The following is a 114,427-nucleotide window of genomic DNA, read 5'->3' as shown; positions in this document are numbered from 1 at the left end:
AGCCGGAACCTGCCCCCGGTGAGGACGGCGCTGGTCGCCGCGGCCTGGGCGATCACCGCCGGGTGGATGCGGATGAGCGGGCAGGTCACGGCGGTGGTGATGGGCAGGGACGTGGCCTCGGCGATGGCGCCGATCACGGACCAGACGAACGGGCTCTGCCCCTGCTCGTCGGTCCACGGGTGGTAGTGGTCTGAGATCCAGAGGCTCTCGAACCCGGCCCGCTCGGCGAGCTTGGCCTGTCGTACCAGCTCTTTCGGGTCGTGCTCCTCGCTCGAGAGGAAATATCCGAACGTGGTCATCGTCGTCTCCCTCAGCGTTTCCGGTGCTCAACGGACCCCATACCCGGCTTCCGCTCCGCAAACGGGCTCGGTCCCCGGGCCCGCCGCGTGCTCCGGACCGGTTGACGCCTACCTCGGGATCATGAAAATCTGATCACGGCCCTATGACTGATCAAGTCAAAAATTTCCCCGATGTTGTCGTCTTCCGCTGTCAATCCGCACTAATGTGACCAATGTTGCGGTTGGGGTTTATGTGCCGAATGCCGGGTATGTGGGTCCCGGCAGTGGCATGCCCCGACCCCTTCGGTGTGGGCGGGACGTCGATAGGAGCGTGATGGGCCAGCACGGGCCGTACTACGGGCTTGCGGACGACGATCTGCCTGGATCGAGGGGCGAACACGTCCTGCAGAGCCTGTTCGCCACCCGGGAGCGGGCGCTCCGCTTCTACAACCGGCAGGTGGTCGACCATCTGACCCCCGAGATGCAGGAGTTCCTGGCCCGGCAGGAGATGGCCTTCATCGGCACCGCCGACTCGCGGGGCAACTGCGACACCTCGTTCCGTGCCGGCCCGCCCGGATTCGTCCGCGTGCTCAACCCGCGCAAGCTGATCTACCCCGAGTTCCGGGGCAACGGCGTGCTGGCGAGCCTGGGCAACATCATGGAGAACCCGCACATCAGCCTGCTGTTCGTCGACTTCTTCGAGGACCTGGTGGGGCTGCACATCAACGGCGAGGCCACCATCACCACGGCCTACGACGCGGCCCGCCGCCACGGCCTGATCGACGAGGACCAGACCGCCCCCGGACGCAAGGCCGACCGGTGGGTCGTGATCCAGGTCGAGGAGGCCTACATCCACTGCTCCAAGCACATCCCGCTGCTGGAGCGCAAGGACCGCCGGCAGCGCGACACCAGGCCCGCGGGCGAGGACTACTTCGGCGTCGCCGGCATGCGCTCGTTGACCCCGCAACGGCAAGGAGTGGGCCGGTCGGCTGAGTGACCATGAACATAGACATCGGGGCGCTTCGCCAGAGCTGGGCTCTCGTCGAGCCGGTGGCCGACAGGGTCACCATGCACTTCTACGCCAAGCTTTTCGCGGACTATCCGCACATCCGCGAGATGTTCCCGCCGGCGATGGACACCCAGCGCGACCGCCTGTTCAGTGCGCTGACGCAGGTCGTGCTCAACTTGGAGGACGGCGAGGGGCTGGTCAACTACCTCGGCCAGCTCGCCCGCGACCACCGCAAGTACGGCGTCCTGCCCGAGCACTACCCGGCCGTCGGCAGGTGCCTGCTCATCGCCATGCGGGCGAACGCCGGAGAGCTCTGGCGGTCCACCTACGACTCCGCGTGGATCGACGCCTACCAGTTCATCGCCGATGTGATGATCAAGGCGGCCGAGCAGGACGCCGCCTACGCCCCTCCGGCCTGGACCGCCGTGGTGGTCGGGCACGAGCGGCGCTCCCGCGAGATCGCCGTGATCACCGTGGAGCCCGAGCAGCCGTACGCCTACAAGGCCGGCCAGTACCTCACGCTCCAGACGCCGCAGTGGCCGAAGGTGTGGCGCCCGTACTCCATCGCCAACGCGCCGCGCCGCGACAACCGGCTGACCTTCCACGTGCGGGCCATCTCCGGCGGGTGGGTCAGCAACGCGCTGGTGCACCACATGCGGGTCGGCGACACCGTCACCCTCGGCCCGCCGCGTGGAACCCTGACCCTCGACCGCGCCAGGTACCCTCACCTGATCTTCATCGCGGGCGGCACCGGGCTGGCCCCGCTGAAGGCGCTCATCGAGGAGTCGATGTGGCTGCCCGAGCGGCCGAGCATCGACCTCTTCCACGGAGTGCGCAACCAGGCCGACGCCTACGACGTCGCCGACCTGCGCGCGCTGCGCTCGCAGCACAGGCGCCTGCGCATCGTCATGTCCGTCTCCGAGGAGCCCGGCGGCGGCCGGCGTGAGAACGCCGTGGACGCTCTGCTCAACCACCGCGTCGCCCTCGACGGGGACGTCTTCATCTGCGGCTCCACCGAGATGGTGCAGGTCACGAGCTCGCGCCTGCTCCACCTCGGTGTGCCTCCCCAGCTCATCCACACCGAGTTCACACCCGGAGCGCCCACCCTGGTGTACTCGTGAAGGCGTAGGCCCGGCGCCTCATCGAGCCTGCCGCTCGTGCGGAGACAGGCCTCAGGCGGGGTCCTCCTCGCGTTCCCCGGGCGCGGCCGGAGGGAGGGCGGCGGTGGCCGTGTCGCGGTCGGTGCCCGTCGCCACCAGCAGGTCGACCGTGATCGAGCGGAGCTGGGCCGCGACCACCCCCGCGGAGAACCCTCCGCCGTGGATCTCGGAGGTGCGCACGCCGTCGGCGACCGCGAGCGCCGCACGCCGGGCCTGGACCGGCTCGGCCCCGGCCGCGAGCTCGTCGCGCAGGAGGCGGGCGGTCTCGGCCAGGCTGTGCAGGCGGTCGCTCAGGCCGGGCGGCATCGGCTCGCCGTCCCGCAGCGCCGAGAGCGTGCGGCGCAGCAGCACCCGGATGTTGCGCAGGGCGTGGTCGATCGGCGTGCCGGCGGCCTGGTACCGGGCGAGCCCGCTCCGGCTGCGCCAGCGCAGCGGGCTGATCAGGGCGATCTCGCGTCCGGTGCGCAGGGCGGCCCGCAGGTCGTCGACCGCCTTCTGCGAGCCGCGCGCCTTCTCCAGGGTGTCGGCGGCGAGGGGGAGGTCCCGCGCGGCGATGGCCTCCGCGGCCCCCTCCAGGGCCTCGGCGAGCTCCTCCAGGACGATGCGACCGTGCCGGTGGGCGATGGCCAGCGGGTCGGCGGGGAGCAGCGCGACGGTGGCGATCCCCACGACGCCGCCGATCAGCGCGTCGAGCATGCGGGCGGTGCCGCCGGATCCGCTCGGCGGAAGCAGCGTCGCGACGAGCACGGCCGAGGACCCCGCCTGGAGGGCGATGACCGAGCCGCTGTCCAGCAGCACGGCGGACCCCATGGCGAGCGCCACGGCGAGGCCGATCTGCCAGGGGCCGGAGCCGATCCGCGAGATGAGCAGGTCGCCGACCCCGACGCCCACGCTGACCCCGACCACCATCTCGGCCATCCGGCGCAGCCGCTGCCCGAGGGCGACGCCGATGCAGATGATGACCGCGATCGGCGCGAAGAACGGCCTCGGGTGATGCAGCAGGTCCTTCGCCACCATCCACGCCACCGCGGAGGCGGCCGAGCACTGCAGGATGGTGGGAGTCATCGATGCCAGCCGTCGTAGTCGGCGGCGCACGGTCTCCCCCAAGGTCATCGCCAGTGTCTCCGCGTTATCTGGTCAGGGCGCATCATATCCACCTAAATCCTCAAATAACTGATTTGCATTCCCTTGTTCCTGAGCGACATTTGAGCGCTCAACTAAACCGGTAGACTCGGGCGGGTGAGCGTGGCACGGTGGCTGGACGACGACGAGCAGCGGGCATGGCGTGCCTTCATGTGGGGGTCGCGGCTGCTGCACGAGTCGCTCGACCGGCAGTTGCAGCGCGACTCCGGCATGCCGCACACCTACTACATGATCCTTGCCATGCTCTCGGAGGCGCCCGGCCGCGCGATGACGATGACCGAGCTGGCCCAGCTCGTCCGCTCGTCGCCGAGCCGGCTCTCGCACGCCGTCGCCAAGCTCGAGGAGCAGGGCTGGGTGCACCGCCGCAAGCGGCCCGGCGACGCCCGGACGACCGTGGCCGAGCTCACCGGCGAGGGCTTCGCCGAGCTGGAGCGGGCCGCCCCCGGTCACGTCGAGGAGGTGCGCCGCGTCCTGTTCGACCGGCTCACCCCCGAGCAGGTCGGCCAGCTGAACGCCATCTTCGGCTCGGTGCTGGACAACCTCGGCGGCACGGACGGCTGCTGAGCCCTCAGGGCAGGACGCGGCCGACCACGCGGGCGTACATGCGGCCGGGGCTCGGCACCGACGACGGGGTGAGGAAGCCGGGCAGCATGGGCAGGTCGACCGCGAAGGGCTGCAGCCGGTCGTAGAGGGTGGTGGCGTCGGCCGGGCGGTCGTCGGGATCCTTCTCGAGCAGGTCGGCGATCAGGCGGTTCAGCTCCGCGGGCACGCCGGCGATCTCGGGCGGCCGCTCGTTCACCTGCTTCTCGAACACGGCGTACTCGGTGGGCCCGATGAACAGCTGCCGCCCGGTCAGCATCTCGTGGAGCACGCAGCCGAGGGCGTACAGGTCGCTGCGCGGCCCCGCCAGCCCGCGCTGGATCTGCTCGGGCGACATGTAGGCCGGCGTGCCGAGGATCTGCCCGACGCGGGTGAACTGGGTGACGTCGGCCTCCCGCAGCATGGCGAGCCCGAAGTCGAGCACCTTGACGCTGCCGTCGGGGCACAGCATGAGGTTGGTGGGCTTGAGGTCGCGGTGGCAGATCGACAGCGCGTGGGCGGCCGACAGCACCGCGCACGCCTGCGCCGCGATCGCGGCGGCCCAGGGCACGGGCAGCGGCCCGTGCTCGCTCACCAGGTCGGCGACCGTGACGCCCTCGATGAACTGCATGATCTGGAACAGGCGCTGCTCGAAGGTGCCGAAGTCGTACAGGATGGGCGCTCCGGCGTGCTCCAGCCGGGCGAGGATGCGGGCCTCGCGCATGAAGCGCCGCTCCAGCTCCTCGTCGTGCCCGCCGGGAAAGCGCAGGAACTTCACCGCCACGCGGCGGTCGAGGTGCTTGTCGTGGCCACCGTAGACGGCTCCCATGCCGCCCTGCCCGAGGGGCAGGTCGTCGAGGACGTACCGGTCGGCGATGACCATTCACCCCTCCTGTCCGATCTGCAGATGATCTATCGGGGAAAATACACCCTCAGCCGCTGGGCCGCAGATGGCCGCCGGCCAGTCCGTCAAAGCCTAGCCGGATCAGCGTCTTTCCCAGCGCGGCCGTCTCGCGCAGCTTGTCCTCAAGCTCCAGCAGCTCACGGAAGGCCCGGCCGTACTCCTGCTGCTCGGCGAGCGAGAGGCGCGGGATCCGCGCCCGGCGCGCGTCGACGCGGCTCGCCCCCGCGTACGGCCGGGCCGCCCCGGCGTACCGCAGGCAGCCGGCCAGGAAGTCGGGGTCCACGCGGTCGCGGTCGATCCGGTAGAGATGCAGCTGGGGGCCGAGCACGGCCCCGCCCTCGGTGACGCTGCGGGCCGCGACCTCGACGGCCCCCGCCGTGGCGACCACGTCGCCGGGCTCGACCGTGACCTGCGTCGGCTCGGCGGTCGTACGGCCGGAGGGCGGGCTCCCCGACAGCACGTCGCCCGCGGTCAGCACCGGTAGCTCGCCCTCGTCGACCGCCATCTTCGGCGGCCCCTGGAGGATCGTGACCAGCCCGGCCCTGACCAGCTCGCCGACCGTCGTGCTCGGCAGGTCGAGCGCCTGAGCGGACGCGGCCAGGTCGGGCAGCGCGTCCGGCAGCGCCGCGGCGAAGGCGCGCAGGCGCTCCTTCACGGCGGCGAACCCCGCGGCGGGATCCTCCTCGCCGAGCCGGGGCCGGTGCCGTGCGGGGCTGAGGTCGACCTCGTCGTCCAGCAGGTCGATGATGCGCACCCCGCGGCTCGCGCCCGGCGGGCGCGCCTCGGGGTCGGCGGTGAACGACTGCCAGGCGGCCTCGACGGTGGCGAGGTCGTCGGTGGCGTCCATGATCAGGACGGCGGACGGCGGCCGCTCGCCGGGACTGGGGCGGCGCAGCAGCCACAGGTCGGGGCCGCCCGCCGACAGCGTGACCACGGCTCGCAGCGCGCCGGCCCGCAGCAGGTTGCCCCGGATGCGCTTGCCGGGACGGCGGCTGGCCGCGGCGGGCGGCATGAGGACGGCGACCAGCCCGCCGGGACGGGCGTGGGCGAGGCAGTGCTGAACCCAGGCGAGCTCGGGCTCCCCGCGCGGCGGCAGGCCGTACTCCCACCTGGGGTCGCCGGTGAGCTCCTCGTAGCCCCAGGCCCGTTCGTTGAACGGCGGGTCGCAGACCACGACGTCGGCGCGCAGCTCCGGGAAGCCGTCGGCGCGCAGGGAGTCGCCGGCGACGACCTCGGCGCGCACGTCGCGCAGCAGCAGGCGGACGGCCGTGAGCAGCGCCGCGCTGTCGCCGCTCTCCTGGCCGAGCACGCGGGCCCCGGCGAAGGGCAGCAGCATGACGCCGAGGCCGCAGGCCGGGTCGAAGACGGTGGCGACGCCCGGCTCGCGGCCGGTCAGCCGGGCCATCAGGGCGACGACATCGGCCCGGGTGACCGACAGCTGCCGGGAGTGCGCCTCGGCGTAGCGCTCGCACAGCAGCTCGAACGCCGGTAGCGGCCCCTGCTCGGCGGCGAACTCGGCGAGCAGGCGGTACAGCCGGGTGTCGATGAGGCTCCAGTCGACCGGGACGGGGAGGTCGGCCGTGGCGGCGGCCGCGGCCTCGTGCAGCCGCTTGGCGGGTTCGGGCCCGCGCGCGACGCGCTTCCACCCGCGCGGATCGCGCCGCAGGTACAGCAGGAACGCGCCGGCGCATCCGACCAGGTCGCCGAGCCGTAGGTCGTCGCCGGAGGCGCGCAGCCGCTGCCAGACGCGCTCGCCGAGCGACATCTCGTACGATTTGCCGTTACGGCGCAGCCATTCCTCGACCTCGGGAAGGGAGAACAGTGGGCTCGCGGCCGTGCCGCCAACGGGTTGCGGGAAGTCGTCGTAGCGGCGGCGCCAGTTGCTCACCGCGGCCCGGCCGACGTCGGCGAGCCGGGCGATGTCACCTGCGTTCAACGTGGCGTCATGTCCCATGCTGTCGCCTCTCCCTGTTCACCCACCGGATGTTCGTCGGCTCCCCTCGGTCAGATTAAGCCACCGCGCCGAAAGAATCCACAAGTCTTATGCTTGTGAAGTGTTTCAACCAATGATTTACTGAGGTCATGTCGAACAACGCGCCGTTCACGCTGCGTTACGCGGCCCGCACCGACGTCGGCCTGCGCCGCCAGCAGAACGAAGACTCGGTGTACGCCGGGCCACGGCTGATCGCCGTCGCCGACGGCATGGGTGGGCACAGCCACGGCGAGGTGGCCAGCGCGACCGCGATCGCCGCTCTGTCGGCGTTGGACACCGATCCTCCCACGGGCGACCTGGTCACGGCGCTGGAAGCCGCGATCACCGAGGCCGGCCGCCGCATCAAGGACATGGCCGAGCGCGACCCCAAGCTCACCGGCATGGGCACCACCCTCACCGCCATGCTGTGGGACGGCGCCCACTTCGCCCTCGCCCACATCGGCGACTCCCGGGCCTACATGCTGCGCGAAGGCTGCCTCTACCAGATCACGCGCGACCACACCCTCGTCCAGTCGCTGGTGGACGACGGGCAGATGACCGCCGAGCAGGCCGCCGCCCACCCGCGCCGCTCCCTGCTCATGCGGGCGCTCGGCGGCAGCGGGTCGGTGGAGCCCGACCTGTCGCTGCGCGAGGCGTCCGCGGGCGACCGCTACCTCATCTGCTCCGACGGCCTGAGCGGCGTGGTCGGCCCGCAGGCGCTGCACGAGACCCTGACGGAGTGCACCGACCTGGGCGAGGCCGCCGAGCGGCTCATCGAGCTCGCCAAGGAGGGCGGCGGCCCCGACAACATCAGCTGCGTCGTCGCCGAGGTCCTGTCCGGCGCCTGAGGGGACACCGGGTGGCCGAGCGCCGCCGGGCCACCGTGAGCGCGGCGGCCGGTGCCCGCCGGCGGTTGTTCAAAACGGTGCAGACCGGGTAGCACGCATTGCCGTGCCCCAAGCTGCTGTGATAGTGAACCCGACCCGGGTCGCCGACCTCGAGCGCCACCGCGCGGAGGTGACGGCCGAGCTGGCGCGTCACGGCTGGGACGCGCCGCTGTGGCTGCTGACGACGGCCGACGACCCCGGGGTCGGCATGGTGAAGCAGGCCCTGTCCGAGGGCGTCGACCTGGTCTTCGCCTGCGGCGGGGACGGCACCGTGCGGGCCTGCGCGGAGGGCCTGATGGGCTCCGGCGTGCCCCTGGCGATTCTCTGCTCCGGCACCGGCAACCTGCTCGTCCGCAACCTCCAACTGCCCGCCGCGCTGCCGGACGCCGTCCGCACCGGGGTCGCGGGCGAGACCCGGGCGATCGACATGGGCGTGCTCGACGGGCGGCCCTTCGTCGCCATGGCCGGGATCGGCCTGGACGCCGCCATGGCCGAGAGCACCAGCGACGAGGCCAAACGCCGCATCGGCTGGTTCGCCTACGTGGGCGGAGTGATCAAGCACCTCGCCGACCGCCCATTCGGCGTGACTCTCCTGCTGGACGGCCGGATCAGGCTGCGCAGGCGCGCCAGGATGGTGCTCGTCGGCAACATCGGCCGGCTGCAGGGCGGCCTGCCGCTCCTGCCCGAGGCGAGCCCCGACGACGGCCTGCTCGACATCCTCATCCTCGCGCCGCGCACGCCGCTGGACTGGCTGCGCGTCCTCGGCCACGTGCTCACCCGGTCGCACCGCTACGACCGGCGCGTCGAGCGCTACACCGCCTCCCGCGTCCAGATCGACCTCGACCCGCCGGTGCTGCACGAATGCGACGGCGACCTGATCGGCTACGGCACCACCATGACCGTCGAGACACGGCCCGCGGCACTGCTGCTGCGCATGCCGCCGGAAACGGAGGGCTGACCATGGGAACGGCCACCACCGTGCCGCAGACCAGATCGATGAGCGGCGAGGAACTCGGCGCCGACGACGCCTGGATGACCTTACGCAGGTACGGCGTCCGATCCCTGGTCCGGGACTCCTTCATCAGGTTCAGGTACGGCGACGGCTTCAGCCACTCGCGGGCCCTGGCCTTCCAGATCTGCCTGTCCATCATCCCCGGGGCCATCGCCGCGGTGGGGCTCAGCTCCGTGCTCCACCAGGAGAGCGTCGGCCAGGTGGTGCAACTGGTGATCCGCCGGTTCGCCCCCGGCGGCTCCGGGGCCGAGGTGGTCAAGGACGCGCTCGCGGTCACCCGCCGCCACGCCGGGGACGGCGGCGCCATCGCGCTCTGGCTCGGCCTCGCCACCGCCCTGGTCGGACTGACCACCGCGATGGCGCAGGTCGAGCGGGGCGCCAACCGCATCTACGGCGTGGAGCGCGACAGCCCGGCCCTGCACAAGTACGGCAAGGCGCTGGTCATGGCGCTCACGGCCGGCTCGTTCATGACGCTCGGCTTCGTCATCCTCGTCGGCGGCAAGGCCATCGGACGGGCGCTCGCCCAGGTGTACCACTGGAGCGACCCCCTGACCACCACCTGGATGCTGCTGCGCTGGCCGGTCGGCTTCCTGCTGGCCGTGCTGTCGGCGTCGGTGCTGTTCCGGGCCTCGCCCCGCCGGCGGCAGCCCGGCCACACCTGGCTCGCGGCCGGCGCGATCGTGGCGCTGGCGCTCTGGACGCTGTTCACCTGGGCGCTGGCCTTCTACATCGACCACAACGGCTCGTTCGGCGAGACCTACGGCCCGCTGACCGCCGTGATGGCGCTCATGCTGTGGTCGCTGCTCAGCTCGATCGCGCTGTTCTTCGGCCTGTCCTTCGCGGCACAGCTGGAGGCATGCCACGGCGGCGAGGGGGAACCGAGCATCACCGACCCGGGCCCCGCCGGCGGACGTACCGGCGTGACGACGGGCGGAGGTACGGAAGGAGGCGCGCGATGACGACGGAGGCAGGCAGGCGGCGTGCGACCACGGGGGAGGTGGGCATGGGTTCCGGAGACAGAACCATGGCCGCAGGCCGACTCGGGGGGACGACGATGAACGACCAGGCGGGACCACCAGGCAGGGGAGGCTGGCTCGACCGGCGGCTGGATCCGGACGCCCGGCTCGGGCTGCGGCTGACGCTCGCGTCGCTGGCGGTGGTGCTGGTCCTGGTGCCGTTCACTCTGCTGCTCGTGCTGGTGAAGACCTCCTTCCCCCCGCTCTACCGGCTGGACGAGGGCGTGGCGAACACCCTGCACGCCTACGCGGTCACCCACTCGGGCTGGGTCACGTTCCTGGAGGCGTGGACGGACGTCTTCGGCCCCGGGACGTGGCGGGTCGTCGTCGGGGTGGCGGTCGTGTGGCTCGTCATCAGGCGCGCCCCGCGCCTCGCGGCCTGGGCGGTGACCACGATCACCGTCGGCGGGCTGCTCGGCCTCGGGCTGAAGGTGGTCGTGGACCGGGCACGGCCGCACCTGCCGAACCCGGTCGCCCTCGCACCCGGCGCGTCGTTCCCCTCCGGGCACGCGCTGAACGCGACGCTGGGCGTCGGGATCGTCCTGCTGCTGATCCTGCCCTTCCTGACCCACCTGCAGAAGATCATCGCGTGGACCGTCGGCGCGGTCATCGTCCTCGGCGTGGCGTACACGCGGATCGCGCTCGGGGTGCACTGGGTCAGCGACGTGACGGCGGGGGTGGTGTTCGGCGTCGCCGTCGTCGCCGCCACGACGGCCGCCTTCGAGACCTGGCGCCGGGACATCGGCCGGCGCCCCGCCGAGCCGCACCTGGAGGGTGTCGAGCCGGAGGCGAAAGCAGAGATATCACCGAAGGGAAGGGCACATGGTCACAAGCACTAGAGCGGCTGTGCCGAGCGGCACCCGATGGCCGGAGTCGGTCGCATGGGCGCTACGCCTGGTCCTGCTCCCACTCGTGCTGCTGTCGGCCGTGACACTCGGCCTCGGATGGCTGATCATCCGGCCGTTGCACGCCGAGGTCGCCGGAGAGGTCGCGGTGAACCAGGACCTGGCCGCCGACCGTACCCCTGTGCTCAACACGCTCACCCACTACGGCTCGATGCTGTCGGACACTCCCGTCATCATCGTGCTGACCGCCGTGGCCGCGCTGGCCTTCCGGCTCGTCTTCCACCGGTGGCGCGAGTCGGTGTTCATCGTGCTGGCCGTGCTGTCGCAGAATCTCGTGTTCCTGCTGGCCACGGTGTTCATCCAGCGCCCGCGCCCGACCGTCCCGCACCTGGACCCGGCGCCGCCCACCTCCAGCTTCCCCTCCGGCCACACCAGCGCCGCCGTCGGGTTCTACTGCGGCATGGCCCTGGTGCTGACCCTGCACACCCATCGCCACACGGTGCTCAAGGTCCTGTGGTGGGTGCTCGGAGTGGCCGCGCCGCTCATCGTCGGGGTGTCGCGCCTGTACCGGGGCATGCACCACCTGACCGACGTCAGCTGGGGCCTGGTGCTGGGCTTCGTCTGCCTCGCCGTGGCCGCCCACGCCGTCCTCGGCACACCGCTGCTCCCCGGACTCACCCGGGGCGCCCCGCGCTCCCGGAGCGCCGCCGCGTAGCCACCGGCGGAAAGGGGCGGGTCACCGTGGAGGTGACCCGCCCCTTTCGGCGTGCGGATCGGCTCGCCCGGTCGGTGGACGGGGTGCGCCTCCACCGACCGGGAGCGGGCCTTTCAACCGACCAGTACGAGCAGGCCGTCGCGTTCGACGGCCTCCAGGGAGAGCGTCTTGTAGCCGACCTCCTCGAACAGGACGGTCACCCGGTCGGGCTCCCGGCTCATCACCACTCCCGGCCCCCATTCGCTGTGCCGCACCTTGGCGTGCATCGGGAAGGGCCCCTCGCCGGCCTCCTCCTCCGGCAGCTTCTCCTCCGCCGTGCCCGCGCGGCAGTTGTCACAGTTGCCGCAGGCCCGTTCGTACGGCTCCCCGAAGTACTCCAGCAGCGCCCGGCGGCGGCACCCGGTCGTCTCGGCGTACGCCCGCATCATGTCGATGCGAGATTCGTCCACCTTGTGTCGGCTGTCGTCCAGTTCGACCGCCTCGGACACCGCCTGTTCCGGCGAGGGCCCGCCGGGGGCGGCCCGCAGGTCGCCGTGCTCGGTCACTTCCAGCGCGCCCACCCGCTCCAGCAGGTTGACCAGGCCCGTCAGCTTGGAGGGCCCGACGCCGAGCAGGTCCTTCAGCTCGCCCGCCGGCACCTCGCCGCCGTGTTCGGCGACGATCGTGGCCACCCGCCGCAGCAGTTCCTCGTCGACCCGGCCGCCGGCGAAGAACCGGCGCAGGCCGAGGTCCTCGGGCCGGTAGAACAGCACGGCGCTGGCGGGCTCGCCGTCGCGGCCGGCCCGGCCGATCTCCTGGTAGTACGAGTCGGGCGAGTCGGGTGGATCGGCGTGCAGGACGTACCGTACGTCCGGCTTGTCGATGCCCATCCCGAACGCCGACGTCGCGACGACGACGTCGAGCTCGCCCTCGCGGAACATTTCGTGGACCCGGTGGCGGTCGGACGCCTTCATCCCCGCGTGGTACGCCTCGGCCCGCCGTCCCGCCTCCCGCAGCGCGCCGGCGTAGTCCTCGGTCGCGCGGCGCGTCGCCACGTAGATCAGCCCGAGGCCCGGACGGGAGGCCGCGTCCTCGATGAGAGCGCGGCGTTTGTCCTCCTTGCCGACGAACCGGCGGACCTCCAGGTCGATGTTGGGCCGGTCGAAGCCCCGCACGACGAGCTCGGCGTCCTTCAGCCCCAGAGAGGAGACGATGTCGTCGCGCACCAGCGGCGCCGCCGTCGCGGTCAGCGCCGCCACCGGGGGATGCCCCAGCATCTCGATCGCCTGGCCGAGCCGCAGGTAGTCGGGCCGGAAGTCGTGCCCCCACGTGGACACGCAGTGCGCCTCGTCGACGGCGACCAGCGACGGCCGGGCCCTGCGCAGCTGCTCGATCACCTCGGGCTTGGCCAGCTGCTCGGGGGAGAGGAAGACGAACTCGGCGTCACCGGCCCGTATCTCGTCCAGCGAGGCCTCCCTCCGGCCCTCCGGCTGGGCGGAGTTGACCGCCACCGCGCCCCCGGCGTCCGCCTCCTCCAGCCCGGCCGCCTGGTCGCGCTGGAGGGCGATCAGGGGCGAGACGACCACGGTGGGACCGTCGAGCAGCACCGCGGGCACCTGGTACACCGCCGACTTCCCGCTGCCCGTCGGCATGACGACGAGCACGTCACGACCGGCGATCAGGTGCTCCATGGCCTCCCGCTGGCCCGGCCGCAGCTCGTCCCAGCCGAAGGCCTCGCGGGCGACCTCGTCCAGCCGCTCCGCCTTCGCCTTGCCGCGCTTGCCCATGGCATTCCCCCGTCCGTTCCCGGCATGGTCAGCCGGTACGGCGTCCTCTGCCCAACAGGGGCGGGAATCACGCACGTCACGGCGTCCTCGGGGGCAAGGGCGGCCCCGGCTGACTCACAGGTCCGGGCGGCCCTCCCCGCCTGAACCCGCTCTCACCAGGAACGGGTCGAGCAGACCGGGAATTCCCTGCTCAGCGGTCCGCAGCGCCTCCGCCAGACCGACGTCCCACACGCTGTACGACTGGCGGCCCGCCGCCGTCGTCGCCGTGAGCGTGGCGAGCCCGGCGCGGCGCTGGAAGAACGACCGCTGGAGGTTCCACCCGATGATCCCCTCGCGGTCGAGGGACACCCGCCGCCGTACCAGCGAGCCCCACCTGGTCACCAGGCGGTCGCCGACCATCGCGTGGCCCAGGCTCCGGTAGCGGTCGGCCGCCAGCGGCATCGCGGCGACGGTCACCGCCAGCGCGACCTGCCAGGACCACGAGGGCAGCCAGCCGTAGTAGGCCAGGACGGCGAGGACGACGGTGACGGACCCGCAGACGGCGAGCGCCCGGGTGAAACGGCGGCGCAGCGCCGCCGGGCCGTGCGGGGTGAGCTCGGCCGTCAGCGGCTCCGGCGTGCCGATCACGCGGGCCGCCACGCTCTCCGCCTCCGCCCGCGGCGCGGGCGGCAGCAGCATCGACCCGCCGCGCTGCGCCCCGCGTCCCACCCGCAGGCCGGTCGCCACGGCGATCACGCGGGCCCCGCCGGCCACGCGCAGCAGCAGCGGCTCGCTGAGCTCGACGCCCCGCAGCCTGCGCTCCTCCAGCGTCGTCGCCCGCGAGGTGATCAGCCCGCGCGTCACGTGCAATGTGCCGCCGGTGGTGCGGGTGAGGCGGAACCGCCAGAACGCCAGCACATAGCCCAGGGTGGAGGCGATCGCGACGAACACGGCCAGCACCACGACCACGCCGGCGACCTGCAGCCACAGCGCCTGCCGGCTGAACTCGTCGACGGCCTGCCGCACCGGGCCGATCTCCAGGAGGTTGACGTTGCCCTCGGAGGCGACCCGCGAGACGAATCCCGCCAGCACACCGACGGTGACCAGCCCGGACATGGTGAACGGGCCGAAGCGGATCCACGCCGGCCGCAGCGTGGCCAGCTCGGTCTCGCGGCCCTCTTCGGCCGGCGCGGCCGGGACGGGGGCGGGCGCCACGCCTTCCCCGGTCACGGGAGCCGTCGCGGGGCGGCGGTGGAGCAGCTCCTCGCGGAGCCGGTCGACCTCGGGCGCGCGCAGGGAGTCGAGCTTGAGCCCGCCGTGGTCCTTGCGGTCGGAACGGCCGGTGCCGATCTCGACCCTGGCCAGGCCGAGCAGGCGGTGCATGACGTGCGAGGTGACGTCGACGGTGCGGATGCGGTCGCGCGGCACCGTGAGCACCTGCCGGCGGACCAGTCCCTTGCGCACCTGCACGTACTGCGGGGTGACGCGGTAGGTCGTGGTGAACCAGCGCAGCATGCCGAGCACCACCATGGCGGCGACACCCGCGATGCTCCACCAGTGCCCGTGACCGCCCTGGCTCGACCCCGCGAACAACAGGCCGATCAGGGCGGGGGCGGCGCGGATGACCTCCTGGACGGGGTGGATGACCAGCATCCGCCTGCTCAGCCGCCGCCACCCCGCGCCGTCGTCGGCCGCTCCGGGGACGCCGGCAGCCCCCTCCGTCTCCTCCGCCGTGCCGATCGGGTGGCCCGGGTCGTGCGGGCCCGCCGTCTCCCGCGTGCCGGTCACGTCGCGTCACCCCGCGTCGCCTGGGTGTTCGCCGTCAGCTCGTCCACCAGTCGCTGGGCCGTGGCCCGGTCGAGGCCGTGCACCTTGATCGGCCCCGCCGCCGAGGCGGTGGTGACGGTGACGTTGGACAGCCCGAACAGCTGCTCCAGCGGCCCGCGCTCGGTGTCCACCGTCTGGATGCGTGAGACCGGCGCGATGCGCCACTCCTGGCGCAGCCAGCCGGACTGGGTGTAGACCGCGTCCGGCGTGGCCTCCCAGCGGTGGACGGTGTACCGCCACCACGGCATCACGATCACATGGGCGAGCCCCAGGACGGCCGTGACCACCAGGCCCGTCACGTGCAGCGTGAGGTTGCCGCCGTCGCCGATGGTCCAGACGACCTGGAGGGCGATCAGCACCAGCCAGCCGGCGGCGGCCCGCAGCGCCCAGAACCAGATCGCGGTGCGGCTGACACGATGCCGTGGCGGCCGGAGGGAGATGTCAGCTGTTTCCACGCCCCAAGTCTGGCAGCCTGCCCGCCGCTCGGCGCACTGTGGATCTTCCACTCTTGAGCAGGACAAATGTCATGGGTGGTTTCATGTGACGGAGCACCGCAGCCCGTTCACCGAGAACGCCGCCGGAGGCGCGTTGGTGCCGCCCACCGAGGCGGTGAAGCCGAACGACGCGCTGCCGCCCGCCGGGATGTTCCCGTTCCAGCCGCCGTCGGTCACCGTCACCTGGGCGCCGCTCTGGGCCGCCCTGGCGTTCCAGGCGTTGGAGATCCGCTGGTCCCCCGGGAAGGCGAAGGTGAGGGTCCAGCCGTTCACGGGCGCGCCGGTGACGCCGATCGTCACCTCGGCGTTGAAGCCGCCCTGCCACTGGCTGGTGACCTTGTAGGCGACGCCGCAGGCCTGACCCCCCGGCGTGGGCGTCGGGGTCGGTGTGGGAGTGGGGGTGGGGGTCGGCGTCGGGGTGACCGGCGAGTACGTCAGGCCGTAGCCGTAGTCGAACAGCGCGGGCTTGCCGTCCCCCGCGTTGATCGGCTCCTGGGCGAACTCGCGCATCCAGGTCATCGGCAGCTTGCCGGTGGGCGCGTAGTCGCCGAACAGCACGTCGGCCACGCCGCCTCCCTCGGTGCCGGGCAGCCACGACGCCAGCAGCGCGTTCCAGCCGCCGACCTGCGAGGCGATGTCCAGCGGCCGCCCGGAGACCAGCACGACCACCAGCGGCACCCCCGACGCCCGCAGCCGCGACAGCGTCGCGAGATCGGCCGCGTCCAGGGAGAGGGAGGAGGGCCGGTCGCCCTGGCCCTCGGCGTACGGCGTCTCGCCGACCACCGCGACGGCCGCCCGGTAGGAGGAGTCGATGCCGCTGCCGTCCCGGTTGTAGGTGACCGTCGTGCCGGAGCCGACCTTGTCGCGGATGCCCTGGAGGATCGTGGTGCCCGGCGTGATGGCCCCGGAGGAGCCCTGCCAGGTGATGGTCCAGCCGCCGCTCTGGTTGCCGATGTCGTCGGCGTTCTTGCCGGCCACGAAGATCTTCCCGCCGGACTTGGCCAGCGGGAGCAGGCCGCCGTCGTTCTTCAGCAGCACCTGCGACTCGCGCACGGCCTGCCGTGCCAGCGTCCGATGGGCGGCGCCGCCCACGGTGGAGGTGTACGACCGGTCGGTCAGCGGCCTCTCGAACAGACCGAGCTCGAACTTCTTGGTCAGGATGCGCCGGTTGGCATCGTCGATCCGCGCGGTGCTCACCCGCCCGGCCTGCACCTCCGACTTCAGCAGCGAGATGAACCTCTTGTAGTCGGTCGGCACCATCACCATGTCGATGCCCGCGTTGACCGCCGTCCTGACCTCGTCGGCCGTGAAGCCGCTCTGCCCGTCGAGCTGGTCGATGCCCGCCCAGTCGGACACGACGAAGCCCGTGAAGCCCAGCTCGCCCTTCAGCACGTCGGTGATGAGGTAGCGGTTGCCGTGCGTCTTCTGGCCGTTCCAGCTGCTGTAGGAGATCATCACCGACCCGACGCCGCGCTCGACCGCCGCGCGGAACGGCGGGAGGTGGATGGCCCGCAGGTCCGCCTCGCCGAGCTGGGTGTCGCCCTGGTCCCTGCCGCCGGTGGTGCCGCCGTCGCCGAGGTAGTGCTTGGCCGTGGCGAGCACGGAGGCGGGGCCGCCGAGGGAGGTGCCCTGGAAGCCGGTGACGATCGTCGTCATCTGGCTCACCAGCTGCGGGTTCTCACCGAACGACTCGTAGGTGCGGCCCCATCGGTCGTCCCGCGCCACGCACAGGCACGGCGCGAACGTCCAGTCGACGCCGGTGCCGCTGACCTCCTCCGCCGTCGCGCGGCCGACCTTCTGGGCCAGGTCGGGGTCGCGCGTCGCGCCCAGCCCGATGTTGTGCGGGAAGATCGTCGCGCCGGCGACGTTGTTGTGGCCGTGCACGGCGTCGACCCCGTAGATCATGGGGATGCCGAGCGGGGTGGACGTCGCCTGCCGCTGGAAGGTGTCGTACATGTCGGCCCAGCCGGTGGCCGAGTTGGGCGAGGGCACCGATCCGCCGCCCGACAGCACCGATCCGATGCGGTAGGTCGCCAGGTCGGACACGGGGTTGAGCGCCGAACGGTCCACCTGCGTCATCTGCCCCACCTTGTCGTCGAGGGACATCCGCGACAGCAGGTCGTCGACCCTGGCGGAGACGCTCAGGCTCGGATCCTTGTACGGCGGAGTGTCGAGCGCCGTGGCCGGACGCGGCTGCTGCACGGCCCCGGCGGTCGCGAGGACCAGCAGCACGGTAAGGGGGATCTTCAACGCCGCACGCAGGCGGCGCGGGCGGGTCAGGGTGGTCATCGGCTCCTCCTCGATGTCGCCGCGACCGTAGGAACCGCCGCCCGCGCCGGTCAATCGAACCGGCCGGCCACCCGCGCCCACCTGGGAGGACGCGGGAAACTTTCACGCGCTGCGCAGCAGGGCGGCAAGGCGCGCCGCCGAGGTGCCAAGGCCCGTGGGGCCGCCGAGCGGCCGCGTCACCGCCGGCGGATGCTCCAGCTCGGACCCGACGTAGCGTCTGGTCGTCTGGTGCCACAGCAGGATCGCGGCCATCCAGTCGCGCAGCTCCTGCATGTAGCCGGTGAGCGAGCGCCGGGCCGCCGCGTCGAGGCAGTGGTCGTCGAACAGCACCGGCAGCTCACTGTCGACCAGGTGCTGGAACTGCCGCATACGGCTGGTCATCAGGTCGTTGACGATGCCGAGGGCGCGGGTGGCGTCGCAGGAGAAGAAGCTCTGCACCACCAGGACGCAGTTGTGCAGCTCACCCTCGAACTCGACCTCCTTCTGGTAGGAGAACACGTCGTTGAGCAGGCAGGCGTAGTCGGCCGTGGCGTTCTCGATGCCGAGCATGGTGCGCGTCCGGTAGATCTCGGGCGGCACCTGATCGCCGTGGGCCAGGCGGGCCAGCGCCCTGGTGAGGTCGGACCCGAAGGTCTTGCGCCGCATCTCCATGTAGTCGACCGGGTCGGGGACGCGGTTCTGGATGTGGTTGGCGAGCTCCCACAGCCAGCTGTCGGTCATCTGCTCGACCGCGGCCCGGAAGGCGCGCCGTCCGCCGGCGGTCATGGGCGCCGCGGTGCGGGCCCACAGGTCGGCCAGGCCCCGCTCGAACGGGCTGACCGGCGGGGGAGTGGCGCCGAGGTCCAGCGGCATGAACGCCGGCAGCCGTTCGACGCAGACCTTCGCGCCCGCCATGTCGCGGGTGGGGTTGAAGCACGCGGGGAAGTAGTCGTCGCCGAAGGTGCCCCAGGTGAGCCACTCGGCGGCCAGCGTCAGCTCGTGGACGGAGGCGTCGGGGTCGATGCCCGCGGCGCACAGGGCGAAGTCGAAGCCCTCGTTCCTGTGGGCGGTCCACAGCCGTGCCCCGGACAGCTCGGGCAGCGGATCGTGGAACCCCATGCGCTCGGCCCAGGCCCAGCTCTCGCGGCGCGCGGTGTCGAGGTGCGGGTTGAGCCGGACCGCGAACGGCATCGTGAACTCCGGCCGCGGCAACGGTCCGACGTGCCGGTACGGGACGTGCAGGTGGCTTCGCGGGCCGCCGGGCGCCGTGAGGCCGGCGATCAGGCCGGCGTACGCCGAGGAGGTGCCGAGCCCGGTGGGCCCGCCCAGGACGGATCCGGACGCCGGCCGCTCGCCCGAGGCGCCGTTCATGTAGCGGCTGGAGCGCATGTGCCATTCGTGCCCGCCGGACTGCCAGTCCTGCAGGCCCTTGACGTAGGCCAGCACGGCGCGGCGCTCGTGGGGCAGCAGGGCCTGCTCCTCGACGAGCCGGGGCAGCTCGGTCAGGGCGGTGTTCTCGAACTGGTGCAGACGGGAGGTGAGCAGGTCGTTCACCGCGTCGGCGGCCTGCTGGGTGTCGTAGCCGAGGAACTTCTCGAAGACGAGCACGCCGTTGCTGAGCTCGCCCTCCTCCTCGACCTCGCGCTGGTAGGAGAACAGGTCGTTGCGCAGGTGGACGGCGTCGGCGAAGGTGTCCCGGAGCACCAGCATGGGTCTGCTGTGGGCGATCCGGGCCGGGATCTCGGCGCCGGCGGCGTGCTCGACGAGGTTCGCCGACCAGGGCGCGCCGCCGACCCTGCGCCGCATCTCGATGTACTCCAGCGGGTTGGCCACCCGGCCCGCGTTGATGTTGGACAGCTCCCACAGCGACTCGTCGAGGAGGTTCTCGGTGCTCTCGGCGAACCTGGTGCGCCAGTCCAGCGACATGGCGGGGACCGTGCGGGCCCACAGGTCGGCCAGCCCCCGCTCGACCGGGTTGGACGGCGGCGGCCCGTCGGCGGTGGGATGCACGGGCATGAACGCCGGAAGCCGGTCGAGGTAGGCCTTCGCGCCGGCGATGTCGCCGCTGCGCTTGTAGACCTCCAGGAAGTGGTCGTCGAAGAAGAAGACCCAGACGTACCAGTCGGTGACGAGGTCGAGCTCGTCGGGGGAGGCGTCGGGGTGGGTGTAGGCGCACATCAGCCCGTAGTCCATGGCGTCGAGCTGCCGCTCGTCCCACACGCCGAGCCCGGGGTCGAGCATGCCCATCGCCTCGGCCCACGCCTTGGTGTGGATCCGCGCCCTCTCCACATGGGGGTTCAGCCGGGCGGGATACGGCACGTAGAAATCGGGAAGCGTGAAGGGCTGCATCGTTTCCCCGTTCGTGGAAGACTCCGGCGCGACTCCCGGCCTCGCAGAAAGCTACCGATCGTCAACGGAAAGTAAAAGCCGCCGTTCCGGCCGGTGGAACGTGCGAGATCCGGTGCCGCCCGTCGAGACGCGGAGCCTGACGCCGGATGTGTGCCCCGGGAGGCGTCGCGGACCGCCGCGATCGCGCTACCATGACTCGGCCGCCCCGACCGCGTAGCGTGGCGAACCGTCGCGCTGCGTGTCGAAGTCCTCCCCTCCGTCCACCGGCCGCTCCCCCCACGTCGCCAGGTAGGTGAACTCCGCCGATGTCGCGAGACCTCGCCCGTGACGACCTGTTACAGCAGCAGCGGCGCCCCGGGCGGGCGCCGGCCGTACGTCCAGCGGACACGCCACGACGCGCGGAACCGTCGCAGCACTCCGAACGCCGGCCGCGCACACCCGACCCCGAACGCCCGCCCGGCAGCCTGGAGAAGGGGATCACCCTTCTGTCGTTCCTCGGGTCCGCCCTCCAGCCGGTGGGCCTGGCGGAGCTGTCGCGGAGGACCGGGCTGCCCAAGACCACGGCCTACCGCCTGCTGGGTGTGCTGTGCCGCAGGGGTTTCGCCCGCAGGGTCGGCCTCGACTACGTGCTGGGCGAGGAGCTCTCCGCGCTGACCGGCGCGGCGCCTCGCATGCCCCCGGGCGCCCGGCGCGTCATCCTCCCGCACGCGCTCCGCCTGTACGAGCTGACCCATCACACGGTCAACCTGGCCGTGGCCCACGGCCTGGAGGTCGCCTACGTCGAGCGCCTCTACGGCCAGGGCCGGGTCGCCTCTCCTTCCGACGACGTCGACCGCGCCCCCCTGCACTGCACGGCGACCGGCAAGGTGCTGCTCGCCCACGACCGGGAGCTCGAGGCCGCCTTCCGCAGTCGCGGCACCCCGCGCCGCCTGACCCGCCACACCCTGGTGACCCCCGCCGCCCTCGACCGCGAACTGGCCCTGGTCCGCCGCCAGGGCGTCGCCCACTCCCGCGAGGAGTTCGCCGAGGGCCTGGTCTGCGCCGCCGCTCCCGTGTTCGCCGCCGACGGCCGCGTCGCCGTGGCCCTGGGCGTCGCCGCCGACGGCGCCACCCCGCCGTCGGCCCGGCTCACGGCCCTGGTCAAGGCGACCGCCCAGGCCGCCTCCACGGCCATGGCCAGGTTCCTCGCGGGACCGCCCGCCACCGGGGGACCGGGCCGCCCCCGCCTGTGAGGGCTCTGCGGTCAGCCCTCGTAGCGGTAGTAGCCGGCGAGGTCGGGGAGGATGGTGACCTTGTCGGTGCGGATGGTGGTGCCGGTCCGGAGCGCGTTGATCATTTTGCCGTGGCCGATGTAGATGCCGACGTGGTGGGTCCTGAGCGTGCGCTTGCGGACCTTGCCGTAGAAGACCAGGTCGCCGGGGCGGGCCGCGGCGGGCGGGATCCTGCGCAGGCGGCGGACGTGGTCGTCGGTGGTGCCGTCGCCCAGCACGTCGTCCTGGTAGGCGAGCTGGTAGACCCAGCGGGCGAGGCCGGAGCAGTCGAGGCCGCGGGTGGTGGCCGCCGGGCAGGGGCGGATGGAGCCGTGGTATCCCTGGCAGGTGCCGAGCGAGGGGCCCGCCTGCGGGCCGTGGCCGCCGCCCCACACGTACGGGATGGGCCCGCCCGCCCACTTCGACTGCTCCTGGCCGACCTCGATGGCCTGCGCGATGGTCACGATGCGGTTCAGCTCGCCGCCGACCAGGGGTGCCGAACCCGCCGCGAGGACCAGTAAGCCCGCGGTGATCGCCAGCCGGATACGTCGTGCCACCTGGACCCCCGTCCCGTACCTACAGCTTCCTTTCATTGTTGCCACGGCAACGACTGATATGGCGTTATTTCTTGAAATACCACTGTAAGTAAGCGTGAGGGAACGCTTCCCCCGGGGTGCGGGCCGGGGGAAGCGTCGCAGGTCAGGAACAGGTGACGTCGGTGGGGGTCGCGTTGGTGCCGCTCTGGGCGCCGGTGAAGCCGAAGCTCGTGGAGGCGCCAGGAGCGAGGGCGCCGTTGTAGGAGGCGTTCTTCACCGATACCGCGGCGCCGGACTGGCTGACGGTGCCGTTCCACAACTGGGTGATCGTCTGCCCGCTCGGGAAGGTCCAGGTGACGGTCCAGCCCGTCATGGCCGCGGTGCCGGTGTTCTTGACGGTGACCGAGGCCTGGAAGCCGTTCGGCCAGGAGTTCGTCACGGCGTACGTCGCGGTGCAGGCGCCGGTGCCACCCCCGCCCGGGGCGGTGGTGAACGTGACGGCTCCGGACGCGGCCGAACGGTTGCCCGCGGCGTCCCTGGCGACGACCCGCAGCGTGTAGGAGGTCGAGGGGGACAGCCCGGTCAGGGTGACGCTCGTACCCGCCGAGCTCCCCACGACGGTGCCCGCGGCGTCGACCACCTCGTAGCCGGTGACGCCGACGTTGTCGGTGGACGCCGTCCACGACAGGGTGGCCCCGGAGGAGGTGATGCCGGTGGCGGCGGGAGTGCCGGGCGTGGTCGGCGCCTGCGTGTCACCGGTGCCGCTGCCGGCGTTCAGGGCGTCGAGGATGCCGCTGTAGGCGGGCTTGGCGTTGTAGTTCTCGTCGTACGGCAGCGCGGCGCCCTGGCCGGGGAAGGTGTCCGGCACCCAGGAGTATTTGTCGGTGATCCCCCAGATCGTGATCCCCACGCACCGGGAGACGGCGAGGCAGGCGGTGAAGACCTTGTTGTAGTCGCTCCGCTGGGTGCTCAGCTTCCCGGAGTCGGACGGGGTCTGCATCCGGATGTCCAGCTCGGTCAGGGCGACGTCGACGCCGAGGTCGGCGAAGCGCTGGATGTTCTGCCGGAGGTCCGACGGCACCTGGCCGAGGATGAGGTGGGCCTGGAAGCCCACGCCGTCGATGGGGACGCCCTGCGACTTCAGGGTCTTGACCAGGTTGTACATCGCGGTGCTCTTGGAGTTCACGCCCTCGACGTTGTAGTCGTTGATGTACAGCTTGGCGGCGGGGTCGGCCGCGCGCGCGGCGCGGAAGGCGGCGGCGACGAAGTTCTGGCCGAGCTTCTGGTACCAGAAGCTGCCGCGGAAGGTCCCGTCCTCGTTGAAGATCTCGTTGACCACGTCCCAGGCGTAGATCTGGCCCTTGTAGTGGCCCACCACGTTGGCGATGTGGTTCTCCATCGCGCTCTGCAGGTCGGTGGCGCCGAGGTTCTGCACCCACGAGGGCGTCTGGTTGTGCCAGACGAGCGTGTGCCCGCGCACCTTCTGGCCGTTCGCCTGCGCGTGGCTGACGATCGCGTCGCCGTTGGCGTAGGTGAACTGCCCGCGGGAGAGCTCGGTGGCGTCCCACTTCATGGAGTTCTCGGGGGTGACGGCGTTGAACTCGCGGTCGAGCACGGTGCGGTACGGCGCCTCGTTCGCCAGCGGGTTGTTGGCGACGGCGGCGCCGACGTAGACGCCGCGGGCGGCGGCCGCGTCCCGCAGTGTGGAGGCGGCTCCGTACGACGGCAGGGCCGCGCCGGCGGCGAGGAGGGCTGCCAGGGGCAGCGCTTTCCACATCCTGGCGGACATCGGGGGTTCCTTTCTGGCCTGACCCCGTCTACGAAACTTCCGGGCTCCGACAGAAACTTTCGGAGCGGGGTCGAAGGGAGGGGTACGGCCGACCGGCCGTACCCCTGAAGAGACTGGTGCCGGGAGACACCCGGCCGGACCCGTGGGCGGGCCCGGCCGGGCCGCGGTCTCGCGCTCCCAGGGCAATGTCGAGACCACGTGCGGGGGGTCTTGCGGAGCTACCGGGTGCCGAGCGGGGTGCGGTGGTGGTCAGGCCCCCCGCACCCCGCCCTCGGCGAGAGCGCGGTGGCGGTCAGGTACCACCGCACCCGGCGCGGGCCGGATCAGGGGAACAACTTGCCGAACTCCGCCAGCGCGATGGCGACGTCGGCCTGAGCCCAGAACCGGTGGTAGTTGAAGGTCGGCGCCGGACCGGTGCCGTTCAGGTACGCCTGCACCTTCGGCCAGTCCGGGTCGTTCTTGTACCAGGACCGGATGGAGATGAAGGTCGAGCTGGAGTTGATCGGGTCGCCGTTCGGCATCTTCCCGGACCAGCCGGCGGGGATGTAGATCGGGTCGTCGAGCCGGCTGTAGTCGGTCTTGGTCTCCGGCACCGACACGCCCTTGGTGTCCTGGTAGTTCTTCCAGATGCCGTCGAGCAGCGACTTGGCCAGGTTCTTGGCCGCGGTGTCGTTCGCCTTGGCCGCGTAGTACATCAGGGCCTTGGCGTAGGCGCCGGCGACACCGACGTCGTTGGTGTAGTCGGCGATCGAGACGTGCAGGCCGGCGTTCGAGCCGGGGCTCGACGCGTTCCACGTGTCGGGCTGGCCGGTCCACGTCAGCGTCGACGGGATCTTGTAGGTGCCGTCCGCGTTGACCGTGGTGTTGGCACTGGCCCAGGCCACCCACTTGTCGAGCAGCGCCTTGGCGGTGGCGTTGCCGCTGACGTAGTAGTACTCCGCCACGCGCTCCATCGTCCAGGCCTGGAAACCGAACCACTGGTTGGACGGCGGGTCGTGGTAGACCGGCTGCCAGTCGTAGGCCATGCCGTAGAACGTCGGCGTGCCCGCCGGCGGCGCCGCGTAGTGGCCCTGCCAGCTGTTGGTGGCGCCACCCGCGATCGCGCCCTCCGCCGACTGCAGCCAGCGGTAGAACTCCAGTTGCCGGGTCAGGCTCGTGCTCCAGTCGGTGACGGCGGTCGCGCCCTTGGGCTTGAGCACGTCGACGTTCGACAGGGCCCAGGCCGCCAGCGGGTTCTGGTAGCCGGAGTGGTTGTGGCTCGCGCCGATGCGCCAGGCCCAGCCGGCGGAGGTGTCGAGCGCGCCACCCCAGGCGTAGTACCAGGACAGCAGGTACGCCGAGCTGTCCTTGCCGGTGCCCGCCGCGCAGGAGGTGCTGGTGCAGCCCTGCTTCTTGAAGTACTTGTCGTACATCGCGTAGCGCAGGTAGTCGCCCATCTTCGCGGCCTTGGCGACCGTCGAGGAGATCTGCGACTCCTTGCCCTGCTCCTTGGCCCAGGTGTAGGCCCAGTAGGCGGCCTGGACGGCGCGGGCGTCGGCGTCGGGCGCGTCGGTGTACTTCCACTGCTTGGCGTAGGAGCTGTCGCCGGTGAACAGGTCGAGGTAGCCGTTCGGGCCGCCGTACTTGAAGGTGTCGCAGGAGGGCTGCGGCACCGTCTCGAAGACCGATTCCTCGGGCCCGCGCTGGTAGGTGTTGATGTAGGCGGGCTTGGTGGTGCCGTCGCCGCAGTGCCCGTAGCCGTAGGTGTTGTCGACGTCGAGCAGCCAGTGCATGCCGTAGACGTCGCTGTTGCCGTAGGCGCTCTTCAGCTCGTTGGCCAGCGGGTCCTGGCCGACGCTGACGCCGCCGTCGAGCTTGGAGGGGTACTGCTTGATGTCGTCCCACTCACCGGCGTAGGTGGCCGGCTTGCTCGGGTTGTAGAACGAGTTGGTCGGCTGGTCGGCCTGCGAGGGGATGATGTACTTCTCCATCGTCGCCCAGGCGTCGTTGAACCTCGTCCAGGTCCCGGTGATCTGCCCGTACACCGCCTCCAGCCACAGGTAGTAGCTGAACGCCTCGGAGGTCGTCTCGTGGCCCTGGTCCGGGGCCTCGACCATCAGGGTCTCCACCGAGTGGTACGGCACACCCTGAGGTGAGAAGTACCCGTTCGCCGGGTCGTGCAGTTTGTTGTACAGCGTGGTGAAGCGGGCGATGTAGTCGTTGTTCCCGCTGCCGTCGTTGTCCGCCTCGGTGGCCACCAGGGAGGCGGAGGTCCAGCCGGAGGCGGTCGAGGTGAACGTCGCGGTGCCGGCCGCGGTGTCGGAGTCCTCGGCGGCCGCGATGGTCACGGTCTGCGGGGTGTTCCAGTTGGAGGGGGTGAAGGTCAGGCTCCCGCCGGACTGGATCGTCAGGTCGGCGTCGCCGCCTGCCGCCTTGGCCGTCGTCACCGTCACGTTCGCGGCGGGGGCCTTCGACAGCTTGACGCTGTAGGAGGCGGTGCCGCCCTCGGGGACGACCAGCGTCGCCGGGCTCACGACGATGTCGGAGGTGGAGGTCCCGGAGACGGTGATGCCCACGGGGCTGGACGTCGTGGCGGCCCCGCTGTTGTCGGTCGCCTTGGTGGTCAGGGAGTAGGCGCCCGCCGGGACGTTCGTCCAGCTGTAGGTGTACGGCGCGGTGGTGTCGGTGCCGAGCAGCGTCGAGCCGTTATAGAACTCCACCTTGGACACCGTGCCGTCGGTGTCCGCGGCGTTGGCGGCGAGGTTCACCGTGGCCGGCGCGGTGAAGGTCTGCCCGGCGGTGGGCGAGGTCAGGCTCACAGTCGGCGGCTGGTTGACGGGGGTGCCGCCGTTGCAGGTGACGCCGTTGACGGTGAACGACGTCGGCTTGGCGTTGCTGCCGCTGTAGGTGGCCTGGAAGCCGATGTTGGTCGACTGACCGGTGCCGAGGTTGCCGTTCCAGCTGAGGCTCTTGGCCGTCACGGCGGTGCCGCTCTGCGACCAGTCGGCGCTCCAGCCCTGGGTGATCTTCTGGTTCCCGGCGAAGCTGAACCCCAGCGTCCACCCGGTCCAGGCGTCGCCGTTGTTGGTGATCTTCACGTCGGCCGTGAAGCCGCTTCCCCAGTCGTTGGGGGTGTAGGCGACCGAGCAGGCGACGGCGGCCGAAGCCGGTACGGAGGGGAGAACGGTGAGGACCCCCGCCGCGAGACCGACGAGCGCGGCCCACGTGCCACGTTTCTTCGTCCGTGGTCGTGGGAGCGCTCCCGCTCCTAGTGACGATGTAGACATTCTGGACGTACTCCAAGGGGTGCGAAGGCGATGGAAGGTGCAGACGGTGGCGCAGCGTCGGTCTCGTACCGGATGGGGAAGGTGAGATCAGTGGGAGCGCTCCCACATCGGATTCTGGTAGGTGTGCGAAAGATGTCAATGACGTGCCGGGCGGATTTCGGGCCCGGGACGGCCCGGGCGTCGCCAGCCTGGACCTTCTCGGCCCGCCGCCGAGGGCGGAGTGGCGGGTCGCCTGAAACTTTCACCGGCCGATGAGGGCCGGCGCTCGGTGATCTTCCGTCGGAGTCCCGTCCTCCTCCTCTTCTGGGGAGAGTACGACTTCTCGCTGACGTATCCGCAGGTCAGAGGATCATGCGTTCGTCCAGGTGGCGCCGGGGAAACGGATGGTCTCCGCCGTCGTGGGCCGGTCTTCAGTGTGAGATATCCCGCTTTGTCATGGGGTGACGGATTCGGGGTGCCGGGTACAAGGTGGAGTTATGAACAGATCCGATCCGAGAAACCTGAGCGTGCGAGATCTGCGCGCCGAGCTCGAACAGCTCGAGGAATCATGGACCGAGACGCTGCTGCGCGGTTCCGACGATGCCCTGGACGACTTCACGTCACGCCAGAAGGAGCTGGAGGAGGAGTTCGACCGCCGCCGACGAGGAGACGCCCCGGTCGCCCCGGAGGAGGGTGACGACCACCCCGTCTGAGTCGGTCAGGGCCCGGCCCGCCGGACAAGACAGAAACGAGTGAGAACGACCACATGACAGTGACCTCTGCGAGAAGGTCTGCATGCGAGGGGCCCGTCCGAGACGATCGGACGGGCCCTTCGGCGTTCGGGCTGTGTGGTCAGCCGGTGACGGCGACGCGTGGGCGTTGTGCCGCTTGGTAGTGGTGCTTTTTGGCGTATGGCTTGTTGTAGTGCTGCTTGTAGTGCTTGTAGTAGTGGGGTGCGTGGTGGTGGGCCGACCAGCGGTCCCAGTGGCCGTGGCTGCCGCCGCCTCCGTGCTCGCCGAGCACGCCTTCGAGGGTGTGCAGGGTCTGCACGGTCACCAGGCGCTTGTGGTCGCGGTGGCGGTCGTGACGCTCATGCCGGCGCTTGCGGTCGGTGGGCTTGACGTGGTCGACCTCGGTGACTTCGGCCTTGGGCTGCTCGCCGTTGTCGTCCTTCTTGACCTCGTCGGTTTTGGCCGGGTCGGTCTTGGGATCGTCCTTTTTGCCGTCGTCCTTCTTGTGCTCGTCCCTCTTGTGCTCGCCCTTCTTGTGTTCGTCGCAGGGCTCCTCCTTCAGGCATCGGCCGTCCGGGCCGATCAGCACGGTGACGGGCTGGGAGAAGCTCGGGTCGAGCGTGGCCGAGCCGGGGTAGGAGGCGACGATGGAGTGCTGGCCCTGGGTCAGGGCACTGATCGGCAGGCCGGCGTGTCCCTGGGCGTCGAGGCTGCCGGTGCCCACGCTGGTGCCGTCGACGAGGAAGGCCACCTGACCGGAGGTGACGGGCAGGTCGCCGGCCCTGTGCACGGTCGCGGTGACCGTCAGCGGGCTGCCGGGTCCCGTGGAGGAGCACGTCGTCGTCAGCGTCGTGGTGGTGCCTCGGCCGGTCGGCGGCACCGGGTCGCAGACCTCGGGTCGCGTGATGGTGTCGCTGTTCAGGCTCACGGTGGTGCTCGCGCCGTTGGCGAGCAGCCGGCCGACGACGGTGACGCCGGCGCCCACGGCGATGGAACCGCCCGCCGTCGGCGAGGGCCTGAGCAGGATGTTGCCGCGGAAGGTCGACGGGCTGGTCAGGGTCGCCCCCGTGCTCAACGCGAAGAACACGTTGCAGGCCCGGGCGCCCCCGGTCAGCACGATCGAGCTACCGGCTCCGGTGGTGAGGCTCGACCCCCGGATGACGAAGACGGCGTCCGGGTCACCCTGGCCGTTGAGAGTGAGGGTGCCGTTGAGGGTGAAGACCCCGCCCTGGGTGTCGTACACGCCCGCGTTCAGCGTCTGCCCCCCCAGCCCTGAGGCGATCGAGCTGGTGAGCGTCCGCGTGGTGAGGTCGGTGTAGGCGGCCGACGTGTCGGCCTGCGCCTGCTGGGCCACGAAATCGCCGAGATGGATCGTCCCGTTGACCGAGTTGGTCGGCAGGCCCGAGATCGTGGCACCCGGGGACACGCCTACATCGCCGGTGACGGTGGTGGCGCCGGTGTTGGTGATCGAAGATCCGGCCAGAACCGCGAAGGAGCCGGCCCCGCCGAGGTTCACCGGGGTCGCCTGCGCGCTCGCCGAGTTGGGCGTGGCGGCGACGATCCACATCGCCACGCTCGCCGTGATGGCCCCAGCCAGCAAGGAACGAACGAAATGTCGTGCCCCGACACGAGGCCGACTGGCATGTTTCATAAAGCGGTCCTTTGCTTGTGGTATTGCTATGTGAAAACGCATTGCCGATGATGCGCCTCGTGAACCCACCGTACTGACCTTTGCCGTCGTTATCCGTATGCGACATGCGGAAAATTTAACGCCCGCTCTATCTGCGTATAAAATGGAAATGTCACCCGCTGCAGCTGAACAGAGGTGTTGGTCGCGCTGGCCCGCTTTCAGCCTCGGTTGGGAAATTCGCGCCGGGCGATGTTCTCCCGGCGGCGAGGAAGGTCTCGAAAACGAAAAAGGGCGTGCCGCGGAATGCGGCACGCCCTGGGTGGAGGGGTCAGGTCGTCATCGGCAGGTGATGCCCGACGGACCGGGGGTGGAGGGGCCGTTGGCGGTGAAGCCGACGGCGACCGACTGGCCAGGGGCGAGATCGGCCGCGTAGCTCGGAGCCTTGGCCGTGAAGGTGGTCCCGCTCTGGGTGAGCGTGGCGTTCCAGCCGCTGCCGAGGGTGACGCCGGAGGGCATCGTCCAGCCGACCGACCAGTTCTTCCAGGGCGCCGTGCCGGTGTTCTTGACCGTCAGCTCGGCCTGGAAGCCTCCGGACCAGGTGTTGGTCAGGGCGTACGACGTCCCGCAGCTCACCGCTGTCGGGGTCGGGGTGGGGGTGGGGCCGCCGTTGCCGCCGCCGCCCACCGGCGGGATGAGGTAGGGCTGCAGGATGCTCTGCTTGGCCTGGTCGACCGTGGTCCAGTCGTCCTTGAGGATGCCTCCCGTGTCACCGGAGTTGGGGTTCCAGGACCAGTAGGTGAACGACATGCCGTTCACGCCGGTGCCGGTGTACTTCAGCAGTTCCCGCAGCCAGGTCTTGTCGATGTCGCTCGCCAGCGTCGTGCCGAACTCACCGATCATGATGGGCGCGATGTTCTGCTTGTACAGGTAGCCCCAGAAGGCGTCCCAGATGGCGGGCATGTTCGCGGGGTAGGTGGGGTCGTCGAACCACGCCTGGTGGTAGACCGAGGTGGCGTACTCGTGGGGGGAGTAGACCAGCCGGTTGGCGACGTTCAGCCGCACCGGGTAGTCCTTGGCCTTCGACAGGTTGCCGCCCCACCAGCCGCAGGGCTCGTCCGGGATGTTGTCCCAGGAGTTGGCGTTGCCACCGCTCGGGCAGCTCACGCCCTCGACGAAGATCAGCCAGTTGGGCTGCACCGAGAGGACGGCGTTGCCGGCGCGCTCGGCGGCCAGGCGCCAGTCGCGGGCCGTGTCCCCGCATCCCCAGCAGGCACCCGTGCCGTTCGGGTCGGTCCCGTCGGCGTGCGGCTCGTTGTGCAGGTCGGCGCCGATGACCGTGGTGTTGCCCGCGTAGTGCTGGGCGAGCGACTTCCAGTCGTTCAGCCACGTGCTCTCGGGTACGGCCGAGGTGTACCACAGCGCGGTCTGCCCGGCCGAGGTCGGGCGGTGGCGGTCGAGGATGATGCGCATCCCCTTGCCCCCGGCGTAGTCCACGACCTTGTCGAGGATCTGCATGGGGGACAGGCCGACCAGGTCGGGGTTGCTGCTGGTGTTCACGCTGGTCGCGACCGCGCCGGGCTTGATAGCGTCGTCGGAGAACGGCACCCGGATGGTGTTGTAGCCCAGGCTCGCCATCAGGTCGAGCTGGCTCCTCCAGGGGTTGCCCGACCACAGGCCGTGGAAGGTCTTGTTGTCGGTTTCCATGCCGAACCAGTTGATGCCGGTCAGCCGGACGGTCGCGCCGGTGCTGTCGACGATCTTGTTGCCGCTGGTGTGCAGGTAACCGGTGCCGGTGCCGCCGGCCGCCTGGGCGGGGGCCGAACCGAGCGCGACCGCCAGCACGGTGGTGGCGGCGGTGGTCGCGACCGCCGTGAGGGCGGCCTGCCACCTCCTGCCGGTCCATGGAGATTTCATCGGGATTCCTTTTCGGCGAGGCGCGTACGGCACCGCGGAGAGTGCCGTACGCCTCCGGGTACGGCCGGGCTGCGCTCGTCATGCTTCGGCGCGGCTTTCCGGCGCGTCAACCGCCGTCGCCCTCGTTCCCCCGGTGACCTGGGCGGTCGCATGTAACTTTCATCCAGGCCCGCCGGACCGCCGCCGGGATTCCCGGGCGGCGGTCCGGCTCCACCAGCGGAAAGAGAAGACGGCGGAGCCACGCTCCTCCGGCTCAGGCGGCCTTCTGCAGGGCGTTCCCGATGAGCGTGAGGCTCTGTTCCAGTCGCTCGCGCGCCTGGGGTGAGAGGCCTCCCTCACGGGTGCGGTCGTCGAGCTTGCGGCGGACGCTCGCGATGCCGTCGCCCGGGGCGTCCGGTGACCGCAGGAGGTTGTGCAGGACCTGGCGAAGGTCGAGGGCGACGTCGGCGCGGATTTCCCCGCTGCTCTCGCCGGCGGCGATGGCGGCGTCGAACCGGCCGACCGCCTGGCCGAGCGTGGGGACCGACCGGGTCGCGGCGGGTGCGGCCGTCCGCGTCCGCGAGAGGGTGGGCGCCGTCACCGGCTCCCGCTCACGGACCTGCGTGGCGTCCGTCTCCTTCCCGCGCGCCGGTGAGGGGGACGGGGCGGTGGACACCGGCCCCGCCCCGGCCGCCGGCGTGTTCAGGGCCGTCGTCGCCGGGAGCGGTGAGCCGGGCCGCATCCACAGCAGGGTGGCGGTCCAGGTGGCCAGCGCGGCGGCGACCAGGGAGGCCACCCGCACGCGCCGGATCCACGCGGCCGTCTCCCGCGCCGGGATGAGCGGGGCGCTCAGCGACGCGGTGAGGATCTCCGCCGCGTGCTGCGCGCTCGGGCGGTCCTCCGGGTCCTGGGCCAGGCAGCTCCGGCACAGGGTGACCACTTCTGGGGGCAGGCCGGGCACGCCCGCGGGGGCCGGGGGAGGCCCGCTCCGCTGCGCGGCCTCCAGTGCCTCCCAGGTGGTCTCCGGGTAGGGCAGCGCGCCGGTGAGCATCTCGTACAGCAGCACGCCGAGGCCGTACACATCGACGGCGGGGTGCACGGGGGCGCTGGTGAGACGCTCGGGCGCCACGTACGGGGGCGTGCCGAAGTCGGCCAGCCGCTGGTCCACCTGCTCGCCGACGAACGCCGCTATCCCGAAGTCGAGCAGCTTGGCGCCCTCGGGGGTGAGCAGGACGTTCTCGGCGGTGACGTCGCGGTGGACGATGCCGCGCTGATGGGCCGCGGCGAGCACCCGGGCCACGCGCGTCCCGATCACGGCCGCCTCGCGCCAGGGCAGGGGCCCCTCGGCGATCCGCTCCGACAGCGGCCGCCCGTCGAGCAGCCGCATGACGACGTACGCCGCCAGCCTCCCGCGCGTCGTGACCGTCTCGCCGTAGTCGTAGACCTCGATCGCGTCCGGGTGGAGCAGGCGCGCGGTCGCCCGCGCCTCCCTCCGGATGAGCTCGCGGCCGCCGTGGTCGCCGCCGACGCTGCCGTCGAGCAGCTTGATGGCGACGGTCCGGTGCAGGGACTGGTCGAAGGCCCGCCAGATGGCGGACATCCCGCCCGAGGCGATGCGTTCCACGAGCCGGTATCTGCGCGTGAGCACGTCGCCTTCCCGCATCTCCCCCGAATCAAGTTGATTCACGTACGACCAGCTCCGTGGGCAGTATGGGGTTGCCGTGCGGGACGTCGGATTCCGAGGTGATCGACATCAGCAGCATCCGGGCGGCGAGCATCGCCAGCTCCTCCACCGGCTGGCGGACGGTGGTCAGCGTCGGGGAGGTGTGCCTGGCCAGGGGGGCGTCGTCGAACCCGATCACCGCCACGTCGTCGGGCACGCGGCGCCCGGCCCGGCGCAGGGCCTGCATGGCCCCGGCCGCCATCGGGTCGGAGGCGGCGAAGACCGCGTCCAGGTGCGGGGACCGCTGCAGGAGCCACTGCATGGCGTGGGCGCCTGAGGCGTGGGTGAAGTCGCCGTACGCCACCGGCACGTCGGTCATGCCGGCCGCGTGCAGGGTGCGCAGGAAGCCGTCGAGGCGGTCGCGGGCGCCGGGCAGCGTGGGCGGCCCGGCGATCACGGTGATCGCCCTGCGGTTGGTGAGCAGGAGGTGCTCGGCCGCCTGCCGCGCCCCATCGCGGTTGTCCATGTCGACGAAGGGCAGGTCGACGCCGTCCGGTGGACGCCCGGCGCTGCGCACCGCGATCCCGGAGGCGGCGAGGGTGACGGCCAGAGGATGTCGCTCCCGGGCGCCCGCGAGCAGCACGCCGTCGAAGGAACCGGTGACGAGCGGCGGGGCGGCGATCGTCGAGGTGGCGGGCGTGGCGGTCATCACGACGAACGGCACGCCGTAGCCGCTGAAGACCTCGTCGGCCGCGGACAGGAGCCTTGCGTAGAACGGCTCGGCGAACATGCGCTGGGTGTGCTCGCAGATCACCGCCGCGACGAGCTGGTCCGATCGGCGGACCGAGGTGCCCCGGGGCGCGCGGTGCCGCACGTACCCCAGACGTGACATCGCGTCGTGGACCTGACGGCGGGTCGAGGTGCTCACCCGGACCGAACCGGTGAGCACTCGTGAGGCCGTGGCGGGGGAGACCCCTGCTTCGGCTGCTACCTGGGCAAGCGTGGGCTGGTCAGCCATGCGGCTTCCTCCGCTTTCAAGGTATTTCGCGAAGGCGTGGGAGCGCTCCCATTACAATAACAGTGTTTCTTCCGTGTCAACAGATGTTTCCGACAAATGTTCCACGCCGGTCTGGAGGCGATGTTACGGAGATATTCCATGGGAAGAAAGGTGTCTGTCAGAGTCGCCGCGGGGGTGATGAGCGGGGGCGCGGAGATCGCGGGCGCGCGTCGGGGCCGGACAGAGCGGCTTCCCGACATGCGAGGGGGCCGCGTGCGGACGCACGCGACCCAGGGATGCGTTACGGGACCGTTACCCGGCGCCGGTCAGCGCTTCATGCCGTAGGCGGAGGCGATCAGCTCGTACGAGCGCAGGCGCGCCTCCCCGCCGTGGACGTTCGCGGTGATCATCAGCTCGTCCACCCCGGTGCGCTCGCGCAGCGCGTCCAGGCCCGCCCGGACGGCCTGCGGCTCGCCGTACACGACGTTCGACAGCCAGTCGTCGACGAACTGCTGCTCGATGGGGCTGTAAAGGTAGGCCTCCGCCTCCTCCGGGGTCGGCAGGGGGGTGGGCGCCCCGCGCCGCAGCCGCAGCATGCCGAGCGCGCCGGTGCGTACCCTGCGCAGCGCCTCCTCCGCGGTGTCGGCCGCGAACGCGCTCACGCCGATCATCGCGTACGGCTTCTCCAGCACCTGTGAGGGCTGGAACGCCGTGCGGTAGATCTCCAGGGCGGGCAGGGTGTTCGCCGCGCTGAAGTGGTGGGCGAAGGCGAACGGCAGCCCGAGCAGCCCGGCGAGCTGGGCGCTGAAGCCGCTGGAGCCGAGCAGCCAGATCGGGGGACGGCCCGAGCCCGGGGCGCTCGCCTCGCCGGGGATCGCCCTGATGTGCTCGTACGGATGCCCGGCCGGGTGGGCGTGGTCGAGGAAGGCGGTCAGCTCGGCCAGCTGCTGCGGGAAGTCGTCGGCGTCCGGCGTGGCGGAGCGGCGCAGCGCCCGCGCGGTCGCCTGGTCGGTGCCCGGGGCGCGACCGAGCCCGAGGTCGATGCGCCCGGGGTGCAGGGCGTGCAGGGTGCCGAACTGCTCGGCGATGACGAGCGGGGCGTGGTTCGGGAGCATCACCCCGCCGGAGCCGAGCCGGATCTCGCTCGTCGCGGCCCCGAGATGGGCGAGGATCACGGCCGGGGACGAACTGGCGACACCCGGCATGCCGTGGTGCTCGGCCACCCAGAACCGGTGGTACCCCCACTCCTCGGCTCGGCGGGCCAGCTCGGTGGTGGTCCGCAGCGCCTCGGCGGGCGTGGAGCCGGCGCCGACGGTGGCGAGGTCGAGGATGGACAGCGGGACGGGAGACTCGCCTCGGGCGACACCGCGGATCAGATCAGTCACAAGGGGCACAACCCCCGCCTACCAGCCGGTATTCCAGGCAATTGTTTTGGGAGCCCAGGACCAATTATGTGACGTTTTTAATTGTCCGAAAACGGAAAACCGCTGGATACGGTCGCCGCGGCCGCGACCATATCCAGCGGAGCCGAAAAGGAGATGGCGACCCGGAAGATCTCGTCCGGGCCCGCACCTCCGCCACCCTTCGTCGCCGGCGGCCGAAGGCGACCGTGCCGTACGGCGGCGGCGCCACCGGCCGTACGGCACCCCGGCCGCCGGGTCAGGCCGCGCCGAACCGGGGAACCGGCAGGTCCTCGGTCGCCACATGGACGATGTGCGACTCGGTGTAGACGTCGATGCTGTGCCGCCCGCCCTCGCGGCCCAGGCCGCTGGCCTTGACCCCGCCGAACGGCGTGCGCAGGTCGCGGACGTTCTGGGAGTTGACCCAGAGCATGCCGGCCTCGATGGCCTGGGCGAGCCGGTGGGCGCGGCGCAGGTCGTTGGTCCACAGGTAGGCGGCCAGGCCGTACCGGGTGGCGTTGGCCAGTTCCACGGCCTCCACCTCGGTCGTGAACGGGGTCACGCAGACGACCGGGCCGAAGATCTCCTCCTGGAAGATCCGCATGTCCGGTGTGACGTCGGCGAAGACCGTGGCGGACAGGAAGTTGCCCGCCGGCAGGTGCTCGGGCCGGGAACCCCCGGCGACCAGGCGGGCGCCCTGCTCCACACCCACGCGCAGGTACTGCATGACCCGCTCGTAGTGCTCGGGGTGGATGAGCGCGCCCAGCTCAGTGGACGGGTCGTCCGGCGCGCCCACCCGCACCCGGGAGGCGCGCTCGGCCAGCCGCGACACGAACTCGTCGTAGATCGTGTCCTGCACCAGCACGCGGGAGCTCGCCGTGCAGCGCTCGCCGTTGAGCGAGAAGACCCCGAAGACGGCGGCGTCCAGCGCCCGGTCGAGATCGGCGTCGTCGAAGATCACCAGAGGCGACTTGCCGCCGAGCTCCATCGAGAGGGTCTTCAGGTCGTCGGCGGCCGAACGCATGATCGTACGTCCGGTCCCGGTCTCCCCGGTGAAGGAGATCACCGGCACGTCGGGGTGTGCCACCAGGGCGGCCCCCGCCTCCTCGCCGATGCCGTGCACCAGGTTGAACACCCCGGCGGGCAGCCCCGCCTCCTCCATGATCCCGGGCAGCAGGCTCGCCGACAGCGGGGACCACTCGGCCGGCTTCAGCACCACCGGGCACCCGGCCGCGAGCGCCGGCGCGAGCTTCCACGTCTCCAGCATGAACGGGGTGTTCCACGGGGTGATCAGCCCGGCCACCCCCACCGGCTTGCGCACCACGTAGTTGAGCTGGGCGGAACCGACCCGGTAGACGTCCTCGCCCAGCGTGGTGATCACGTCGGCGAAGAAGCGGAAGTTGTGCGCGGCCCGCCTGGCCTGCCCGCGCGCCTGCGTGATGGGCAGGCCGGTGTCGCGGCATTCGAGGGTGGCGATGCGCTCGTCGAGCGACTCGATCGCCGTGGCGATCCTCCGCAGCACCCCCGCGCGCTCGTCGCCGGTCATCCGGGGCCAGGGGCCGTCGGTGAAGGCCTTGCGGGCGGCGGCCACGGCGGCGGCGACGTCCTCCGGACCACCCGCCGCCACGGTCAGGTAAGGCTCGTTGGTCGCCGGCTCCAGGGCCGTGAAGGTCGCACCCGAGACGCTGGGCACGTGCGCCCCGTCGATGTAGTGCTCAAGCTTGGTCGGGACGGTGCTCATCGGGTGGTGACTTCCTCGCTCTGTGCCAGCAGTTCCTTGATCCGCGTGATTCCCGGCTCCGTGGGGGTGATCAGCGGCGGGCGGACGTGCCCGGAGGCGATGAGTCCGCGGTGCTCCAGCACCCACTTGGCCGGGGCCGGGTTGGTCTCGACGAACAGCAGTTCCACCAGGGGGTGCAGGGCGTAGTGCAGGTCGAGGGCCCTCTGGTGATCGCCCTCCACGTACGCCTCGTACATCCGCGCCACGGCGGCCGGCGCCAGGTTGGCCGCGGCGCTGACGAAGCCGACCCCGCCGATGGCCAGCAGCGGCAGGCAGAGCAGCTCGATGCCCGACCACATCAGGAAGTCGCGCCCGCACAGGTGCAGCACCTTGGAGAAGTGCTCGAAGTCCTTGGTCGTCTCCTTGATGCCCACGATGTTGTCGTGGGCGCGGCGCAGCCGGGCGACGGTCTCGGGGGCGATGTCCACCGCCGTCCGCGAGGGCACGTTGTAGATGACGATCGGCAGGCCGGGGAACTCGGCGGCCACCGCCGCGTACCAGCGGAACAGCGCCTCCTGCGTCGGCCGGGCGTAGTAGGGGGTGATGACGAGGGCGGCGTCGGCGCCCAGCCGTTCGGCCTCGGCGGTCAGGCGGAGCGTCTCCTCCAGCTTGGCCGAGCCGGTGCCCGGCAGGAACGGCACGCGGTCGGCGGTCTCCTCGGCCACCGCGGTCATCGCCGCGATCCTCTCCTCGATGCTCTGCGCGCCGGGCTCGCCGGTGGAACCGCCGGTGGAGACGCCGTGCGAGCCCTGTTCGAGCTGCCAGCGCACCAGTGCCCGCAGCGAGGCGAGGTCGAGCTCGCCCTCCGCGGTGAACGGGGTCACCACCGGCGCCATGGACCCGCGGATGGTCGCCGGGTCCGATCGGAATCTCATCTGGTCACTCCTCGGGGGGAAGGGGTCGGGTGGCCCGCCACGCCTCGTACGCCTCGCGCCAGGTCGGGCTCAGGGGGTAGAGGCCCTCGATCGAGGCGCCCTCGCCGACGCGCTCGTAGATGAAGCGCTCCTCGTCCTCCTGCCGGGCGGCGTCCCGCGCGACCTCGGCGGCCAGGCGCGGCGGGATGACGACGACGCCCTCGGCGTCGCCGACCAGCACGTCGCCCGGCATGACGAGGACGCCGCCGCACGCCACGGGCACCTGGGAGTCCAACGGGACGTGGCGGCGGCCGAGCACGGCGGCGTGCGGCGCGCCGAAGTAGACGGGCAGGTCCAGGGCGGAGAACGACGGGCTGTCGCGCAGCCCGCCGTCGGTGACGACGCCGGTGGCGCCCCTGCGCAGGGCGCGCAGGGCGAGGATGTCGCCGAGCGTCCCGGCGCCGTGGTCGCCGCGCGCCTCGATGACGAGGATCTCGCCGGGCCGGATCTCCTCGACCGTGCGCTTCTGGGCGTTCATGCCGCCGCCGATCTCACCGAACACGTCCTCACGCAGGGGCACGTAGCGCAGGGTGCGCGCGACGCCGACCATGCGCAGGTCGGGACGGGCGGGGCGGACGCCCTCGATGAAGTGGTGGTCGATGCCCCGCTTGCGCAGCTGCGACGACAGTGTCGCCGTGGAGACCGACCGCAGCGCCGCGTCCGTCTCGGCGTCCAGGGGGTACGGCGACGGCGCGGCACCGAGCGCGGCGGCCCTGGTCTCCTGGCTCACCTTGGGCCGGACGCCCCAGGGGGCGAGCTCGCCGGGGTCGTCGACGATCTCGTTGCGCAGCCGGCCGGCCCCTTCGAGCTCGACCTCGACCACGTCTCCCGGGTGCACCACAGTGGAGCCGGCGGGGGTGCCGGTGAGGATCAGGTCGCCGGGCTCCAGCGTCATCATCCGGGACAGGTCGGCGATGAGCAGGTCGAAGCCGAACAGCAGCTCGCCGGTGCCGGCGTCCTGGACGATCTCGCCGTTCACGTAGGTGCGCAGCCGCAGCTTCGCCGGGTCGGCGCCGGTGAGGATGGCCGGGCCGACGGGGGTGTAGCCGTCCTGGCCCTTGGCGCGAAGGTTGGAGCCGAGGTCGGCGTGCTTGAAGTCGTAGACGCCGAAGTCGTTGGCGGCGGTGTAGCCGGCGACGTGGTCCAGCGCGCGTTCGGGCGGTACCCGGTGGGCCCGCGTGCCGATGATGATCGCGATCTCGCCTTCGAACGCCAGCAGCTCGCAGCCCGGGGGACGGACCACGGCGCGCCCCGACCACGACAGGGAGGACGGCGGCTTGAGGAAGTAGGAAGGGACGGCCGGGGTCCTCCCGCGTTCGGCGGCACGGCTGCGGTAGTTGAGGTGGACCGCGATGATCTTTCCTGGGGTCAGACCGAGCGGGTGGTCCAACGTCATCCCCCTTCAGATCGTATATGACTTCATGCAGGATAACGGATCGAGGGAGGTAGGGCTATAGACAAAGATATTTGGATTCGTACATGATTTGACGCGCACCGGCCCTGCCTGCCCCGATGCCCCTCGCAGCGGGCGGCGTCTCCTCGCCGGTGTACTGGCCGGCCCGGTCAGCGAGCCTCGGGAAGGGTGTCATGGGAGAGATCGTCCTGGCGGCAAAGATCACTCATGTGCCGTCGATCTGGTTGTCCATCCAGCCTGGAAAGCACTTCGGCATCCGCCGCCCGGCGGAGCTGGCGCTGACGGAGATCGGCAGACGCGCCCGCGAGCGCGGCGCGGACACCTTCCTGGTCGCCGACACCCACTGGATGAACAGCATCGGCTTCCACCTCAACGGCAAGGAGCGGCACCAGGACTCCTACGCCAGCCATGAGCTGCCGCACTTCATCCACGACCTGGAGTACGACTACCGCGGCGACCCCGAGCTCGCCGAGCTGGTCCGTGAGGAGATCGTCGCCGGCGGGCAGAAGGCGCTCGTCCACACCTACCGTGACCTGGGCCTGGAGTACGCCACGCTGGTCCCGATGTACTTCATGAACGGCGACTCGGCGATCCGCGTGCTGCCGATCGGCTGCAACATCTACTCCACGATCGAGGAGAACCGCCGCATCGGCGAGGCCCTGCTGCGCGCGGTGCGGCGCAGCGACCGCAAGGTCGCCTTCCTGGCCAGCGGCTCCCTGTCGCACGCCTTCCCGCCCAACGAGATCGCCGAGTCGCTGCTCAACGACGTCAGCAGCGAGATCAACCGGGAGGTCGACATGGCCGTCCTGGACATGTGGACCGAGGGCAGGATCGCGGAGTTCCTCCAGATGCTCCCCGACTACAACAAGCGGTGCACGGGCGAGGGCGCGATGGCCGACACCGCCATGCTGTTCGGCCTGCTGGGCTGGGACGACTACGCCGGGCAGGGGGAGCAGCTGTGCCCCTACTTCGGCAGCAGCGGCACCGGGCAGGTCGTCGTCGACTTCCCCGTGCCCGCGTTCACGAGCTGAGTTCGGCCGGGCGCGCTCCATGACAGGCTTCCACTGCGATACGATCAAAAATCGTATGTGAAATCTGTTGAAGAGGTGCCCCATGCCGATCCCTCTCGCCGCCCACACCTACCTCCCGGATGAGCCCGACGACGGCGCGCCGCCCGTTCTCCTGGTCCACGGATTCTGCTCCGACGGGCACCGCGACTGGGTCGAGCCCGGCACGGTCGCCGCGCTGACCGCGGAAGGGCGGACGGTCGTCGTGCCCGACCTCCCGGGACACGGGGCCAGTCCCGCCCCGGCGACCGCGGCCGAGGCCACGGCCGGGGCCCTGGCGGAGGCGCTGCTCGCCGCGCTCGACGCCGAGACGGCCGCGGGGGTGTTCGACGTGGTCGGCTACTCCCTCGGCGCGCGGCTGGCCTGGGAACTTCCCGTGGTCGCCCCCGGCCGCGTGCGCAGGGCCGTTCTCGGCGGCCTCAGCCCGGCCGAGCCGTTCGCCGCGGTGGACCCCGGGGCGCTGCGCCTGGCCGTCACCGGCGGGCCCGAGCCTGCCGACCCGTTCACCGCCATGATCGCCGGTATGCTTCGGGCGCAGGGGGACCGGGCGACCGGCCTGGCGACCTGTGTGGAGGGCCTGCGGAGCACGCCGTTCGAGCCCGGCGACTGGGCGGGAGCGGCGCCGCCGTTGTTCATCATCGGGCAAGACGACATGATGGTCCGAGGAATCGAGCGTATCCTCGGACTGGCCGGAGCCGCGGCCCCGGTCACGGTCCCCGGTGACCACCACCAGGCCCTCGCGAGCGGGCATTTCCGCACCGCTGTGGTGAAGGCCCTGGCAGGCCGAGAGTGAGGGGACATCGGTGAGTTCCGCGAAGAGAACCACCCGCGAGAAGGCGTCCAAGGCCGAGCTCAGCTACGAGCTGCTGCGCTCGCGCATCCTCGACGGCACCTACGGGCCGGGCTATCGGCTCGTGATGGACCAGCTCGCCAGGGAGATCGGGGTCAGCACGATCCCGCTGCGCGAGGCGCTGCGCCGGCTGCAGTCCGACGGGCTGGTCGAGGTGGTGCGCAACATCGGGGCGCGCGTCGCGGTGTTCGACGCCCACCAGGTGGAGCACACGCTGCAGGTCCTGGCCCGGCTGGAGGGGTACGCGACCGCGATCTCGGCCCCCTGCATGACGCCCGAGCACGTGGCGGCCTCGCGGGAGATCAACAAGCGCATGATCGAGGCACTCGACCAGTTCGACCCCGCGTCCTTCACCGCGCTCAACAGAGACTTCCACTTCTCCATCTACCAGCACTGCCCCGACGAGCATCTGACCTCGCTGCTGAACTCCGAGTGGGCCAGGCTCGACCACATGAGGCGCTCGTCGTTCAGCTACGTGCCCGGACGCGCCCGCCGCTCGGTGGAGGAGCACGAGCACATGCTCGACCTCATCGAGGAGGGCGCCGACGCCGCCGAGATCGAGCGGGTGGCGTGCGCGCACAAGGTCGCCACCGCCGACGCGCTGCACAACGCGCACACTCCCGCCCCCGCCTCACGGCAGTCCGCCTGAGAAGTCCCATGAAAAGGCGCCGCTCCCGGGACGTGGATACCGGAAGCGGCGCCGTCGCGCGTCAGGTGAGGAGCTGACCGCCGTCCACCTGGACCACGGCCCCGGTGATGTGCCGTGCCTGCGGGGAGGCGAGGAAGAGCACCAGCGGGGTGATGTCCCCGGGAACGGCGATCCGGCCGAGCGGGATGCGCGACTCCCACGCGGCGCGGGCCTGAGGGTCGTCCATCAGCGCGGCCGTCATCGGCGTGTGGACCGGGCCAGGCGCCACGCCGTTCACCCGGATGCCGTGCCCGGCGAGCTCGATGGCGCCGGTGCGGGTGAGCGCGTCGACCGCCGCCTTGGTCGCCTCGTAGTGCCCGAGGCCGGGGGTCGGCTGGCGGGCGCCGATGGAGCTGACGTTCACGACGCAGCCGCCGCGCCCGGCCTCGATCATCTGGGCCGCGGCGGCCTGAGTGACCAGGAAGGTGCCGCGCACGTTCACCGCGAGCACCCGGTCGAAGGTCTCGACGGGCAGCGACACGAGCGGGCCGCCGCCCGCGACGACCCCGGCGTTGTTCACCAGGACCTCGACCGGCCCGAGCGCGGTCGCGACCTGGGCCAGCCCGGCGGTGACCGACTCGGGGTCGGTGATGTCCACCGTCACGGCCAGCGCGCCCAGTTCCGCCGCCGCGGCCTTCGCCGCCGCCTCGTCGACGTCGGCGATGGCGACCCGGTCGCCCGCCTCCGCGAACGCCTGGGCGACCGCGCGCCCGATCCCGCTCGCGCCGCCGGTGACCAGGACGACGCGACCGGCGCTCATCGGGCCTCCGCGATGATGACGCGCGGGCTGCCCGGCAGCGCGCGGGTCTCGACGGGCTCCCACCCGGCCTCGCGCAGCCAGCCCCGCACCTCGTCCTCGGGGTAGACGGTCGTCCCGTCGATCACGAGGTACTCGCCGGCGTGCAGGGCGTCGATGGCCCGCTGCCTGTCGTCGGAGTCGAGGAAGAAGTCGAGCAGGATCAGCGTGGCGCCGGGGGCCGCCGCGGAGCGGGCGTTCTCGATGATGCGCCGGTTCTGCCCGGCGTCGAAGCGGTGCACCACGTGTTCGAGCAGGACCAGGTCGTAGCCGGTGGGGACCTCGCCGGTGACCGGGTCGCCCGCAGCGACCTCCAGCCGGTCGCCGAGTCCGGCGCCGGCGACCGCCTTCTTCGCGTGCTCGGCCATGAACTCGCTGGAGAAGAAGGTGCCGCGCAGGCCGGGGGCCGCGCGCAGCGCCTCGGACAGGAACGCGACGGACAGGCCGCCGAGGTCGAGGACCCGCTCGTGGCGGGAGAAGTCGTAGTTCTCCGCCAGCATCGTGGCGTGCAGGGCGTTGTAGGTCATGACACCGGTCATGAACACGTCCATCCGGTCGCCGCCGAGGTCGAGCGGCGCGGGCGCGGCGGTGCGGGTGGTCTCGCCGAACCCCAGCCAGTGCCCGTAGCTGATGCCGTCGAGGAAGGCCAGGAACGGCCGCAGGTCGACGTCGTCGCCGGATCCGGCGAGGTAGCGGGCGGTGGCGGGGGTCGTCGCGTACACCCCGTCGGTGCGGGTCAGCAGGTCGAGGCCCGCCATGGCGTCGGCGAGGATGCGGGCGGTGCGCTCGGGAAGTCCGGTGTGGGCGGACAGCTCGGCGACCGTCGCGGGTCCCTCCGCCAGCGCGGCGAAGACGCCCGCCTGGCTGGCGGCGAACAGCTGCTTGGCGGCCATGTAACCGGTGGCGACCTCGAGGATGCGCCCGGGACCGGCGCCGTCCGGGGGGAACGTCATACGGACTCCTTCGAATACTCAAAACAGTATGGGAGATGATATACGATTTGCGTTCCAGCGGCCAGAGGCCGTACTCGCGCAGGGAGGTTCACGTGGAGTTCACAGGTCAGGTGCCCCGACGCAGGCTCGGCGCCGCGGGGCCGGAGGTCCCCGTCTTCGGCCTCGGGTCGTGGAACACCTGGGACCGTATGGAGATGGACCAGGCCGTCGAGCTGATCGGCACCGCCGTCGCGCGCGGCGTCAACCTCTTCGACGTGGCCCACTACAACTTCGGCCCGCACGCCGAGAACGCGATGACCGATGTGATCTTCGGCAAGGCCGTGCGTGAGGCGGGAGTGCGCAGGGAGGACTACCTGCTGTGCGGCAAGCTCTGGCTGTGGGACTACCCCAAGGTCTCCTTCGCCGAGCAGATCGAGGTCTCCCTGGACCGGATCGGCACCGACCGCGCCGACTTCGTGGTGGCGGGCGACTTCTTCGGCGAACTCGACGTCAGATCCGTGGTCGCCGACGCCTCCGAGCTGGTGCGCGCCGGGCGGTTCGAGGCCTGGGGGGTGAACAACTGGTCCGCGGACGACCTGCGGCTGGCCAGGGGGTTCGCCGCGGCCGAGGGCATGACGCCGCCGTCGTTCGCCCAGCTCAAGTACAGCCTGGCGCGGCGCTCGGTGCCCGAGGGCGAGCCCTACGGGAGGCTGTTCGACGAGGGGCTCGGCCTGCAGGCCTCCGACGTGTTCGAGGGCGGCATCCTGGCGGGCCGGCTGCACCCGCAACGCAAGATCGGCGCCGACCCGGGCGGGATCCGCGACCGGATCCGGGCGGCCTATCCCGCCGTGGAGCAGGCCGCCTGGCGGTTCGGCGCCAAACCCGCCCAGCTCGCCGTCGCGTACTGCCTGCTCCACCGCGCCGCCGCGAACGTGCTGTTCGGCGTCAGCCGGCTGGAGCAGCTCCACGACAACCTCGGCGCGTGACCCTCCTGGAACGGGGCGCCGGCGAACTGCGCGAGGCGGTCGCGGAGCTGTGGATCGACAGGGACGTGGTGAGCCCCGGCGCGTCGTGGGGCACCGACTGACCCGCTAGGCCTCGTGGACGACGGTGCCGCCCAGCACCGTCAGGCGCACCGGGACCTGGGGGAGCGCCTCGGGCTCGATCTCCAGGGGGTCGGCCTCGAGGACGCACAGGTCGGCGACCTTCCCCGGCTCCAGCGACCCCTTCCAGGTCTCGGCGCCGTCCTGCCAGGCGGGCGTGATCGTGTACGCCCGCAGGGCCTGGGCCGTCGCCAGCCGCTGCGCCTCACCCCGCACGCCGCCGTCCAGCCCCCGCCGGGTCACCGCCGCCGCGACGCCGGCCCGCCAGTCGGGGGTGAGCACGGGCGCGTCCGAGCTGAGGCACAGCGGGACCCCGGCCGCGAGCGCGTCGCGCAGCGGCCAGGCATGGGGGAGCACACCGGGTCCGAGGGCGGCGGTCAGCATGTCCTCGGTGGCCACCGGGATGCCCGCCTGGGTGTTCAGGCCGATCCCCGCCGCGGCCATCGTCGCGATGGTCCCGGGATGCAGCAGGTCACCGTGGATGACGTAATGTCTTCCGGCGTGCTCTGTGGTTGTTTGTCCGGATTGCTGGGCGAGTACGGCGGCCAGCGCCTCCGCGACCACCCGCGTGGTCCGGCTGCCGGTCGCGTGCACGCCGATCTGGTGCCCCGCCGCGTGCGCCGCCTCGATCATCGCGACGAGCGCCGCCTCCCGTTCCCCGGCGTCGGCTCCCTCGACGAGGAGGCCACCGTGGGTGCCGTCGTCGTACGGCTCCTCGGTCCAGGCGGTGCGCATCGGGGGGATGCCGTCGGCGAAGATCTTCACGCCGGCGACGCGGAACCGTCCCGGCACGTCGGCGGGCGGTGTGAAGGAGCGCAACCCCTCGGCCAGCCCGGCCCGCGAGCTCGCCCCGTCGAGCTCGCCGAACAGCATGAGCGCGGTCACGCGCGCGGTCAGCAGGCCCTCGGCGGCGAGGTCGGCGTAGTCGCGCAGCGCGTCCGAGCCGAAGCAGCCGCTCGGCCCGTCGTCCTCGCCCGGGCCGAGGCCCGGCTCGGTGTAGCTGGTGATGCCGAGGGAGGACAGCAGGGCGGCGGTCCGCAGGATCGCGCGGCGCCGGTCGGCGCCGGTCTCCAGGCGCGCCGGGGGGCCGCCGTGGTGGTGGTCCCCGCCCGCCAGCTGGTCCATCAGCAGATTCGGCCACATCGCGCCGAGCCACACGCCGTGCAGGTGGGAGTCGTTGATGCCGGGCAGCACGGCCCCGCCGCGCAGGTGGACGACCCGGGTGTGGTGGCCGATCAGCGGCGCGACCTCGTCCGCCGTCCCGACCAGGGCGATCCGCCCGGCCCGGACGGCGATCGCCTCGCCGACGGTGCCGCGGGCGTCCATGGTGTGGATCCGCCCCCCGGTCAGGACCATGTCCGCCGGGGAGGGGTCGTGGGCGTCGTCCCTGGTCTCGTTGCGCAACCTCAACCTCTTCGCCTCTAGACATCCTCGTTGGCCACGCATAACGTACACGGAATCAGATACGATTTGCGAGGGCCTGAAGGGCACCTCGGCAACCGGAGGTCACCGATGCCCCTGCATCCGGAAGCGGAGAAGATCATCGGCCAGATGCCCGCCGGCGACAGCGGTCCCGCCATGCCGCTCGACGCGCAGGCGATGCGCGAGGAATTCCGGCGGGCATGGCGGATGCCGGAGCGGTTGCAGACCGTGGGCGGCGTCGTCGACACCGTCTTCCCCGGGCCCGCCGGAGACGTCCCCATCCGCGTCTACACCCCCGAAGGCGAAGGCCCCTTCCCCGTCCTCCTCTGGTTCCACGGCGGCGGCTGGACGATCGGCTGCCTCGACGAGAACGAGGTGGCCTGCCGGGCCGTCTGCGCGGAAGCGGAGGCCGTCGTCGTCTCCGTCGACTACCGGCTCGCGCCGGAGAACCCCTACCCCGCCGCGGCGGACGACTGCTTCGCCGCCGTGAAGTGGGTCCACGAGCACGCGGCCGAGCTCTCCGCCGACCCCGCCCGGATCGCCGTGGGCGGCGAGAGCGCGGGCGGCAACCTCGCCGCCGTGTGCGCGCTGAAGTCGCGCGACCTCGGCGGGCCCGAGATCGCCCTGCAGGTGCTGGTGTCCCCCGTGCTCGGCCATCCCGACGACGGGCGCGCCTCCTACGCGGACTACGCCGAGGGCTACTTCCTGTCCAAGGCGAGCATGGACTGGTTCTTCACCACCTATCCGCGCGACGAGCGCGACTTCGACGACCCCTACCTCCTGCCGCTGCGCGCCGCGGACCTGTCGGGCCTGCCCCGCGCGCTGGTGCTGGAGGCCGAGTGCGACGTGCTGCGCGACGAGGGGGTGGAGTACGCGCGACGGCTCGCCGACGCCGGCGTCGAGGTCGAACTGGTCCAGTTCGACGGGCTGATCCACGCGTTCTTCGGCCTGCTGTGCGCCGAGCTCACCGACGCGAAGGAGGCCCACGCCCGCGTCGTCTCCGCCCTCCGCTCACTGCGGAGCTCGTGATGGGGAACGCGGTCCTCGGCCTGACGGGCGTCCACATCAACCGGGGAGAGGTCCCGGTCGTCCACGACGTGTCGCTCGAGGTGGCCCCCGGCGCGGTCACCGTGGTCCTCGGGGCCAACGGCGCGGGCAAGACGACCCTGATGGACGGCATCGCCGGCCTGGCCCCGCTGACGGCCGGGACCATCAGCCTCGGCGGGCAGGCCGTCGAGCGCCTGCCGACCTACCGGCGGGCGCGGGCCGGCCTGGGCTACGTCGAACAGGCCCGCACCGTGTTCCGCACCCTGACCGTCGAGCAGAACCTCATGGTCGCGCGGGCGGGCAAGGGCGACCCCGCGACGGTCTTCCGGCTGTTCCCCGAGCTGGACAAGCGCCGCGGCCTGCAGGCGGGGCACCTGTCCGGCGGCGAGCAGCAGATGCTCGTCGTGGGCCGGGCGCTGGTGACCGACCCCAAGGTCGTGCTGATCGACGAGATGTCGCTGGGCCTGGCGCCGGTGGTGGTGCAGCGCCTGATGCGCGCGGTGGCGGACCTGGTGGGGCTGGGGATCGCGGTCCTGCTCATCGAGCAGTTCGCCAACCTCGCCCTCGAGGTGGGGACCAACGCGTACGTCCTGCGGAAGGGACGCGTCGTCTTCGACGGCCCCTGTTCCGAACTGCGCGGGGACAGCGGACTGCTCCATGAGGCCTACTTCGGCCAGGCACCGACGGAGAGCGAGACACGATGAACGCGATCGACAAGCGTTCCACGGCCATCGGGCTCGGGATCGCCGTGGCGGCCTGTGTCGCCGTCCCGGCCCTGCTGCCGCCCTACTGGATCTACCTCGCGATCACCGCCGTGGTCAGCGCGGTGATCATGCAGAGCTACGGTGTGATCGTCGGCCGCGCCGGGATGATGTCCCTGTGCCAGATGTCCCTGGCGGCCATCGGCGCGTGGGTCGTGCTGCGGCTCAACCTCGCCGACGCGCCCGGCGGCTTCCTGCTCTGGCTGCTGCTCGGCGGCCTGGCGGCCGTCCCCGTCGGGATCGCGATCGGCCTGCCCGCGCTGCGCATCCGCGGGGTCAACCTCGCCGTGGTCACCTTCGGCTTCGCGGTGTCGGCCGACCTGGTGTTCAACGCCAACCAGTTCCCCGGCACCACCGAGCTGAAGACGCTGGTCAGGCCGTCACTGGTCGCGACCAACGGGAGGTACTTCGTCCTGACGGTCATCGTCTTCACCGTCCTGGCGATCGGCCTCGCCCTGCTCAACCGGACCCGGCTCGGCATGTCCTGGCTCGAGCTGCGCCACTCAGAACGGGCAGCGGCCGCCCACGGCATCTCCGTGGCCCGCAGCAAGCTCGCGGCCTTCGCCATCAGCGCCTTCATCGCGGGCATCGGCGGCGGCCTGATGGCCGGCCAGCTCGGGCTGGTGGTGTCCGGCAACTTCGCGATGGGACAGTCGCTGGCGCTGTTCGCGATGGCGATCGTCATCGGCCCGCACAACATCGAGGGCGCCGTCATGGGCGGCGTCATGGGCGCCGTCATGGCGACGATCCTGGACAAGCTGAAGATGCCCCAGGACCTCGGCGGCATGCTGTTCGGCTTCCTCGCGATCTTCGCCCTGCGCAGCGGGTACAGCCAGACCGACTTCACCCGGGCCCGCAAGCGGGAACGGGCCGCGCGGACGCTGCTCGACGCGCGCGAACAGCCGGAGGGGGAGCAGGAGGCCCCTCTGGAACCGGTCACCCCGCCCGCCGGGTCCGCCGAGCCGTGCCTGGACGTCCGGGGGCTGACCGTCCGTTACGACAAGGTCGTGGCCCTGGACGCCGTCGATTTCACCGTCCCCGCCGGCGCGGTGGTCGGGCTCATCGGCCCCAACGGCGCGGGCAAGTCCACCTTCATCTCGACGGTCACCGGCTTCGTCACCGGCTACGAAGGCACCGTGGAACTGGGCGGGCGCTCCATCGGCGCGCTGCCCCCCGCCGTCCGGGCCCGGCACGGGCTGCGCCGCACCTTCCAGACGACGATGATCGCCCCCGAGCTCACCCAGTACGAGTACCTGACGATCGGCGCGGGCCGGCGGCTGGCCAAGGCGGAGGCCGACGAGCTCCTGGAGTTCTTCGGCTGCCCGCCGGGTGAGGTCCCGGTGTCGATCGTCGACGTCGGCTCCCGCCGCCTGCTCGACGTGGCCGCCGCCATCGCCGCCAGGCCCCGGGTCGCCCTGCTCGACGAGCCCGCCGCCGGGCAGTCGGCCGCCGAGTCGCTGCGGCTCGGCAGAAGGCTCGCCCAGGTCCCCGAACGCTTCGGCGTGTCGATCCTGCTGGTGGAGCACGACATGGAACTGGTCAGGGCCGCCTGCTCCCAGGTTACCGTCCTCGACTTCGGCCACGTCATCGCCTCGGGCCCCACCCGCGCCGTCCTCGAAGACCCGGCCGTCATGGCCGCCTACCTCGGCACGGCCGAAGTCCCCGCGGCCTGAGCCCCCCTCTCCGACCCCCCAGCAAAGGAAAGTCCCCATGAAGCGCGCACACCGCTTGTACCTGGCCGCCGCGGCCGCCGCGGTCCTGGCCACCTCCACCGGCTGCTCGGACGCGGGCGGCGGGACCGACGGACCGATCAAGGTCGGCGCGATCAACGGCATCACCGGCCAGTTCCAGACCCCGGAGGTGCCGCAGGCGGTCAAGGCGGTCTTCGACGAGGTCAACGCGGCCGGCGGCGTCAACGGCCGCAAGATCGAGTTCATCAGCAAGGACGACGCGATGAACCCGCAGCGGTCCACCGAGGCCGCCCTCGACCTGATCGAGTCGGAAGGCGTCGTGGCGTTCGTCGGCTCCTCCAGCGCGGTCGACTGCGGGCTCAACCGCGCGACCTACAGCAGCAACGAGATCGTCTCCATCCCCGCCGTCGGCGTCGACCCCGCCTGCTTCACCAGCCCGAACATCGCCCCGGTCAACCCCGGGCCGTTCAAGCTGCTCACCGCGATGCTCTACTACGCCTCCGAGACGCTCAAGCACGACAAGGTGTGCCTGGAGTACGTGACCCTGCCCGGCAGCGGCGGCGGCATCGAGAGCGCCATCAAGGAGTGGCAGGACATCACCGGCAAGTCCCTCGCGCTCAAGGACACCGCGGTCGGCACCGGCGACCCCACGCCGTACCTGGTCAAGGCCAAGAGCGCCGGCTGCCAGGCCGTGCTCTACAACGGCCCGGTGGGGCCGTGGTTCGCCCAGGCGAAGACGCAGGGCATGCAGGACGTCGACTTCATCGTCGGCGCCAACAGCTACACCGACGCCAACGCCAAGGTCATCCCCGCCGGCATGAAGGCCTACGCCGGCACCGAATGGCAGCCGTACACCGACGAGACCCTGCCCGGCAACGACCGCTGGTCGAAGGTCGTGGGCGGCCACAACGTCCAGAAGACGGCGTTCAGCCAGGGGGCCGTCATGGCCGCCGACGTGTTCGTCCAGGTCCTCAAGACGATCAAGGGCGACATCACCCGCGAGTCGGTGACCCAGGCGTTCAAGAACATGCAGCCCGTCAAGTACCCGCTGGTGGGCACCCCCTGGGTCTTCGGCCCCGGCAACGCGCACAACCCCATCCAGGGCAGCCGCTTCGTCAAGGCCGTGGACGGCAAGTGGCAGGTGCTGCCGGAGGACTTCATCGTCCCGGCCAAGAAGTGATCCCCACCGCACGAACCGGAGGTGCCCGATGCTCAATTCCGTGGTCGCCGGCCTGACCAGCGGTGGGGTGTACGCGCTGCTCGGCCTGTGCGTCGTGCTGACCTACCGCCTGGTCGCCGTCGTCAACTTCACGATGGCCGCCTGCGGGGCGATCGGCGCCTTCGTGATGGTGACCCTGATGGACGCCGGCCTGACCGCATGGCTCGCGCTGCCCGCCGGGGCGGCGGCCGGCGCCGCGATGTCCGGACTGCTCGGCACCGCGCTGGTCCGCTGGTTCAGCGGGCACGAGGAGCGCACCAAGGCCGCCGTCACGGTGGCCGTCTACGTCGCGATCATCTCGATCGGGCTGCGGCTGTTCGGCGGCAACACCACCGGCGCGCACCGCTTCCCCGCGCCGTTCGACGACCCCGCCTTCACCGTCGGCAGCGTGGTCGTGCCCCAGTCGGTGCTGGTCTCGCTGGGCTTCGCCGTGCTGATCACCGTGGGGGTGAGCCTGCTGCTCGGCCGGACGCTCATCGGACTGCGCCTGCAGGCCCTGTCGGAGCGGCCCGCCACCGCCCAGGTGGTCGGCATTCCCGCGCCCGTCCTCGCCATCGGCGTCTGGGTGGTCATCGGCGCCATCTCGACCCTGGTGATCGTCCTGGTGGCGCCGCGCCTGGGCGGGGACTTCGCGACCCTCGGGAACCTCATCTCCACGGCCCTGGCGGTGGCGATGATCGGCGCCTTCCGCAGCCTGCCGCTCACCCTGGCCGGAGGGCTGCTCCTCGGCTGCCTCGAGGGCGCGGCCTCGTCGGTGACCGCGATCCAGGAGTACCGCGGCGTCGTCCCCTTCCTCGTGATGCTGGTGCTGCTGTGGTGGCGCAGCCGCGGCGAGGTCTGGGACACGGCCCACAGCAGATAGCGAATCGGAGAAACGACACATGTCTCTGCCCACCTCCACCCGGGCGGCGGTGCTGCGCGCTCACGGGGAACCGCTGACCATCGAGGAGATCCCGCTGCCGGGCGAGTGCGAGCCCGGCGCCGCGCTCGTCAAGATCGACTGTGCGACGCTGTGCGCCACCGACGTCCACCTGTGGAGCGGCGCGATGTCGCTGCCGGGCATGCTGCCGATGGTGCTCGGGCACGAGATGATGGGCACGGTCCAGGCGGTGGGCCCCGGCACCCTCGACGCCCTCGGCCGTCCCGTCAAGGCCGGCGACCGCATCGGCTGGTCGGAGTCCGTCTGCGGCCACTGCTACGGCTGCACGGTGCTGCGCGCCCCGGTGGCCTGCTCCGACCGGGGATACGGCTTCCGGCAGCGCTCCGACCGCTGGCCGTACGCCACGGCCGGCCTCGCCGAGCACGCCTACGTGACCCCGGGCGCGCTGAAGGTCGTCCTTCCCGACGACGTCAAGGACACCTGGGCGGCCGCGGCCGGCTGCACGGTCAAGACGGTCCTGCACGCCTTCGACCGCGCGGGCGGCGTCCGGCCCGGCGCGTCGGTGGCGGTCCAGGGAGCCGGCGCGCTCGGGATCGTGGCCACCGCGGTGGCCAGACTCGGCGGCGCGGGCACCGTCATCACCATCGGCGCGCCCGACGCCCGGCTCGACCTGGCCCGCCGGTTCGGCGCCGATATCACCATCGGGCTGGACGGCGGCCCCGAGAGCCGCCTGGCCGAGGTCATGGACGCCACCGGCGGCCGGGGCGCCGACCTCGTGCTCGACTTCGCCGGCGCGCCGGGCGTCGGCGCCGAGGCCGTGGACATGGCCGCCTGGGGCGGCCGGTTCGTCGTCGTCGGCAGCACCGGCCCCCGCCCCGATCCCGTCGCCCTGGGAACGATCATGGGCAAGGAGCTGACCGTGCTCGGTTCCCTCAACGGCGACGTCGGCGACTACCACCGGGCGATCGAGTTCCTGCGGACCTTCCAGGGACGCTTCGCCTGGGACGAGCTGTTCGGGGAGCCCGTGGGGCTCGGCGGCGCGACCGCCGCGATCGAGTCGATGGCGCGGCTGGACCAGGTCAAGGCCGTCGTCGACCCCTGGACGCACTGATCCCACCATCTCGCCAACGAGGAGTCGTATGACCACCGAGAGAACGACCATCCCGAGGCGGAAGATCGGGACGCACGGCCCGGAGGCCTCCGTCCTGTCCCTCGGGTCCTGGCACATCTATGACCGGATGGACTTCGCCGACGCCGTCGCGATGGTGCGCCGCGCCGTCGACCTGGGCGTGAACCTCTTCGACGTCGGCGTGTACGGCCTGCCGGGACACCCGCCCGTCTTCACCGACGTGCTGTTCTCGGCCATCGTCCGGGCCGCCGGCATCGGCAGGCACGAGTACCTGCTGTCGGAGAAGCTCTGGCTGGAGGGCTACCCGGAGATGTCGCTGCGCGAGCAACTGGAGCGCGCGCTGTTCCGGGTCGGGAGCGACCGGGCCGACATCGTCGTCCTCGGCGACATCCGGCGCGACGACCTCGACCTGCGGCGGCTGGCGGACGACCTGGCCGCCCTGGAGGACGACGGGATCGTCGGCTGCTGGGGCGTGAACAACTGGTCGGCCACCGCGATCAGCACCATCCGGCGGCACGCCCTGGACGCGGGGTCACCGGGCCCGCAGCTCGCCCAGCTGAAGTACAGCCCGTGCCGGCGGTCGATCCCCGACGGCACCCCGTTCGCGGGCGTGTTCGCCGAGGGCGTCTCGCTGGAGGCGTCCGACGTCCTGGAGGGCGGGATCCTCGCCGGGAAGACCCAGCCGTCCCGGCAGGTCGGCCGCGACCCCGGCGGCGTGCGCGAGCAGATCGTCGAGGCCGCCGCGGGCATCGGCAAGATCGCGGCGGACCTGGACGCGACACCGGCCCAGCTGTGCGTCGCCTTCGCCCTGACGCACCCCGCCACCTGCACCGTCCTCGTCGGCACCAGCAGCATGGAACAGCTGACCGACAACGTCGGCGCGCTGGAACTGCTGGACCGGGTCGGCGCCGAGCGGCTGAGATCGCTGCTCGAACCGTTCTGGGCCGACCGCGACGTGGTCGACCCCGAGGGTCCGTGAGCGGCCGGGAGCGTGAGACGGCGGCCGGACAGCCGTAGGGAGGTGCAGGCGTCCGGCCCGCTCAGGCACGCGGCCGGCCGGTCAGCCGGTCGTTCGGGCGGGTCGCGCGGGGGCGGTCAAGCGGGCGGCCGGTCAGGCGGCCCGCCGGCCGTTCAGGCGGGCGGGCGGTCGTTCGCCGGGACGGCCGTCAGCTCCACCGTGCAGAAGGCGCAGCGGCGCGCGTCGACCGGGATGTCGCTCAGGCACTCCGGGCACTGCTTCTCGCTGGTCTTCTTGTCGCGGTCGAAGAACGAGATCAACCGCGTCATCGGCATGACGACCAGCCAGTAGATCACCGCGGCGATGATGAGGAAGGTCAGCAGGTGGTTGACGAAGTCGCCGTAGCGGAACTCCGAGCCGTTGACGGTGAAGGAGTACTTCGAGAAGTCGGGGCGGTGGCCTCCCGTCACCGCTCCGATCAGCGGTGTGATGAAGTCGGCGACCATCGCCTGGACCAGCCCGCTGAAGGTCGCCCCGACGACCACGGCGACGGCCATCTCGACCAGGTTGCCGCGTATCAGGAACTTTTTGAATCCACCCATCCTTGGATCCTCCGGGGGGAACGGCTACGGGTCGAAGCACTCCGGCTACCCGTGCGGCGCTCCGCAAACCCGGTGCGGGGTGTTCTGGGGCTACACCTCGGCCCCGAGCCGGTCGAGATCGAACCGGCCGGCCTTGGCGGCGTCGATGAAGGATCTCCACTCGGCGCCGGAGTAGACCAGGATCGGGCCGCCGTCGTCCTTGCCGTCGCGCACTCCGACCCAGCCGTCGTCGAACGCGACCTCGACACAACTGCCGTTGTTGCACGCCGCGTGCCACTTGGCCCCTTGGAACGCAGGTAGGCCTGCCATGCCCCTCCTTCCGATGAATCTTTCGCCGTATTAGTGCCCGGGAGCGTACAGCCCGGCGAAATTATAGTTCACCGGGGCCCGGGAAAACGGGGGCGCAGGGTTGGGGTTCCAGGAATCACTGGACCGCGAGGGAACTGCTCCTGACCTGGTCCTTCTTGCCCGATGCCCAGATGAAATGCCGGAAATGCGGGGCACGATCTGGGGCCAGAGGGCTTGCGAGTGACCATAGGGAGAAGAGGGACGCGCCGGAAATCGGAAACGGCGCCGGCGGGGGCTGTCCGGCGCCGTCTGCTCGGCTGCGTTTCATCTGGATTCCACTGTCACGCATCGGATTGAGCGGCTTTCCTGCGGGTTGCCGGACGTTCGTGACATCCGGCCGCTCCGCGACCGCCGACCTTTAGGGTCGTTTTCGCGTAACAGGCCCGCGCCACTCCGGAAAGGTTTGCCCGGGTGGGCGGAGCCCGGTCACATATCGAATTCGCCTGCCTTGACGCCGCGGACGAAGGTGCGGAACTCCTCAGCGGTGAATTCGAGCGGCGGACGGCGGAGATCCTTGTTGTCGCGGATTCCGACGCCGCCGTGCGGAAGGCGTGCCACCTCGACGCAGGTTCCGTTGTTACATCCGCTTGCGGCCTTCCAGTTCAGGCCGGAGTGCCCCGAAGGGTTATGCGACGCCATCGTCTCTCCTGATGTCACTGAGGAGCCCTCGCCGTGCCCGCCGCGCGAGGGATCGCGTCCCCCAGCACGGGCGCGACCGACTTGATCGGGCCGGATAAATAGGCATGAGCCCCCGCTGCAGATGTGGCCGTTGGTCGGGCCGAAGCTCTGTGCGGGGGCTCCTGGTGATCATTTATCGCAGCTCCTGCCGACATGTCAACACGATCAAGGGGTTGAGCTGGTCGAAGTTGGAGAGATCTCTGTTTGCCGGGCGGTCGTTTGCAGGGGGTTGACGGGTCTATGTCCGGATCTTGGGGCATGGCGCGGAGTGTCGTGGCCATGGGTGTACGCCGCGTTGGCCGGTCCGGCGGGGGTATGTCGGGGCGCCGCGCGGTCAGCGGGCGTAGGTCCTGCTCATCTCGGCGATCAGGGAGACCGAGTCGCGGGGGTTGAGCGCCGCCGCCCGCAGGTGGGTGATCACCTCACGGAACCGCTCCAGCTCGCGCGGTTTCTCGAGATAGAAATCGCCCATCAAGGACTCGACGTAAACCGTGTCGGGGATCATGTGATCGGGGAATTCGAGAAGAATGAACATGCTGTCGAACCCGATGTGCGCCCCCACACTGAAGGGAATCACCTGGATTATCACGTGGGGAAGCTCGGAAAGCTCGGTGACGCGTTCGAGTTGGGCGCGCATGACCGAATGACCTCCGACGTGCCGGTGGAGCACCGATTCGTCGAGGAGCACCCAGCAATTCGGCGGATCGTCCTGGAGATGGAGCCGCTGTCGTTTCAGGCGGGCGTCGACGCGTTCTTCGAGGACCTCCTGTTTGATGCGCGGCAGGCACCCGCGGATGACCTCCCGGGCGTAGTCCTCGGTCTGGAACAGGCTCGGGACCGTGGTCGTCTCGTACATCGTGATCGAGGAGGCCTCGGCCTCCAGGCCGATGTAGGGGTCGAGGTCGAGGTCTTCGTACTCCTGCCACCAGCCCGCCTGGCGGGCCTCTCTGGCCATCGTGATGAGGGCCTCGGCCTCGGTCTGGTCGGTGCCGTAGATCTGGCACAGGTCGCGGACGTCGCGGGGGATGACGCTCCGCTGGGCGGTCTCGATGCGGCTGATCTTGGCGGGTGAGCACTCCAGCCGCTGGGCGGCCTCCTCGATGCTCAGCCCGGCGCTCTTGCGCAGCTCCCGCAGGCGGCTGGCGAGCTGACGGCGCCGTAGGGTCGGATTGGCCCCGGCCATCGGTGCTCACCTCTTCCTCGCGGCACCCGCCGCGCGCCCCCAAGCTTTCCCAGGTGGCTCATTTGCTAACAGCAAACACTATTCGCCGGTGGCGAGCGCCAGAGGTATCCGCCGCGGACACTTTCCTGTGGCAATTGCCATTGGCGGTTGCTCTTGGCACGAACCAGGGTAAACAGAGAGTTAGCCCCTAAGAGAGAGGACGACCCCCCTGACACCGCGCCCTCGTGGCCGGCCATCCTCTGCGGGAGGGGGAGGGCCGCGACCGCGAGGACGCGGTCCCGGTGGGGCGTGGGGGGGCACAGCGAAGCCGGTCCGATGGTGGGGCATCGGGGCCGGCGGCGGAAACCATCCTCGTCACCCGGGAGCGAGAGAGGACGGCCCTCTATGAATGTCAGCCCCGCCGGGATCGCCACCCATTTGTGGACTCTCCTACGTGAGGAGGCGCTCACCCGGCACTGGAAGCTCAGCGACGCCGTGTTCGCCGAGATCGACGGGTTCGCCTGGGTGCAGGGGTGGGCGATCAGCCGCCGCCGCACCCGGCACACCTACCGCGACCCCCGCTTCGACCGGGTGGTCGTCTGCTGCACCTGCGGGGGAGAGGGCAAGGGCGAAGCGGGCCGTCCCTGCCGCACCTGCAAGGGGGACGGACTGCTGAACTTTTTCGAGCCCGCGCCCGCGAAGAAGATCGCCTGAGCCTCCCCTTCAGACGGCCGGCGCGCACGCCGGTCTTCCTGCCTGACGGACGGCCCGGTCGCCTGCCACCGTCATCCCTTCCTGCCGCCGCTTGACGGCGTCCCACCGTTGGTGTTCCTATGAGCGAGGATCGTTAAGAAAGGTTATTAACAATCCTTGCCCCCTCCTCATGCCTTCGCGACCCCCAACGGAGAGGACACCGAGGTGCACCGTCACGTTCGCACCGCATCCGTCACGCTCGCATCCCTCGTCGCCGCCGGTCTGCTGCTACCGGCGGCCGCCCTGACTCCCGCCTCCGCGGCCTCCGCCACCACCTACGAGGCGGAGAGCGCCGTGATCTCGCAGGGCACGGTGGCGACCAACCACACCGGCTATTCGGGTTCCGGTTTCGTCGACTACACCAACGTCGCCGGCGGCTACGTCGAGTGGACGGTGACGGCCGCGACGGCCGGCAGCGCGAGCCTGGTGCTGCGCTACGCCAACGGCACCACCACCGACCGCCCGATGGACATCAGCGTCAACGGGACGGTGGTGGCCCCGGGCAAGGCGTTCAACGGCACCGGGTCCTGGGACACCTGGGCCGACGCCACGGTGAACGTCTCGCTGAACGCCGGGACCACCACCATCCGGGCCACCGCGACCACCGCCAACGGCGGCCCCAACGTCGACTACCTCGCCGTCACCGCCGGCGGTTCCGGCGGCCCCGGCCCCGCCGTGCCGTTCGGCGGCCACCTCTACCCCTACGTCGCCGGGACCCTCAGGCCCTCCGGCTCGCAGGCAACGCTCGACCAGGCCGTCGTCACCTACTACAACAAGTGGAAGAACGCCTTCCTCAAGCAGAACTGCGGCAACGGCTGGTACGAGGTCATCTCGCCCGACGCCGACCACCCGTACGTCGCCGAGGGCCAGGGCTACGGCATGGTGATCCTCGCGACCATGGCGGGCGCCGACCCGAACGCCAGGACGGCCTTCGACGGCATGGTGAAGTACATGCTGGCCCACCCGTCGGTGAACAACCGCGACCTCCTCGCCGCCGAGCAGGACAGCTCGTGCAAGAGCGTGAACGGCTCCGACTCGGCGACCGACGGCGACCTCGACGTGGCCTACGGCCTGCTGCTGGCCGACCGGCAGTGGGGGAGCTCGGGGACCTACAACTACAAGGACCTCGCGATCAAGCACATCAACGCCATCAAGGCGAGCGAGGTGAACCCCTCCACCCGTCTGATGAGGCTCGGCGACTGGAGCACGTCCGGCGACTCCACCTACTACGTCACCCGGTCGTCGGACTGGCTGATCGACCACTTCAGGGCGTTCAGGAAGGCCACCGGCGACACCGCCTGGGACACGATCAGGACCGCGCACCAGAACCTGGTCACCTCCCAGCAGTCGACGTACGCCCCTTCGACCGGCCTGCTCGCCGACTTCGTGGTGAACACCAACTCCACGCCGAAGCCCGCCCCGGGCAAGGTGCTGGAGGACGCCAACGACGGCAAGTACTTCTGGAACGCCTGCCGTGACCCGTGGCGGATCGGCGGCGACGCGGTGACCAGCGGGGACGGCGCCTCGCTCGCCTCCGCCCGCAAGCTCAACAGCTGGATCAAGAGCAAGACCGGCGGAGACCCGGCCAAGATCACCGTCGGTTACTCGCTCGGCGGCTCGCAGATCAGCGGCGGCAGCGAGCCGGCGTTCTTCGCCCCGTTCGCGGTGGCCGCCATGACGGACCCGGGCAGCCAGGCCTGGCTCGACGCGCTCTGGAAGAAGATGCTCAACACCTCCTTCACCTCGAGCGACTACTACTCCACCAGCATCCAGCTCCAGGTGATGATCACCGTGAGCGGCAACTACTGGGTGCCCTGATCCGGCCGTCCCGCGCGGGGGCGACCAGCCGGCCGCCGCGCGGGACGCCGCTTTGTGACCATCATGTAACCGGAGGAGTGTCCCCCCGGCCGTCCACGGCGGAGGGCGGGTAGCCTGGCACGGGCCGCCCGCCGTGTGGCGGCCCGGCCCGGCGCCGCCCAGCCGAGCACCTCGCGAGGAGGATGCCCGGCGTAACTTCGCCGCGCCGTGCCGCATGGTCGGGCGAACATGGGGCAAGTCCCTATCCGGGTGGTGACATGATCGAAATTTGGCCCGGCGACCCCTATCCGCTCGGGGCTACATATGACGGCGCGGGAACCAACTTCGCGCTCTATACGGAAGTGGGCGAGCGTGTCGAGCTCTGCCTGTTCGACGAGGACCACAAGGAGGAACGTGTCGCGCTGACCGAGTGCGAGGGCTTCGTCTGGCACGGCTACCTCCCGGGCATCGGCCCGGGGCAGAGGTACGGCTACCGCGTGCACGGCCCCTACGATCCGGCGCGAGGGCAGCGCTGCAACCCCAACAAGCTGCTGCTCGACCCCTACGCCAAGGCGATCGAGGGCGACGTGAAGTGGGACCAGGCGGTGTACGGCTACCGTTTCGGCGAGCCCGACAGCCGTGACGACACCGACTCGGCCGCCTACGTGCCGAAGTCCATCGTCGTCAACCCCTTCTTCGGCTGGGGGCACGACCGGCCGCCCGCGACGCCGTACCACGACACGGTGATCTACGAGGCGCACGTCCGGGGGCTGACCATCCAGCATCCGCGCATCCCCGAGCGCATCCGGGGCACCTACGCGGCGCTCGGGCACCCCGAGATCATCGATCATCTGACGAACCTCGGCGTGACGGCGATCGAACTGATGCCGGTGCACCAGTTCGTGACCGACGACATGCTGCAGCAGCGCGACCTGACGAACTACTGGGGTTACAACACCATCGGGTTCTTCGCCCCGCACAACGCCTACTCCAGCTCCGGTCAGCGGGGCGGGCAGGTGCTGGAGTTCAAGGCGATGGTCAAGGCGCTGCACGAGGCGAACATCGAGGTCATCCTCGACGTCGTCTACAACCACACGGCCGAGGGCAACCACCTCGGGCCGACGCTGAGCATGCGCGGCATCGACAACGAGGCGTACTACCGCCTCGTCGACGACGACCAGCGCTACTACATGGACACGACCGGCACCGGCAACAGCCTGTTCATGCGCTCGCCGCACACCCTGCAGATGATCATGGATTCGCTGCGCTACTGGGTGAACGAGATGCACGTGGACGGGTTCCGCTTCGACCTCGCGGCGACCCTCGCCCGCGAGCTGCACGAGGTGGACCGGCTGTCGGCGTTCTTCGACCTCGTCCAGCAGGACCCGGTGCTCAGCCAGGTCAAGCTCATCGCCGAGCCGTGGGACATCGGCCCGGGCGGCTACCAGGTCGGCAACTTCCCGCCCCGCTGGACCGAGTGGAACGGCCGCTACCGCGACACGATCCGCGACATGTGGCGCGGCGAGCCGGCCGCCCTGCCGGAGTTCGCCTCCCGCCTCACCGGCTCCAGCGACCTCTACCAGGACGACAGCCGCCGCCCGGCCGCGTCCATCAACTTCGTCACCTGCCACGACGGCTTCACCCTGCAGGACCTCGTCTCCTACAACAACAAGCACAACGAGGCCAACGGCGAGGGCAACCGCGACGGCACCGACGACAACCGGTCGTGGAACTGCGGCGTGGAGGGCCCGGCCACCGACGCGGTGGAGGCGCTGCGCGAGCAGCAGAAGCGCAACTTCCTGGCGACGCTGTTCCTGTCGCAGGGCGTGCCCATGCTCTCCCACGGCGACGAGCTCGGGCGCACGCAGCGGGGCAACAACAACGCCTACTGCCAGGACAACGACATCAGCTGGGTCGACTGGTCGGACGTCCGCGAGAACTGGCTGCTGCTGGAGTTCACCCAGCGGCTCGCCCGGCTGCGCCGCGACCACCCGGTGTTCCGCCGCCGCAGGTTCTTCTTCGGCCGCGCGGTGCGCGGGTCGGGCGACGAGCTGACCGACATCGCCTGGCTCACCCCGGCCGGCGTCGAGATGACCGACGCCGACTGGCACAACGGGTACGCCAAGTCGCTGTGCGTCTTCCTCAACGGCGAGGCCATCACCGAGCCCGACCGGCGCGGACGCCGCATAGTCGACGACTCGTTCCTGCTGATGTTCAACGCCCACCACGACACCATCAAGTTCACGATCCCCAAGCCGTTCGGCGACGCGTGGGTCTCCGAGATCGACACCGCGGTGCCGATCGAGATCGGTTCCTCGCTGTACCGAGCGGGTGACGAGGTGCCGGTGGCGGGTAGATCGGTCAGAGTGCTGCGCCGCGCCTGACCTGCTTCGCGGCACTCGCACCGACCCTCGAAAGGACCAGTACGTGACCCGACCCGTGAACCCGGCGGCGCCCGCAGGATCGGCGGCGCCGCCGGTGACATCCGACGAGCCCGCGGCGTCCCCGGGGGCGGCCGCGCCGGCGCGCGAGATCCCGAGGGCGACCTACCGGCTCCAGCTCACCCCCGCCTTCGGGTTCGGCGAGGCGGCCGCCCTCACGGGCTACCTCGCCGAGCTGGGGGTGAGCCACCTCTACCTCTCGCCGATCCTGCAGGCGGTGCCGTCGTCCCTGCACGGGTACGACGTGACCGACCACTCCCGGGTCCGGGAGGAGTTCGGCGGCGTGGCGGGGCTGCGCGAGCTGGCGGCCAAGGGGCTCCCGCTGGTCGTCGACATCGTGCCGAACCACATGACGGTGCCGGTCCCCGAGTCCGGCAACGCCCAGCTGTGGGACGTGCTCAAGCACGGCCCCGAGGCCCGTTCGGCGCGGTGGTTCGACATCGACTGGTCGGACGGCAGGATCGCCTTCCCCGTCCTCGGCGACGGCGTCGACGTCGAGGCCGAGGTCGTGCCCGACGGCGACGTCCTGCGCTACCACGACCACGAGTTCCCGGTACGGCCCGGTGGAGAAGGCCGGGTGGACGACCAGTTCTACCGGCTGGCGCGCTGGCGGGAGAGCCCGGGGTACCGGCGGTTCTTCGATGTGAACTCCCTGATCGGGCTGCGGGTCGAGGACCCGGAGGTGTTCGAGGCGACCCACCGGGTGATCCTCGCGCTGGTCGGCGAGGGGTTGATCTCGGGGCTGCGCGTCGACCATCCCGACGGCCTGGCCGACCCGCGCGGGTACCTCGCCCGCCTGCGGGAGCGGGCCCCGGTGTGGACGGTCGCCGAGAAGATCCTCATCGACGGCGAGCGGCTGCCGGTCGACTGGGCGTGCGACGGCACCACCGGCTACGACGCGCTCAACATGGTCACCCGGCTGTTCGTGGACCCGGCGGGGGAGGGCCCGCTGGTCGACCTGTTCGTCAAGCACACCTCCTTCCCCCGCGACTACGAGACGGTGCGCTACGAGGCGAAGAAGCAGGTGCTGACGCAGTTCTTCGGCGGGGAGGTCGACCGGCTCACGCGGAACGTTCCCGAGCTGCGCGAGGCGATGGTCGAGCTGCTGGCGGCGATGCCGGTGTACCGGGCGTACGCGGTGCCCGGCGAGGAGCCTCCGGCGGAGACGGTGCGGGTGATCCGGGCGGCGGCCGAGGAGGCCGCCCGGCGTGCCGACCCATCGGCGGTCGCCAGGGTCGCCGACCTGGTGCTGACGGGCCCCCCGGAGTTCGTCACGAGGTTCCAGCAGACGTGCGGGCCGGTCATGGCCAAGGGCGTGGAGGACACCGCGCTCTACCGCTGGTACCCGCTGGCCTGCCTGAACGAGGTCGGCGGCGAGCCCGACCGGTTCGGGGTCTCGACGGCGGAGTTCCACGAGTTCTGCGCCGGCATGGCGCCGCACACCATGACCACCCTGTCGACCCACGACACCAAGCGGTCGGAGGACGTCCGCGCCCGCCTCGCCGTGCTGTCGGAGCTGCCCGGCGAATGGGCCGAGGCGGTGGCCGAGTGGTCGTCGCGGGTGTCCTTCGACCCCAAGCTCGACTACCTCGCCTGGCAGAACCTCATGGCGGCGTGGCCGATCAGCGTGGACCGTTTCGCCGACTACCTCTACAAGGCGGCGCGTGAGGCGAAGACCTCGATCTCCTGGATCAGCCCGGACGCGGCCTACGAGAAGGGCGTCCGCGAGTTCGCGGCCCGCGCGATCGACACCTGCGGGCCCTCGGTGGCCGCGTTCACCCAGCTCGTCGACCGGTACGCGCGGGCGAACTCCCTCGGCCAGAAGCTCGTCCAGCTGATGATGCCGGGCGTCCCCGACGTCTACCAGGGCAGTGAGACCACCGACTTCTCCCTGGTCGACCCCGACAACCGGCGTCCGGTCGACTTCGTCTACCGGCGCTCCCTGCTCACCTCGCCCGGCGGCGACAGCTGGGACGCCGCCAAGCTCCTGGTCACCCGGTCGGCGCTGGGGCTGCGTGCGCGGCTCGACCCCGCGCTGCCGTACGTCCCGCTCGACACCGGCGGAGCGGGCGGGAACGCCGTCGCCTTCGCCAGGGGCGAGCAGGCGGTCGTGGTGGCCACGCGGTTCCCGGCGGGGCTGGAGCGGCGCGGGGGCTGGGAGGGCGAGACGCTGACGCTCCCGCCCGGCCGGTGGCGCGACCTGCTCACCGGCGCCCGGCACACCGGCCGCATTCCCTACGCGCACCTGCTCGGACGTTATCCCGTCGCCCTGCTGGAAAAGGAATAGCAGGCGGACGTGAGTACGGCGGGGAGGAACATGTTCGAGGTCTGGGCACCGAAGGCGAGCCGCGTCGAGGTGGAGATCGACAAGGCCGAACGGTACGAGATGACCCGTGGCGACGGCGGCTGGTGGCGGGCCGAGGTGCCGGGCGCCGGGCACGGCACCGACTACGCGTTCAGCGTCGACGGCGGGGAGGCGTTCCCCGACCCGAGGACGCGCCGGCAGCCGTACGGCATCTTCGGGCCGAGCCGGGTCTACGAGCACGACCGCTTCGCCTGGAACGACCAGGCCTGGCGGGGGCGCGACCTGCCCGGTTCGGTCATCTACGAGATGCACGTGGGGGCCTTCACCAAGGAGGGCACGTTCGACGCGGCGATCGGCAGGCTCGACCACCTGGTCTCCCTCGGCGTCGGATTCGTGGAGCTGCTCCCGGTCCCGCCGGTGCCCGGCCGGCACAACTGGGGGTACGACGGGGTCGACCTTTACGCCGTCCACGAGGAGTACGGCGGGCCCGACGGGCTCAAGCGCTTCGTCGACGCCTGCCACCGGTCCGGCATCGGCGTGCTGCTGGACGTGGTCTACAACCACCTCGGGCCGTCCGGCAACTTCCTCGCGCCGTTCGGCCCCTACTTCAACGAATCAGCGGAATCGTTCTGGGGCCAGGCGGTCAACCTCGACGGCAAGGACTCCGACCAGGTACGCCGCTACTTCATCGAGAACGCCGTGCAGTGGCTGCGCGACTACCACATGGACGGGCTGCGCCTGGACGCCGTGCACGCCTTCCACGACAAGCGGGCGGTCCACTTCCTGGAGGAGCTCGCCGTCGAGATCGACGCCCTGTCCGCGGCCGTCGGACGGCCGCTCACGCTGATCGCCGAGTCCGACATGAACGACCCCCGGCTGATCACCCCGCGCGAGGCCGGAGGGTACGGCCTGGCCGCCACCTGGGACGACGACGTGCACCACGCCCTGCACTCGGCCCTCAGCGGCGAGCGGCACGGCTACTACTGCGACTTCGGCTCCATGGAGGTGCTCGCCAAGGTGCTCACCTCGGCCTACCTCCACGACGGCACCTACTCCACCTTCCGCGGCCGCACCCACGGCCGCCCGGTCGACCGGCAGCGCGTCCCCGGCTACCGCTTCGTGTGCTGCCTGCAGAACCACGACCAGATCGGCAACCGCGCCATGGGCGACCGCCTGCCGGCCGAGGCGCTGAGGGTCGGCGCGGGACTGCTGCTGACCTCGCCGTTCACCCCGATGCTGTTCATGGGCGAGGAGTGGGGCGCGAGCACGCCGTTCCTGTTCTTCACCGACCACGTGGAGCCGCATCTCGCGCAAGGGGAGAGCGAGCGGCGTGAGCGGGAGTTCCTCGGCCACGGGTACGACGACTGGGGCTCCACCGCGCCCGACCCGCAGGACGAGGCGACCTTCCACCGGTCGAAGCTCGACTGGAGCGAGCCGTCGTCGCCGGTCCACGCCGAGCTGCTCGACTGGTACCGCCGCCTGATCGCGCTGCGCAAGGCACGGCCGGAGCTCGCCGACCCCAGGCTCGACCGGGTGTCGGTGCGGTACGACGAGGAGTCCCGCTGGATCGTCGTCGACCGAGGGCCCCTGCGCGTCGCCGCCAACCTCGGCGACGCGCAGGCGATCGTCCCCCTGGCGCCGGGGACGGTCCTGCTCGCCTCCGACCCCAAGGTCACCCTCACCGGCCCCGACCTCACCCTGCCCCCCAGGTCGCTGGCGGTCGTCGAGCCGGCCTGATTTCGCCCGCGTGGGCGGGCGGGATGCAACCGGAAGGCGTCCCGCGCCGAAAGGACAGGAGTGGAGTCGGTAATCGTCCTGCTCAACAGGGACCTGCGCGTGCACGACCACCCCGCGCTCACCGAGGCCTCGGCGTGCGCCCGGTCGGTGGTGCCCCTGTTCGTGCTGGACCCGGCGCTGCGGGGCGGCCACCGGCTGGGCTTCCTGCACGAGACCCTTCACGACCTGCGCTCGTCGCTGCGCCGCCTCGGCGCCGACCTCGTGGTCCGCCGGGGCGATCCGGTGGCGTGGGCCGTCCGGCTGGCCACCGAGATCGGGGCGAGCGCGATCTGGACCTCGGCCGACGTGAGCGCCCACGCCAGGCGGCGCGAGCGGCGCCTCTCGGAGGCGTGCGCGGCGCAGCGCCTGCAGTTCCGGCTGTTCCCCGGTGTGACCATCGTGCCGCCCGGCGAGCTGACGCCCGCCTCCGGCGACCACTACCGGGTGTTCACGCCGTACTGGCGGGCCTGGACGGGCGCCCGCCGCCGTCCGGTGCTGGGCACGCCGCCCCGGCTGCGCCTGCCCCAGGGCGTCGACCCCGGCGAGCTGCCGCCGGTGGATCGCCGGCCGTACGGGATCCTCCGCGGCGGCGAGACGGTGGGGCGGTGGCGCCTGGACGCGTGGCTGGACCTGCGCCTGGCGGGCTACCGGGACGGCCACGACAAGCTCACCGAGGACGAGACCTCGATGATCAGCCCGTACCTGCACTTCGGCTGCCTGTCTCCGCTGGAGGTGGCCGGCCGGGCTGCGGGGCTGCCCGGCGGGGAGGACTTCGTCCGGCAGCTGTGCTGGCGCGACTTCTACCACCAGGTGACGCTGGCGTTCCCCGAGCTGCCGCGACGCGACTACCGGCCGCGCCAGGCCGACTGGAACGACGACGAGGACGCCGCACAGGCCTGGCGGGAGGGCATGACCGGGGTGCCGATCGTGGACGCCGGCATGCGCCGCCTGCGGGCCGAGGGCTGGATGCACAACCGGGCCCGCATGATCGTCGGCTCCTTCCTCACCAAACGGCTGAACGTGCACTGGCGGGTGGGCGGCGAGCACTTCGCCGACCTGCTGCTCGACGCGGACGTGGCCAACAACTGGGGCAACTGGCAGTGGGTGGCGGGCACCGGGAACGACACCAGGCCCAACCGGGTGCTCAACCCGCTGCGTCAGGCCAAGAGGTTCGACCCGGACGGCGACTACGTCCGGCACTACGTGCCCGAGCTGGCCGGGCTTCCGGCGTCGCTGATCCACCAGCCGTGGAAGGCGTCGCCGAGGGTGCCGGGCTATCCACCGCCGCTCGTCCCCTCCTGGACAATGGAGGCATGATCGTAGCTTTCTCGGTGACCCCGCTCGGCGTGGGCGAGGGCGTGTCCGAACCGGTCGCGAGGGCTGTGCGCGTCGTCCGCGAGAGCGGCCTGCCCAATCGGACCGACGCGATGTTCACCACTCTCGAGGGCGAGTGGGACGAGGTGATGGACGTGGTCAAGCGGGCGGTGGAGGCCGTCGCCGAGGTGGCGCCCCGGGTCAGCCTGGTGCTCAAGGCGGACGTCCGCCAGGGCGTGCAGGACGCCATGACCTCCAAGGTGGAGGCTCTGGAACGCCACCTGTCCACACCGGCGGACTGAACCTCGCATCGCGGCCGCGTCAGGGCTTGCGGGCGACTCCGCCCGCGCCCAGCGGCCGGAGCCGCTCGGCCAGGTGCGGTGGGAGGAAGGGGACGCCGTCGAGGAGTTCGAAGTCGCCGAAGAGGCTTCCGATCTCCTCGACCGTGCGCGGGATGAGCGGGGTGCCGGACTCGGCGTAGATCTGCCGCAGCCGTTCTTTGTCGCCGGCGCGGCTGCCGTCCACGGTCAGGTGCGTGATGACCAGGTGGCTGCCCGGAGCGAGGTACTCGCGGAGCCTGGCGACGTGCTCGTAGGGTTCCTCGACGTAGTGCAGGAGCGCCACCATCAGCATCCCCACCGGCCGGCTCCAGTCGATCAGGCCGGTCTGGGCGACCTTGGCGTGCAGGTCCTCGGGCTTGCGGACGTCGCCGTTGACCATGGCGACCGTGTCGGTGTTCGCCAGCAGCGCGCGGCCGTGCACGCAAACCACCGGGTCGTTGTCGACGTAGACGGTGCGGGCGTCGGGCGCGACGGAGTGGGCGACCTGGTGGACGTTGTCCTGGGTGGGCAGGCCCGCGCCGATGTCGACGAACTGCCGGATGCCGACCTCGGCGGCGAGGTGGCGGACGGCGTTGCCGAGGAACTCCCGGTTGCGGCGGGCGCCCTCGCGGGACTCCGGGAACACCTTGAGGACCCGCTTGGCCGCCTCGCGGTCGGCGGCGAAGTTGTCCTTGCCGCCCAGCATGTAGTCGTAGATGCGGGCGGGATTGGGGGTGTGGACGTCGATGCCGCCCGGGGGTAGTGCGCTCACCGCGTCCTCCTGGCTTCGGCGCCGTCCACAGTCCCTCCATGGTACCGGAAAGGTCCTTAACGAAAGGGATAAATGAGGTGATGGCACGATTCGTCCGGCGTGGTGGAGGGGCTGATCGGACGGGCTGAGTACGATCAGCCATGGCAGTCATATCCGTATGAAGCGGATGCCGCTGGGGTAGTGCCCCTCCTGACCGGTACGAGTGTGGGACGAGGAGTTTCAGATGGCGCACGAGCGCGCCGGCAAGCCGGCGCAGGCATCCGATCTGGTGGACGTGCCCCGTCTCGTGACGGCGTACTACGCCCTGCACCCCGACCCCGGGCGCCCGGACCAGCGGGTCGCCTTCGGGACCTCCGGGCACCGCGGCTCCTCGCTCAACACCGCGTTCAACGAGGACCACATCCTCGCGACCAGTCAGGCGATCTGCGAGTACCGGGCCCGGCAGGGCACCGACGGGCCGCTGTTCCTCGGCGTCGACACCCACGCCCTGTCGCAGCCCGCGCGTGCCGGCGCGCTGGAGGTCTTCGCCGCCAACGGCGTCACCGTGCTCGTCGACGCCGCCGACGGCTACACCCCGACCCCCGCGGTCTCCCACGCGATCCTCACCCACAACCGCGGCCGCACGACCGGGCTCGCCGACGGCGTCGTGGTGACCCCCTCGCACAACCCGCCCGCCGACGGCGGCTACAAGTACAACCCGCCGAACGGCGGCCCCGCCGACACCGACGCCACCTCCTGGATCCAGGACCGTGCGAACGCCCTGATCGCCGGGGGCCTGAAGGAGGTCCGCCGGATCCCCTACGAGCGGGCGCTGGCGGCCGAGACCACCGGGCGGTACGACTTCCTGGGCTCCTACGTCGACGACCTGCCGTCGGTGGTCGACGTGGACGCGATCCGCGGCGCCTCGGTCCGCATCGGCGCCGATCCCCTGGGTGGGGCGAGCGTCGCCTACTGGGCGGCGATCGCCGAACGGCACCGCCTCGACCTCACCGTGGTCAACCCCGAGGTGGACCCGACCTGGCGGTTCATGACGCTCGACTGGGACGGCAAGATCCGCATGGACTGCTCGTCGCCGTACGCCATGGCCTCCCTGATCGCCAACCGCTCGGCCTTCCAGGTCGCCACAGGGAACGACGCCGACGCCGACCGGCACGGCATCGTCACCCCCGACGGCGGCCTGATGAACCCCAACCACTACCTGGCCGTCGCGATCTCCTACCTGTGGGGTCACCGGCCCGGGTGGCCCGCCGGGGCCCGTGTGGGCAAGACGATGGTCAGCAGCTCCATGATCGACCGGGTGGTGGCCGACCTCGGCCGCGAGTTGTTCGAGGTGCCCGTCGGGTTCAAGTGGTTCGTCGGCGGGCTGCTCGACGGGTCGCTCGGGTTCGGCGGCGAGGAGAGCGCGGGCGCGTCCTTCCTGCGCCGGGACGGCTCGGCCTGGACCACCGACAAGGACGGCATCATCCTCGCCCTGCTCGCCTCGGAGATCATCGCCGTGACCGGCAGATCTCCCAGCGAGCACTACGCCGACCTGGTCGGCAGGTTCGGCGACCCCGCGTACGCCCGGGTCGACGCCCCGGCCAGCCGCGAGGAGAAGGCGGTGCTCGCCAAGCTGTCCGCCGACGACGTCACCGCGGACACGCTCGCCGGGGAGCCGGTCGTGGCCGTGCAGACCTCCGCGCCCGGCAACGGCGCGCCGCTGGGCGGGATCAAGGTGTCGACTCCGAACGCGTGGTTCGCCGCCCGGCCGTCCGGTACCGAGGACGTGTACAAGATCTACGCCGAGTCGTTCAACGGGCGTGACCACCTCGCCAAGGTGCAGGAGGAGGCCCGCACGCTGGTCGGCGCGGCCCTGAAGCGCGCCGCCGGCTGAGCCCGGTGAGTCGCCGAGGGCAGGCGGTGACCGGCCAGGAGCCCTCGGTGGACGAATGCGACAGGCGCCCGCTCACCTCGGTGAACGGGCGCCTGTCTGTGCCTCAGGGGAGCTTCCACTCCACGGGGGCGGCGCCCTGCTGCTCCAGCAGCTGGTTGGCCTTGCTGAAGGGGCGGCTGCCGAAGAAGCCGTTGCGGGCCGACAGGGGGCTGGGGTGCGCCGACTCGATGCACGGCACCGGCCCGAGCATCGGCTTGAGCGACCTGGCGTCACGGCCCCACAGGATCGCCACCAGCGGCCCGCCGCGCGCGACGAGCGCCCGGATGGCCTGCTCGGTGACCTCTTCCCACCCCTTGCCGCGGTGAGAGGCCGGCTTGCCGGGGGCGACGGTGAGCACCCTGTTGAGCAGCAGCACGCCCTGCTCGGTCCACGGAGTGAGGTCGCCGTTGGACGGGGTGGGGTAGCCCAGGTCGGCGGCGAGCTCCTTGTAGATGTTCACCAGGCTGCCCGGCAGCGGACGGACGTCGGGGGCGACGGAGAAGCTGAGGCCCACGGGGTGACCGGGCGTGGGATAGGGATCCTGCCCGACGATCAGCACGCGCACCTGGTCGAAGGGCTGCTGGAAGGCCCGCAGGACGTTGGCCCCGGCGGGGAGGTACTGCCTGCCCTCGGCGATCTCCTGGCGCAGGAAATCGCCGAGCGCGGCGATGCGCTCGGCGACGGGCTCCAGGGCGGTTGCCCACCCCGGCTCGACGACTTCGTTTAATGGACGACCGGTCATGACCGGATCCTAGCGGTGGCGCCGAGATCGCGAACGGAATCTAGTTGAGGCCGAAGTGCGCGAGCAGCAGCCCGACCTTCCCGGACAACTCACCCACCTCCCCGCGAAGGTCACCGACTTCGGCTCGGACCGAATCGAGTTCGGCCTTGGTGGCCACGGTGCTCCTGAACTCGCCGAACTCGGTGCGCAGGTCGCCGAAATCGGTGCGAAGCCCGGTGACGTCGGTGCGGATCTCAGCGACCTCTGTGTGGAGGGCGACGACCTCCGTTCGCATCGCGATGACGTCACGGCCGATCGAAATGACGTCGCTCTCGACTCGGAGCAGGCGCTTGCTGACATCGTGGACCTGAACGAGCAGGTCGTGCTGACCGTCTTTCAGGTGAGCGAGCTGGCCATAGACGCCGTCGAGCTGATGAGAGAGCTTCATCGTCTCGATGGCGTTGGTGTGTGTATCAGCCGCCGTCTTGGCGACGAGGGTGCGCAGGTCGTCAAGGTCTTGGACCTTGAAGGGGGGAATCTGTTCGTCAACCACGAGAGTGACTATAGCGTCACGTTCGGTGATCGACGGAGGTTTTCCACAGGCCTTTGCGTACGGCCCGGATTCCCGGTTCCGGACGGTCGTCGGGCGCCCGGACCGGGGCTTTCGGGCGCCTTCCCCGAGCGCCCGTCTGCCCCGGGAGACGGGCGCCCGAGAAGATCGGCTACTTCACCGAGCCGGCGAGCAGGCCCTGGACGAAGTACCGCTGGAAGGCGAAGAACAGCACCAGCGGGATGAGCAGCGACAGGAAGGCGCCCGGCGCGAGGATGTCCATGTTGGTGCCGAACTGCCGCATCTGCGACTGCAGGGCCTTGGTCATCGGCTGCGAGCCGGTGTCGGCGAAGACCAGCGCGACCAGCAGGTCGTTCCACACCCACAGGAACTGGAAGATGCCGAGCGAGGCGATCGCGGGCTTGGCCAGCGGGAACACGACCGTCGCGAAGATCTTCCACTCCGGCGCGCCGTCCATGCGCGCGGCCTCCAGCAGCTCCCTGGGGATGCCGACGAAGAAGTTCCGCAGCAGGAAGATCGCGAACGGCAGTCCGAACGCCACGTGGAACAGCACCACGCCGGGGATCGAGCCGAAGATGCCGAGCGCGCCGTACATCTTCGCGATCGGGATCAGCGCGATCTGGATCGGCACCACCAGCAGCGCGATGACCACCATGAACAGGGCGTCACGGCCGGGGAACTCGATCCACGCGAAGGCGTACCCCGCCATGGCGGCGATGCCGATGACCAGGATGGTCGCGGGCACCGTGATGGCCACCGTGTTCCAGAACGACGAGGTGAACCCGCTCGCCAGCAGGTTCGAGTAGTTCTCGAAGGTCAGCTGCGCCGGCTTGGTGAAGATCGTCCACCAGCCGGTCGAGTTGTTGGCGGTGTCGTCGCGCAGCGACACCACCAGCAGGCCGAGGGTGGGGAGCAGCCAGAACAGCGCGAGCACGATCAGGATGAACTGGACCAGCCCACCGCCGATCTTGTCCACGACGCGCGAGAGCGCGTTTCGCTGCACCCCGCCCGCACGGTTCGCCGTGCCCGGCTGTGCCGCGGTGAGGGTCGTCATGACTGCTCCCTCCGGAACCGCCGAATGTTGATGGCCATGAACGGCAGCACCAGCACGAGCAGGAAGATCGCGAGTGCGCTGCCCAGTCCCTGGTTCCCGCCGCCGCCGAACGACACGCGCCACATCTCCAGCGCGATGACGTTGGCGTTGGGCTGCACGGACCCGGGTGCGATGACGAAGACCAGGTCGAAGACCTTCAACGTATTGATGATCATCGTGACCAGGACGACGAGCAGCACCGGCGAGAGCAGCGGGATGGTGATGCGGCGGAACACCTGCCACTCCGTCGCGCCGTCGATGCGTGCCGCCTCCAGCGCGTCACGCGGGATGGCCGACAGGCCCGCCGCGATCAGCACCATGGCGAAGCCGGCCCACACCCAGATGAAGGCGCCTATGATGGCCGGGGTGATCAGCGCGGGGCCGAGCCAGGTCGCGCCCTGGAACGGCTGCGCGAAGTTCGACTGCGGCAGCCGTACCTGGTAGGACCCCGAGGGGAATCCCGAGAAGTGGAAGGTCCCGTCGGCCGCGGTCGTTGTGGTGGCCTTGACCTGTCCATCGGCGACCACCTCTACGGTGATGCCGGGCAGCCCCTTCTCGTTCCCGTCGATCTTGTTGGGCGTGCCGCCACCCGGCATGAAGTCCAGCCATACCGTGCCGGAGATCTCCCCGGCCGAGGAGGGGGTCGCCTTGGCCGGCGCGGAGTTCGACGGCAGGGCGTTGGGTTTCATGCCGACGAGCGGGATGAGCACCGGCTGCGCGGACGTGGCCGGCTGGCGGGTGACGACCGCCCCCTGCTGCACGATCGCGGGCGCCTGGTCGTTCTCGCGGGGACGGGCCTCGGGGTAGCTGCTGCTCGACGCGAAGACGTCGTGAACGGAGGTGAGGATGGCGTTGGCCACGCCCTTGTCGGGGTCCTGCTCGTAGACCAGGCGGAAGATGACGCCGGAGGCGAGCAGCGACACCGCCATGGGCATGAACACGATCAGCTTGAAGGCCGACGCCCAGCGGATGCGCTCGGTCAGCACCGCGAAGATGAGGCCGAGCACGGTCACCAGGCTGGGGGCCACCACGACCCAGATCAAGTTGTTCCTGATCGTGGTCAGGGTGCCCGAGTCACTGAAGATGGCCCCGTAGTTCGCCAGCCCGACGAAGTCGTCGCCGTTGGCGCCGTAGAGGCTGCGGATGAGCGAGTAGATGATCGGGTAGACCACCCAGGCGCCGAGGAGGATGAACGCCGGGAGGAGGAAGAACCAGGCCACTTTGGGCGAGGGACCGAGGTTGCCCGACCGGCCGAATCCCCCCTTCCCTCCGGTACGCTCGCCGGACGAACCTTCCGCGGCCATGCCCGCCTCCGATGGGTTCGAGGTCGCATGCGCTTTCAGGGAAGCGTTTTCCTGCTCCAGCCAGGTGATCCGTCGTTTGAGCGAACGGATCTCGTTCTGGGGGAAACCTCCCGCACCGGAGTCCGGTGCGGTCGCGTCGGCCTCCTGGGGGGCCGACGTCTTTTTCGGCTCCTGAGGTGAGGTCTCACCCCTTGCCGTCTCTGTGGTGCTGTCTGGCCCGGGCGAGGCCTCGCGGGCGACGACATCGTCGTCGCCACGCGAGGTCTGCTGGCCGTTCAACCCGTCGGTCACGGCCGTCGCCTCTACTTCTTCCAGGCCTTGGCGGCGTCGGCCTCGAGCTTCTGCTGCGTGCCCTTGACGTCCTTGGGGTTGCGCAGGAAGTCCTGCAGGTCCTTCCACTCACCCTTGCCGTCGGTGCCGCCGAAGGCGCTCGGAGCGAGGTCGGACATGTCGTATCGCACCGACTCGCCGGCGGAGATGATCGTCTGCGCGAGCTGCTTGGTCAGCGCGTCCGGGTAGTTGTCGGGGGAGACGTTGCGGTTCGGCGAGAGGTAGCCGGGGTTCTTCGCCCAGATCGAGCCACCCTCGGCGGAGGCGAGGTACTCCAGCAGCGCCATGGCGCCCTTGGAGTCCTTCATCGCCACCGCGACGTCACCGCCGAGGACGACGGGGGCGGTGTCGCCGGCCTTGGGGAACGGCATGATCTTGGCGTCCTCGCCGACCTTCGCGCCGGACTGGACGGCCGAGGAGGCGACGAAGTCACCCTCCATGACCATCGCGGCCTTCTTCTGGCCGTAGACCTGGGTGGCGCAGGTCGGGAAGTCGGTCTGCAGGGCGCCGGAGGAGCCGCCGAGCACGAACTCCTTCTTGCCGAAGATCTGGCCCATCTTCTCCAGGGCGGTGGCCACGCTGGCGTCGGTCCACGGGATCTCGTGCTTGGAGAGCTTGTCGTAGTTCTCCGGGCCCGCCGACGACAGGTAGATGTTCTCGAACATGTCGGTGAGCGTCCACCCCGAGGCGGCGCACAGGGCGAACGGCGCGGTGCCGGAGTCGGCGAGGGTCTGGGCGGTCTTGCCGATCAGCTCGTCCCAGGTGGTCGCCGGCTGCGCGCCCGCGTCCTGGAAGGTGGGGTCGCGGTACCAGATCAGGGACTTGTGCGCGGCCTTGATGAGAACGCCGTACACCTGGCCGCCGGCCGAGCCGAGGCTCTTCCAGTACGGCGTGTAGTTCTGGTCGATCTGGGCCTGGACCTCGCTCGACAGCGGCTTGAGGGCCTTCTGGTCGGCGTACTGCTGCACCAGGCCGGGCTGGGGCAGGACCGCGACGTCCGGCGGGTTGCCACCCTGGATGCGCGGGCCGAGGTAGGCGCCGGTGTCCTCACCGGTCGAGGCGTAGGTGACCTTGGCACCGGTCTTCTCCTCGAAGGCGGTGAGCACCTTCTGGAAGCTCTTCTGCTCGTCGCCGGTCCACTTGGCCGCGATCTCGATGGTCGTGCCCGCGAGCGGCTTGGCGGCCGGAGCGCTGCTGCTCCCGCTCGCCGAAGGCTGGGTGCCGTCCGACTGACCGCCGCACGCGGCGGCCGCGAGCATGAGCCCGGCCACCACCGCAGTCGTCTTGACACGCATGGTGCTACCTCCTGTTGAAGGCCCCGAAATGAATGTGAGCTATTGGGATGAATGTGATTCGGGATGATGGGCGGGGGGATCGCCCCTGCCGCTATGGGGTGCGAAGGATCTCGCCGAGTTGCTGCTTCAGGGCGGCGACGGTCTCGTCGCTGGGTCTCCTGAGATTGAGCGCGTCGGAGACGCCACTCGAGATGACCAGGCTGACCTGGTCGTATTTGGAGCTGACCGGCCTGGGCCGGGCAGACATGATGCTCTGCTTGAGCACCGGGAGATACGGATAACGCTTGATGAGGGCCGGGTCGTCGTACAGCTCCGACCAGACCGGGGGGAAGGAGCCGTCGGTGAGCACGCTGCGCTCGTTCTCCAGCCCCGTGAAGTAGCGGATGAACTCCAGCGCCGACTTCTGGTGCTTGGAGTAGGCGCTTATGGCCAGGTTCAGGCCGCCGAGGGAGCTCGACCCGGGCCCGTTCAGGCCGGGCAGGCGGGTCACCGCGAACTTCCCGGCGATGGACGACCGCTCGGCCGGGCCGTAGGCGTGCGGCCAGTTGCGGGCGAAGAGCAACCTGCCCTGCTGGAACGCCAGCCGCGACTCCTCCTCCTTGTAGGAGAGCGCCTCCTGCGGGATCCAGCCCTCCCGCAGGCCGTTGACCAGGAAGTCGAGCCCTGTGGTGGCGCTGCCGAGGTCGAGGGTGACCTTGGTGCCGTCCGGGCTGAGGATCTGGCCGCCCGCCGACTGCACCGCTTCGGCGAAGTTGACGGTCAGGCCCTCGTAGGGGAGGAACTGGCCGGCGTAGCCGTCCAGCTTGTACTTCTTACCGAGCCGGATGGCCTGGTCGCGCAGCTCGGCCCAGGTCTTGGGCGGCTTGAGGTGCTCGCGGTCCAGGATGTCCTTGCGGTAGTAGAGCAGCCCCGCGTTGCTGGTGTACGGCACCGCGTAGAGCTTGCCCTGGTAGGTCGCGGTGTCCACGACCGGCTGAAGGAAGCGGTCCAGCGGGAACATGCTCCTGTCGAGGGACACGATCCAGCCGGCGTCGGCGAACTCCGCCGTCCACACGACGTCCAGGCCCAGCACGTCGTAGCGGTCGCTCTTGGCCTGAAGGTTGGCGACCATCTGCGCGCGCTGCTCGTCGGCGGCTTCCGGGAGCTCCAGGAGTGTGACCTTCTCCTTGGGGTGCGCCCGGTTCCACCTGTCGATCAGGGGCTGGAGGTAGGCGGTGGTGTCACGCCCGGTGGCGAAGGTCATCGGACCCGTGCCGTCGGTACCCGCACCGGCACCGGAGTCGCGCGAGCCGAACCCCGCGCATCCGCTGAGCAGCATGGCTGCCAGCACGATGGGGGTCAGACGACGCACGTGTGTCCTCCGGATGTTGTTTGGGTTACATGCGTGTTATGTAGATGCATGCATGTTATGCATAGCGATAATGTGGGCGTCAACGGATTAGGTCGTAACACTCAGGTAACGCGAAGCCCGAGGGAGGTGGGGCGTGCGGCTCCAACTGCTGGCGCTCCTGGCGAAGGAACCTGCCCACGGGTACGAACTGAAACAGGCGCTTGAGCAGATCTTCGGCGACGCCTACCCCTCGCCCAACATCGGCCAGATCTACGTCACGCTGGGCCGGCTCGAGAAGGACGGCCTGGTCCGCGCCGTCGACGTCGAGCAGTCCAACCGCCCGAACAAGAAGGTGTACTACTGCACCGCCGCCGGGCGCGACGCGCTCGACGAGTGGGTCGACTCGCCCAGCGAGGGTCCCCGCGTCCGCGACGAGTTCTTCATGAAGCTCGTGCTCGCCCCCATGACGGGCATCGCCGACCGAATGGCGTTGATCAACCGCCAACGCCGCCATTACCTCGCTATCATGCGCGAACTGGTAGAAGTCGCACAGCAGACCGACCCGGACAACCGTCCGGCGCATCTGCTGATCGAAGGTGCCATGCTCCACCTCCAGGCCGACCTCGACTGGCTCGAACGCTGCCAGGAGGACCTGGCCTGACGGAGCGGCCGCAAAGAGAAAAGTGGTGACCCAGCGCCTCATGAACACAGCGAAGTCGCAATGAGCACGGCGGCGATCAACACGGTCAATCTGGTGAAGATCTACCAGACGGGTGGGCTGCCGGTGCCGGCGGTGCGGGGCGTCGACCTGCGGGTCGAACAGGGCGAGTTCGTCGCCATCATGGGCCCCTCGGGGTCGGGGAAGTCCACTCTCGTGCACATGCTCGGCGGCCTCGACACCCGCACCAGCGGCGAGATCTGGATCGAGGGCGAACGCGCCGACACCCTCGGCGAGAGCGCCTGGGCCATCCTGCGCCGCCAGAAGATCGGCTTTGTCTTCCAGTTCTTCAACCTCGTGGACAACATGACGGTCGCCGACAACGTCGAGCTCCCGGCGCTGCTCGCGGGCGCCTCGCCCAAGCACGCCCGCGAGCGCAGAGAGTACCTGCTGGGCGAGCTGGGGCTGACCGAGAAGGCCGACGCGGCGCCCGCCCAGCTCTCGGGCGGTGAGCAGCAGCGGGTGGCGCTCGCCCGGGCGCTGGCCAACCAGCCCCGCGTGCTGCTGGCCGACGAGCCGACCGGCAACCTCGACAGCAAGAACACCCGCGACGTGCTGCGCCTGCTCGGCGACGTGCACAAGCAGGGGCAGACGATCGTCATGGTCACCCACGACGCCCGCGTCGCCGGCCTCGCCGACCGGGTGGTCACCCTGCTCGACGGCCAGATCGTCGACGACGGGGCGATCGCCCCTGCCCGCCGCCGCCCCAAGAGCGGCGCCGGCGGCGTGGTCGAGCTCCGGGGATGACGCCGACCCCATGAACACAGCGCAATGAACACAGCGAGGACGCGCCGGTGCGGTGACCGAGGAGGGAGGGAGCGCGAGGAACGAGCGCTTCCGAGCGACGAGGGAAGCGTGCCGGCTCAGGGGCGGCCTCGCGCCGCGCGAGCGGAGCGAGCGCAATGAACACAGCTGAAGTGCGGTGGGTCAGGGCCGACCTGAGGGCGAGACGGGTGCAGGCGCTGCTCACCGTGCTCGCGGTGACCGGCATCGTCACGGCGCTCATCACCGCGGCCACGCTCCTCGAGGACGGCACCAACCCCTGGCGCGGCCTGTTCGTCCGCGGCAACGGCGCCCACGTCTGGATCCACACCAAGGACGCCCCGGACCCGGCGGTGCTCAAGGCCCAACCCGGCGTCACCGACGTGGCCGGGCCCTACCGCAGTGCCCCCGCCACGCTGGTGCAGGGCGGCAAGAAGACCCCGGTCGCCCTCCAGGAGATGTCGGCGGTGCTGCCGGCCGTCGGCCGCCCGATCCTGCGCGAGGGCCGCTGGCTGGACCCGGCCAACCTCTCCGGCGTGGTCGTCGAGCGGTCGTTCGCCCGCGCGCTCGGCCTGCGTCCCGGCTCGTCGTTCTCGGTCATCGGCCTGAACGGCGCCACGCACGCCCTGACGGTGTCCGGGCTCGCCGAGAGCGGTGACCAGGGCTTCTACCCCGAGTGGACTCCAGGCCTCGCTTGGACCCTCTCAGGGACCCTCGACCAGGTGGAGCCCGCGCTCGGCCGCAGCGAGTCGGTGACCGGGCTGCGTCTGGACGACCCCGACGCCACCTCGCTCATCGTCCAGCGCACGATCACCAAGCTGGCCGGGCAGGTGCAGCGCGTGTCCACCTGGCGCGAGGTCGAGGCGTCGATGGAGCTCGACAACCGCCTGCTGGGGGTGCTGCTCGCGCTGTTCGGCGTGGCCGGGCTGGTGGCGGCCGCCCTGGCCCTCGCCAACGCCGCCGGCGGGCGGGTCCTCACCCAGCAGCGCGACATCGCGACGCTGAAGTCGCTGGGGTTCACCCGGCGCCAGGTAATCCGCATGCTGCTCGTCGAGCACGGCACGCTGGGATTCGCCGGCATCGTGCTGGGCGTGGTGTGCGGGCGGGTGGTGACGGCGTACGGCCTGGAGGAGACCGTGGCCGTCCCGCTGTCGGCGGGCCCGCTGCTCGCCATCACGGCCGGCACGGCGGTGGTGGTGCTCATCGCGGTCTGGCTGCCCGCCTGGCGCGGCGGCCGTACCCCGCCGATCCCGGCCGCGCCCGCCGTGCCCCCGCGCGGTCACCTGTCGCGCCTGGCCCGGCTGGCCCTGCTGGTACGCCTGCCGCCCGCGCTGGTGCTCGGGGCGAGGGACGCCTTCACCCGGCGCCTGCCGGCGCTGCTGACGACGTTCGGCCTGGCCATCCCCATGATGATGATCACGATCGGCCTGGGCTGCTGGGCGACGCTGGACGCCTTCAAGGCCCATCCGGAGCAGGTCGGCCAGGCGGCCTCGCTGATCGTGCGCCCGGGAAGCCTGACGTCCGCCGAGGCCAACCAGGTCGCGCTGGCCGATCCCGAAGTGATCGCCTCCTATCCCGGCACGGAGGTGGACGCGCTGGTGCCGGGGCAGACGCGCACGGTACGTGCCCGGGCGCTCGGCACCGTGATAGACCCCTATCCGTTCTCGGTGGTCGAGGGGCGCATGTTCCGCGACAGGGGCGAGGCCGTCGCCGGTCAGGGCCTGCTCGACCTGCTGCACGTCCGCATCGGTGACCGCACGCGGCTCACCATCGGCGGCACCCCGCTGATCGTGAGGATCGTCGGTCGGGTGCTGGAGCCCGACCAGGACGGCGAGGTGCTCTCGGTGCCCCTGGACAGCCTCGCCCCCAAGGACGCCCTCCCTCCGCAGTACTACAGCCTCGTGCTGCGCCAGGGGGCCGACCAGGCGGCCGTCCGGTCACGCCTGCAGGCGCAGGCGCTGGAGGTGTCGCAGGCCGTCAACCCGTCCGACCGGCTGTCGGTGATCCGCGTCATCATCGTGGCGCTGGTGAGTGTGCTGGCGCTGCTGGGCCTGGCCAACCTGCTGACGGCCAGCGCGGTCGGGCTGCGCGACCACGCCCTCGATCTCGCCGTGCTGAAGGCCATGGGGCTCACGCCGCGCCAGGTGATGGCCACGCTGGTGACCGGTACGGGCCTGCTGGCGGTGCTCGGCGTGGTCACGGGGGCGGTGGCGGGGGCGCTGGTGTCCTCCGGCCTGATCGACCTCCAAGGGGCCGCCAGCGGCATCGGAGCCGGCATCGGGCGCTCGCCCGCGCCGCTGACGCTGCTGCTCGCCGTGCTGACGGTCGTCGGCGCCGCCGTGCTGGTGGCGCTCATCCCGGCCCGCCGGGCCGCCCGCGCCAGGATCCCCGTCACACCTCGCTGAGCCCGTCGGGCGCACCGCGAACGGGCCCCACGCCGTTACACGCGAAGGCTCCCGGCGTTCCCTTCAGGAGGGAGCGCCGGGAGCCGTACGGCGGGCTCAGCCGCGGGTGAGCGAGAACCAGTAGAAGCCGTGGCCGGGCAGGGTGAGCAGGTAGGGCAGCTCACCGATGGTCGGGAAGGGCACCCCTCCCCGGCACTCCACCGGGATCATCCCCTCGAAGCGCCGCAGGTCGAGCTCGACCGGCTGCGGGTGCTTGGAGAGGTTGTTGACGCACAGCATCAGGTCGTCGCCCTCCTCCCGGACGAACGCCAGCACGCTGTAGTTCGGCGACCACAGCTCGGTGTAGGCGCCCGTGCCGAACACCGGGTGCTGCCGCCGCACCTCCAGCATCTTCCGCGTGAACTGCAGCAGCGAGGAGGGGCTCTTGGTCTGGGCCTCGACGTTGACGGCCTGGTAGCCGTAGATCGGGTCCATGATGGCCGGCAGGTACAGGCGGCCGGGGTCGCCGCCCGAGAAGCCCGCGTTCCGGTCGGGGCTCCACTGCATCGGCGTGCGGACCGAGTCGCGGTCCTCCAGCCAGATGTTGTCGCCCATGCCGATCTCGTCGCCGTAGTACATGACGGGGGAGCCCGGCATGGACAGCAGCAGCGCCGTGAACAGCTCGATCTGGTCGCGGTCGTTGTCCAGCAGCGGGGCGAGCCGGCGGCGGATGCCCAGGTAGGCGCGCATGCGCGGGTCCTTGGCGTACTCCGCGTGCATGTAGTCGCGCTCCTCCTCGGTCACCGTCTCGAGCGTGAGCTCGTCGTGGTTGCGGAGGAAGATGCCCCACTGGGCGTTCTCGGGCAGCTTGGGGGTGCGCGACATGATCTCGGAGATCGGCTCGCGCGACTCGCGGCGCACCGCCATGAAGATGCGCGGCATCAGCGGGAAGTGGAACGCCATGTGGCACTCGTCGCCGCCGGTGGTCGGGTCGCCGAAGTACTCCACGACGTCCTCGGGCCAGCCGTTGGCCTCGGCCAGCAGCACGCGGTCGGGGTAGAGGCGGTCGACCTCGGCCCTGACCCGCTTGAGGTAGGCGTGGGTCTCGGGCAGGCCCGAGCAGGAGGTGCCCTCACGCTCGAACAGGTAGGGCACGGCGTCCAGGCGGAATCCGTCGATGCCGAGGTCGAGCCAGAACCTCAGGACCTCCAGCATGGCCTCCTGGACCGCGGGGTTCTCGTAGTTGAGGTCCGGCTGGTGGTGGAAGAACCGGTGCCAGTAGTACTGGCCGCGCACCGGGTCGTAGGTCCAGTTGGAGTCCTCGGCGCCGATGAAGATGATGGGCGCGTCCGGGTAGCCCGCGGGGTCGTCCGACCAGACGTAGAAGTCGCCGTACGGGCCCGTGGGGTCGTGCCGGGAGGCCTGGAACCAGGGGTGCTGGTCGCTGGTGTGGTTCATCACCAGGTCGGTGATGACGCGCATGCCGCGCTTGTGGGCCTCCTCGACCAGCTTCACGAAGTCGGCCAGGTCCCCGAACTCAGGAAGGATCTTCATGTAGTCGGAGATGTCGTACCCGCCGTCGCGCAGCGGCGACTCGTACAACGGCAGCAGCCACAGGCAGTCGACGCCGAGCCACTGCAGGTAGTCGAGCTTCTCGATCAAGCCACGCAGGTCGCCGGTGCCGTCGCCGTTGGAGTCACGGAAGCCGCGGACCAGGACCTCGTAGAAGACGGCTCTCTTGTACCAACGGGGGTCGGAAGAGACGAAGTCCTCGGAAACCGATTCCGGGCATGGTGAAGCGCTCATAGGTATCGCTCGCATCAAGAGAGTAGGGCGGTACAACACGGGGGTTCGCGCCGTTGGAGCCGTCATCCCTGCGGCTCCCGCCCGACGCCTTCACCGAAGGGGTGGCTCGGTGCTCAGCGTGTATCGGCGCTGTTTCGCCGAAGACTAGCAGTCGATTAGGGATGTCCGAAGACGATCCGGAAGGGTCACTCCGCGTACCGGACGCGTAATCGTCCGCACTCCCCGGAAAACCCACGTAATCGGCCCTGTCTTCGCAGGTTGGGCACGGGTTTGCACCAGGCTTGTGAAACGGTTCACATGGCCGCGTCCCAGGGCGGCGTGAGATCGCCGAGAACGTCCTCATAGTCCGTCAGCCAGGAGCCGAAAAGCACCAGTCCCCTGAGCCAAAAACGGGAGTTCCACGACCCGAAGGCCGTCAGCCCGTCCGGCCCCTGCGCCACCACGTCCCTCATCTGCTCCGACAGCAGCCCCGGCACCGCGGCGGCCTTCAGGAGCATCCGGTGGTTCCACTCGCGCGCGACCGGTCCCCCCGACCGCAACGGCACCCGCCGGTGCGGCAGCGCCCCGTTGGTGGACGGCAGGGCGGCCACGCGCGGGTTGGCGGCCCGCAGGATCTCCCGGTAGAACCTGCCGCCCTCCTTGCGGTCCACCGGGACCGACAGCGCGGCGTCGAAGAAGTCCGGATGCAGGAACGGGAAGACCGGCGTGGCCTCCGGGCCGACGAGGTTCACGGGGGAGCGGGCGATCCCGCGCGCCGTACGCGTGTGCAGCACGCTCAGCGGCAGCTCCGAGCGGTGGCCGCGCAGCATGGAGGTCGCCTGCGCGAACGCCGAGGCGACCCGGTCGTCGACGAACGCGCGCGCCTGCTCCGACAGCACCGGCAGGTGCGGCTCGCCGGTGGCCAGGGCGGACAGCAGGGCCGCCTGCCGGTCGGCGGAGGTGCCCGCGCCCACCGCGTCCGAGGTGATCAGGAAGTTCTTCATCAGCGGCCCGCCCGCCAGGCCGTCCACGACCGCGCGTCCCGCCTTGTGCACCTCGCGGGCGAAGGGGGAGTACCAGGCGTGGTGGCTGGTGAGGTACTCCAGCCGGCGTGCCGCCCACCGTGCCTCGTCCGGGTAGGCCGCCGGGTCCTGCGGGACGATGCGGTGCCGCAGGCCGAGTTCGCGCGTGATGTAGCGGGCGAAGTCGATGTCGTTGTCCAGGCCGTCGTCCGGGCTCGTCGTCCACGACTCGACGTCCATCTCGCGGGCCACCGCCACCGAGGCGAGCAGCCGCGAGTCGTACCCGCCGCTCACCGGCACCAGCAGCGGCCGGTCGTCGAACGGCTTCAGCGCCTCGTGCAGCAGCGCGACGATGTCCCCCGCCGTGACGCCCCGGTCGAACGGCTCCTCCCGGACCCACCTCGGCGTGCGCTTCTCCACCGCCACCCGGCGCTCTGATCGCGACCAGACGAGCGCGGTGGAGCCGGGCAGCCGCTTGACCTCGGCGTAGGGGGTGTCCTCCAGGAGGGGGTAGGTCAGCTTGAAGATCGCGGCCCAGGCGTCCCAGTTGACCTCGTACGGCCGGCGGGCCAGCGCCAGCAGCGGCTCGATGTTCCCGGCGAAGTAGACCGCGTCCCCGTCGGGGCCGCTGTCGGTGAGGTAGTAGAGGTCGATCAGGCCGAAGGCGCCGGTGTGCAGGGTGACGGCGCCGGGCTCGTCGATCAGCCCGGGGGTCTCCCACGTCTCGGCCACCATGTGCCAGGGCGCTGCCGCGGGCGGCTGCCGCTCGGCCCAGGCGAAGGATGTCCCCGTCCCCGGCGTCGCGGCGTACGGCGCGAGCGGCGAGGAACTCATCAGGGCCGCGCCGGGCGCCCGGTGCACCTCCCGGACGGCCGGGCCCGCGGTGCTCAGAAGCTCCAGCCTGGCGGGGTCGTAGGCCCCCATGGCGCCGCAGACGTACGGCCGGACGACGTACTCCGGCCACTTCCCGTTGCGCACTCGACCTCTCCCCTCATCGAACACGTGGAGAGTTTACGGACTTGTGGTGGTTCGAGGTGGTGGGCCGGAATCTGCGATTATTCTTGCTCGACATCTGGGGACACGGTGATGGCATGAGTGAAGAGTTGGAGAGCACCAGGCGGGCGCTGGAGGCGGCCGTCTCGGCGGCCTCGGGCAACGCCGAACTCACCCGGCTGCTGGCCGACTACCAGGAGAGACTGGCCAGGGCCGCCGAGTCGGAGGCCGAGGCCCTCACCCGGGCCCGCGAGGTCGAGGCCAGGGCGAAGGCCGTCGAGAAGCAGGTCGTCAAGCTCGCGAAGAACCTCGCCGAACAGCGCTACCAGACCGAGGCCGCCCAGTGGCGGCTCGAATCGCTGCAGGCCAGCCGGTGGTCGCGCCTCGGCGATGCCCTGCACACCAAGAAGCCCGGCGAGGTGGCCCGCACCCTGCGCGCCCCCGTGAGCAAGCGCCCCGCGCCGAAACGCTCCGACTTCCCGCCCACCCCGCCGCCGCTCGACCCCGCCCCCGTGACACCGGTCACACCCCAGACGGCGGGTCCGGCCGTCTCCACGGCGATGGCCGAAGGCTTCACGGTCCCCAAGGGCCCGCTCGCCCGGCCGTACCTCACCGTGGCCGCGATCGTCGACCGGCAGTCCGAGGCCCTGTTCCGCTACGAGTGGCGCCAGGTCACCAACTTCGGCCCCGACAACTGGGCCGCCATGCTCGACCAGCACCACCCGCACATGCTCTTCGCCGAGTCGGTCAGGCCCGGCCCCCGGCAGGGCAACGGCGGGCGGTGGCTGGAGGAGCTCGCCGGGCGGGAACGCGGCCTGCGCGACCTGATCGAGGAGTGCGCCCGCAGGGGGATCCGCACCGTCTTCTGGCACTCCGGAGGGCCGATCTCCCTCAGCGTGCCCATGGCGTCCTACTTCGACCACGTCTACACCACCTCCGAGGCGAGGGCCCGCGAGTGGCGGGCCGCCCTGCGCCACGACCGCGTCGGGGTCCTCCCGCAGGCCGTGCAGCCGCGCGTGCACAACCAGATGCCGGCCGCCGGAGGACGGTCCGGGGTGGGCCTCCTCGGCACCGCCCTGCAGGGCGACCCGCCGCCGGACGCCGGCTGGCGGCCCCTCATGACCGACAAGGACACCTACGACGACGTCCTGACCGCCTACCGGTCGGTGTCCATGGTGCTCGCGGGGCCCGACGCGGACGCGCGCGTCGTGGAGGAGCTGTCCGCCTGCGGCACCCCGATCATGCAGCTGGCCGCCCCCATCGGCGGGGACGAGGCGTCGCTGCGGCAGGCGCTCGGCTCGGTCGAGGAGTACCTGGCGGCCGAGGCCGAGTGCGCCTCGGAGTCCCACCAGGCGTGGCGGGCCACCGTACCGGTCACGCCGCTGCTCGACCCCATCCTGGACACCGTCGGGCTGCCGTCGGTGCGCAACTCCGCCTCCGTCACGGCCATCGCCGCCGTGTCCGGCCAGACGGAGCTCGACCACCTGCTCGCCCAGCTCGGACGGCAGGCCCACACCCCCGGCCAGGTCGTCATCGTCGCCGAGGGGCTGGACGCGGCCGTCGTCGAGAAGGCCGCGCGGGCCGTGCACAAGGGCGACGTCGTCGTCCGCGACACCGCCGGCACGCCGGTCACCCGGGGCGCCGCGCTCGACCGCGCGCTCCGCCTCGCCGACGGCGACCTGGTGGCCGTCCTCGACCCGCGCGACCTGTACGGCGAGCACTACCTCGCCGACCTGGTCCGGTACTTCGCCGCCGTGGACGCGGAGATCATCGGCAAGGCGTCCTTCTACGCCCACGTCCCCGGCACCGGCGCCACCCTGCTCCGCCAGCCCGGTGCCGAGCACCGCTTCCTGCCGGAGGTCGCCGGCGGCACCCTGCTGGCCCGCCGCCAGGAGCTGGGCTACCTGGGGATCGCCGACGTCTCGGAAGAATGGGACGAGGTCCTGATGCGCCAGTGCCGCACGGACGGCGTCCGCGTGTACTCGGCCGACAGGTACTCCTACGTCTGCGTCCGCCCCGAGACCGAGCCCCGCCTCCTGTCCTCCTCCACCCTCCAGGGCTACCTCCCGGCAGAACCCCTCGCCATGATCTAGGCGCGGTCAGGGAATGGTTCTCGCCTTCGGCGAGAGCTGTGTTTCCCAGGGGGCTCCCGCCCCCTTCGACCCCGGAACCTTCCGGGCGAGCTGGCCTTTACGGATATATACGACTTTGCCGTGGGTGAGTGGTGGAGAGCTGCCGGCACCATAACCCGCGACCAGCTATGCCGCTACCGGCATGGCATCGCTGGTTGGACGCTGCTCAGCAGTCGCGGGGCTCGGGGATGCGTTCCTGGTGCTGGTGATCCACAGGCAGGGCGTCGTCCTGTGGCGTCCGAGGATGGGGGATCAGCTTTCGTGTAATGGTGGGCTGCTCCTCCGGCCACCCAGGAGGTAGCTGCCACCTGGCCCACACCGTCTTGCCGGGGCTGTCCGCCAGCGGTACGACGCCGAAGTCGTCGGCCAGAGCAGCGACGATCGGCAGTCCCCGGCCGTGGACGGCTTCGACTCCCAGGTCCAGATGCCGTGGCCGGTCCGCTCCGTGATCGGTGACCCGTACGCACAGATCCTCGGACGAGGCCCACAGGGAGATCCGAATCGGCGGAGCGCCGTAAGAGATGGCGTTCCCGAGCAGCTCGCCGACCACCAGGACGACGTCATCGCTTCGGTCGCTCAGACCCCAGCTCGTGAGCCTTTCCACAACCATCTTGCGTGCCTTCCCCACCACCGCCAGGTCGTGGGGAAGGTCCCAGCAGACGGTACGAAGCCCGTCCCGCTTTCCGCTCATCCAAGCTCCTATACGAAGAGTGAGGTCCGATGGTGCGCGGTGCATGTCTCAGCGGGTGGGAGTGTGAGCCGCAACTTGCGCTTCCCTCCCCCAAAGGGGGCATCACTCGCTGTAGCGTTAGGGTGACTGGTTGAGATGGCGGCGCGCAAGTGGAACCGCAAATTGCGCGGCTTTTCGAGATGATTGTCCCTTAGGGCGTTACCTGCGACGAATGGGTGAATGGGAGAAGATGCGCCAAATCAGTAGTCCGACGGTACGCAGACGTCGCCTCGCCTCGGAGTTGAGGCGTATTCGGGAGCGGGCGGGACTGACGATGGACCAAGTGGCCGAGCGGCTTGGCTGGTCGGTTACGAAAGTGTCCCGCATCGAGACATCGAAAGTTGGGGTCACTCCCAAGGACGTTGGCCGTCTCCTCGATCTGTACGAGCTGACGCCGTCCAAGCGCGAGGAACTGCTCGATCTCGCCAGAGATTCCCAGAAGAAGGGCTGGTGGCACGCTTATGGTGATCTACCGACCGAGTACGCCACCTACATCGGGCTGGAGGCCGAAGCGACGTCCATACGGAGCTTTGCGCCGGAAATCATCCCGGGGCTTCTGCAGACAGAGGATTACGCTCGTGCCGTCATTCGAGCGGCGCTGATCATCTCGCCGCAACGTGAGGTCGAGCGTCGGGTCGAGGTGCGCATGGCCAGGCAGAAGCTCCTCTCGCAGGATCGCCCTCTGCGGCTCTGGGCGATCATCGACGAGGCGGCGCTGTGTCGCGTGGTGGGAGGCTCCGAGGTCATGCGTTCGCAACTCGAACGGTTACTTGAAGCGGCTGAGCTACCGCATGTCACCCTTCAGGTTCTCCCCTTCTCCGTCGGCGCCCACGCGGCTACGAGTGGCGGGTTCGAGGTTCTAGAGTTCCCTGTTCCGGCGGACCCGGACGTGGCATTCCTGGAGAACTTGACCGGCAGCCTGTACGTCGAGCACGAAATGGACGTATATCGGTATACGCTGGCATTTGACCATCTGCGCGCCAAGGCGCTGGACCCGGATGAATCCTGTCGCCTCATAGCGGAGATGTTCACCGGCTGAGCTGCAGGGAGGAGGCGCGGTATGTCTACGTTCGACACGGACACGTTGGTATGGCGGAAAAGCTCTCACAGCGGTAACGGCCAGAACTGTGTAGAGGTCGCCCTGTTCAGCGAGTACGGACGCTTCGTGCGGGACAGCAAGATTTCCCAAGGGCCGGCCGTGGCCGTCGCCACTGAGGCGTGGGGGATGTTCATTGCCGCTGTCAGACAGGGTGTGCTTACCCGCTGATCCGTCGCCCCCTCGCCTGCAGGGCGAAAACGCGTTGCGGTAGGAGGGGGAGGCGCGGAACGCTGCTCGGCGTGGAGATGCATGACGGGCAGTTGACGGTGTCGGCCGAGACGGTGCGCCTGTTGGTGGACGAGCAGTTCCCCCAGTGGCGGGGGCTGCCGGTCACCGGCGTCGCCGGTGCTGGGACGGTGAACGCGATCTTCCGGCTCGGCGACCACCTCACGGCTCGGTTCCCTCTGGAGAGCGGGGACGTCGACGTGAAGCGGCGCTGGCTGGAGTCGGAGGCGGAAGCGGCCCGTGAGCTGCTGGGACACACCCGGTTCCCCACGCCGGAGCCGGTCGCGCTCGGTGAGCCCGGGGCGGGGTACCCGCTCCCGTGGTCGGTGCAGACGTGGCTGGCCGGCGTCGTGGCCACCGACGACGACCCGGGCGAGTCGGTCGCGTTCGCGCACGACCTGGCCGTACTGATCGGCGACCTGCGCGCCATCGACACCCGTGGGCGCTCCTTCGCCGGCAACGGCCGGGGAGGCGACCTCCACGCTCACGACGCGTGGATGGAGACCTGCTTCAAGCACAGCGAAGAACTCCTGGACGTTCCCCGGCTGCGTCGGATGTGGGAAGACCTCCGGGTTCTGCCACGGGAAGCGGCCGACGTGATGACCCACAGTGATCTCATTCCCGGCAACGTGCTCGTGTCCGGCGGCCGCTTGGCCGGGATTCTCGACGTCGGCGGCTTCGGGCCGGCCGACCCCGCGCTGGACCTCGTCGGCGCCTGGCATCTGCTCGAGGCCGGGCCGCGGCGGGTGCTCCGCGATGACCTCGGGTGCGACGACCTCGAATGGGAGCGGGGCAAGGCCTGGGCGTTCGTGCAGGCGATGGGACTGGTCTGGTACTACGTCGAGAGCAACCCGACCATGAGCCGGATCGGCCGGCGGACCCTGGAACGCATCTCGGCGGACGAACGGCGGTAGCCCGCCGGAAGGTGGCCGACCTCGACGGACATCCGATCAGCTCCGGAACAGCGGTCCGGGGGGCCGGTCAACCTGTGGTTTCCCGCCGTCGTGACACGATGAGGCCGGCCGCCATGATCAGAGCGTAGGCCACCAGCGGCCACCCCCACGGGCGGCGTGGCGACCACGAGTCGACGAGGATGGCGATGCCGCAGAGGAACGTCGCGGCGGTGAGCAGCCATCCGGTGACGAGCCCCGGCCGGCGGCGACGGCGCGTCAACAGGACGGCCAGGACGATCGTCATCGCGATGCCGGGCCAGGCGAGGGCGATGAAGTCCCAGGTCACACCGGCCGTGTCGGCGGGGCCGCGCAGCACGTTGAAGACCATGTCGCCCACCAGCCAGTCGACGATCGACATAGGTAAGGCCAGGATGAGCATGATGAGAATTCCGTAGAGCTGATCGCCCAAAAAGTTGCTGACAGTAGCCCAGGTGATGGTCACGACCGCCGCCCCATAGGCAATGACCGTTATGGCCGGTGCAATTTGCGTCGACATGCGAACGCTGCTGTCCATGGCGTGGGTCCTCATTTCCTCTTCGCCGCAACCGCGGAGTGGATTGCGGCCGGACCCAGGGGGCGCGAAACGGCGCGTGGTGAGCAGGTCGCCGCTGTCCAGGTCGATCGACCTCCCCTGATGTGGTCACCCGGTCCAGGTGATCTGGCCGTTCGTAACGTTGGCCGTCGAGAGCAGATGTGAAGGTGCGGAGCGTCCGCCGCCCGGCATGGACGAACTGGTCGACCACTGGACGGTGCTCAGCGAGGTGGCTGCCCTGGTCAACGCGCATATTGCTTAACGGCACCCCGATTGAGAAGAAGACCTTCACGCCGTCGTTCACGTTGAGTTGCTAGGTGTCTACCATTAGTAGCTCGGCACCCGTGCCGTGATATGGGACAGCTGCAAGCCGGATGCCGGGCGAAACGAAGGCGCTGGTCGCGACCCTCTATGTCAAACTGTGTTCCAGCTTTTCCAGCCCATGCGCAGAAGTGCAATCTCACGGAGGCGATCTGTGTGCAGCAATGCTCCATTCAGCCTTCGGTTGATCGCTTGAGTCTGTGAAGAAGCTGTCCCAGCAGCCATACCTGAACAGTTCCCAGCAGCATTAAAAGTCCACACAATGTGATGGGAAGTATCCATTCAAAACCTGTGGGCCACCATTCGAATGACATCATAGAGAGTGCTGCTAACAGAACGAGCCCTAGAGGGGCGGCGAGAATGGCTAGCGGCCAGATCGCGACGGTGTCTTTTCCGCTTAAGAGCATCGCTGTTACCGCTATAGCAGTGGCGGCCAGTATCATCAGATATAGCTTTTGGAATTTATAGGGGAATAGAGGGTCTGGCATTCTATTAACCTTTCGAGCATAACGCCTGTGTGGTCATCGGGTGGCCGGCAAGGCCGGCCACCCGATGATTTACGTCCATTAGTGGAGCGGCCTGTCTGCTACATGAAGATGCCACCCAGATTCTTGACGCCCTGGTAGTAGGTGGCAGCCTTATCTAGGCAGACCTTTCGGGGGTACACTGTATTGCCGCGAACAGGTGCCTTTCCGGTGACCGGATACGCGTTGCAAGTATAGTCGCGCAGGGTCGTGTAGAAGACGGCGTCCACGGAGCCCTTTTTTGCCTTGGTCCAGACCTTGTCGGTCTTGCTCCAGTAGATTACTCCGTAGCCATAGTCGTGCATGTCGCACGCCTTCGTGAAGTCGAATCCACCCCTGATGGTGGAACTACCTGGGCGGTCGACAGCGAACGTGCAGTGGTCGTTGTTGACGCCGACCACTGCTTTACCCCCCGGAGTGCGGATCCACTTCTGGTTGAGACGAGTGGCGCCGTAGTCCATGGGGACCCCGCCGGAAACCCAGCAGCCATCTGTGCCCCACATGTACTGAGATGCGTAGATGCAGTGGGACTGAAGGCCTGCCGCCATCGGTGTAGCGGCCTTGGTAGCAGAGGCAAGCTTGCCGAGCCCCGCATACGTAAGGCTCCACGTGCCGTTCTCGGCTGTGGAAAGCTTCGTGATGTTGCCCTGGGCGTCGTAGACGTAGGAACTCGTCTTGATCGGGTCTTCTTCTATTTGACGAAGGTCCTGAACCTGACGCAGCGCCTTGGAAGAATCGTAAGAGTAGGTGACCACGGTCCCCGCTGAGGTGCCGTCCGCCCTTACGAATTCAAGCGCTTTGAGCTGGCCGGCGATGTCGCCCAGAGCGGCTGAGGTGGCCGTGGTCGTGGTGGCGTAGCGGAAAATGATCGATGCGCACGAAGTAGCGAAAGTGGAACAGTCGGCTTCTGTTCCCGTCGGTGCGGCCGCCAGACGGCTCACGCGCCCTTGCCCGTCGTAGGCGATTCCGTACAGATTCGTTCTCGACGTTCCGGTGCTTGTGATCAGGTACTCCTGGCCGACCTTTGACCATGTAGTGAACCTGGTGGAATCCTCATTCGTCTGGAGCAAAGTGCCGTCGGCGTTCTTGACTACTGTGCTCCCGTCCTCCGCGACAAAGGTGCCTGGATTATTTGCGTCCGCAAGGAATCGCTGCGATTCCTTCCCAGTAGCGAGCTTGATCTGGATATACCCACTAGCGCTGTAGTCATTGAGGCGGTCACCGATCAGGCCGCCCAACGCCTCCAGGCGCCAGTTAGGGCCGAGCACGTTTTCGTTCGGCTGGATGACGGCCATTCGCTGACCAGCAGTGTGGCTACGCGTAACGATCAGGCCATCGTCGACGGCATCGGTGCCGCTAGTGATCCAGACACCGGTATCGGGGTCGACTCTACCGGGCCACAGGTCCTGCGGCGCAGGCCCTGGATCGGCTGGGTCGTCGCCCTCGCCGGGGGTGATGACCTCGTCAGAGGTGACCTCCAGGACCGGCGGCTGCAGGCCGTCGATGTTCTCCGCGGAGGCGAAGACGCGGAAATTGGCGCTGGCGGTCTCTGTGGGGGACTGCAGCACCAGGCCGTGGTTGGGGGTCCCGGCCGCCCACTTGGCCACGATCGGGGTGATGTTCCAGGTCATGGCGCCGCTGCCGCAGGAGCCGAGCTGAGAGCCCTCGGTCGAGGTGACGGCGTCCTCGGTGGTGTTGGTCGGCTGCGGCGTCCAGGTCTGCGTGTCCGCATTCCAGAAGTCGGTGACCCGGCGCACTTGGATGCCCGCCCCTACGTTGGGGCCACAGGAGGGAGCGTCGACGTTGGTCAGTTTGAGCACCGCGCTGGTGGGGGTCTTCAGGCCCTGGGTGTTGAACCGCAGGTAGGCCCGGGCCTTCTCCCCGCTGGTCTCCGTGCCCGCCTTCAGATACTCGCCGGTGACGTTGTTGCCGTCGAAGGCGCTGTTGACATCGGTGTCGCCATTGAGCGGCAGCACGACCGAGGGGGCAACGGTGACCGGGTAGGCCGTGGCCGGGTCGGCCAGGAACTCGCTCGAAGGCTTCAGGACCAGCGTCTTGCCTGTGCCGTTGCCGGCCACCTCGGCGGCGATCGCACCGACGCGCCCCTGGCCGCCCTGCGCCGCCCGGACCTGTCGGCCTTTTCTGCCGTGGGCGGCGAGGGGGGAGTCGGCGTCGTACATCACCGGTGCGGAGGAGGCGGCGACCAGCTTGTCGCCCTCCTTGACCGTCAACCGGCCGTCCTTCTCCTGGCCGACCTGCAGCCCCTTGCCAGTTGCCATCGGCCTGCTTGACGCGGATCGGTCCGGCGTGCAACTCGGTGAGGATCTTGCCGTTCGCCAGCTTGTAGGCGGTGGAGGTCTCCGTACGGTCGACGACCGCACGCTCAGCACCGGCCGACGTCACAGACGAGGAGGGCTGAGGAGTGGGCGAGGCGTAGGCCGCCGTGGTGGCGGCCAGAACGGCCCCAGCGCTGAAAGCGCATGCTAACGCCAGCCTTCGAGAATGGGTCATTGACTTCCCTAAATGAGGGGGTAAAGGCAGCGTCAAGTTACACAGGAAACATTCAGCTTGGCCAGCAAGATCAGATGAAGAATTGCGGTCCCCGGGATTCCGGGGAGTCTCTAGCCGGTCAGCACACAGAAACATCAAGCGTTTGATCAGACAAGATCACTGTGTGCAGCGATACGAGAACAGCCTCTATGTGTCCTAGATCACAGCGGCCTCGAAACCCCTGCTCGAAGGCCGATTCCACAGGTTTGAGTGAGAGGCGGAACGGGAAGATGGAACGATTCACGGCCCCTTATCGCCAACAAGCGAGCTCGGTCATCGTGGAAACCACGTACATCGCGCTGCTCGAAGGAATGTCCGCGCCCGCCCCGATGAATTTGCCGGGAGTCGAGAGGCCGTTTGCTCGTCCCCCCGATTTGCCTGTCCATTCGCACTGCGGATCGGAGCGGGCGGCCTGGCGAGGCGAAGCGGGGCGCCGGCGCCGCTTGGGGGCGCGGTTCAGGCCGATGCCGCGCTCGGCCGGCAGCGCCCGGGCGATATGGCAGACGGCATCAGCCGGGCTGGCCAAGCGCTCGGCGCGGTGGACGGCCGCACGTTCAGCCCTCGTCCAGCACCCGCCGGACGTAGGTGACGGCCGGGCGGCCGTACACGCGGTGCACCGCGCCGATCGCGGCGTGCAGCCGGGGCAGGGCCCAGTCGGCGGGCCGGAGTGGTTCCGGGAGCCGCGGTGCGCGCAGGGTGTCGACCATGGCCGTGCCGAGCAGGCGGCTGAAGGCGCGCAGCGCCGCCGCGTCGGCAGGGGGTGCCTCGGGGGCCCTGCGCAGGGCGGCTTCGATGGCCTCGGCATGCCGGGCGTACTCCTCGCTCAGACTTCCGAGATCCCAGGCCTCGTACGCGGCGCGGGCGGCGTCCTCCTCCGGCATCGCGATGGTGACCTTGCGCAGCCGGACCCCTTCCGGCGGGCTGAGCAGCGGGCCGAGCTGGGCCGAGCGGTCGGTGAGCGCGATGAGCACCCCCTGTTGGAGCAGGCCGTACCCGGTGAGCAGCGCGGCCCGGCGCAGCGCGTCTCGGTAGGCGCGCTCGGTCTCCGGCACGTGGTAGAGCAGCGCGTGGAAGTGCCCGGCCCACTGCGCGGGTTCCGCCGAGCCGCCCTGCCGGATCCGTGCGAAGCCGGCCGCCATGTCGCCGGCCAGCCGGTAGTACGCGCCGCCGCCGCGTCGTTCGCTGGTCAGGTGGCCCTCGCGTCGCATGCGGGCGAGAAGGGCGCGCGCGGCCGCCTCCGTCAGATCGAGATCCTGCAAGAGCCTGGTCAGCGCGGTCCCGGACAACTCCGTCCGTCCGGCCGCCCCGAACAGGAACGGGACGAGCGCGACAGAGCGCCCACGCGAGGGTCTTGCGACCGCCCCTCCCGATGCTACATTCTCGTTCACGATCGTGAGCATATTCGACACATGAGGAGGCCCCTATGGCACGGCTCCGGGCACTGGCGTTGAACTGGGGGCCGACGATCGTCTTCAACGTCGTCCTCCCGTACCTGACGTACGCGATGCTGACCGACCGCGGCATGCCGGACGTCGCCGCGCTCGCGATCTCCGGAGTCTGGCCGGCCGCCGAGGTGCTGGTGATCTTCCTGATCCGGCGCCGCGTCGACGACTTCGGTGTGCTCACGCTGGTCGTGGTCGCGCTCGGCGTGCTCAGTTCGCTGGCGTTCCAGAGCGCACGGCTGGCGCTGGTCAAGGAGTCGGTGGCCACCGGCCTGTTCGGCGTGATCCTGCTCGGCTCGCTGGTGATGAGCCGTCCGCTGATGTTCTACTTCGGACGGAAGTTCGCCACCGACGGCAGCGACGAGGGGCTGGCCAGGTGGAACGCCCTGTGGCAGTACCCCGGCTTCCGCCGCGTGCAGCGGATCCTCACTCTCGTGTGGGGGCTGGCGTACCTGGCCGAGGCGATCGTGCGGGTCGTCCTGTCCTACCAGCTGCCGACCTCGACGATGGTCGTGGTCTCCACGGTGCTGCCCATCGCGGTCACCGCGGCGCTCGTCACCTGGACGATCATGTACGCCCGCCGCAGCCGCGCCGCCGCGGCCCGCGCCAACCCGGCGGCCATGTCCGCCTAGAGGTTGCCGACGGCGCTCCTGACCGCGTCGAGAAGGGTGGCGGCACGGGGGTCCGGCACCCCTTCCTGGATGTGGTTCATGACGTAGCCGAAGGCCAGGCCGGTCGCCGGATCGGCGAAGCCGAGCGATCCGCCGTGGCCGGGGAACCCGAAGGCGGTGGGGCTGTACCAGAAGGCGTCGGGTGTCGGCAGTCCGAAGCCGGTGCCGATCCGGACGGGCGTGCGCAGGATGCGGTCGACACCACTGACCTGCTCCGCGGTCGCCGCCGCCAGGGTGTCGGGCGAGAGGATGCGATGCCCGTCCACCTCACCGATGAGCGCGGCGTAGAAGCGGGCCAGCGCGCGGGCGGTGCAGATGCCGTTGGTCGCGGGCATCTCGGCGCACTGCTCGTCGGGGTCGTCGTGGTTCAGGAACGGCGTGACGACGCTCATCGACCGCATGGTCAGCGATGTGGGGTCGGTGAAGGCCCGCATCATCTCGCGGGCGGCTTCGGGCAGGGCGTCCAGGTCGATCGCGGCGAGCGCGTCGAGGTCGATCGGGGCGGAGACGATCCGGCTGACCCGGTGAAGCTCGCTCTTCGGCAGCCCGATCCACAGGTCCAGGCCGAGCGGGGCGGCGATCTCTTCGGCGAGGAACGTGCCGAGGCTGCGGCCGGTCACCCGTCTGACGACCTCGCCGACCAGCCAGCCGTAGGTGTGCGCGTGGTAGCCGTGCTCGGTGCCCGGCTCCCAGTACGGGCGCTGGGCGGCGAGCGCGGTCACCATCGGGTCCCAGGCGATCGCCTCGGCGGGGGTGATCGGATGGTCGATCGCGGGTAGGCCGGCCTGGTGTGTGAGCAGCCAGCGGACCGGGATGCGCTCCTTGCCGTTCGCCGCGAACTCGGGCCAGTACTCGGCCACGGGCGCGTCCAGGTCCAGTTCGCCCCGCTGTGCCAGCAGGTGGGCGCAGGCGGCGGTGACGCCCTTGGTGGTGGAGAACACGACCTGCAGGGTGTCGTGCTCCCACGGGCGGCCGCTCTCGGGATCGGCGATTCCGCCCCACAGGTCGACGACCTCGCGGCCGTGCAGGTAGACGCCGACCGCGGCGCCCACCTCCCGGCCGCCGGCCAGATTGGCGGCGAACGCCTCACGCACTCCTTCGAATCCCGGTGCGGTGTAACCGCCGATTTCGGGCATGCGTCATCGCCTTCCGTGTTGTCGGGTCGCCGGGAGGTTCTACCTACGCCATTTCTCGATGAGCCAGGCGCAGATCTCCGGCTCGGTCATCTCGGGAAACTCTTCGCCGAACGTGACGAGTGCCCGTATCGCTTCGTCTCGGTCGAGGCCGCGCGCCGCCGCTTCCCTGAGGTACTCCTGGCGAGCGGCGGAAGGACGGCCTCCGCCCGCGCCGCGGCCCGGGAGGCTGCCGCGCCACCGGACGATCTCCTCCAGCCGATCAGCCCGCCAGCCGGGAGCGCCGTCGACCTCGACGTCGGGCTCGGGGAACGGGTGGTCTGAATCGCCGGGGTAGCGGGAGCGCCACTTGTGCACCGCGTGCCGGCTCACTCCCAGCGCCTCGCCGATGCCCACGACTCCGAGGAAACGCTCGGTCATGGTGCACCAACTTGTCTGTCCGGCCTCCTTCGCGGATCTCATTACTACCACGCCGGAGGTGGAGTGTCCGCGTCCGCAGCGCACGTCGAACATCGTCTCCGATGGAGACGAAGATAGGCCTGCCGATGAACGTCGTCAACAATAGAGACGAAGTTCTTCGGGTCACTCCGACGGCAGCAGGTACCGCCAGGAGACGACGTAGGTGTGGCCGTGGTGGTCGTGGAAGGACGGCCAGACGTTGCGCTTGCCGTCGCGGTGGATGCCGCCGATGGCGGCCTTGGCCTGGGCGCCGGACAGCTTCTTGGTGACGATGCCCGTGGCGGCGGCGGACGGCTCGGGGACGCCGGCGGGCCAGGGCTTGCCGCCCTGGCCGGGGCGGGGCTGGGCGATCAGCAGGACGCGGCCGGCCGTGTAGGGGGTCGATTTGCGGGCGATGCGGTCGGCCAGCGCGGCCAGAGCGTCGCGGGCGTGGTACAGCCCCTTGGGGTAGACGTTCTGTGAGCGCGTCTCCTCGAGGGCGTACGCGGCGACGGTGCGCATCGTGCGGCCGTCGCGGACGCCGAGCAGGGTCGTGGTGGCGTCGTAGATGTGGGGCCCGCCCTTCGGGGTGGGGCTCGCGGGCTGGCCGGCGAGGTCCTTGCGCAGGCCGCCGAGCAGGTTGTCGAGCTCGCCCGGCTTCAGGGTCAGCCGGCGTTCGGCCGAGGCGACCACCAGGCCGTCGCTGTAGACGGCGATCTTGGGCGGGTTGAGCCCCTTGCGGACGTTGCCGATCAGGCCGCCGTAGGAGTCCCACAGCGCCACCAGTTGCCTGCCGCTCGCCCGGGTGGCGGCGACCTGCTGCACTCCGGTCGCGTGAGGGGGGACGACGCCGGGCGAGGGCCGGGAGCATCCGGCGACGGTCGTGATCAGTAAGGCGAACAGCAGCTTGCTGCGAAGGCCTGTCATCGGTGACTCCCTCTCCGCGCGCTCGGGCCGGGGCCGGCCGTCGGGCCTGCCGGTGCTGACACCGTAACGCTTTCCGCGGATGTCGCCGCCGCACCGTTGACATGTGACCATTTGGTCACCTATTCTTTGGATGTGACCGACGACGACCGCGTGTTCAAGGCCCTCGCCGACCCGACACGCCGATTCCTGCTCGACCTGCTCTTCGAACGTGACGGCCGCACGCTCAGTGAGCTGGAGTCCGGGCTGGAGATGACCCGCTTCGGTGTGATGAAGCACCTGAAGGTGCTCGAAGAGGCGGGTCTGGTGGTCGCGCGGCGGTCCGGCCGGGAGAAACTCCACTTCCTCAACCCGGTGCCGATCCGCTTGATCCACGACCGGTGGATCGACAAGTACACAGAGCGCCAGGTGTCGGCGCTCGCGGACCTCAAGGCAGAACTGGAGAACGACGCATGACGACCGCCACCACCACCTCGGTGACCACGCAGGTGTACCGGGTCTACATCAAGGCCACCCCCGAGGCGATCTGGGACGCCATCACCAAGCCGGAGTGGACCGCCCGCTACGGCTACACCGGTTACGCCGACTACGACCTGCGCCGGGGCGGCGCGTACAAGATGCGGGCCACCGAGCAGTTCAAGGAGGAGTCGCTGAGCAGGGGAGGTGAGGCCCCCGACGTGGTGATCGAGGGCGAGGTCCTGGAGGCCGACCCGCCGCGCAAGCTGGTCACCACCTTCCGCATGCTGATGGACCCGGAGATCGCGGCGGAGAAGGCCACGGTGGTCACCCACGAGATCAAGCAGCTCGACGGCGGCGTCTGCTCCCTGACCCTCATCCACGAACTGGAGGGCGCGCCCAGGCTCGCCGCGCTCGTCAGCGGCCAGTGGGAGGACCAGGGCGCGGGAGGCGGCCACGCCTGGGTGCTCAGCGACCTTAAGAGCCTGCTGGAGACCGGGAAGTCGTTCACCGAGCAGACGGCGTAACCCCGCAGCGTGCCGGAGGCCCCGCCCTGAGCGGGGCCTCCGTGCTCATGAGGCCAGATGGCTCCGGTGGGCGACCTGCGGGCCGAGCACCCGCAGCAGTTCGAGCCGCTCGATGCTCTCGGTGCCCGGCGGTGGGGTGAAGACCAGCACCCGCTGGTCCTCGGTGGGCGTCAGGAGGGTCTCGCAGTCGAGCTCGACCGGGCCGATCTCGGGGTGGAGCACCCGCATGCGGCTGCGGTGCCGTACGGCCACCTCGTGGAGCTCCCAGAGCGCGGCGAACTCCTCGCTGGCGGCCCGCAGCCGTCCGACCAGCTCCGTCGCCGCCGCGTCCCCGCCCCGCCGGGCGGCCGCCGCGCGCAGGTCCGCGACGTGGACGCGGCTGAGATGGTCCTGCTCGTCGGCGGGATAGGCCGCCCGCACGGCGGGATCGGTGAACCAGCGCCACACGATGTTGCGGTCCCTCCCCTCGACCGTGCAGACGCAGCCGAACAGCGCCTCGGCCATGGGGTTCTGCGCCAGCAGGTCACCGAGGTCGCTGAGGATGTGCGCGGGCGTCTCCTCCAGCCGGTCGAGAAGGTAGAGCAGACCGGGCCGCACATGATCGCCGGCGTAGCGGTCCACGGGCGGGGGATGCCCGGCGAGCAGGTAGAGATGGTCCCGCTCGTCCTGGGTCAGCCGCAGGGCGCGGGCGAGCGAGGAGAGCAACTGGGTGGACGGCTGCGGGCTGCGGGCCTGTTCGAGGCGCATGTAGTAGTCGGCCGACATCCCGGCGAGCTGCGACACCTCCTCGCGCCGCAGTCCCGGCGTACGCCTGCGCGCCCCGCCCGCCAGGCCCACCTCGTGGGGACGCAGGCGTTCACGCGATCGGCGCAGGAAGTGGGCGAGCTCCTCGCGGTCCATCCGCATGACCTCATCATCACCCGGGCACGGCCGCCGCGGTGACCGCGAGCCTAGGGTCGCTGATCCTAGGGAGTGCGGTCCGCTCCTCCTCGGCGCCCGGCGGTGCGAGTGTCGTCGGCACCGACATCGAGGAACGCGAAGGAGAACCATGCCCACCGTGTCCGTAGACGGTGCCCGTATCCCCTACACGACGGAAGGCTCCGGCCCCCGCCTGGTCCTGGTCCACGGCACCGGTCCCGGTTCCGAGCTCACCTGGGGCCATCTGGTCGACCGGCTCGCCGACCGCAGCACCGTGGTCCTGCCCGACCTCTCGGGCAGCGAGAAGGCCGTGGACGACGGCGGCGAGCTGACCGTCGAGGGGCTGGCCGAGCAGGTCGCGGCCGTGGTGGACGACGCCGGGGGCGAGCCGGTGGACCTGGCGGGGTTCTCCCTCGGCGCCCCGGTGGCGGCCGCCGTCGCGGCCACCCGCCCCGACCTGGTGCGGCGTCTGGTGCTGATCGCCGGGCTCGCCCGCACCGACGAGTACCTCCGCCAGCTGATGATCTCCTGGCGGCGCAACGCCGGCGACCCCGAGACGTTCGGCCGGATCGCCATGCTCACCGGCTTCAGCCGCGCCCACCTGGAGAAGCTCGGCAGCGAGGGGACCGAGAGGCTCGTCCCGAACATGCGGCCCACGCCCGGAATCCTCCGGCAGGTGGCCCTGGACCTGCGGATCGACGTCCGCGACCTGCTGCCGCGCGTCCGGGCGGAGACCCTGGTGATCGGCTGCACCCGGGACGCCACCGTCCCGGTGGAGAACGCCCGCGAACTCCACGCCGGCATCCCGGGCAGCGTCTACGCCGAGATCGACAGCGGTCACGTCGTGGTCTTCGAGCGCCCCGAGGAGGTCGTCCGGCTGCTCCGGGACTTCGTCCACCGGCCCTGACCGGGCGGCTCCATCGCCCTAAGCTGGCCCCCATGAAGCGCCTGACCGCCGTCCTGGGGGCCGCGCCGGCGCCGCAGGGGGAGTGGGAGCGGGAGGCGAGGTTCGTCTCCACGGCGGCCCTGCGCACGCCGGGACGGCCGGTGGCCGAGGTGGCGGGGGAGCTGGCCACGCGGCTTCGCGGCGTGCCGGGGGTCGCGAAGGTGGACGTCCGGCCGAACGGCTTCCTGGTGATCGAGGTCGCCGTGCCCGGGGAGATCGTGCGCGAGATCCTGGACGCCCCTCCTCCCGAAGGCGGGCGCCGCGATCTGCCGGAGCCGTGGCCTGACTTCCCGCGCACGTGGGGCAACCCCGGCTTCGTGGTCAGGTACGCCTATGTGCGGGCGGGAGCGGTCGGGCGGTGGGCCCGCGGCCTCGGCATGCCGGACGCCGAGGGGTTCCCCGCCGAGGCGCTGGACGATCCGTCCGACCGGGCCGTGCTGCGGGTGCTGGCCGAGCTGCCGAGCAGGCGGGCGAGCCGCGACCCGGGCTGGCCGGCGTACCTGGAGCGGCTGGCGGAGGCCTATCACGACGCGTTCGAGCACGCCCCGCCGCTTCCCAAGGGGGACGAGGGCTTCTCCGGCGCCCATCTGGCGAGGGTGCGGCTGGCCGAAGCGGTGCGCCGGGTGCTGGGGGAGGGCCTGGGGGAGCTGGGGGTGGTCCCGCCCGGCAAAATCTAGCTAAAACCGGCAAATAACCGAAAGTGGTACGCCTTGCGGCCCCGACGGCGGAAGATGTTCCACCCCGCCGTCTCGCCAGGTGAGCACAGGGCGCGGGAGGATCACAGGTCGGATAGCCTCGTTCGGGTGAGTCGATTCGCCCATCCAGCCGGTGACCGGCACGCCGAAGTGCTGCCCGAGGAGCGTCCCCCGCAGGCGCCGGCCGACCTCAACACGCTCGTCCCCACCATATGGCCGCGAACGTCCGGCCGCGCGGACGGCGCGATCACGATCGGCGGCGTGGACGTCCGCGATCTGGCCCGTGAGTACGGCACCCCGCTCTACGTCATCGACGAGGACGACTTCCGCTCACGCTGCCGCGACTACCGGTCCGCCTTCCACGGCGACGACGTCTACTACGCGGGCAAGGCCTTCCTGTGCAAGGAGGTCGCGCGCTGGGTCGACCAGGAGGGCCTCGGCCTCGACGTGTGCAGCGGCGGCGAGCTGGCCGTGGCGCTGAGCGTCGGCTTCCCGCCCGAGCGCATGGCCCTCCACGGCAACAACAAGTCGGCGGCCGAGCTCGAGAGGGCGATGCGCGCCGGGATCGGCCGCATCGTCGTCGACTCCTTCGACGAGATCGCCCGGGTCGGCTACCTGGCCGAGCGGCTCGGCGTACGTCCCAAGATCCAGATCCGGGTCACCACCGGCGTCGAGGCGCACACCCACGAGTTCATCGCCACGGCCCACGACGACCAGAAGTTCGGCCTGTCGCTCAACAGCGGCGCGGCGGCCGAGGCCGTCCGCCGCATCCTGGCCCTGCCGCAGCTCGAACTCGTCGGCCTGCACTCCCACATCGGCTCGCAGATCTTCGACACCGCAGGCTTCGAGGTCGCCGCCCGGCGCCTGGCCGTGCTGCTGACCCAGATCAAGCAGGAGCACGGCGTCGTCCTGCCCGAGCTCGACCTCGGCGGCGGCTACGGCATCGCCTACCTCGGCGGCGACGACGCGCCCGACATCAAGGTGATCGCCGACAGCCTCCGCCAGATCGTCACCAGGGTCTGCGAGGACGCCGGCCTCCCGGTCCCGAGGCTCACGGTCGAGCCCGGCCGGGCCATCGCCGGCCCCGGCGGCGTCACGATCTACGAGGTCGGCACCGTCAAGGACGTCGAGGGCCTGCGGGCCTACGTCAGCGTCGACGGCGGCATGAGCGACAACCTCCGCACCGCGCTGTACGGCGCCGAGTACACCTGCGTGCTCGCCTCCCGCACCAGCGGCGCCGAGCCCATGCTGTCGCGCGTGGTCGGCAAGCACTGCGAGAGCGGCGACATCGTCGTGCGCGACGTGTGGCTGCCGTCCGACCTCGCCAACGGCGACCTGCTCGCCGTGCCCGCGACCGGGGCGTACTGCCGGTCGCTGGCCAACAACTACAACTACCTGCCGAAGCCCGCGGTGGTGGCGGTCAAGGACGGCGCTGCCCGCCTGATCGTCCACAGGGAGACCGAGGACGACCTGTTGAGGGGGCAAGTGTGAAACCCGTCGCACCGGAAGCAAGTGGGGACGCCGAGGCGCGGCAGGACCAGCGGGGACGTCACGAGAAACCCGGCGACCCCGGCCGGCCGCTGAAGGTCGCGCTGCTCGGCTGCGGCGTCGTGGGGTCGCAGGTCGTGCGCCTGCTGCACGAACAGGCCGACGACCTCACCGCCCGCGTCGGCGCGCCCCTGGAGCTCGCCGGAGTCGCGGTCAGGCGCCTGGGGCGCAAGCGCGACGGCGAGGTCGACCCCGCCCTGCTCACCGCCGACGCCGAGGCCCTGGTCACCCGCGACGACGTCGACATCGTCGTCGAGGTGATCGGCGGCATCGAGCCGGCCCGGTCGCTGATCCTCGCCGCCCTCGACCGCGGCAAGTCGGTCGTGACCGCCAACAAGGCGCTGCTCGCCGAGGACGGCGCGGCGATCCACGGCGCCGCCAAGCGGCACGGCGGCGACCTGTACTACGAGGCCAGCGTCGCCGGGGCGATCCCGCTGCTCCGCCCGCTGCGCGAGTCGCTGGCGGGCGACCGCGTCCACCGCGTGCTCGGCATCGTCAACGGCACCACCAACTACATCCTCGACAAGATGGACTCCACCGGCGCCTCCTTCAGCGACGCGCTCGAGGAGGCCCAGGCCCTGGGGTACGCCGAGGCCGACCCGACCGCCGACGTCGAGGGCTTCGACGCCGCGGCCAAGGCCGCCATCCTGGCCGGGCTCGCCTTCCACAGCCGGGTGACCGCCGCCGACGTGCACCGCGAGGGCATCACCGAGATCACCGCCACCGACGTGGCCAGCGCCAAGGCCATGGGTTACGTCATCAAGCTGCTGGCGATCTGTGCCAGGTCCGACGACGGCCGCTCGGTCGGCGTGCGCGTCCACCCGGCGATGATCCCGAGGAGCCACCCCCTGGCCGGGGTCCGCGAGGCGTACAACGCGGTGTTCGTGGAGGCGGAGTCCGCGGGCCAGCTGATGTTCTACGGCAAGGGCGCCGGCGGGGCGCCCACCGCCTCGGCGGTGCTCGGCGACATCGTGGCCGTCGCCCGCAACCGCATCGCCGGCACCCACGGCCCGCAGGAGTCGACCTACGCCGACCTGCCCGTCCACCCGATGGGGGAGACGGTCACGCGCTACCACGTCTCGCTCGACGTGGCCGACAAGCCCGGCGTGCTCGCCCGGGTCGCCGACATCTTCTCCACGCACGACGTGTCGATCCAGACGGTCCGCCAGGAGGGGCGTGGCGACGACGCCCAGCTGGTGCTCGTCACCCACCGGGCCAGCGACGCCGCGTTGTCCGCGACAATAGATGGGCTGCGCGAGCTCGACATCGTCAGAGGGGTGACGAGCGTGATGCGCGTCGAGGGCGACGAGACGCCCTGACCTGGGACATCCCGGGCGTCTTCCCCCGCCCCCGCGGGGCCGGATGCGAAAGGGTGACAGTTGGGAGAGGGCGACCCCACACCGCTCGGCTACGTACGCACGCCGACGGCGGGCCCGGCCGAGCTGTCGTTCGACGACGGGCGGCCGGTCCTCGCGGGCGAGACGGCGAGCCTGCCGCTGACGGTCGCCGACGTCGCCCGGCTCCGCCTCCACGACGGGGTGCGGGTGCGCTGGCCGGACGGCCGCGAGGGCGTGCTCGAGGCCGTCCTCGCCCTGGCGGCGGCCGGGGTGCCCGTGCACGCCGGCGAGGCGCCCGCCTGGGTCGAGGACGCCGATCCCGGCCTCGCCGGGCTGCTCACCTCCTGGGCGCCGCAGGAGCGCGACGACTCGGTCCGGTCGGTGAGCGACCTGCGCCGTGAGGAGCACAGCCTGCGGCTGCGCCGCCACGCCCTGCGACGCGACACGGGTGCCCCCGCCAAGGTCAGCGTGGTGATGTCCAGCAAGCGTCCCGGGCTGCTCGGCTCGGCGCTGGCCCAGATCGCGCGCCAGCGCCACGTCGAGGTGGAGGTCGTGCTCGGGCTGCACGGCGTCCCCGCCGCGCACGACGACGTACGACGGGCCGTCGAGGCGTTCCCGCTCCCGATCACCGTGGTGGAGGCCGACGCCTCGGCCCCGTTCGGCGAGGTGCTCGACCAGGCGGCGCGCAGAGCCGGCGGCGACGAGATCGCCAAGTGGGACGACGACGACTGGTACTCCCCGGAGCACCTCGCCGACCTGCTGCTCGCCCGCGCCTACAGCGGGGCCGACATCGTGGGCACGGCCGCGGAGTTCTTCTACCTGGAGCCGCTCGACGTCACGATCCGCCGCACCGACTACACCAGCGAGATCTGGTCCGACCACGTCGCGGGCGGCACGATCCTCGTCCCCCGGGACAGGTTCCACGAGGTGGGCGGGTTCGAGGCGCTGCCGCGCGGGGTGGACGCCGCGTTCCTCAAGACCGCCCACGCCGCGGGCGCCCGCATCTACCGCACCCAGGGCCTCGGGTACGTGCTGCGGCGCTCGCTGGCCGCCGGGCACACCTGGCAGCTCCCGCTGGCCCACTTCCTGAGGGTCGCCACCAACCAGTGGCGCGGTTTCCGCCCGAGCCGCATCCTGGAGGCCGCGTGACCGTACGGCCCCGGCACACCCGTCCGATCCCCCGCCCGACGATGGAATGCCGATGACGCCCCGGATCCGCGGGAACGACTACACCCTGCTCGACCCGCCCGCGCTCGGCGCCTGGACGCCACGCCTGCGGGTCAGCGTCGTGATCCCCGCCTACGACGGCCAGGACAAGCTCGACCTCGCCCTCGCCGGCCTCGCCGCGCAGACCTACCCCGAGGAGCTCCTCGAGGTGATCGTGGTCGACAACGGCAGCACGCCGCCGCTGCGCCTGCCCCCCGTCCGGCCCACCGGCACCCGGCTGATCTCCTGCACCGAACCGGGCCGGGCCAACGCCCGCAACGCCGGGCTCGCGGCCGCCACCGGCGAGGTGATCCACTGGCTCGACTCCGACGTGGTCGCCGACCGCCGAGAGGTCGAGGCGCACATGCGCTGGCACCACCTCGCGCCCTACCTCGTCGTCACCGGCTACCTGCGCTTCACCACCGCCGAACTGCCCGCGCCGGAGGTGGTCGCCGCGGCCGACGACCTCGCCAAGCTCTTCGAGCCCGCCGAACCCCACGAATGGCTGGTCGACCTCGTCGGCCGCACCAAGGGGCTCACCCAGACCCCGAGCCGGGCCTTCAGCCTGCACATCGGCGGCGCCACGTCGGTCGGGCGGCGCCTGATGGAGGCCGCCGGGCCGATGGACGAGGAGCTCATCCTCGGCCAGGACACCGAGATGGGCTACCGGCTGGCCCAGGCCGGCGCGGTGTTCGTCCCCGAGCCGCTGGCCCGCGGGTTCCACCTCGGCCCGTCGATGCGCATGCGCGGCAAGGAGCCCATCGACCGCGTCAGCCACGCCCTGATCGCCGACCGCGTCCCGCAGTACCGCTGGCTGCGCACCCACCCGGCGCGCCAGTGGAAGGTCCCCTACCTCGAGGTCGTCGTGGAGGCCGCCGGGTACGAGGACACGCGGGCCACCGTCGACGCCGTCCTCGCCGGCACCGTCCCCGACGTGTCGGTGCTGCTCGTCGGCCCCTGGGACACCCTCACGCCCGAGCGCCGGGCCCCGCTCACCGACCCGACGCTCGACCTCGCCCTCCTGCACGGCCACTACGCCTACGAGGGAAGGGTGACGCTCGCCCCCGCCGAGCCCGAGCGCGTCGCCCCGTTCCGCCTGCGTCTGCCCGCGGGGTGGGTGCCGGGGGAGGACACCCTGGCCCGGCTGCTCGACCTGATCGTCGAGGGCGACCACGGGCTGGTCAGCGTGCTGCTGTCGGAGAGCGCCGAGGGGATCGTGGCGGCCCGCCTCGAACGCCGTTCCGCCTTCGCCCGCGCCGCCATCGTCGCCGGAGCCGATGCTGACGCTCACGACGAGGCGGTCGACGACGTGTACGGCACGCTGTGGATCGACGGCGAGACGCCGGGCTTCACGCCCGCCGCCGAGGCCGTGCCGGTCAAGGGACGCCGCATGGCCTACCGCGCCCGACTGGAGGCCGAGGCCGAGATCGCGAAGCTCACCAAGGAGGTCGAGCGGCTGCGCGGCCAGGTCGGCAAGTGGCGTGAGGAGGCCGGCCGATGGCGCAAGACGGCCGTCGACCTGCGCCGCGACGTCGGCGCCCTGCGCCGGGAGGTCGCCGCCCTCAAGGCGAGCCGCCTGCGCAGCGTGATCAAGCGCATCTCGTCCCGGCGGCCCGGCCCCGGGAGGACGACCACCGAGCCCGGCAGCGGCTCACCGCCCCAGCAGGACGGTTCGTAGGCACCGCACGAGCAGCCCCGGCGCGTCACAGGCCCGGCAGGACGGTTCGCAGGCGCCGCACGAGCGGCTCGGGGCTCAGCGGCCCAGCAGGGCCGTTCGTAGCCGCCGTACGAGCCTCTCGGGCGCCGGCCTCTTCGGCGTGGGGTTCGGCTTGCGTACGCGAGCCGTGACCGGGCCGTCGCCGGAGCGGGAGGCGGCGTTCGGAGCCGCCTCCGCGGGCGCGGGCTCGCGGGAGGCGCGGGGAGCCCCGTCGCCGGCGGAGGGATCGCGGCCGGTGCCGGAAGCCCCGTCGCCGGCCCCGGATCCCGTACCGGCGCCGGCCACGGGCTTGGCGGGCCAGAACTCCGCCGCCTCGCCACGCCGCACGCCGTGGGTCTGCCCGATCACCTCGTCGAGGTCCTCGCCGGGGGCCGCGAGCAGCCGCGCGCGGTTGACGGCGTCGGTGCGCTCCAGCCGGGCCGTACGGCCGTCCGGGAACGCCACCACCAGCAGGCCCGCGCGCTCGTCGGTCACCGCCTTCACCATCAGCTCCAGCGTGCGGCGCGAGAGCGGGACGTTCACAGGCCCGGTGTACCTGAACGGGACCGGAGCGGGGTCCCCGGCGGGCCCGGGGGCGAGCCGGACGGCCGGATCGTGCCGGAACCGCTCCCGGATCAGCCGCGCCTCGAAGTCGGGATCATCCAGCACCTTGTGGCGCCCATCGGTCAGCCTCCCCCAAGGCCCCACGAGGGTGACCTCGACGTCGGGCAGGCTCCCCGCCAGCGCCGCGCTCACGGCCTCCCGCACCTGCCGCTCGCCGGCGCCCTCCACGTCGAGGACCACCTCGACGTACGCCACCGGCCACCGCCTGCCGCGATCCTTGCGCAGGTCACGGCGGAGCGGGACGCGGTTGGCGAGGTAGGGGGCCACGACCCGGACGGTCGCCTCGGTGTCGAGGCGCTGGGCGGGCAGCCCGAGGTGGACGGCGCGCGCCTCCATGTCGGGCACGAACACCGCGCCGCTCATCGCCAACCGGTAGGCGAACTCGGTGTCCTCGCCGCGCAGCACCTCCGGGTCCAGGCCGCCCACCTGGTGGAACAGGGCGCGGCGGAACGAGACGGTGGGCCCGGTGCACACGTGGTAGGGGTTCTTGCTGGCGCGCAGCCCGTCCAGGCGGCGGATGGTCGCCTCCGTGGAACTCGGCACGGCCGACGTCATGTCGAACAGCGACTCCAGCGCACCCTCGCGCACCGCCGTGTGCACCGCCGCCGCCTCGAGCGGAGGTTCCTCGATGAACTTCTTCGCGCCGATCGTGACGACGTAGTCGGTGAGGTGGTGCCAGCGCATGAGGGCTTCGATGTGCTCGCGGCAGATCACCATGTCGGAGTCGAGCCGCTGGACGATCTCGCCGCCGGCGAGGGCGACCCCGGTGTTGATCGCGTGCGCCGTACCCCAGCCACCGGGCGCGCTGGTCACCAGCCGGGTGTTCCCGGGACGGACGTGGGGCAGCCGCAGCGCCGGCTCGCTGCCGTCGTCGACGACCACGACCTCCATCAGGTGCGCGGGATAGGTCTGCGCGGCCAGCGCGGCGAGCGTCAGGTCGAGACGGTGCTGGGCCCCGTGGGCGGGGATGACGACGCTGACGGTCAGGGCCGGGGTCCATTCACCGAGCGGCGGCGGGACGAGAGGGGAGTAGTCGTTGTGGCGGATCCTCGGCCGGCGGCCCCCACCGGCCGCCGGGACCGGCTCGGGCCACTCGGGGGTCATCGGTGAGGAGGCAGTCAAGACGATCGCTCCTAACGTCGTTCCGGTACGCCGCCGGGAGCCGACCCTACCCAAGGAACCTGAGAGCTTCATGTGAGGGGAGGCCCTCCACGATGGCCGCCACCTGCGAATCCTCCCCCACCCCTGGAAACAGGCCCTTTTTCGCGATCTTTACTTCCCCCTTTACTCCCACCCCCGCCACCCACCCCCCCTCCCCCGAACAAGGAGACCCAACCTCCACGCGCCCCCCGAAACCACCCATCCCCCGGCCTCGTCCGCAGCGGGTAGGTGACGGGGTCCCGGCCTTGGCCTGGGGACGGCGGGTGCTGGTCGGCAGCCAGGGGCCTCGGAGATCGTGGAGGCGGGGTTCGAACCCGGTACGGGACGGCGTTCGCAGCCGGGGGCGACAAGGGCCGTGGTCGTTCCGCTGGTTCGGGGACGACGGGTGCCGGTCAGCAGCTGGCGGTCCAGGAGTGCGGCGTCCCCGATCTTGGTTTGGGGACGGTGGGTGCTGGTCGGCAGCTGGCGGTCCCAGGGGTGATGGGTCGTGGGCGGCGTCCCGGTCTTGGTTTGGGGCGGCCGGTGCTGGTTCGCAGCTGGGTTTCAGGGGCTCGAGTGGTGAAATCTGGTCCAGCTTGCGGGTCGGGTGGAGCGGCGGTGTGAACGGTCGCCGCCGCATCCCTGCTGGGCAGGGGCGTGTTCATCCGGCGCCGCGACGGTGAGGAGTGGTGCGGCGAATTCGGCGCCGTTCGCGGCGGGACACCCGGTGAACCTGATCACCTCACCCTTCCCGTGGGTCACTTCTTGGGCGCGGCCGGTGTCGGAGTGGAGGATTCCGCGCGGGCGGGTAGTGCTGGGCGCGGAGTGTCGGCGGTGGTGGCCGAGCCGGTGATGACGATCGGGCGCTTCCCGCCGATGCCGCGCGTGGACGGGTAACGCAGGCGGCGGTAGGCGGTGATCAACCGCCAGGCGCGCGACCGGCGCAACCGTGCGATCACCTCGCGGTACTCCGCCAGGCGGCCCTCGAGCTGTGTCACCCTCTGCCCCAGACGGGTCGCCTCGGCGCGCAGCGCGGCGTTGTGCCCCAGCAGGTCCTCGCCGGCGGCGGCCAGAGCGCCCGCCCGGCCCGCGAGCTCGGCGCAGCGGTCCCGCAGCTCGGCGATCTCGCCGTGCAGGAGCCGCTCCCGCTGCAGGAACGCGGTCTCGGCCCGGCTCAGCGCGAAACCGGGCGTGCCGCGCATCTCGTCCCGGCGCACCGCCACGCCGACGAGATGCCCGCGGAGCACGGTGAGCTCTCGGATCTCGAACAGCGGCTCCACCAGGTGGCGGAGGCTGCCGTGGTAGAACACGCGCCGGCGGTCGGCGTCCTCGTCCGGCTCGCCGGGCCCGTTCTGGACCTCGCCCGCCCGTGCGCCCGCCTCTCCGGCCCTTGCGACGGCCTCGCCGACCCTTGCCACCGCCTCGCCGGCCCCGGTGACCGCCTCTCCGGTTCCTGCGACGGCCTCGCTCGCCCGTGCGCCCGCCTCTCCGGCCCTTGCGACGGCCTCGCCGGCCCGTGCGGCCGCCCCTCCGCCCCCTGTGACCGCCTCTCCCGCTCGTGCGATGCGCAGGATGTCCTCGCTCACGCCGTACGGCACGGTGAGCACCAGGCTCGCGCCCGGCCGTAGCGTCCGGTGGAGCTCGCAGAGCACCTGCACCGGGTCGCCGACCTGGTCGAGGAGCTGGTCCACGGCGGCGGCGTCGAAGGCCCCGTCGGCCACGCCGTCGAGCGCCTGCCCGTCGCCCACGGTGAAGTCGAGCCGCGCGGCCACGTCGGCGGGCAGTCCCTCGCGTCGCCGCCGCGACCTCTCGACCATGGACGGCGAGAGGTCCACCCCGGTCACCCGGTCACCCCGCTCGGCGAGGAGCAGTGAGAGGTCGCCGCCGCCGCAGCCCAGGTCGAGGATCTCGACGGGGCGCCCGGGGCGGCTCGCGGGCAGGTGGTCGAGGACCCAGTGGAGCCGGTCCCGGTTCGCCTCCTGGCGGGCCGCGTCCCGTACGGCGAGGTCGTGCGGAAGCGGAAGGCGGGCGGGTTCGACGGCGACGCCGTGACGCGCGTGGAACATCTGGTCGTCGGTCACGGCGACGTTTCCCCTCCGGGCATGCTGAAGTTGATCCCAATTGTGAGGTAAAAGATGTTAAAGAGACAGAGCCGGTTTCGCGGGCTTCTTCTCGGATGCGGACTTTGCCAGTTGGTGGTCCGTGTCCGGCCCGCCTGACTCAGGATTGATGTCGAGGACCGATGCGATGGTCCACCCTGTGGACAGGCGACGCGGCAGGGGTTCGGCCACCCGTAGACTCGATGCCTGATACCGCTGGTAGCGGACCCATGGTTACGCGCCGCAGGGCCCCGCCTACGGCTGGGCCGGGCGCGGGAGGAGCAGCAATGTTGACGGCGTGGCGTGGCCTGATCGAGGAATACCGTGACCGGCTCCCCGTGACCACGACGACGCCCGTGGTCACCTTGCTCGAAGGCGGCACACCGCTGGTGCCCGCGCGGCGCGTCTCCGCGCTCACCGGCTGCGAGGTCTACCTCAAGGTCGAGGGCCTCAACCCCACCGGCAGCTTCAAGGACCGCGGCATGACCGTGGCGATCAGCAAGGCCGTCGAAGAGGGGGCCAAGGCCGTCATCTGCGCCTCCACCGGCAACACCAGCGCCTCGGCCGCGGCCTACGCCGTGCGCGCCGGGCTCACCTGCGCCGTCCTCGTCCCGCGGGGCAAGATCGCCATGGGCAAGCTGGCGCAGGCCCTGGTCCACGGGGCCAAGCTGCTCCAGGTCGACGGCTCCTTCGACGACTGCCTCGACATGACGAGGAAGCTCGCCGAGAACTACCCGATCGCCCTGGTCAACTCCGTCAACCCCCACCGCCTGCAGGGGCAGAAGACCGCCGCGTTCGAGATCGTCGACGTGCTCGGTGACGCCCCCGACGTCCACTGCATCCCCGTGGGCAACGCCGGCAACATCTCGGCCTACTGGATGGGCTACCGCGAGTACGCCGCCGACGGCGTCGCCACCCGCACCCCCCGCATGCTCGGCTTCCAGGCCAGCGGGTCGGCTCCCATCGTCAACGGCGCGCCGGTCACCCACCCCCACACGATCGCCACGGCGATCCGCATCGGCAACCCCGCCTCCTGGAAACTCGCCGAGGCCGCCCGCGACGAGTCCGGGGGCGACATTCAGGCCGTCACCGACCGCCAGATCGCCGCCGCCTACAAGCTGCTCGCGCAGGAGGAGGGCGTCTTCGTCGAGCTGGCGTCGGCGGCCAGTGTGGCCGGGCTGCTGCAGGCCCACGAGCAGGGGCTGCTGCGGCCGGGCGAGCGTGTGGTGTGCACCGTCACCGGCAACGGCCTGAAGGACCCCGACTGGGCCATCTCCGGCGCGCCCACCCCGCTCACCATCCCGGTCGACGCCTTCGCGGCGGCCGGCGCTCTCGAGCTCGCCTGACACACCAAGGGAACCTCATGGCAACGAGCAGCACGGTCGTCGTTCGCGTGCCCGCCACCAGCGCCAACCTCGGGCCCGGCTTCGACTCGCTCGGCCTCGCCCTCACCCTGTACGACGAGGTGGAGGCCACCGTCTTCGACGAGACGCCGGCCGGCCCGGCCGTCGACGTCACCGTCGAGGGGCAGGGGGAGGGTGAGCTCGACACCGGCGAGGGCCACCTGATCGTCCGCGCGATGCGCGCGACCTTCGAGCGGGCCGGTGTGCCGCAGCCGGCGGGGATCCGGCTGCGGTGCCTCAACCGCATCCCGCACGCCCGAGGCCTCGGTTCCTCCTCGGCCGCCATCTGCGCCGGCATCCTCGCCGCGCGGGCCCTCCGCGCGCCCGGCATGTCGGACGACGAGGTGTTCGCGCTGGCGAACGAGATCGAGGGCCACCCCGACAACGTCGCCCCATGCCTGGCAGGAGGGTTGACCATCGCATGGACGGACTTGTCAGGAACACCGCATAAGCTGAAGCTGAGCCCGCATGGGGGCGTCCTTCCAGTGGTGTGCGTGCCGAGAACCCGGCTCTCCACCGAGGAGGCGCGCGGGCTCCTGCCGAAGGATGTGCCGCACGCCGACGCGGCGGCCAACGCCGGCCGTGCCGCCCTGCTCGTCGCGGCGCTCACCCAGCGACCCGAGAGCGGGCTGCTGCTCGCGGCCACCGAAGATCGTCTCCACCAGAACTACCGCGCGCCTGCGATGCCGGCCACGGCCGATCTGGTAAAACGTCTCCGCGTGGCCGGGGTTCCCGCCGTCGTCTCGGGGGCCGGTCCCACGGTCCTCGTGTTCGGAACGGCGGATACCCATGATTTGATCGCGTCGGAAGTGGGTAATGACTGGCACATCCAGCCATTGGACGTCGACCGGTCCGGGGCGAGCGTTCAATTTCCCGAGACACGCTGATGCATCTTCGACCTTCAGGGAATAGCAGTGTGCGCTGGTGATGTTAGGCTGATAGCCGCACCAGATGCCCCCGTTGCGGGTGCGTGCTTGTCAGCCATACATCGCTGGGTCGCGCCCTGCGTCGCAAGACGTAGGCCGCACAGCGGGCTTCCCGAATTCATCGCCTCCGGTTGGTCCACATCCGGGTGGCATGTCGAGAAGCGGCGTAATCGGGGACATGCGCGTTCGACTGACATCGACATCTGGTGGGCGGTAACCAACCGGGGGGCGACCCCCGGGCCCCCAATGGCTCCCGAATCTCGACGGTGACGGCCACGTGCCGGTTCGACGCACCGGCTTCCCGCCACCTTAGAAATTCGTCTAGCCCGACCCGGTCTGTCCCGCCGGGTCGCACCACCGGGACGCCTGGCTGATCGTGGCCGACGCCCGACCCCTGGGAAGGACCTTTTAGTTGAGCGACACCACTGAACTCCTCTCCGACGCCTCCGGCTCCGTGCCGCCGGCCGCCGGCGACACCCCCACCCGCGCCGCGGCCCGGCCGCGCCGTCGCTCCGGCACCGGGCTGTCCGCCATGGTGCTGCCTGAGCTGCAGGCTCTCGCGTCGAGCCTCGGCATCAGCGGGACTGGACGGATGCGCAAGAGCCAGCTCATCGCGGCCATCCAGGAGAAGCAGGGCGTAACTGCTGACGGTGCCTCTTCCGCCGCCGAGACCGCGGCCCCGGCTCCCGCGGCCGCCGCCGAGCCGGCCGCCGCCGAGCGTCCGGCCCGCACCCGCAGGGAGCGTTCCCGCCCCGC

95 protein-coding genes (1 of these 95 cut by a window edge) are annotated in these 114,427 nt (G+C 70.8%); 48 read left to right on the top strand and 47 right to left on the bottom strand.

Annotation, left to right across the window (positions count from 1 at the left end):
- On the bottom strand, positions 1–299 hold the 5' portion of the coding sequence (locus KIK05_RS00475) for an LLM class F420-dependent oxidoreductase (protein ID WP_214408461.1). It extends 655 nt beyond the left edge of the window; the window shows 299 of its 954 coding nt (coding positions 1–299); it begins with the start codon at positions 297–299; its stop codon lies beyond the left edge, outside the window.
- A gap of 313 nt (positions 300–612) precedes the next feature.
- Here KIK05_RS00475 and KIK05_RS00470 point away from each other — a divergent pair, with 313 nt between their 5' ends.
- Entirely contained in the window at positions 613–1,275 is a 663-nt protein-coding gene (locus tag KIK05_RS00470) for a pyridoxamine 5'-phosphate oxidase family protein (protein ID WP_214408460.1), read from the top strand.
- 2 nt (positions 1,276–1,277) lie between these two features.
- Positions 1,278–2,408 (top strand): globin domain-containing protein, encoded by a 1,131-nt coding sequence (locus KIK05_RS00465; RefSeq protein WP_214408459.1) that lies wholly within the window; start codon positions 1,278–1,280, stop codon positions 2,406–2,408.
- Positions 2,409–2,459: 51 nt separating this feature from the next.
- Here the strand turns inward: KIK05_RS00465 and KIK05_RS00460 are convergent, their stop codons facing one another.
- Positions 2,460–3,560: an FUSC family protein gene (locus KIK05_RS00460; protein WP_214408458.1), complete on the bottom strand. Its 1,101-nt coding sequence runs from the start codon at positions 3,558–3,560 to the stop codon at positions 2,460–2,462.
- A 126-nt stretch (positions 3,561–3,686) separates the two neighbouring features.
- Between KIK05_RS00460 and KIK05_RS00455 the strand changes: the two genes are divergently transcribed.
- Entirely contained in the window at positions 3,687–4,154 is a 468-nt protein-coding gene (locus KIK05_RS00455; protein ID WP_214408457.1) for a MarR family winged helix-turn-helix transcriptional regulator, read from the top strand.
- Between the two features lie 4 nt (positions 4,155–4,158).
- Here KIK05_RS00455 and KIK05_RS00450 read toward each other — a convergent pair whose 3' ends face one another.
- Together KIK05_RS00450 and KIK05_RS00445 are read right to left on the bottom strand one after the other, a co-directional pair.
- A complete protein-coding gene (locus KIK05_RS00450) occupies positions 4,159–5,052 on the bottom strand; it encodes a serine/threonine-protein kinase (RefSeq protein WP_214408456.1) in 894 nt (297 codons plus the stop codon).
- Positions 5,053–5,101: 49 nt separating this feature from the next.
- Complete coding sequence (locus KIK05_RS00445) at positions 5,102–7,027, bottom strand: N-6 DNA methylase (protein WP_214408455.1); 1,926 nt, start codon at positions 7,025–7,027, stop codon at positions 5,102–5,104.
- Positions 7,028–7,155: 128 nt separating this feature from the next.
- Between KIK05_RS00445 and KIK05_RS00440 the strand changes: the two genes are divergently transcribed.
- From KIK05_RS00440 to KIK05_RS00420, 5 genes are all read left to right on the top strand, one after another.
- Positions 7,156–7,893 (top strand): Stp1/IreP family PP2C-type Ser/Thr phosphatase, encoded by a 738-nt coding sequence (locus KIK05_RS00440; protein ID WP_214408454.1) that lies wholly within the window; start codon positions 7,156–7,158, stop codon positions 7,891–7,893.
- Positions 7,894–8,017: 124 nt separating this feature from the next.
- The gene (locus tag KIK05_RS48645; RefSeq protein ID WP_214408453.1) at positions 8,018–8,890 is read left to right on the top strand and encodes a diacylglycerol/lipid kinase family protein; all 873 of its coding nucleotides are present in this window, start codon (positions 8,018–8,020) and stop codon (positions 8,888–8,890) included.
- A 2-nt stretch (positions 8,891–8,892) separates the two neighbouring features.
- Positions 8,893–9,903, top strand: a complete 1,011-nt coding sequence (locus KIK05_RS00430) for a YihY/virulence factor BrkB family protein (protein WP_214408452.1) — start codon at positions 8,893–8,895, stop codon at positions 9,901–9,903.
- On the top strand, positions 9,900–10,799 hold the full coding sequence (locus KIK05_RS00425; protein ID WP_250562035.1) for a phosphatase PAP2 family protein: 900 nt from the start codon (positions 9,900–9,902) through the stop codon (positions 10,797–10,799). The genes KIK05_RS00430 and KIK05_RS00425 overlap by 4 nt, the downstream gene beginning before the upstream one ends.
- Positions 10,783–11,520 (top strand): phosphatase PAP2 family protein, encoded by a 738-nt coding sequence (locus tag KIK05_RS00420; RefSeq protein ID WP_214408451.1) that lies wholly within the window; start codon positions 10,783–10,785, stop codon positions 11,518–11,520. The genes KIK05_RS00425 and KIK05_RS00420 overlap by 17 nt, the downstream gene beginning before the upstream one ends.
- Before the next feature lie 113 nt (positions 11,521–11,633).
- Here the strand turns inward: KIK05_RS00420 and KIK05_RS00415 are convergent, their stop codons facing one another.
- The 5 genes from KIK05_RS00415 to KIK05_RS00395 form a co-directional block, all read right to left on the bottom strand.
- Positions 11,634–13,286, bottom strand: a complete 1,653-nt coding sequence (locus KIK05_RS00415; protein WP_214408450.1) for a RecQ family ATP-dependent DNA helicase — start codon at positions 13,284–13,286, stop codon at positions 11,634–11,636.
- A gap of 114 nt (positions 13,287–13,400) precedes the next feature.
- On the bottom strand, positions 13,401–15,053 hold the full coding sequence (locus tag KIK05_RS00410; RefSeq protein ID WP_214408449.1) for a PH domain-containing protein: 1,653 nt from the start codon (positions 15,051–15,053) through the stop codon (positions 13,401–13,403).
- Positions 15,050–15,547 (bottom strand): PH domain-containing protein, encoded by a 498-nt coding sequence (locus KIK05_RS00405; RefSeq protein ID WP_214408448.1) that lies wholly within the window; start codon positions 15,545–15,547, stop codon positions 15,050–15,052. The genes KIK05_RS00410 and KIK05_RS00405 overlap by 4 nt, the downstream gene beginning before the upstream one ends.
- 81 nt (positions 15,548–15,628) lie before the next feature.
- Entirely contained in the window at positions 15,629–17,875 is a 2,247-nt protein-coding gene (locus tag KIK05_RS00400) for a glycoside hydrolase family 3 N-terminal domain-containing protein (RefSeq protein WP_214408447.1), read from the bottom strand.
- A gap of 102 nt (positions 17,876–17,977) precedes the next feature.
- Positions 17,978–20,203, bottom strand: coding sequence for a family 2 encapsulin nanocompartment cargo protein terpene cyclase (locus KIK05_RS00395; RefSeq protein WP_214408446.1), 2,226 nt, complete (start codon positions 20,201–20,203; stop codon positions 17,978–17,980).
- A 305-nt stretch (positions 20,204–20,508) separates the two neighbouring features.
- Here KIK05_RS00395 and KIK05_RS00390 point away from each other — a divergent pair, with 305 nt between their 5' ends.
- Complete coding sequence (locus KIK05_RS00390) at positions 20,509–21,435, top strand: IclR family transcriptional regulator (RefSeq protein WP_214408445.1); 927 nt, start codon at positions 20,509–20,511, stop codon at positions 21,433–21,435.
- Between the two features lie 11 nt (positions 21,436–21,446).
- Here KIK05_RS00390 and KIK05_RS00385 read toward each other — a convergent pair whose 3' ends face one another.
- From KIK05_RS00385 to KIK05_RS00375, 3 genes are all read right to left on the bottom strand, one after another.
- Positions 21,447–22,010, bottom strand: coding sequence for a C40 family peptidase (locus tag KIK05_RS00385; RefSeq protein ID WP_308249668.1), 564 nt, complete (start codon positions 22,008–22,010; stop codon positions 21,447–21,449).
- A gap of 142 nt (positions 22,011–22,152) precedes the next feature.
- Positions 22,153–23,778, bottom strand: a complete 1,626-nt coding sequence (locus tag KIK05_RS00380; protein ID WP_214408443.1) for an endo-1,4-beta-xylanase — start codon at positions 23,776–23,778, stop codon at positions 22,153–22,155.
- A gap of 323 nt (positions 23,779–24,101) precedes the next feature.
- Positions 24,102–27,044 carry a glycoside hydrolase family 48 protein gene (locus KIK05_RS00375; protein ID WP_214408442.1) on the bottom strand — a complete coding sequence of 981 codons (2,943 nt, stop codon included), beginning with the start codon at positions 27,042–27,044 and terminating at the stop codon, positions 24,102–24,104.
- Positions 27,045–27,520: 476 nt separating this feature from the next.
- Here KIK05_RS00375 and KIK05_RS00370 point away from each other — a divergent pair, with 476 nt between their 5' ends.
- Entirely contained in the window at positions 27,521–27,736 is a 216-nt protein-coding gene (locus KIK05_RS00370) for a DUF6158 family protein (protein WP_214408441.1), read from the top strand.
- A 139-nt stretch (positions 27,737–27,875) separates the two neighbouring features.
- Here the strand turns inward: KIK05_RS00370 and KIK05_RS00365 are convergent, their stop codons facing one another.
- From KIK05_RS00365 to KIK05_RS00330, 8 genes are all read right to left on the bottom strand, one after another.
- Positions 27,876–29,354 (bottom strand): ice-binding family protein, encoded by a 1,479-nt coding sequence (locus KIK05_RS00365; protein ID WP_214408440.1) that lies wholly within the window; start codon positions 29,352–29,354, stop codon positions 27,876–27,878.
- Positions 29,355–29,720: 366 nt separating this feature from the next.
- Positions 29,721–31,298 (bottom strand): cellulase family glycosylhydrolase, encoded by a 1,578-nt coding sequence (locus KIK05_RS00360; protein ID WP_214408439.1) that lies wholly within the window; start codon positions 31,296–31,298, stop codon positions 29,721–29,723.
- Between the two features lie 253 nt (positions 31,299–31,551).
- Complete coding sequence (locus KIK05_RS00355) at positions 31,552–32,964, bottom strand: serine/threonine-protein kinase (protein ID WP_214408438.1); 1,413 nt, start codon at positions 32,962–32,964, stop codon at positions 31,552–31,554.
- Positions 32,951–33,958: a LacI family DNA-binding transcriptional regulator gene (locus KIK05_RS00350; RefSeq protein ID WP_214408437.1), complete on the bottom strand. Its 1,008-nt coding sequence runs from the start codon at positions 33,956–33,958 to the stop codon at positions 32,951–32,953. Before KIK05_RS00350 ends, KIK05_RS00355 begins: the two co-directional genes overlap by 14 nt.
- 305 nt (positions 33,959–34,263) lie before the next feature.
- The gene (locus KIK05_RS00345) at positions 34,264–35,322 is read right to left on the bottom strand and encodes an LLM class flavin-dependent oxidoreductase (RefSeq protein WP_214408436.1); all 1,059 of its coding nucleotides are present in this window, start codon (positions 35,320–35,322) and stop codon (positions 34,264–34,266) included.
- Positions 35,323–35,596: 274 nt separating this feature from the next.
- Positions 35,597–37,078, bottom strand: a complete 1,482-nt coding sequence (gene hpaE / locus KIK05_RS00340; RefSeq protein ID WP_214408435.1) for a 5-carboxymethyl-2-hydroxymuconate semialdehyde dehydrogenase — start codon at positions 37,076–37,078, stop codon at positions 35,597–35,599.
- The gene (gene dapA, locus KIK05_RS00335) at positions 37,075–37,992 is read right to left on the bottom strand and encodes a 4-hydroxy-tetrahydrodipicolinate synthase (RefSeq protein ID WP_214408434.1); all 918 of its coding nucleotides are present in this window, start codon (positions 37,990–37,992) and stop codon (positions 37,075–37,077) included. Before dapA ends, hpaE begins: the two co-directional genes overlap by 4 nt.
- 4 nt (positions 37,993–37,996) lie before the next feature.
- Positions 37,997–39,427, bottom strand: coding sequence for a fumarylacetoacetate hydrolase family protein (locus KIK05_RS00330; RefSeq protein ID WP_250562034.1), 1,431 nt, complete (start codon positions 39,425–39,427; stop codon positions 37,997–37,999).
- 191 nt (positions 39,428–39,618) lie between these two features.
- Between KIK05_RS00330 and hpaD the strand changes: the two genes are divergently transcribed.
- From hpaD to KIK05_RS00315, 3 genes are all read left to right on the top strand, one after another.
- Positions 39,619–40,476, top strand: a complete 858-nt coding sequence (gene hpaD / locus KIK05_RS00325) for a 3,4-dihydroxyphenylacetate 2,3-dioxygenase (protein ID WP_214408433.1) — start codon at positions 39,619–39,621, stop codon at positions 40,474–40,476.
- 82 nt (positions 40,477–40,558) lie between these two features.
- Positions 40,559–41,305 (top strand): alpha/beta fold hydrolase, encoded by a 747-nt coding sequence (locus KIK05_RS00320; protein ID WP_214408432.1) that lies wholly within the window; start codon positions 40,559–40,561, stop codon positions 41,303–41,305.
- Positions 41,306–41,315: 10 nt separating this feature from the next.
- Positions 41,316–42,011: a GntR family transcriptional regulator gene (locus KIK05_RS00315; protein WP_214408431.1), complete on the top strand. Its 696-nt coding sequence runs from the start codon at positions 41,316–41,318 to the stop codon at positions 42,009–42,011.
- A 61-nt stretch (positions 42,012–42,072) separates the two neighbouring features.
- Here the strand turns inward: KIK05_RS00315 and KIK05_RS00310 are convergent, their stop codons facing one another.
- Both KIK05_RS00310 and KIK05_RS00305 read right to left on the bottom strand, forming a co-directional pair.
- Complete coding sequence (locus KIK05_RS00310; RefSeq protein WP_214408430.1) at positions 42,073–42,810, bottom strand: SDR family NAD(P)-dependent oxidoreductase; 738 nt, start codon at positions 42,808–42,810, stop codon at positions 42,073–42,075.
- Entirely contained in the window at positions 42,807–43,799 is a 993-nt protein-coding gene (locus KIK05_RS00305; RefSeq protein ID WP_214408429.1) for a methyltransferase, read from the bottom strand. The genes KIK05_RS00310 and KIK05_RS00305 overlap by 4 nt, the downstream gene beginning before the upstream one ends.
- A gap of 92 nt (positions 43,800–43,891) precedes the next feature.
- On the opposite strand from KIK05_RS00305, the gene KIK05_RS00300 reads away from it, so the two are divergent.
- A complete protein-coding gene (locus tag KIK05_RS00300) occupies positions 43,892–44,764 on the top strand; it encodes an aldo/keto reductase (RefSeq protein ID WP_308249667.1) in 873 nt (290 codons plus the stop codon).
- Between the two features lie 105 nt (positions 44,765–44,869).
- Here KIK05_RS00300 and KIK05_RS00295 read toward each other — a convergent pair whose 3' ends face one another.
- Positions 44,870–46,291 (bottom strand): amidohydrolase, encoded by a 1,422-nt coding sequence (locus KIK05_RS00295; RefSeq protein ID WP_250562033.1) that lies wholly within the window; start codon positions 46,289–46,291, stop codon positions 44,870–44,872.
- A gap of 102 nt (positions 46,292–46,393) precedes the next feature.
- Between KIK05_RS00295 and lipP1 the strand changes: the two genes are divergently transcribed.
- The 7 genes from lipP1 to KIK05_RS00260 are packed head-to-tail and all read left to right on the top strand — an operon-like array spanning position 46,394 to position 54,009.
- On the top strand, positions 46,394–47,332 hold the full coding sequence (gene lipP1, locus KIK05_RS00290) for a LipP1 family hormone-sensitive lipase (protein WP_214408427.1): 939 nt from the start codon (positions 46,394–46,396) through the stop codon (positions 47,330–47,332).
- Entirely contained in the window at positions 47,332–48,054 is a 723-nt protein-coding gene (locus KIK05_RS00285) for an ABC transporter ATP-binding protein (protein WP_214408426.1), read from the top strand. Before lipP1 ends, KIK05_RS00285 begins: the two co-directional genes overlap by 1 nt.
- Positions 48,051–49,784, top strand: coding sequence for a branched-chain amino acid ABC transporter ATP-binding protein/permease (locus KIK05_RS00280; RefSeq protein WP_214408425.1), 1,734 nt, complete (start codon positions 48,051–48,053; stop codon positions 49,782–49,784). Before KIK05_RS00285 ends, KIK05_RS00280 begins: the two co-directional genes overlap by 4 nt.
- A 37-nt stretch (positions 49,785–49,821) precedes the next feature.
- A complete protein-coding gene (locus KIK05_RS00275; RefSeq protein WP_214408424.1) occupies positions 49,822–50,982 on the top strand; it encodes an ABC transporter substrate-binding protein in 1,161 nt (386 codons plus the stop codon).
- 28 nt (positions 50,983–51,010) lie between these two features.
- Entirely contained in the window at positions 51,011–51,883 is an 873-nt protein-coding gene (locus KIK05_RS00270) for an ABC transporter permease subunit (protein WP_214408423.1), read from the top strand.
- A 19-nt stretch (positions 51,884–51,902) separates the two neighbouring features.
- Complete coding sequence (locus KIK05_RS00265) at positions 51,903–53,012, top strand: zinc-binding dehydrogenase (RefSeq protein WP_214408422.1); 1,110 nt, start codon at positions 51,903–51,905, stop codon at positions 53,010–53,012.
- 28 nt (positions 53,013–53,040) lie between these two features.
- Positions 53,041–54,009, top strand: coding sequence for an aldo/keto reductase (locus KIK05_RS00260; RefSeq protein ID WP_214408421.1), 969 nt, complete (start codon positions 53,041–53,043; stop codon positions 54,007–54,009).
- Between the two features lie 152 nt (positions 54,010–54,161).
- On the opposite strand, the gene mscL is transcribed toward KIK05_RS00260, so the two are convergent.
- From mscL to KIK05_RS00240, 4 genes are all read right to left on the bottom strand, one after another.
- Entirely contained in the window at positions 54,162–54,590 is a 429-nt protein-coding gene (mscL, locus tag KIK05_RS00255; protein WP_214408420.1) for a large conductance mechanosensitive channel protein MscL, read from the bottom strand.
- Positions 54,591–54,680: 90 nt separating this feature from the next.
- The gene (locus KIK05_RS00250) at positions 54,681–54,899 is read right to left on the bottom strand and encodes a DUF397 domain-containing protein (RefSeq protein ID WP_214408419.1); all 219 of its coding nucleotides are present in this window, start codon (positions 54,897–54,899) and stop codon (positions 54,681–54,683) included.
- 465 nt (positions 54,900–55,364) lie between these two features.
- Complete coding sequence (locus KIK05_RS00245) at positions 55,365–55,577, bottom strand: DUF397 domain-containing protein (protein ID WP_214408418.1); 213 nt, start codon at positions 55,575–55,577, stop codon at positions 55,365–55,367.
- A 373-nt stretch (positions 55,578–55,950) separates the two neighbouring features.
- A complete protein-coding gene (locus KIK05_RS00240) occupies positions 55,951–56,799 on the bottom strand; it encodes a helix-turn-helix domain-containing protein (RefSeq protein WP_214408417.1) in 849 nt (282 codons plus the stop codon).
- 384 nt (positions 56,800–57,183) lie between these two features.
- On the opposite strand from KIK05_RS00240, the gene KIK05_RS00235 reads away from it, so the two are divergent.
- The 7 genes from KIK05_RS00235 to KIK05_RS00205 all read left to right on the top strand — a co-directional run bounded on the left by KIK05_RS00235 (position 57,184) and on the right by KIK05_RS00205 (position 67,466).
- Positions 57,184–57,492, top strand: a complete 309-nt coding sequence (locus KIK05_RS00235; protein WP_214408416.1) for a hypothetical protein — start codon at positions 57,184–57,186, stop codon at positions 57,490–57,492.
- A gap of 204 nt (positions 57,493–57,696) precedes the next feature.
- Complete coding sequence (locus tag KIK05_RS00230) at positions 57,697–59,349, top strand: glycosyl hydrolase family 8 (protein ID WP_214408415.1); 1,653 nt, start codon at positions 57,697–57,699, stop codon at positions 59,347–59,349.
- 257 nt (positions 59,350–59,606) lie between these two features.
- On the top strand, positions 59,607–61,712 hold the full coding sequence (gene glgX, locus KIK05_RS00225; protein ID WP_214408414.1) for a glycogen debranching protein GlgX: 2,106 nt from the start codon (positions 59,607–59,609) through the stop codon (positions 61,710–61,712).
- A gap of 43 nt (positions 61,713–61,755) precedes the next feature.
- A complete protein-coding gene (gene treY / locus KIK05_RS00220; protein ID WP_308249666.1) occupies positions 61,756–64,056 on the top strand; it encodes a malto-oligosyltrehalose synthase in 2,301 nt (766 codons plus the stop codon).
- Positions 64,057–64,086: 30 nt separating this feature from the next.
- Positions 64,087–65,811: a malto-oligosyltrehalose trehalohydrolase gene (gene treZ / locus KIK05_RS00215; protein ID WP_214408413.1), complete on the top strand. Its 1,725-nt coding sequence runs from the start codon at positions 64,087–64,089 to the stop codon at positions 65,809–65,811.
- Positions 65,812–65,871: 60 nt separating this feature from the next.
- Positions 65,872–67,167, top strand: a complete 1,296-nt coding sequence (locus tag KIK05_RS00210) for a cryptochrome/photolyase family protein (RefSeq protein WP_214408412.1) — start codon at positions 65,872–65,874, stop codon at positions 67,165–67,167.
- On the top strand, positions 67,164–67,466 hold the full coding sequence (locus KIK05_RS00205; protein ID WP_214408411.1) for an MTH1187 family thiamine-binding protein: 303 nt from the start codon (positions 67,164–67,166) through the stop codon (positions 67,464–67,466). The genes KIK05_RS00210 and KIK05_RS00205 overlap by 4 nt, the downstream gene beginning before the upstream one ends.
- A gap of 19 nt (positions 67,467–67,485) precedes the next feature.
- Here KIK05_RS00205 and KIK05_RS00200 read toward each other — a convergent pair whose 3' ends face one another.
- Positions 67,486–68,256 (bottom strand): SAM-dependent methyltransferase, encoded by a 771-nt coding sequence (locus KIK05_RS00200; protein ID WP_214408410.1) that lies wholly within the window; start codon positions 68,254–68,256, stop codon positions 67,486–67,488.
- A gap of 223 nt (positions 68,257–68,479) precedes the next feature.
- Here KIK05_RS00200 and pgm point away from each other — a divergent pair, with 223 nt between their 5' ends.
- On the top strand, positions 68,480–70,129 hold the full coding sequence (gene pgm, locus KIK05_RS00195) for a phosphoglucomutase (alpha-D-glucose-1,6-bisphosphate-dependent) (protein WP_214408409.1): 1,650 nt from the start codon (positions 68,480–68,482) through the stop codon (positions 70,127–70,129).
- 103 nt (positions 70,130–70,232) lie between these two features.
- Here pgm and KIK05_RS00190 read toward each other — a convergent pair whose 3' ends face one another.
- The 6 genes from KIK05_RS00190 to KIK05_RS00165 form a co-directional block, all read right to left on the bottom strand.
- Positions 70,233–70,910, bottom strand: a complete 678-nt coding sequence (locus KIK05_RS00190) for a uracil-DNA glycosylase (RefSeq protein WP_214408408.1) — start codon at positions 70,908–70,910, stop codon at positions 70,233–70,235.
- Between the two features lie 40 nt (positions 70,911–70,950).
- The gene (locus KIK05_RS00185) at positions 70,951–71,442 is read right to left on the bottom strand and encodes a hypothetical protein (RefSeq protein ID WP_214408407.1); all 492 of its coding nucleotides are present in this window, start codon (positions 71,440–71,442) and stop codon (positions 70,951–70,953) included.
- Between the two features lie 169 nt (positions 71,443–71,611).
- Positions 71,612–72,514, bottom strand: a complete 903-nt coding sequence (locus tag KIK05_RS00180) for a carbohydrate ABC transporter permease (RefSeq protein WP_214408406.1) — start codon at positions 72,512–72,514, stop codon at positions 71,612–71,614.
- Positions 72,511–73,857 carry a carbohydrate ABC transporter permease gene (locus tag KIK05_RS00175; RefSeq protein ID WP_214408405.1) on the bottom strand — a complete coding sequence of 449 codons (1,347 nt, stop codon included), beginning with the start codon at positions 73,855–73,857 and terminating at the stop codon, positions 72,511–72,513. Before KIK05_RS00175 ends, KIK05_RS00180 begins: the two co-directional genes overlap by 4 nt.
- A 302-nt stretch (positions 73,858–74,159) precedes the next feature.
- Positions 74,160–75,482, bottom strand: a complete 1,323-nt coding sequence (locus tag KIK05_RS00170; RefSeq protein ID WP_214408404.1) for an ABC transporter substrate-binding protein — start codon at positions 75,480–75,482, stop codon at positions 74,160–74,162.
- A gap of 91 nt (positions 75,483–75,573) precedes the next feature.
- A complete protein-coding gene (locus KIK05_RS00165) occupies positions 75,574–76,833 on the bottom strand; it encodes an ABC transporter substrate-binding protein (protein WP_308249665.1) in 1,260 nt (419 codons plus the stop codon).
- A 133-nt stretch (positions 76,834–76,966) separates the two neighbouring features.
- On the opposite strand from KIK05_RS00165, the gene KIK05_RS00160 reads away from it, so the two are divergent.
- From KIK05_RS00160 to KIK05_RS00150, 3 genes are all read left to right on the top strand, one after another.
- Positions 76,967–77,473, top strand: coding sequence for a PadR family transcriptional regulator (locus tag KIK05_RS00160; protein WP_214408403.1), 507 nt, complete (start codon positions 76,967–76,969; stop codon positions 77,471–77,473).
- 60 nt (positions 77,474–77,533) lie between these two features.
- Positions 77,534–78,277: an ABC transporter ATP-binding protein gene (locus KIK05_RS00155; RefSeq protein ID WP_214408402.1), complete on the top strand. Its 744-nt coding sequence runs from the start codon at positions 77,534–77,536 to the stop codon at positions 78,275–78,277.
- 155 nt (positions 78,278–78,432) lie between these two features.
- Positions 78,433–80,697 carry an ABC transporter permease gene (locus tag KIK05_RS00150; protein WP_214408401.1) on the top strand — a complete coding sequence of 755 codons (2,265 nt, stop codon included), beginning with the start codon at positions 78,433–78,435 and terminating at the stop codon, positions 80,695–80,697.
- 96 nt (positions 80,698–80,793) lie between these two features.
- Here KIK05_RS00150 and treS read toward each other — a convergent pair whose 3' ends face one another.
- Both treS and KIK05_RS00140 read right to left on the bottom strand, forming a co-directional pair.
- A complete protein-coding gene (gene treS / locus KIK05_RS00145) occupies positions 80,794–82,482 on the bottom strand; it encodes a maltose alpha-D-glucosyltransferase (RefSeq protein WP_214408400.1) in 1,689 nt (562 codons plus the stop codon).
- Between the two features lie 293 nt (positions 82,483–82,775).
- On the bottom strand, positions 82,776–84,461 hold the full coding sequence (locus KIK05_RS00140) for an asparagine synthetase B family protein (protein ID WP_214408399.1): 1,686 nt from the start codon (positions 84,459–84,461) through the stop codon (positions 82,776–82,778).
- A 113-nt stretch (positions 84,462–84,574) separates the two neighbouring features.
- Here KIK05_RS00140 and KIK05_RS00135 point away from each other — a divergent pair, with 113 nt between their 5' ends.
- Positions 84,575–86,569 carry a glycosyltransferase family A protein gene (locus tag KIK05_RS00135; RefSeq protein ID WP_214408398.1) on the top strand — a complete coding sequence of 665 codons (1,995 nt, stop codon included), beginning with the start codon at positions 84,575–84,577 and terminating at the stop codon, positions 86,567–86,569.
- 205 nt (positions 86,570–86,774) lie between these two features.
- Here KIK05_RS00135 and KIK05_RS00130 read toward each other — a convergent pair whose 3' ends face one another.
- Positions 86,775–87,299: an ATP-binding protein gene (locus KIK05_RS00130; protein WP_214408397.1), complete on the bottom strand. Its 525-nt coding sequence runs from the start codon at positions 87,297–87,299 to the stop codon at positions 86,775–86,777.
- 211 nt (positions 87,300–87,510) lie between these two features.
- Here KIK05_RS00130 and KIK05_RS00125 point away from each other — a divergent pair, with 211 nt between their 5' ends.
- From KIK05_RS00125 to KIK05_RS00115, 3 genes are all read left to right on the top strand, one after another.
- Complete coding sequence (locus KIK05_RS00125) at positions 87,511–88,377, top strand: helix-turn-helix domain-containing protein (protein ID WP_308249664.1); 867 nt, start codon at positions 87,511–87,513, stop codon at positions 88,375–88,377.
- A gap of 21 nt (positions 88,378–88,398) precedes the next feature.
- Positions 88,399–88,605, top strand: coding sequence for a DUF397 domain-containing protein (locus KIK05_RS00120; RefSeq protein ID WP_214408396.1), 207 nt, complete (start codon positions 88,399–88,401; stop codon positions 88,603–88,605).
- 77 nt (positions 88,606–88,682) lie between these two features.
- Entirely contained in the window at positions 88,683–89,576 is an 894-nt protein-coding gene (locus KIK05_RS00115) for an aminoglycoside phosphotransferase family protein (RefSeq protein WP_250562042.1), read from the top strand.
- A 67-nt stretch (positions 89,577–89,643) separates the two neighbouring features.
- Here KIK05_RS00115 and KIK05_RS00110 read toward each other — a convergent pair whose 3' ends face one another.
- From KIK05_RS00110 to KIK05_RS00095, 4 genes are all read right to left on the bottom strand, one after another.
- The gene (locus KIK05_RS00110; RefSeq protein WP_214408394.1) at positions 89,644–90,129 is read right to left on the bottom strand and encodes a hypothetical protein; all 486 of its coding nucleotides are present in this window, start codon (positions 90,127–90,129) and stop codon (positions 89,644–89,646) included.
- A 512-nt stretch (positions 90,130–90,641) separates the two neighbouring features.
- Positions 90,642–90,956, bottom strand: a complete 315-nt coding sequence (locus tag KIK05_RS00105; RefSeq protein WP_214408393.1) for a hypothetical protein — start codon at positions 90,954–90,956, stop codon at positions 90,642–90,644.
- A 98-nt stretch (positions 90,957–91,054) separates the two neighbouring features.
- A complete protein-coding gene (locus KIK05_RS00100) occupies positions 91,055–93,271 on the bottom strand; it encodes a phospholipase A2 (RefSeq protein ID WP_214408392.1) in 2,217 nt (738 codons plus the stop codon).
- Between the two features lie 825 nt (positions 93,272–94,096).
- Complete coding sequence (locus KIK05_RS00095; RefSeq protein WP_214408391.1) at positions 94,097–94,930, bottom strand: PaaX family transcriptional regulator C-terminal domain-containing protein; 834 nt, start codon at positions 94,928–94,930, stop codon at positions 94,097–94,099.
- A gap of 35 nt (positions 94,931–94,965) precedes the next feature.
- Between KIK05_RS00095 and KIK05_RS00090 the strand changes: the two genes are divergently transcribed.
- Positions 94,966–95,616, top strand: coding sequence for a VC0807 family protein (locus KIK05_RS00090; RefSeq protein ID WP_214408390.1), 651 nt, complete (start codon positions 94,966–94,968; stop codon positions 95,614–95,616).
- Here the strand turns inward: KIK05_RS00090 and KIK05_RS00085 are convergent.
- The 3 genes from KIK05_RS00085 to KIK05_RS00075 form a co-directional block, all read right to left on the bottom strand.
- Entirely contained in the window at positions 95,613–96,791 is a 1,179-nt protein-coding gene (locus KIK05_RS00085) for a serine hydrolase domain-containing protein (protein WP_214408389.1), read from the bottom strand. The genes KIK05_RS00090 and KIK05_RS00085 overlap by 4 nt on opposite strands.
- A gap of 39 nt (positions 96,792–96,830) precedes the next feature.
- Positions 96,831–97,208, bottom strand: a complete 378-nt coding sequence (locus tag KIK05_RS00080; protein WP_214408388.1) for a hypothetical protein — start codon at positions 97,206–97,208, stop codon at positions 96,831–96,833.
- Positions 97,209–97,370: 162 nt separating this feature from the next.
- Positions 97,371–98,153, bottom strand: coding sequence for a hypothetical protein (locus tag KIK05_RS00075; protein WP_214408387.1), 783 nt, complete (start codon positions 98,151–98,153; stop codon positions 97,371–97,373).
- Positions 98,154–98,285: 132 nt separating this feature from the next.
- Between KIK05_RS00075 and KIK05_RS00070 the strand changes: the two genes are divergently transcribed.
- Positions 98,286–98,606 (top strand): ArsR/SmtB family transcription factor, encoded by a 321-nt coding sequence (locus tag KIK05_RS00070; RefSeq protein WP_214408386.1) that lies wholly within the window; start codon positions 98,286–98,288, stop codon positions 98,604–98,606.
- A complete protein-coding gene (locus KIK05_RS00065; RefSeq protein WP_214408385.1) occupies positions 98,603–99,133 on the top strand; it encodes an SRPBCC domain-containing protein in 531 nt (176 codons plus the stop codon). Before KIK05_RS00070 ends, KIK05_RS00065 begins: the two co-directional genes overlap by 4 nt.
- A gap of 45 nt (positions 99,134–99,178) precedes the next feature.
- Here the strand turns inward: KIK05_RS00065 and KIK05_RS00060 are convergent, their stop codons facing one another.
- Entirely contained in the window at positions 99,179–100,039 is an 861-nt protein-coding gene (locus KIK05_RS00060) for a helix-turn-helix transcriptional regulator (RefSeq protein WP_308249663.1), read from the bottom strand.
- A 142-nt stretch (positions 100,040–100,181) separates the two neighbouring features.
- Here KIK05_RS00060 and KIK05_RS00055 point away from each other — a divergent pair, with 142 nt between their 5' ends.
- From KIK05_RS00055 to KIK05_RS00030, 6 genes are all read left to right on the top strand, one after another.
- Complete coding sequence (locus KIK05_RS00055; protein ID WP_214408384.1) at positions 100,182–100,958, top strand: alpha/beta fold hydrolase; 777 nt, start codon at positions 100,182–100,184, stop codon at positions 100,956–100,958.
- A gap of 32 nt (positions 100,959–100,990) precedes the next feature.
- Positions 100,991–101,674: a DALR anticodon-binding domain-containing protein gene (locus tag KIK05_RS00050; RefSeq protein WP_214408383.1), complete on the top strand. Its 684-nt coding sequence runs from the start codon at positions 100,991–100,993 to the stop codon at positions 101,672–101,674.
- 126 nt (positions 101,675–101,800) lie between these two features.
- Complete coding sequence (gene lysA / locus KIK05_RS00045; RefSeq protein ID WP_214408382.1) at positions 101,801–103,183, top strand: diaminopimelate decarboxylase; 1,383 nt, start codon at positions 101,801–101,803, stop codon at positions 103,181–103,183.
- 89 nt (positions 103,184–103,272) lie between these two features.
- Positions 103,273–104,559: a homoserine dehydrogenase gene (locus KIK05_RS00040; RefSeq protein ID WP_214408583.1), complete on the top strand. Its 1,287-nt coding sequence runs from the start codon at positions 103,273–103,275 to the stop codon at positions 104,557–104,559.
- Between the two features lie 60 nt (positions 104,560–104,619).
- Positions 104,620–105,726 carry a glycosyltransferase family protein gene (locus KIK05_RS00035; RefSeq protein WP_214408381.1) on the top strand — a complete coding sequence of 369 codons (1,107 nt, stop codon included), beginning with the start codon at positions 104,620–104,622 and terminating at the stop codon, positions 105,724–105,726.
- Positions 105,727–105,778: 52 nt separating this feature from the next.
- Positions 105,779–107,461 carry a glycosyltransferase family 2 protein gene (locus KIK05_RS00030; protein WP_214408380.1) on the top strand — a complete coding sequence of 561 codons (1,683 nt, stop codon included), beginning with the start codon at positions 105,779–105,781 and terminating at the stop codon, positions 107,459–107,461.
- A gap of 75 nt (positions 107,462–107,536) precedes the next feature.
- Here KIK05_RS00030 and KIK05_RS00025 read toward each other — a convergent pair whose 3' ends face one another.
- Together KIK05_RS00025 and KIK05_RS00020 are read right to left on the bottom strand one after the other, a co-directional pair.
- Positions 107,537–109,225 carry a glycosyltransferase gene (locus KIK05_RS00025; protein ID WP_250562029.1) on the bottom strand — a complete coding sequence of 563 codons (1,689 nt, stop codon included), beginning with the start codon at positions 109,223–109,225 and terminating at the stop codon, positions 107,537–107,539.
- Positions 109,226–110,001: 776 nt separating this feature from the next.
- On the bottom strand, positions 110,002–111,324 hold the full coding sequence (locus KIK05_RS00020) for a class I SAM-dependent methyltransferase (RefSeq protein WP_214408379.1): 1,323 nt from the start codon (positions 111,322–111,324) through the stop codon (positions 110,002–110,004).
- A gap of 305 nt (positions 111,325–111,629) precedes the next feature.
- On the opposite strand from KIK05_RS00020, the gene thrC reads away from it, so the two are divergent.
- From thrC to KIK05_RS00005, 3 genes are all read left to right on the top strand, one after another.
- Positions 111,630–112,688 (top strand): threonine synthase, encoded by a 1,059-nt coding sequence (gene thrC, locus KIK05_RS00015; RefSeq protein ID WP_214408378.1) that lies wholly within the window; start codon positions 111,630–111,632, stop codon positions 112,686–112,688.
- Between the two features lie 17 nt (positions 112,689–112,705).
- The gene (thrB, locus tag KIK05_RS00010; RefSeq protein ID WP_214408377.1) at positions 112,706–113,632 is read left to right on the top strand and encodes a homoserine kinase; all 927 of its coding nucleotides are present in this window, start codon (positions 112,706–112,708) and stop codon (positions 113,630–113,632) included.
- 451 nt (positions 113,633–114,083) lie between these two features.
- A partial coding sequence (locus KIK05_RS00005; protein ID WP_214408376.1) for a Rho termination factor N-terminal domain-containing protein occupies positions 114,084–114,427 on the top strand: 344 nt, incomplete at its 3' end.

It is taken from the genome of Sphaerisporangium fuscum, assembly GCF_018531465.1.
Taxonomy (GTDB): domain Bacteria; phylum Actinomycetota; class Actinomycetes; order Streptosporangiales; family Streptosporangiaceae; genus Sphaerisporangium; species Sphaerisporangium fuscum.
Note: the sequence above shows the minus strand (reverse complement) of the source record. Positions and strands in the feature narration are given on the sequence as shown.

What these genes read in the sequence shown, in the direction of transcription:
- KIK05_RS00470 (WP_214408460.1), top strand. Translation starts at nt 613, where the DNA reads ATGGGCCAGCACGGGCCGTACTACGGGCTTGCGGACGACGATCTGCCT.
- KIK05_RS00465 (WP_214408459.1), top strand. Translation starts at nt 1,278, where the DNA reads ATGAACATAGACATCGGGGCGCTTCGCCAGAGCTGGGCTCTCGTCGAG.
- KIK05_RS00460 (WP_214408458.1), bottom strand. Translation starts at nt 3,560, where the DNA reads ATGACCTTGGGGGAGACCGTGCGCCGCCGACTACGACGGCTGGCATCG.
- KIK05_RS00450 (WP_214408456.1), bottom strand. Translation starts at nt 5,052, where the DNA reads ATGGTCATCGCCGACCGGTACGTCCTCGACGACCTGCCCCTCGGGCAG.
- KIK05_RS00445 (WP_214408455.1), bottom strand. Translation starts at nt 7,027, where the DNA reads ATGGGACATGACGCCACGTTGAACGCAGGTGACATCGCCCGGCTCGCC.
- KIK05_RS00440 (WP_214408454.1), top strand. Translation starts at nt 7,156, where the DNA reads ATGTCGAACAACGCGCCGTTCACGCTGCGTTACGCGGCCCGCACCGAC.
- KIK05_RS00430 (WP_214408452.1), top strand. Translation starts at nt 8,893, where the DNA reads ATGGGAACGGCCACCACCGTGCCGCAGACCAGATCGATGAGCGGCGAG.
- KIK05_RS00425 (WP_250562035.1), top strand. Translation starts at nt 9,900, where the DNA reads ATGACGACGGAGGCAGGCAGGCGGCGTGCGACCACGGGGGAGGTGGGC.
- KIK05_RS00420 (WP_214408451.1), top strand. Translation starts at nt 10,783, where the DNA reads ATGGTCACAAGCACTAGAGCGGCTGTGCCGAGCGGCACCCGATGGCCG.
- KIK05_RS00415 (WP_214408450.1), bottom strand. Translation starts at nt 13,286, where the DNA reads ATGGGCAAGCGCGGCAAGGCGAAGGCGGAGCGGCTGGACGAGGTCGCC.
- KIK05_RS00400 (WP_214408447.1), bottom strand. Translation starts at nt 17,875, where the DNA reads ATGACCACCCTGACCCGCCCGCGCCGCCTGCGTGCGGCGTTGAAGATC.
- KIK05_RS00395 (WP_214408446.1), bottom strand. Translation starts at nt 20,203, where the DNA reads ATGCAGCCCTTCACGCTTCCCGATTTCTACGTGCCGTATCCCGCCCGG.
- KIK05_RS00390 (WP_214408445.1), top strand. Translation starts at nt 20,509, where the DNA reads ATGTCGCGAGACCTCGCCCGTGACGACCTGTTACAGCAGCAGCGGCGC.
- KIK05_RS00380 (WP_214408443.1), bottom strand. Translation starts at nt 23,778, where the DNA reads ATGTCCGCCAGGATGTGGAAAGCGCTGCCCCTGGCAGCCCTCCTCGCC.
- KIK05_RS00375 (WP_214408442.1), bottom strand. Translation starts at nt 27,044, where the DNA reads ATGTCTACATCGTCACTAGGAGCGGGAGCGCTCCCACGACCACGGACG.
- KIK05_RS00370 (WP_214408441.1), top strand. Translation starts at nt 27,521, where the DNA reads ATGAACAGATCCGATCCGAGAAACCTGAGCGTGCGAGATCTGCGCGCC.
- KIK05_RS00360 (WP_214408439.1), bottom strand. Translation starts at nt 31,298, where the DNA reads ATGAAATCTCCATGGACCGGCAGGAGGTGGCAGGCCGCCCTCACGGCG.
- KIK05_RS00350 (WP_214408437.1), bottom strand. Translation starts at nt 33,958, where the DNA reads ATGGCTGACCAGCCCACGCTTGCCCAGGTAGCAGCCGAAGCAGGGGTC.
- hpaE (WP_214408435.1), bottom strand. Translation starts at nt 37,078, where the DNA reads ATGAGCACCGTCCCGACCAAGCTTGAGCACTACATCGACGGGGCGCAC.
- dapA (WP_214408434.1), bottom strand. Translation starts at nt 37,992, where the DNA reads ATGAGATTCCGATCGGACCCGGCGACCATCCGCGGGTCCATGGCGCCG.
- KIK05_RS00330 (WP_250562034.1), bottom strand. Translation starts at nt 39,427, where the DNA reads ATGACGTTGGACCACCCGCTCGGTCTGACCCCAGGAAAGATCATCGCG.
- hpaD (WP_214408433.1), top strand. Translation starts at nt 39,619, where the DNA reads ATGGGAGAGATCGTCCTGGCGGCAAAGATCACTCATGTGCCGTCGATC.
- KIK05_RS00320 (WP_214408432.1), top strand. Translation starts at nt 40,559, where the DNA reads ATGCCGATCCCTCTCGCCGCCCACACCTACCTCCCGGATGAGCCCGAC.
- KIK05_RS00310 (WP_214408430.1), bottom strand. Translation starts at nt 42,810, where the DNA reads ATGAGCGCCGGTCGCGTCGTCCTGGTCACCGGCGGCGCGAGCGGGATC.
- KIK05_RS00305 (WP_214408429.1), bottom strand. Translation starts at nt 43,799, where the DNA reads ATGACGTTCCCCCCGGACGGCGCCGGTCCCGGGCGCATCCTCGAGGTC.
- lipP1 (WP_214408427.1), top strand. Translation starts at nt 46,394, where the DNA reads ATGCCCCTGCATCCGGAAGCGGAGAAGATCATCGGCCAGATGCCCGCC.
- KIK05_RS00285 (WP_214408426.1), top strand. Translation starts at nt 47,332, where the DNA reads ATGGGGAACGCGGTCCTCGGCCTGACGGGCGTCCACATCAACCGGGGA.
- KIK05_RS00280 (WP_214408425.1), top strand. Translation starts at nt 48,051, where the DNA reads ATGAACGCGATCGACAAGCGTTCCACGGCCATCGGGCTCGGGATCGCC.
- KIK05_RS00275 (WP_214408424.1), top strand. Translation starts at nt 49,822, where the DNA reads ATGAAGCGCGCACACCGCTTGTACCTGGCCGCCGCGGCCGCCGCGGTC.
- KIK05_RS00270 (WP_214408423.1), top strand. Translation starts at nt 51,011, where the DNA reads ATGCTCAATTCCGTGGTCGCCGGCCTGACCAGCGGTGGGGTGTACGCG.
- KIK05_RS00265 (WP_214408422.1), top strand. Translation starts at nt 51,903, where the DNA reads ATGTCTCTGCCCACCTCCACCCGGGCGGCGGTGCTGCGCGCTCACGGG.
- KIK05_RS00260 (WP_214408421.1), top strand. Translation starts at nt 53,041, where the DNA reads ATGACCACCGAGAGAACGACCATCCCGAGGCGGAAGATCGGGACGCAC.
- mscL (WP_214408420.1), bottom strand. Translation starts at nt 54,590, where the DNA reads ATGGGTGGATTCAAAAAGTTCCTGATACGCGGCAACCTGGTCGAGATG.
- KIK05_RS00250 (WP_214408419.1), bottom strand. Translation starts at nt 54,899, where the DNA reads ATGGCAGGCCTACCTGCGTTCCAAGGGGCCAAGTGGCACGCGGCGTGC.
- KIK05_RS00245 (WP_214408418.1), bottom strand. Translation starts at nt 55,577, where the DNA reads ATGGCGTCGCATAACCCTTCGGGGCACTCCGGCCTGAACTGGAAGGCC.
- KIK05_RS00240 (WP_214408417.1), bottom strand. Translation starts at nt 56,799, where the DNA reads ATGGCCGGGGCCAATCCGACCCTACGGCGCCGTCAGCTCGCCAGCCGC.
- KIK05_RS00235 (WP_214408416.1), top strand. Translation starts at nt 57,184, where the DNA reads ATGAATGTCAGCCCCGCCGGGATCGCCACCCATTTGTGGACTCTCCTA.
- glgX (WP_214408414.1), top strand. Translation starts at nt 59,607, where the DNA reads ATGATCGAAATTTGGCCCGGCGACCCCTATCCGCTCGGGGCTACATAT.
- treZ (WP_214408413.1), top strand. Translation starts at nt 64,087, where the DNA reads ATGTTCGAGGTCTGGGCACCGAAGGCGAGCCGCGTCGAGGTGGAGATC.
- KIK05_RS00205 (WP_214408411.1), top strand. Translation starts at nt 67,164, where the DNA reads ATGATCGTAGCTTTCTCGGTGACCCCGCTCGGCGTGGGCGAGGGCGTG.
- pgm (WP_214408409.1), top strand. Translation starts at nt 68,480, where the DNA reads ATGGCGCACGAGCGCGCCGGCAAGCCGGCGCAGGCATCCGATCTGGTG.
- KIK05_RS00190 (WP_214408408.1), bottom strand. Translation starts at nt 70,910, where the DNA reads ATGACCGGTCGTCCATTAAACGAAGTCGTCGAGCCGGGGTGGGCAACC.
- KIK05_RS00180 (WP_214408406.1), bottom strand. Translation starts at nt 72,514, where the DNA reads ATGACGACCCTCACCGCGGCACAGCCGGGCACGGCGAACCGTGCGGGC.
- KIK05_RS00175 (WP_214408405.1), bottom strand. Translation starts at nt 73,857, where the DNA reads ATGGCCGCGGAAGGTTCGTCCGGCGAGCGTACCGGAGGGAAGGGGGGA.
- KIK05_RS00170 (WP_214408404.1), bottom strand. Translation starts at nt 75,482, where the DNA reads ATGCGTGTCAAGACGACTGCGGTGGTGGCCGGGCTCATGCTCGCGGCC.
- KIK05_RS00155 (WP_214408402.1), top strand. Translation starts at nt 77,534, where the DNA reads ATGAGCACGGCGGCGATCAACACGGTCAATCTGGTGAAGATCTACCAG.
- KIK05_RS00150 (WP_214408401.1), top strand. Translation starts at nt 78,433, where the DNA reads ATGAACACAGCTGAAGTGCGGTGGGTCAGGGCCGACCTGAGGGCGAGA.
- treS (WP_214408400.1), bottom strand. Translation starts at nt 82,482, where the DNA reads ATGAGCGCTTCACCATGCCCGGAATCGGTTTCCGAGGACTTCGTCTCT.
- KIK05_RS00135 (WP_214408398.1), top strand. Translation starts at nt 84,575, where the DNA reads ATGAGTGAAGAGTTGGAGAGCACCAGGCGGGCGCTGGAGGCGGCCGTC.
- KIK05_RS00130 (WP_214408397.1), bottom strand. Translation starts at nt 87,299, where the DNA reads ATGAGCGGAAAGCGGGACGGGCTTCGTACCGTCTGCTGGGACCTTCCC.
- KIK05_RS00125 (WP_308249664.1), top strand. Translation starts at nt 87,511, where the DNA reads ATGGGTGAATGGGAGAAGATGCGCCAAATCAGTAGTCCGACGGTACGC.
- KIK05_RS00120 (WP_214408396.1), top strand. Translation starts at nt 88,399, where the DNA reads ATGTCTACGTTCGACACGGACACGTTGGTATGGCGGAAAAGCTCTCAC.
- KIK05_RS00115 (WP_250562042.1), top strand. Translation starts at nt 88,683, where the DNA reads ATGCATGACGGGCAGTTGACGGTGTCGGCCGAGACGGTGCGCCTGTTG.
- KIK05_RS00110 (WP_214408394.1), bottom strand. Translation starts at nt 90,129, where the DNA reads ATGGACAGCAGCGTTCGCATGTCGACGCAAATTGCACCGGCCATAACG.
- KIK05_RS00105 (WP_214408393.1), bottom strand. Translation starts at nt 90,956, where the DNA reads ATGCCAGACCCTCTATTCCCCTATAAATTCCAAAAGCTATATCTGATG.
- KIK05_RS00100 (WP_214408392.1), bottom strand. Translation starts at nt 93,271, where the DNA reads ATGGCAACTGGCAAGGGGCTGCAGGTCGGCCAGGAGAAGGACGGCCGG.
- KIK05_RS00090 (WP_214408390.1), top strand. Translation starts at nt 94,966, where the DNA reads ATGGCACGGCTCCGGGCACTGGCGTTGAACTGGGGGCCGACGATCGTC.
- KIK05_RS00085 (WP_214408389.1), bottom strand. Translation starts at nt 96,791, where the DNA reads ATGCCCGAAATCGGCGGTTACACCGCACCGGGATTCGAAGGAGTGCGT.
- KIK05_RS00080 (WP_214408388.1), bottom strand. Translation starts at nt 97,208, where the DNA reads ATGACCGAGCGTTTCCTCGGAGTCGTGGGCATCGGCGAGGCGCTGGGA.
- KIK05_RS00075 (WP_214408387.1), bottom strand. Translation starts at nt 98,153, where the DNA reads ATGACAGGCCTTCGCAGCAAGCTGCTGTTCGCCTTACTGATCACGACC.
- KIK05_RS00065 (WP_214408385.1), top strand. Translation starts at nt 98,603, where the DNA reads ATGACGACCGCCACCACCACCTCGGTGACCACGCAGGTGTACCGGGTC.
- KIK05_RS00060 (WP_308249663.1), bottom strand. Translation starts at nt 100,039, where the DNA reads ATGCGGATGGACCGCGAGGAGCTCGCCCACTTCCTGCGCCGATCGCGT.
- KIK05_RS00055 (WP_214408384.1), top strand. Translation starts at nt 100,182, where the DNA reads ATGCCCACCGTGTCCGTAGACGGTGCCCGTATCCCCTACACGACGGAA.
- KIK05_RS00050 (WP_214408383.1), top strand. Translation starts at nt 100,991, where the DNA reads ATGAAGCGCCTGACCGCCGTCCTGGGGGCCGCGCCGGCGCCGCAGGGG.
- KIK05_RS00030 (WP_214408380.1), top strand. Translation starts at nt 105,779, where the DNA reads ATGACGCCCCGGATCCGCGGGAACGACTACACCCTGCTCGACCCGCCC.
- thrC (WP_214408378.1), top strand. Translation starts at nt 111,630, where the DNA reads ATGTTGACGGCGTGGCGTGGCCTGATCGAGGAATACCGTGACCGGCTC.
- thrB (WP_214408377.1), top strand. Translation starts at nt 112,706, where the DNA reads ATGGCAACGAGCAGCACGGTCGTCGTTCGCGTGCCCGCCACCAGCGCC.